Annotated in this window: 111 protein-coding genes, 1 tRNA gene and 2 pseudogenes (1 of these 114 running past the window's edge); 41 read left to right on the top strand and 73 right to left on the bottom strand. The window is 71.6% G+C overall.

What is annotated here, in order from left to right; all coding sequences use genetic code 11:
- Positions 1-452: 452 nt before the first annotated feature.
- Positions 453-878 (bottom strand): alternative ribosome rescue aminoacyl-tRNA hydrolase ArfB, encoded by a 426-nt coding sequence (arfB, locus tag RBJ65_RS00825; RefSeq protein WP_306322945.1) that lies wholly within the window; start codon positions 876-878, stop codon positions 453-455.
- A gap of 173 nt (positions 879-1,051) precedes the next feature.
- Here arfB and RBJ65_RS00820 point away from each other — a divergent pair, with 173 nt between their 5' ends.
- Together RBJ65_RS00820 and RBJ65_RS00815 are read left to right on the top strand one after the other, a co-directional pair.
- The gene (locus tag RBJ65_RS00820; RefSeq protein ID WP_306322946.1) at positions 1,052-1,627 is read left to right on the top strand and encodes a TerD family protein; all 576 of its coding nucleotides are present in this window, start codon (positions 1,052-1,054) and stop codon (positions 1,625-1,627) included.
- 289 nt (positions 1,628-1,916) lie between these two features.
- On the top strand, positions 1,917-3,488 hold the full coding sequence (locus RBJ65_RS00815) for a M4 family metallopeptidase (RefSeq protein WP_306322958.1): 1,572 nt from the start codon (positions 1,917-1,919) through the stop codon (positions 3,486-3,488).
- Here RBJ65_RS00815 and RBJ65_RS00810 read toward each other — a convergent pair.
- The 3 genes from RBJ65_RS00810 to RBJ65_RS00800 form a co-directional block, all read right to left on the bottom strand.
- The gene (locus RBJ65_RS00810; protein ID WP_306322947.1) at positions 3,481-4,662 is read right to left on the bottom strand and encodes a YncE family protein; all 1,182 of its coding nucleotides are present in this window, start codon (positions 4,660-4,662) and stop codon (positions 3,481-3,483) included. The two genes, RBJ65_RS00815 and RBJ65_RS00810, sit on opposite strands and share 8 nt — an antisense overlap.
- Entirely contained in the window at positions 4,659-5,267 is a 609-nt protein-coding gene (locus RBJ65_RS00805; protein WP_306322948.1) for an ankyrin repeat domain-containing protein, read from the bottom strand. Before RBJ65_RS00805 ends, RBJ65_RS00810 begins: the two co-directional genes overlap by 4 nt.
- A 211-nt stretch (positions 5,268-5,478) precedes the next feature.
- Positions 5,479-6,048, bottom strand: a complete 570-nt coding sequence (locus RBJ65_RS00800; RefSeq protein ID WP_306322949.1) for a heme-binding protein — start codon at positions 6,046-6,048, stop codon at positions 5,479-5,481.
- A 349-nt stretch (positions 6,049-6,397) separates the two neighbouring features.
- Between RBJ65_RS00800 and RBJ65_RS00795 the strand changes: the two genes are divergently transcribed.
- From RBJ65_RS00795 to RBJ65_RS00785, 3 genes are all read left to right on the top strand, one after another.
- The gene (locus tag RBJ65_RS00795) at positions 6,398-7,771 is read left to right on the top strand and encodes a sensor histidine kinase (RefSeq protein WP_306321530.1); all 1,374 of its coding nucleotides are present in this window, start codon (positions 6,398-6,400) and stop codon (positions 7,769-7,771) included.
- The gene (locus RBJ65_RS00790) at positions 7,768-8,418 is read left to right on the top strand and encodes a response regulator transcription factor (protein WP_306321387.1); all 651 of its coding nucleotides are present in this window, start codon (positions 7,768-7,770) and stop codon (positions 8,416-8,418) included. Before RBJ65_RS00795 ends, RBJ65_RS00790 begins: the two co-directional genes overlap by 4 nt.
- 65 nt (positions 8,419-8,483) lie before the next feature.
- Positions 8,484-8,984 carry a hypothetical protein gene (locus RBJ65_RS00785; protein WP_306321531.1) on the top strand — a complete coding sequence of 167 codons (501 nt, stop codon included), beginning with the start codon at positions 8,484-8,486 and terminating at the stop codon, positions 8,982-8,984.
- Positions 8,985-9,065: 81 nt separating this feature from the next.
- Here RBJ65_RS00785 and RBJ65_RS00780 read toward each other — a convergent pair whose 3' ends face one another.
- The gene (locus RBJ65_RS00780) at positions 9,066-9,812 is read right to left on the bottom strand and encodes a pentapeptide repeat-containing protein (RefSeq protein ID WP_306321388.1); all 747 of its coding nucleotides are present in this window, start codon (positions 9,810-9,812) and stop codon (positions 9,066-9,068) included.
- A gap of 173 nt (positions 9,813-9,985) precedes the next feature.
- Here RBJ65_RS00780 and RBJ65_RS00775 point away from each other — a divergent pair, with 173 nt between their 5' ends.
- Both RBJ65_RS00775 and RBJ65_RS00770 read left to right on the top strand, forming a co-directional pair.
- A complete protein-coding gene (locus RBJ65_RS00775) occupies positions 9,986-11,314 on the top strand; it encodes an NAD(P)-binding protein (protein ID WP_306321389.1) in 1,329 nt (442 codons plus the stop codon).
- A gap of 50 nt (positions 11,315-11,364) precedes the next feature.
- Complete coding sequence (locus RBJ65_RS00770) at positions 11,365-12,381, top strand: zinc-binding dehydrogenase (RefSeq protein ID WP_306321390.1); 1,017 nt, start codon at positions 11,365-11,367, stop codon at positions 12,379-12,381.
- A gap of 7 nt (positions 12,382-12,388) precedes the next feature.
- On the opposite strand, the gene RBJ65_RS00765 is transcribed toward RBJ65_RS00770, so the two are convergent.
- Genes RBJ65_RS00765 through RBJ65_RS00750 form a run of 4 tightly spaced genes read right to left on the bottom strand, consistent with a single transcriptional unit; the run spans position 12,389 to position 15,595 of the window.
- Positions 12,389-13,357, bottom strand: a complete 969-nt coding sequence (locus RBJ65_RS00765) for a bifunctional helix-turn-helix transcriptional regulator/GNAT family N-acetyltransferase (RefSeq protein WP_306321391.1) — start codon at positions 13,355-13,357, stop codon at positions 12,389-12,391.
- Positions 13,358-13,395: 38 nt separating this feature from the next.
- On the bottom strand, positions 13,396-13,869 hold the full coding sequence (locus tag RBJ65_RS00760; RefSeq protein ID WP_306321392.1) for a GNAT family N-acetyltransferase: 474 nt from the start codon (positions 13,867-13,869) through the stop codon (positions 13,396-13,398).
- 9 nt (positions 13,870-13,878) lie between these two features.
- Entirely contained in the window at positions 13,879-14,766 is an 888-nt protein-coding gene (locus tag RBJ65_RS00755; protein WP_306321393.1) for an aminoglycoside phosphotransferase family protein, read from the bottom strand.
- Positions 14,767-14,803: 37 nt separating this feature from the next.
- Complete coding sequence (locus RBJ65_RS00750) at positions 14,804-15,595, bottom strand: thioredoxin domain-containing protein (protein WP_306321394.1); 792 nt, start codon at positions 15,593-15,595, stop codon at positions 14,804-14,806.
- A gap of 103 nt (positions 15,596-15,698) precedes the next feature.
- On the opposite strand from RBJ65_RS00750, the gene RBJ65_RS00745 reads away from it, so the two are divergent.
- Positions 15,699-17,132 carry an FAD-binding oxidoreductase gene (locus RBJ65_RS00745; RefSeq protein WP_306321395.1) on the top strand — a complete coding sequence of 478 codons (1,434 nt, stop codon included), beginning with the start codon at positions 15,699-15,701 and terminating at the stop codon, positions 17,130-17,132.
- Between the two features lie 57 nt (positions 17,133-17,189).
- Here RBJ65_RS00745 and RBJ65_RS00740 read toward each other — a convergent pair whose 3' ends face one another.
- Positions 17,190-17,963 carry an MHYT domain-containing protein gene (locus tag RBJ65_RS00740; protein ID WP_306321396.1) on the bottom strand — a complete coding sequence of 258 codons (774 nt, stop codon included), beginning with the start codon at positions 17,961-17,963 and terminating at the stop codon, positions 17,190-17,192.
- A gap of 233 nt (positions 17,964-18,196) precedes the next feature.
- Between RBJ65_RS00740 and RBJ65_RS00735 the strand changes: the two genes are divergently transcribed.
- Positions 18,197-19,477 carry an ATP-grasp domain-containing protein gene (locus RBJ65_RS00735; protein ID WP_306321397.1) on the top strand — a complete coding sequence of 427 codons (1,281 nt, stop codon included), beginning with the start codon at positions 18,197-18,199 and terminating at the stop codon, positions 19,475-19,477.
- Positions 19,474-20,853, top strand: a complete 1,380-nt coding sequence (locus tag RBJ65_RS00730) for an MFS transporter (protein WP_306321398.1) — start codon at positions 19,474-19,476, stop codon at positions 20,851-20,853. Before RBJ65_RS00735 ends, RBJ65_RS00730 begins: the two co-directional genes overlap by 4 nt.
- A gap of 143 nt (positions 20,854-20,996) precedes the next feature.
- On the opposite strand, the pseudogene RBJ65_RS00725 reads toward RBJ65_RS00730, so the two are convergent.
- Positions 20,997-21,308: pseudogene (locus RBJ65_RS00725) on the bottom strand (50S ribosomal protein L11 methyltransferase); the annotation flags it as partial.
- A gap of 349 nt (positions 21,309-21,657) precedes the next feature.
- Between RBJ65_RS00725 and RBJ65_RS00720 the strand changes: the two are divergent.
- The gene (locus RBJ65_RS00720; RefSeq protein ID WP_306321399.1) at positions 21,658-23,496 is read left to right on the top strand and encodes a helix-turn-helix domain-containing protein; all 1,839 of its coding nucleotides are present in this window, start codon (positions 21,658-21,660) and stop codon (positions 23,494-23,496) included.
- 17 nt (positions 23,497-23,513) lie between these two features.
- Here the strand turns inward: RBJ65_RS00720 and fabG are convergent, their stop codons facing one another.
- From fabG to RBJ65_RS00670, 10 genes are read right to left on the bottom strand one after another with little or no spacing between them, the layout of a single operon-like run.
- Entirely contained in the window at positions 23,514-24,218 is a 705-nt protein-coding gene (gene fabG / locus RBJ65_RS00715; protein WP_306321400.1) for a 3-oxoacyl-ACP reductase FabG, read from the bottom strand.
- A gap of 40 nt (positions 24,219-24,258) precedes the next feature.
- The gene (locus RBJ65_RS00710; RefSeq protein ID WP_306321401.1) at positions 24,259-25,347 is read right to left on the bottom strand and encodes a branched-chain amino acid aminotransferase; all 1,089 of its coding nucleotides are present in this window, start codon (positions 25,345-25,347) and stop codon (positions 24,259-24,261) included.
- 51 nt (positions 25,348-25,398) lie between these two features.
- Complete coding sequence (locus RBJ65_RS00705; RefSeq protein WP_306321402.1) at positions 25,399-26,982, bottom strand: acyl-CoA carboxylase subunit beta; 1,584 nt, start codon at positions 26,980-26,982, stop codon at positions 25,399-25,401.
- Positions 26,979-27,647 (bottom strand): 4'-phosphopantetheinyl transferase, encoded by a 669-nt coding sequence (locus RBJ65_RS00700; RefSeq protein WP_306321403.1) that lies wholly within the window; start codon positions 27,645-27,647, stop codon positions 26,979-26,981. The genes RBJ65_RS00705 and RBJ65_RS00700 overlap by 4 nt, the downstream gene beginning before the upstream one ends.
- Positions 27,644-28,513, bottom strand: a complete 870-nt coding sequence (locus RBJ65_RS00695) for a fumarylacetoacetate hydrolase family protein (protein WP_306321404.1) — start codon at positions 28,511-28,513, stop codon at positions 27,644-27,646. Before RBJ65_RS00695 ends, RBJ65_RS00700 begins: the two co-directional genes overlap by 4 nt.
- Positions 28,510-28,926 (bottom strand): thioesterase family protein, encoded by a 417-nt coding sequence (locus RBJ65_RS00690; protein WP_306321405.1) that lies wholly within the window; start codon positions 28,924-28,926, stop codon positions 28,510-28,512. Before RBJ65_RS00690 ends, RBJ65_RS00695 begins: the two co-directional genes overlap by 4 nt.
- A gap of 5 nt (positions 28,927-28,931) precedes the next feature.
- A complete protein-coding gene (locus tag RBJ65_RS00685; protein WP_306321406.1) occupies positions 28,932-30,779 on the bottom strand; it encodes an acyl-CoA dehydrogenase in 1,848 nt (615 codons plus the stop codon).
- A 52-nt stretch (positions 30,780-30,831) separates the two neighbouring features.
- Positions 30,832-32,055: a beta-ketoacyl synthase gene (locus RBJ65_RS00680; protein WP_306321407.1), complete on the bottom strand. Its 1,224-nt coding sequence runs from the start codon at positions 32,053-32,055 to the stop codon at positions 30,832-30,834.
- A complete protein-coding gene (locus tag RBJ65_RS00675) occupies positions 32,052-32,294 on the bottom strand; it encodes an acyl carrier protein (protein WP_306321408.1) in 243 nt (80 codons plus the stop codon). Before RBJ65_RS00675 ends, RBJ65_RS00680 begins: the two co-directional genes overlap by 4 nt.
- Before the next feature lie 42 nt (positions 32,295-32,336).
- On the bottom strand, positions 32,337-33,362 hold the full coding sequence (locus RBJ65_RS00670) for a beta-ketoacyl-ACP synthase III (protein WP_306321409.1): 1,026 nt from the start codon (positions 33,360-33,362) through the stop codon (positions 32,337-32,339).
- A gap of 158 nt (positions 33,363-33,520) precedes the next feature.
- Here RBJ65_RS00670 and RBJ65_RS00665 point away from each other — a divergent pair, with 158 nt between their 5' ends.
- On the top strand, positions 33,521-34,894 hold the full coding sequence (locus RBJ65_RS00665; RefSeq protein WP_306321410.1) for an FAD-binding oxidoreductase: 1,374 nt from the start codon (positions 33,521-33,523) through the stop codon (positions 34,892-34,894).
- Between the two features lie 43 nt (positions 34,895-34,937).
- On the opposite strand, the gene RBJ65_RS00660 is transcribed toward RBJ65_RS00665, so the two are convergent.
- From RBJ65_RS00660 to RBJ65_RS00635, 6 genes are all read right to left on the bottom strand, one after another.
- Positions 34,938-36,455: a long-chain fatty acid--CoA ligase gene (locus tag RBJ65_RS00660; protein ID WP_306321411.1), complete on the bottom strand. Its 1,518-nt coding sequence runs from the start codon at positions 36,453-36,455 to the stop codon at positions 34,938-34,940.
- Positions 36,452-37,375, bottom strand: coding sequence for an alpha/beta fold hydrolase (locus RBJ65_RS00655; RefSeq protein WP_306321412.1), 924 nt, complete (start codon positions 37,373-37,375; stop codon positions 36,452-36,454). Before RBJ65_RS00655 ends, RBJ65_RS00660 begins: the two co-directional genes overlap by 4 nt.
- Positions 37,372-38,598 carry a beta-ketoacyl synthase gene (locus RBJ65_RS00650; protein ID WP_306321413.1) on the bottom strand — a complete coding sequence of 409 codons (1,227 nt, stop codon included), beginning with the start codon at positions 38,596-38,598 and terminating at the stop codon, positions 37,372-37,374. The genes RBJ65_RS00655 and RBJ65_RS00650 overlap by 4 nt, the downstream gene beginning before the upstream one ends.
- 1 nt (position 38,599) lies before the next feature.
- Complete coding sequence (locus RBJ65_RS00645; RefSeq protein ID WP_306321414.1) at positions 38,600-38,869, bottom strand: acyl carrier protein; 270 nt, start codon at positions 38,867-38,869, stop codon at positions 38,600-38,602.
- A complete protein-coding gene (locus RBJ65_RS00640; protein WP_306321415.1) occupies positions 38,866-39,981 on the bottom strand; it encodes a radical SAM protein in 1,116 nt (371 codons plus the stop codon). Before RBJ65_RS00640 ends, RBJ65_RS00645 begins: the two co-directional genes overlap by 4 nt.
- A 67-nt stretch (positions 39,982-40,048) precedes the next feature.
- Positions 40,049-40,768: a Phenylacetic acid catabolic protein gene (locus RBJ65_RS00635; protein WP_306321416.1), complete on the bottom strand. Its 720-nt coding sequence runs from the start codon at positions 40,766-40,768 to the stop codon at positions 40,049-40,051.
- A gap of 150 nt (positions 40,769-40,918) precedes the next feature.
- On the opposite strand from RBJ65_RS00635, the gene RBJ65_RS00630 reads away from it, so the two are divergent.
- A complete protein-coding gene (locus RBJ65_RS00630; RefSeq protein WP_306321417.1) occupies positions 40,919-41,629 on the top strand; it encodes a methyltransferase domain-containing protein in 711 nt (236 codons plus the stop codon).
- A gap of 16 nt (positions 41,630-41,645) precedes the next feature.
- Here RBJ65_RS00630 and RBJ65_RS00625 read toward each other — a convergent pair whose 3' ends face one another.
- The 11 genes from RBJ65_RS00625 to RBJ65_RS00575 form a co-directional block, all read right to left on the bottom strand.
- Positions 41,646-41,948, bottom strand: coding sequence for a putative quinol monooxygenase (locus RBJ65_RS00625; protein ID WP_306321418.1), 303 nt, complete (start codon positions 41,946-41,948; stop codon positions 41,646-41,648).
- A 74-nt stretch (positions 41,949-42,022) separates the two neighbouring features.
- Positions 42,023-43,318 carry a homoserine dehydrogenase gene (locus tag RBJ65_RS00620; RefSeq protein ID WP_306321419.1) on the bottom strand — a complete coding sequence of 432 codons (1,296 nt, stop codon included), beginning with the start codon at positions 43,316-43,318 and terminating at the stop codon, positions 42,023-42,025.
- A 47-nt stretch (positions 43,319-43,365) separates the two neighbouring features.
- Complete coding sequence (locus RBJ65_RS00615; RefSeq protein ID WP_306321420.1) at positions 43,366-43,866, bottom strand: flavin reductase family protein; 501 nt, start codon at positions 43,864-43,866, stop codon at positions 43,366-43,368.
- Complete coding sequence (locus tag RBJ65_RS00610) at positions 43,866-44,663, bottom strand: transporter substrate-binding domain-containing protein (protein ID WP_306321421.1); 798 nt, start codon at positions 44,661-44,663, stop codon at positions 43,866-43,868. The genes RBJ65_RS00615 and RBJ65_RS00610 overlap by 1 nt, the downstream gene beginning before the upstream one ends.
- A complete protein-coding gene (locus RBJ65_RS00605) occupies positions 44,644-45,387 on the bottom strand; it encodes a thioesterase II family protein (RefSeq protein ID WP_306321422.1) in 744 nt (247 codons plus the stop codon). The genes RBJ65_RS00610 and RBJ65_RS00605 overlap by 20 nt, the downstream gene beginning before the upstream one ends.
- 20 nt (positions 45,388-45,407) lie before the next feature.
- Positions 45,408-45,971, bottom strand: coding sequence for a gamma carbonic anhydrase family protein (locus RBJ65_RS00600; protein WP_306321423.1), 564 nt, complete (start codon positions 45,969-45,971; stop codon positions 45,408-45,410).
- Between the two features lie 3 nt (positions 45,972-45,974).
- On the bottom strand, positions 45,975-47,135 hold the full coding sequence (locus tag RBJ65_RS00595; protein ID WP_306321424.1) for a MupA/Atu3671 family FMN-dependent luciferase-like monooxygenase: 1,161 nt from the start codon (positions 47,133-47,135) through the stop codon (positions 45,975-45,977).
- Positions 47,128-50,184, bottom strand: coding sequence for a beta-ketoacyl synthase N-terminal-like domain-containing protein (locus RBJ65_RS00590; RefSeq protein ID WP_306321425.1), 3,057 nt, complete (start codon positions 50,182-50,184; stop codon positions 47,128-47,130). The genes RBJ65_RS00595 and RBJ65_RS00590 overlap by 8 nt, the downstream gene beginning before the upstream one ends.
- 49 nt (positions 50,185-50,233) lie before the next feature.
- Positions 50,234-52,057 carry a non-ribosomal peptide synthetase gene (locus RBJ65_RS00585; RefSeq protein ID WP_306321426.1) on the bottom strand — a complete coding sequence of 608 codons (1,824 nt, stop codon included), beginning with the start codon at positions 52,055-52,057 and terminating at the stop codon, positions 50,234-50,236.
- A 180-nt stretch (positions 52,058-52,237) separates the two neighbouring features.
- Positions 52,238-53,482: a transposase gene (locus RBJ65_RS00580; protein ID WP_306321427.1), complete on the bottom strand. Its 1,245-nt coding sequence runs from the start codon at positions 53,480-53,482 to the stop codon at positions 52,238-52,240.
- Positions 53,483-53,775: 293 nt separating this feature from the next.
- Entirely contained in the window at positions 53,776-54,678 is a 903-nt protein-coding gene (locus tag RBJ65_RS00575; RefSeq protein ID WP_306321532.1) for a DMT family transporter, read from the bottom strand.
- Between the two features lie 237 nt (positions 54,679-54,915).
- Here RBJ65_RS00575 and RBJ65_RS00570 point away from each other — a divergent pair, with 237 nt between their 5' ends.
- The 12 genes and pseudogenes from RBJ65_RS00570 (at position 54,916) to RBJ65_RS00515 (ending at position 65,746) form a co-directional block, all read left to right on the top strand.
- Positions 54,916-55,284: a cupin domain-containing protein gene (locus RBJ65_RS00570; RefSeq protein ID WP_306321428.1), complete on the top strand. Its 369-nt coding sequence runs from the start codon at positions 54,916-54,918 to the stop codon at positions 55,282-55,284.
- A 22-nt stretch (positions 55,285-55,306) separates the two neighbouring features.
- Positions 55,307-55,768: a hypothetical protein gene (locus tag RBJ65_RS00565; protein ID WP_306321429.1), complete on the top strand. Its 462-nt coding sequence runs from the start codon at positions 55,307-55,309 to the stop codon at positions 55,766-55,768.
- A complete protein-coding gene (locus RBJ65_RS00560; protein ID WP_306321430.1) occupies positions 55,765-56,475 on the top strand; it encodes an SDR family oxidoreductase in 711 nt (236 codons plus the stop codon). Before RBJ65_RS00565 ends, RBJ65_RS00560 begins: the two co-directional genes overlap by 4 nt.
- A gap of 130 nt (positions 56,476-56,605) precedes the next feature.
- Positions 56,606-57,430 (top strand): PAS domain-containing protein, encoded by an 825-nt coding sequence (locus RBJ65_RS00555; RefSeq protein ID WP_306321431.1) that lies wholly within the window; start codon positions 56,606-56,608, stop codon positions 57,428-57,430.
- 81 nt (positions 57,431-57,511) lie between these two features.
- Positions 57,512-59,575, top strand: a pseudogene (locus RBJ65_RS00550) (molybdopterin oxidoreductase family protein); the annotation flags it as partial.
- A gap of 51 nt (positions 59,576-59,626) precedes the next feature.
- Positions 59,627-60,838: an FAD-dependent oxidoreductase gene (locus RBJ65_RS00545; RefSeq protein WP_306321533.1), complete on the top strand. Its 1,212-nt coding sequence runs from the start codon at positions 59,627-59,629 to the stop codon at positions 60,836-60,838.
- Between the two features lie 103 nt (positions 60,839-60,941).
- Positions 60,942-62,150, top strand: coding sequence for an MFS transporter (locus RBJ65_RS00540; protein ID WP_306321432.1), 1,209 nt, complete (start codon positions 60,942-60,944; stop codon positions 62,148-62,150).
- Positions 62,147-63,331, top strand: coding sequence for a cytochrome P450 (locus RBJ65_RS00535; RefSeq protein ID WP_306321433.1), 1,185 nt, complete (start codon positions 62,147-62,149; stop codon positions 63,329-63,331). The genes RBJ65_RS00540 and RBJ65_RS00535 overlap by 4 nt, the downstream gene beginning before the upstream one ends.
- Positions 63,332-63,427: 96 nt before the next feature.
- A complete protein-coding gene (locus RBJ65_RS00530) occupies positions 63,428-63,703 on the top strand; it encodes an acyl carrier protein (RefSeq protein ID WP_306321434.1) in 276 nt (91 codons plus the stop codon).
- Between the two features lie 2 nt (positions 63,704-63,705).
- Positions 63,706-64,638: a hypothetical protein gene (locus tag RBJ65_RS00525; RefSeq protein WP_306321435.1), complete on the top strand. Its 933-nt coding sequence runs from the start codon at positions 63,706-63,708 to the stop codon at positions 64,636-64,638.
- Positions 64,635-65,387: a thioesterase II family protein gene (locus RBJ65_RS00520; RefSeq protein ID WP_306321436.1), complete on the top strand. Its 753-nt coding sequence runs from the start codon at positions 64,635-64,637 to the stop codon at positions 65,385-65,387. The genes RBJ65_RS00525 and RBJ65_RS00520 overlap by 4 nt, the downstream gene beginning before the upstream one ends.
- A complete protein-coding gene (locus tag RBJ65_RS00515; RefSeq protein WP_306321437.1) occupies positions 65,369-65,746 on the top strand; it encodes a helix-turn-helix transcriptional regulator in 378 nt (125 codons plus the stop codon). Before RBJ65_RS00520 ends, RBJ65_RS00515 begins: the two co-directional genes overlap by 19 nt.
- On the opposite strand, the gene RBJ65_RS00510 is transcribed toward RBJ65_RS00515, so the two are convergent.
- Both RBJ65_RS00510 and RBJ65_RS00505 read right to left on the bottom strand, forming a co-directional pair.
- The gene (locus tag RBJ65_RS00510; protein WP_306321438.1) at positions 65,712-66,050 is read right to left on the bottom strand and encodes an AzlD domain-containing protein; all 339 of its coding nucleotides are present in this window, start codon (positions 66,048-66,050) and stop codon (positions 65,712-65,714) included. The genes RBJ65_RS00515 and RBJ65_RS00510 overlap by 35 nt on opposite strands.
- The gene (locus tag RBJ65_RS00505) at positions 66,047-66,745 is read right to left on the bottom strand and encodes an AzlC family ABC transporter permease (RefSeq protein WP_306321439.1); all 699 of its coding nucleotides are present in this window, start codon (positions 66,743-66,745) and stop codon (positions 66,047-66,049) included. The genes RBJ65_RS00510 and RBJ65_RS00505 overlap by 4 nt, the downstream gene beginning before the upstream one ends.
- A gap of 67 nt (positions 66,746-66,812) precedes the next feature.
- On the opposite strand from RBJ65_RS00505, the gene RBJ65_RS00500 reads away from it, so the two are divergent.
- Positions 66,813-67,394, top strand: coding sequence for a helix-turn-helix domain-containing protein (locus RBJ65_RS00500; RefSeq protein WP_306321440.1), 582 nt, complete (start codon positions 66,813-66,815; stop codon positions 67,392-67,394).
- 53 nt (positions 67,395-67,447) lie between these two features.
- On the opposite strand, the gene RBJ65_RS00495 is transcribed toward RBJ65_RS00500, so the two are convergent.
- A tRNA-Thr gene (locus RBJ65_RS00495) sits at positions 67,448-67,521 on the bottom strand.
- Between the two features lie 227 nt (positions 67,522-67,748).
- On the opposite strand from RBJ65_RS00495, the gene RBJ65_RS00490 reads away from it, so the two are divergent.
- The 3 genes from RBJ65_RS00490 to RBJ65_RS00480 all read left to right on the top strand — a co-directional run bounded on the left by RBJ65_RS00490 (position 67,749) and on the right by RBJ65_RS00480 (position 70,373).
- Positions 67,749-68,888, top strand: coding sequence for an ABC transporter ATP-binding protein (locus tag RBJ65_RS00490; RefSeq protein ID WP_306321441.1), 1,140 nt, complete (start codon positions 67,749-67,751; stop codon positions 68,886-68,888).
- 219 nt (positions 68,889-69,107) lie between these two features.
- A complete protein-coding gene (locus RBJ65_RS00485) occupies positions 69,108-69,566 on the top strand; it encodes a hypothetical protein (RefSeq protein WP_306321442.1) in 459 nt (152 codons plus the stop codon).
- Positions 69,567-69,617: 51 nt separating this feature from the next.
- Positions 69,618-70,373: a nucleotidyltransferase family protein gene (locus tag RBJ65_RS00480; protein WP_306321443.1), complete on the top strand. Its 756-nt coding sequence runs from the start codon at positions 69,618-69,620 to the stop codon at positions 70,371-70,373.
- A gap of 94 nt (positions 70,374-70,467) precedes the next feature.
- Here RBJ65_RS00480 and RBJ65_RS00475 read toward each other — a convergent pair whose 3' ends face one another.
- The 11 genes from RBJ65_RS00475 to RBJ65_RS00425 form a co-directional block, all read right to left on the bottom strand.
- A complete protein-coding gene (locus tag RBJ65_RS00475; RefSeq protein WP_306321534.1) occupies positions 70,468-72,090 on the bottom strand; it encodes a DoxX family protein in 1,623 nt (540 codons plus the stop codon).
- Positions 72,091-72,191: 101 nt separating this feature from the next.
- Positions 72,192-73,145, bottom strand: a complete 954-nt coding sequence (rlmB, locus tag RBJ65_RS00470; RefSeq protein ID WP_306321444.1) for a 23S rRNA (guanosine(2251)-2'-O)-methyltransferase RlmB — start codon at positions 73,143-73,145, stop codon at positions 72,192-72,194.
- 111 nt (positions 73,146-73,256) lie between these two features.
- The gene (cysS, locus tag RBJ65_RS00465; protein ID WP_306321445.1) at positions 73,257-74,654 is read right to left on the bottom strand and encodes a cysteine--tRNA ligase; all 1,398 of its coding nucleotides are present in this window, start codon (positions 74,652-74,654) and stop codon (positions 73,257-73,259) included.
- 151 nt (positions 74,655-74,805) lie between these two features.
- Positions 74,806-75,210, bottom strand: a complete 405-nt coding sequence (locus RBJ65_RS00460; RefSeq protein ID WP_306321446.1) for a PPOX class F420-dependent oxidoreductase — start codon at positions 75,208-75,210, stop codon at positions 74,806-74,808.
- Between the two features lie 5 nt (positions 75,211-75,215).
- Complete coding sequence (locus tag RBJ65_RS00455) at positions 75,216-76,505, bottom strand: MFS transporter (protein ID WP_306321447.1); 1,290 nt, start codon at positions 76,503-76,505, stop codon at positions 75,216-75,218.
- 137 nt (positions 76,506-76,642) lie between these two features.
- Positions 76,643-78,361: an ABC transporter permease subunit gene (locus tag RBJ65_RS00450; protein WP_306321448.1), complete on the bottom strand. Its 1,719-nt coding sequence runs from the start codon at positions 78,359-78,361 to the stop codon at positions 76,643-76,645.
- Entirely contained in the window at positions 78,361-79,824 is a 1,464-nt protein-coding gene (locus tag RBJ65_RS00445) for an ABC transporter substrate-binding protein (protein WP_306321449.1), read from the bottom strand. The genes RBJ65_RS00450 and RBJ65_RS00445 overlap by 1 nt, the downstream gene beginning before the upstream one ends.
- Positions 79,824-80,387, bottom strand: coding sequence for a GNAT family N-acetyltransferase (locus RBJ65_RS00440; RefSeq protein WP_306321450.1), 564 nt, complete (start codon positions 80,385-80,387; stop codon positions 79,824-79,826). The genes RBJ65_RS00445 and RBJ65_RS00440 overlap by 1 nt, the downstream gene beginning before the upstream one ends.
- 223 nt (positions 80,388-80,610) lie before the next feature.
- Positions 80,611-81,123: a 2-C-methyl-D-erythritol 2,4-cyclodiphosphate synthase gene (ispF, locus tag RBJ65_RS00435; RefSeq protein ID WP_306321451.1), complete on the bottom strand. Its 513-nt coding sequence runs from the start codon at positions 81,121-81,123 to the stop codon at positions 80,611-80,613.
- The gene (ispD, locus tag RBJ65_RS00430; protein WP_306321452.1) at positions 81,113-81,862 is read right to left on the bottom strand and encodes a 2-C-methyl-D-erythritol 4-phosphate cytidylyltransferase; all 750 of its coding nucleotides are present in this window, start codon (positions 81,860-81,862) and stop codon (positions 81,113-81,115) included. Before ispD ends, ispF begins: the two co-directional genes overlap by 11 nt.
- Before the next feature lie 286 nt (positions 81,863-82,148).
- A complete protein-coding gene (locus RBJ65_RS00425; protein ID WP_266712542.1) occupies positions 82,149-82,631 on the bottom strand; it encodes a CarD family transcriptional regulator in 483 nt (160 codons plus the stop codon).
- Positions 82,632-83,253: 622 nt separating this feature from the next.
- Between RBJ65_RS00425 and RBJ65_RS00420 the strand changes: the two genes are divergently transcribed.
- Positions 83,254-83,895 (top strand): DUF461 domain-containing protein, encoded by a 642-nt coding sequence (locus RBJ65_RS00420; protein ID WP_306321453.1) that lies wholly within the window; start codon positions 83,254-83,256, stop codon positions 83,893-83,895.
- A 120-nt stretch (positions 83,896-84,015) separates the two neighbouring features.
- Here RBJ65_RS00420 and RBJ65_RS00415 read toward each other — a convergent pair whose 3' ends face one another.
- The gene (locus RBJ65_RS00415) at positions 84,016-84,696 is read right to left on the bottom strand and encodes a response regulator transcription factor (protein ID WP_306321454.1); all 681 of its coding nucleotides are present in this window, start codon (positions 84,694-84,696) and stop codon (positions 84,016-84,018) included.
- A complete protein-coding gene (locus RBJ65_RS00410) occupies positions 84,693-85,985 on the bottom strand; it encodes a cell wall metabolism sensor histidine kinase WalK (RefSeq protein WP_306321455.1) in 1,293 nt (430 codons plus the stop codon). Before RBJ65_RS00410 ends, RBJ65_RS00415 begins: the two co-directional genes overlap by 4 nt.
- A gap of 205 nt (positions 85,986-86,190) precedes the next feature.
- On the opposite strand from RBJ65_RS00410, the gene phoU reads away from it, so the two are divergent.
- Both phoU and RBJ65_RS00400 read left to right on the top strand, forming a co-directional pair.
- Entirely contained in the window at positions 86,191-86,877 is a 687-nt protein-coding gene (gene phoU, locus RBJ65_RS00405) for a phosphate signaling complex protein PhoU (RefSeq protein WP_306321456.1), read from the top strand.
- A 432-nt stretch (positions 86,878-87,309) separates the two neighbouring features.
- The gene (locus RBJ65_RS00400; RefSeq protein WP_306321457.1) at positions 87,310-87,795 is read left to right on the top strand and encodes an HAD domain-containing protein; all 486 of its coding nucleotides are present in this window, start codon (positions 87,310-87,312) and stop codon (positions 87,793-87,795) included.
- Between the two features lie 42 nt (positions 87,796-87,837).
- Here RBJ65_RS00400 and RBJ65_RS00395 read toward each other — a convergent pair whose 3' ends face one another.
- Positions 87,838-88,332 carry a hypothetical protein gene (locus tag RBJ65_RS00395; RefSeq protein ID WP_306321458.1) on the bottom strand — a complete coding sequence of 165 codons (495 nt, stop codon included), beginning with the start codon at positions 88,330-88,332 and terminating at the stop codon, positions 87,838-87,840.
- 616 nt (positions 88,333-88,948) lie between these two features.
- On the bottom strand, positions 88,949-89,710 hold the full coding sequence (locus tag RBJ65_RS00390; protein WP_306321459.1) for a phosphoglyceromutase: 762 nt from the start codon (positions 89,708-89,710) through the stop codon (positions 88,949-88,951).
- Between the two features lie 135 nt (positions 89,711-89,845).
- On the opposite strand from RBJ65_RS00390, the gene RBJ65_RS00385 reads away from it, so the two are divergent.
- The 3 genes from RBJ65_RS00385 to RBJ65_RS00375 all read left to right on the top strand — a co-directional run bounded on the left by RBJ65_RS00385 (position 89,846) and on the right by RBJ65_RS00375 (position 91,695).
- On the top strand, positions 89,846-91,126 hold the full coding sequence (locus tag RBJ65_RS00385; protein WP_306321460.1) for an MFS transporter: 1,281 nt from the start codon (positions 89,846-89,848) through the stop codon (positions 91,124-91,126).
- Positions 91,127-91,156: 30 nt separating this feature from the next.
- Positions 91,157-91,435, top strand: a complete 279-nt coding sequence (locus RBJ65_RS00380; protein ID WP_306321461.1) for a hypothetical protein — start codon at positions 91,157-91,159, stop codon at positions 91,433-91,435.
- 68 nt (positions 91,436-91,503) lie between these two features.
- Positions 91,504-91,695 carry a hypothetical protein gene (locus RBJ65_RS00375; RefSeq protein ID WP_306321535.1) on the top strand — a complete coding sequence of 64 codons (192 nt, stop codon included), beginning with the start codon at positions 91,504-91,506 and terminating at the stop codon, positions 91,693-91,695.
- 36 nt (positions 91,696-91,731) lie between these two features.
- Here the strand turns inward: RBJ65_RS00375 and RBJ65_RS00370 are convergent, their stop codons facing one another.
- A complete protein-coding gene (locus RBJ65_RS00370; protein WP_306321462.1) occupies positions 91,732-92,232 on the bottom strand; it encodes a YbjN domain-containing protein in 501 nt (166 codons plus the stop codon).
- Positions 92,225-93,568 (bottom strand): D-inositol-3-phosphate glycosyltransferase, encoded by a 1,344-nt coding sequence (gene mshA / locus RBJ65_RS00365; protein WP_306321463.1) that lies wholly within the window; start codon positions 93,566-93,568, stop codon positions 92,225-92,227. The genes RBJ65_RS00370 and mshA overlap by 8 nt, the downstream gene beginning before the upstream one ends.
- Before the next feature lie 169 nt (positions 93,569-93,737).
- On the opposite strand from mshA, the gene RBJ65_RS00360 reads away from it, so the two are divergent.
- From RBJ65_RS00360 to RBJ65_RS00350, 3 genes are all read left to right on the top strand, one after another.
- Positions 93,738-94,535: a class I SAM-dependent methyltransferase gene (locus RBJ65_RS00360; RefSeq protein WP_306321464.1), complete on the top strand. Its 798-nt coding sequence runs from the start codon at positions 93,738-93,740 to the stop codon at positions 94,533-94,535.
- Between the two features lie 223 nt (positions 94,536-94,758).
- Positions 94,759-95,844, top strand: coding sequence for a C40 family peptidase (locus tag RBJ65_RS00355; RefSeq protein WP_306321465.1), 1,086 nt, complete (start codon positions 94,759-94,761; stop codon positions 95,842-95,844).
- A gap of 266 nt (positions 95,845-96,110) precedes the next feature.
- Positions 96,111-97,562, top strand: a complete 1,452-nt coding sequence (locus RBJ65_RS00350; protein WP_306321466.1) for a PP2C family protein-serine/threonine phosphatase — start codon at positions 96,111-96,113, stop codon at positions 97,560-97,562.
- Positions 97,563-97,608: 46 nt separating this feature from the next.
- Here RBJ65_RS00350 and RBJ65_RS00345 read toward each other — a convergent pair whose 3' ends face one another.
- The 8 genes from RBJ65_RS00345 to RBJ65_RS00310 all read right to left on the bottom strand — a co-directional run bounded on the left by RBJ65_RS00345 (position 97,609) and on the right by RBJ65_RS00310 (position 103,137).
- On the bottom strand, positions 97,609-97,947 hold the full coding sequence (locus RBJ65_RS00345) for a DUF2516 family protein (protein WP_306321467.1): 339 nt from the start codon (positions 97,945-97,947) through the stop codon (positions 97,609-97,611).
- Between the two features lie 133 nt (positions 97,948-98,080).
- The gene (locus RBJ65_RS00340) at positions 98,081-98,716 is read right to left on the bottom strand and encodes a hypothetical protein (RefSeq protein ID WP_306321468.1); all 636 of its coding nucleotides are present in this window, start codon (positions 98,714-98,716) and stop codon (positions 98,081-98,083) included.
- 22 nt (positions 98,717-98,738) lie between these two features.
- Entirely contained in the window at positions 98,739-99,125 is a 387-nt protein-coding gene (locus tag RBJ65_RS00335; protein WP_306321469.1) for a helix-turn-helix domain-containing protein, read from the bottom strand.
- 86 nt (positions 99,126-99,211) lie between these two features.
- The gene (locus RBJ65_RS00330; RefSeq protein ID WP_306321470.1) at positions 99,212-99,838 is read right to left on the bottom strand and encodes a TetR/AcrR family transcriptional regulator; all 627 of its coding nucleotides are present in this window, start codon (positions 99,836-99,838) and stop codon (positions 99,212-99,214) included.
- A gap of 89 nt (positions 99,839-99,927) precedes the next feature.
- Complete coding sequence (locus RBJ65_RS00325; protein ID WP_306321471.1) at positions 99,928-100,824, bottom strand: GntR family transcriptional regulator; 897 nt, start codon at positions 100,822-100,824, stop codon at positions 99,928-99,930.
- A gap of 100 nt (positions 100,825-100,924) precedes the next feature.
- On the bottom strand, positions 100,925-101,644 hold the full coding sequence (locus tag RBJ65_RS00320) for an HAD family hydrolase (protein ID WP_306321472.1): 720 nt from the start codon (positions 101,642-101,644) through the stop codon (positions 100,925-100,927).
- Between the two features lie 66 nt (positions 101,645-101,710).
- The gene (locus RBJ65_RS00315; RefSeq protein WP_306321473.1) at positions 101,711-102,178 is read right to left on the bottom strand and encodes an HAD family hydrolase; all 468 of its coding nucleotides are present in this window, start codon (positions 102,176-102,178) and stop codon (positions 101,711-101,713) included.
- Between the two features lie 77 nt (positions 102,179-102,255).
- A complete protein-coding gene (locus RBJ65_RS00310) occupies positions 102,256-103,137 on the bottom strand; it encodes a winged helix-turn-helix domain-containing protein (protein ID WP_306321474.1) in 882 nt (293 codons plus the stop codon).
- 143 nt (positions 103,138-103,280) lie between these two features.
- On the opposite strand from RBJ65_RS00310, the gene RBJ65_RS00305 reads away from it, so the two are divergent.
- The gene (locus tag RBJ65_RS00305; RefSeq protein WP_306321475.1) at positions 103,281-103,472 is read left to right on the top strand and encodes a hypothetical protein; all 192 of its coding nucleotides are present in this window, start codon (positions 103,281-103,283) and stop codon (positions 103,470-103,472) included.
- 19 nt (positions 103,473-103,491) lie between these two features.
- Here the strand turns inward: RBJ65_RS00305 and RBJ65_RS00300 are convergent, their stop codons facing one another.
- Positions 103,492-104,457 (bottom strand): winged helix-turn-helix domain-containing protein, encoded by a 966-nt coding sequence (locus tag RBJ65_RS00300; RefSeq protein ID WP_306321476.1) that lies wholly within the window; start codon positions 104,455-104,457, stop codon positions 103,492-103,494.
- A gap of 186 nt (positions 104,458-104,643) precedes the next feature.
- Here RBJ65_RS00300 and RBJ65_RS00295 point away from each other — a divergent pair, with 186 nt between their 5' ends.
- Positions 104,644-104,829 carry a hypothetical protein gene (locus tag RBJ65_RS00295; RefSeq protein WP_306321477.1) on the top strand — a complete coding sequence of 62 codons (186 nt, stop codon included), beginning with the start codon at positions 104,644-104,646 and terminating at the stop codon, positions 104,827-104,829.
- 39 nt (positions 104,830-104,868) lie between these two features.
- Here RBJ65_RS00295 and RBJ65_RS00290 read toward each other — a convergent pair whose 3' ends face one another.
- Positions 104,869-106,146, bottom strand: coding sequence for a GNAT family N-acetyltransferase (locus tag RBJ65_RS00290; RefSeq protein WP_306321478.1), 1,278 nt, complete (start codon positions 106,144-106,146; stop codon positions 104,869-104,871).
- Positions 106,147-106,373: 227 nt separating this feature from the next.
- On the bottom strand, positions 106,374-106,991 hold the full coding sequence (locus RBJ65_RS00285; RefSeq protein WP_372341371.1) for an ABC transporter substrate-binding protein: 618 nt from the start codon (positions 106,989-106,991) through the stop codon (positions 106,374-106,376).
- A 200-nt stretch (positions 106,992-107,191) separates the two neighbouring features.
- Here RBJ65_RS00285 and dtd point away from each other — a divergent pair, with 200 nt between their 5' ends.
- Positions 107,192-107,617 (top strand): D-aminoacyl-tRNA deacylase, encoded by a 426-nt coding sequence (dtd, locus tag RBJ65_RS00280; RefSeq protein WP_306321479.1) that lies wholly within the window; start codon positions 107,192-107,194, stop codon positions 107,615-107,617.
- Positions 107,618-107,659: 42 nt separating this feature from the next.
- Here dtd and RBJ65_RS00275 read toward each other — a convergent pair whose 3' ends face one another.
- From RBJ65_RS00275 to RBJ65_RS00260, 4 genes are all read right to left on the bottom strand, one after another.
- On the bottom strand, positions 107,660-108,640 hold the full coding sequence (locus RBJ65_RS00275) for a folate-binding protein YgfZ (protein WP_306321480.1): 981 nt from the start codon (positions 108,638-108,640) through the stop codon (positions 107,660-107,662).
- Positions 108,641-108,674: 34 nt separating this feature from the next.
- The gene (locus tag RBJ65_RS00270) at positions 108,675-109,145 is read right to left on the bottom strand and encodes a Fur family transcriptional regulator (protein ID WP_306321481.1); all 471 of its coding nucleotides are present in this window, start codon (positions 109,143-109,145) and stop codon (positions 108,675-108,677) included.
- 16 nt (positions 109,146-109,161) lie between these two features.
- A complete protein-coding gene (locus RBJ65_RS00265) occupies positions 109,162-109,755 on the bottom strand; it encodes an FABP family protein (protein ID WP_306321482.1) in 594 nt (197 codons plus the stop codon).
- Positions 109,756-110,029: 274 nt separating this feature from the next.
- Positions 110,030-111,624, bottom strand: the 3' portion of a protein-coding gene (locus RBJ65_RS00260) for a LuxR family transcriptional regulator (RefSeq protein ID WP_306321483.1). The gene runs 1,426 nt beyond the window's last position; only the last 1,595 of its 3,021 coding nucleotides appear in the window; its start codon lies off the right edge, out of view — the gene reads right to left on this strand; its stop codon occupies positions 110,030-110,032.

The raw sequence follows: 111,624 nt of genomic DNA, 5'->3' as shown, positions 1-111,624 counted from the left end.
CGGGCGGCTGGGTCCGGCCGATCAAGCCCTTGCCGCAACTGCGCGGCTGGGTCCGACCCATCAAGCCCCTGCGGCGATTGAGCAGCGGGGTCCGGGGCAGCGCCCCGGGCGTCGGGAACGGAGCCGGTGTTACGGCCTCGGGGCTCCGCCCCGGACCCCGCGCCTCAATCGCCGGCGAGGCTTGATTTACCCGAACCGGCGTTACGCACCGGCGAGGCTTGATTTACCCGAACCGGCGTTACGCACCAGCGAGGCTTGATTTACCCGAACCGGGGTTACGCCCGCGGGGCTCTGCCCCGGACCCCGCTGCTCAATCGCCGCAGGGGCTTGACTGACCCGAGCCGGCGTTACGCCGCAGGGGCTTGACTGACCCGAGCCGGCGTTACGCCGCAGGGGCTTGAATGACCCGAGGCGGGGTTACGCCGCAGGGGGTTGAATGGCCCGAGGCGGGGTTACCAGTCCCGGTTGGAGCGGGAGCGTTTGGTGTCGGAGCGGGCCTTCTTGGCGCGGAGGCGGCGCTCGTTGACGCCGCGGGGGACGCGCGTGGGGCGGCGTGGTTTCGGAGGCGGCGCGGTCGCCTCCGCCAGGAGCGCCGCGAGGCGTACCGTCGCCGCCTCACGGTTGCGCCACTGCGAGCGGTGCTCGGAGGCGCGGACCGAGATGACGCCGTCCACGAGCCGCGCAGCGAGCCGTTCCAGGGCCCGCTCCCGCCACACCGGCGGCAGCGCCTTCGTCGACGCGAGGTCGAAGCGCACCTCCGCGGCGGAGTCCGACGTATTGATGTGCTGGCCGCCCGGCCCCGAGGACCGCGAGAAACGCCAAAGGAGCTCGGCCTCCGGGAGGACGACCGAACCGCGGATGGGATAGGGACCGGACATGCGTCCATGGTCGCGCGTGCGTACGCCGCACGTCACCCGTATTTCCGCCGAGCGCGGACGAAGTAAAGAAAGTAAAGGGAGCTGGAACCTTCGCCACCCCTCACCGCGTTCATACGGTTACGAGTAGCTTCGGCTGCACGCACCGTACTCAACGAGGGAAGGACTCCCGAACCATGGCTGTAAGCCTGTCCAAGGGTGGCAACGTCTCGCTCACCAAGGAGGCTCCGGGCCTGACCGCCGTCACCGTGGGCCTCGGCTGGGACGTCCGCACCACCACGGGTACCGACTTCGACCTCGACGCCTCGGCGATCGCCGTGAACACGCAGGGCAAGGTCTACTCGGACGGTCACTTCGTCTTCTTCAACAACAAGCAGACGCCGGACCAGTCCATCGTCCACACCGGCGACAACCGCTCCGGCGAGGGCGAGGGCGACGACGAGGCGATCAACGTGAACCTGGCGGGCCTGCCCGCCGACGTCGAGAAGGTCGTCTTCCCGGTCTCCATCTACGACGCGGAGTCCCGCTCGCAGAACTTCGGCCAGGTCCGCAACGCGTACATCCGCATCGTGAACCAGGCCGGCGGCACCGAGATCGCCCGCTACGACCTCTCCGAGGACGCCGCCACCGAGACGGCGATGGTCTTCGGCGAGCTGTACCGCAACGGCGCGGAGTGGAAGTTCCGCGCCGTGGGCCAGGGCTACGCGTCCGGCCTGGTCGGCATCGCGCAGGACTTCGGCGTGAACGTCTGAGTGACCGCCGCATTGCGGTAAGCACCCTGAGCCCCGGCCGTACGCGGTCGGGGCTCAGTGCTGCCACCAACCCGCCACAGCCCATCGCTTAACGGACAATCACCGGCGACATCCGGACACGAACCGGCAAAGTTTTGACCGGTATCTGTCACAGAGCCACTGACTGGTGCCACTCTCCCTCCGCACCCCCCACGCCCCACACCCCACCGGGTACCCGGGTACTGAAGGAGTCCGAGTGAGACACCGCTCTACCGCTCCCCGCCTCGCCGCCCTCGTCGCCTCCGCCGCCATGGTGGTTCTCGGCGTTCAGGCCGGCACCTCGGCCAGCGCCGCCACCGACCGTGCGGACGGCGCCACCGCCCTCCCGCTCAGCGCCTCGCAACGGGCCACCGCCCTCAAGGCCGCACAAACCGAAGCCGCCACCACGGCAGAGCAGTTGAAGCTCGGCGACGGCGAGAAGCTCGTCGCCCGCGATGTCGTCAAGGACGCCGACGGCACCGTCCACACCCGCTACGAGCGCACCTACGACGGCCTCCCCGTCCTCGGCGGCGACCTCGTCGTGCACACCGCGAAGAACGGCGACCTCAAGGGCTCCACCAAGGCCCGCAAGGGCTCCGTGGCCGTGGCGTCGACGGACGCCGCGAGCAGCACCACCGCCGCCAAGAAGTCCGCGAAGTCCGCCGCCGGGGACTCGGTCAAGGGCGCCACCGCCGACTCCGTACGCAAGGTCGTCTGGGCCGCCGACGCCTCGGCCGCGCCCACCCTCGCGTACGAGACCGTCGTCAAGGGCACCCAGCGCGACGGCACACCCAGCGAGTTGCACGTGATCACGGACGCCGCGAGCGGCAAGGTGATCTACAAGTACCAGGCCATCGAGAACGGCACCGGCGTCAGCGAGTACAGCGGCACCGTCACCCTCGGCACCACCGCCTCCGCCTCCGGCGGCTACGACCTGGTCGACGGCGGGCGCGGCGGCCACAAGACGTACGACCTGAACGGCGGCACGTCCGGCACCGGCACCCTCTTCCACGACGCCGACGACACCTGGGGCGACGGCACCGTCACCAACCGGCAGACCGCCGCCGTCGACGCCGCGTACGGGGCCGCCGAGACCTGGGACTTCTACAAGGAGGCCTTCAACAGGAACGGCATCGCCGGTGACGGCAAGGCTGCCTACTCCCGCGTCCACTACGGCAACGCCTACGTCAACGCCTTCTGGTCCGACAGCTGCTTCTGCATGACGTACGGCGACGGCATCAACAACAAGAACCCGCTGACCGCGCTCGACGTCGCCGGGCACGAGATGAGCCACGGCCTGACCGCCGCCACCGCCGGCCTCAAGTACAGCCGCGAGTCCGGCGGCCTCAACGAGGCGACCTCCGACATCCTCGGCACGGCGGTCGAGTTCCACGCCGCCAACTCCGCCGACGTCGGCGACTACCTCATCGGCGAGAAGATCGACATCAACGGCGACGGCACCCCGCTGCGCTACATGGACAAGCCCAGCAGGGACGGCGGCTCGGCCGACTACTGGTCGCGCACCGTGGGCCGCCTCGACGTGCACTACTCGTCCGGCGTCGCCAACCACTTCTTCTACCTGCTCAGCGAGGGCAGCGGCGCCAAGACCATCAACGGCGTCTCCTACAACTCGCCCACGTACGACGGCTCTTCGGTCACCGGCATCGGCCGCGAGAAGGCGGTCCAGATCTGGTACAAGGCGCTGTCGACGTACATGACGTCCTCCACCAACTACGCGGGCGCGCGCACGGCCACGCTGCAGGCGGCCTCCGACCTGTACGGGGCGAACAGCGCGGAGCGCTCCGCTGTGGCGGCGGCGTGGACGGCGGTGAACGTCAAGTAGCGGTTGGCGGGGCGCCGGGGGTGCGGTCGGTGGGGCTGGAAGTGCGGTCAGTGGGGCTGGAAGTGTCCAGTACCGCGATTCCCAACGGTCGTTCCCCCGCCGACAGTCGACGGGTGTCACCGTTGTCGAGGTCGACGACGGTGATCCCGTTCCAGTAGCCGTCGCGGGTGAAGCCGCCGGTGACGTAGGCGGTGCGGCCGTCGTCGGAGACGGCGACGGCCTCGTGCGGACCGTCGAGCGGGATCACCTTCTCCTTGCCGTCCGGCGCCCGGACGGTGAGCGAGGGCCCCTCGTCCCGGGACGGGTCGATGGGCCCGGTGCCGACGGCGAGCAGCGTCCCGTCGGGGGTGACGGTCACGCCGTGCTGATGCGTATTGGCGGTCATCCGCTGGACGCTCGACCGCCCCGTGTCCGGGTCGACGACCACGAGCTTCTCGCCCTCGAAGGGGAAGAGCAGCTTGCCGTCGGAGGGGCGTACGGCGGCGTAGTGCGGCTTCAGCCACGAGCCGAGCCCGCCCTCGGTGCCGTACGGGGCGACCTCGATACGGCGGGTGTCGCCGTCGCGGGTGTCGAGGGCGGTGACGTCGAACGAGTCGTGGTCGGTGGCGTAGACCTGGCGTCCGTCGCGCGACACGTCGACGTCGAAGGGGCGGCGGCCGACGGCGGCGGTGTCGACGACCTTCCTTGAGCTGGTGTCGATGGTCTCCAACGTCCCGTTCCCGTCGGGGACGTTGACGCCTACGTACACGTGCTCGCCGTCGGGCGCGAGGGCGATGCCCATGCCGCCGCCGCGGTACTCGCCGTCGGTGACCGGGCCGAGACCCTCGGTCTCGTACGGGATGAGCGCCTCGCGCTCCCGGCTGCCGGTGTCGACGACGGCGACGCCCTCGGCCGTGGCGACCCAGGCGCGTCCGTCGTCCCCGACGACGAGCCCGTACGGGGCGTGGCCGACCCGCACCGAGTCGAAGGTGCCCTTGCCCGCGGCCGGGTCGACGAAGGAGACGGTGTCGGAGCCGAAGTCGGCGACGAGGAGGGTGCCGTCGGGGGTCTTGGCGGAGGTCTTGGGGGCGGGCGAACTCGGCTTGGGGGAGGCCGATTTGGTGTCCGCCTGTGTCGCGGCGCATCCGGTGGCGAGCACGGCGACGGCGACCGCCGACAGGACCGCGCGCCTCACCGTACGGCCCGCAAGAGCCCGGCGATCTCGGTGAAGCCGCGCCGCTCGGCGTGTTCGAGGGGCGTGACGCCCTCGCCGTCGGGCAGGTCCGGGCTCGCGCCCGCCGTGATGAGCAGCTCGACGATCTCCTGGTGCGCGCGGCCCCCGTCCCCGAGGATCACGGCCTCCAACAGGGCGGTCCAGCCGAGCCGGTTGACGTGGTCGACGTCGATGTCGGTCTCGCGGAGCACGGCGCGTACGTAGTCGACGTGGCCGCGTTCGGAGGCAGGGATCACGGAGATCCCGCCGAACCGGTTGGTGACCTTCAGGTCGGGGCGGCCCGGCAGCAGCGCCCGCATCATCTCCACGGAGCCGGTGACGCCGGTGGCCAGCCACGCGCTGTCGTCGCGGTCGTCCTGGGCGTTGGGGTCGGCGCCGGCCGCGACGAGGGCCTCGGCGGCGGCGACGTGGTCGTTGAGGGAGGCCAGGAGGAGGGGCGTACGGCGGTGTGTGTCGCGCGCCTCGACGTCGGCGCCTGCCGCGAGTGCGGTGCGGACGGCGTCGGCGTTGCCCTGCGCGGCGGCGGCGAGGAGCGAGCGGTTGTTCTCGGTGTGCTGCGACTGCATGGTGCGACTCCACATCAGCCCTGCGCGCCGCAGGGTCGTGCCGTTCTTCGGCTTCGGTATCAGGTTCACGTACATCGTGGCTGGTCGCGTCAGTTCAAGCCCCTGCGGCGGGTGAGCAAATCAAGCCCCTGCGGCGATTGAGCAGCGGGGTCCGGGGCGGAGCCCCGGGGCCGTAACACCGTCGCCGGTGGCACGACCCCGGGCCGAAGAACTAGTTGAGCTCCGCGACCCCGGCCTGCGCGAACTTCTCGTCCTGGTCCCCGGAGGGCGCTCCCGCCACACCGATACCCGCGATGGGCGCACCGTCGACGGCGACCGGCGCCCCACCCGCGAGGAACAACGTGCCGGGAATGTCCTTCAGGTTCGGCGTCGACTCAAGCCGCTTCGTCAGCTCGGACGTCGGCGCGTTCCACGACACCGCGGTGTACGCCTTCTTCACGGCCGACTCCGGCGACTGCGGCCCGGCACCGTCACCGCGCAGCTCGACGATCGTGTTGCCGTTACGGTCGACGACGGCCACGGACACCTTCTGGTTGTCCTTCTTCGCGGCCTTCAGGACGGCCTCGGCGGCGTCCGTCGCGGCACCCACGGTGAGGTGCTTGGACTCGTACGTGTTGCCGGCCTTCGCGGCGGCGGGCTTGGCAGCGGCGGCCTGCGCGGTCGGCTCCGAGTCCGCGGCGGACGCCGAGTACGCGCCGAACCCGCCGACGGCGATCGCGGCGGCCAGGGTGGTGCCGGTGATGACGCGGGTGCGCTTCGAGATCTTCTTGGCGTGCTGCATGGGAACTGCTCCTGGGTGATGGGGAGGGAAGTACAAGAGGAAGAGGAGGAGGGGGGAGGGGGGGAGGTCGATCGGGAGGTCGCCACCGTGGTGGCCGCCGTCCCGCTCTGCAATCAATCCTGGGCCCGTGTCCGGCCCCCACCCGTCGACGTACCGGCTCGACGCACCGCGCCGCCCGGTCGACGCCGGGGTCATCCGATCGGTTGACCCCAGGGGCGTACATCCCGGCGAGAATGGGATTGTTTGCCCAGGTAGACGCCGTGAAGGAGGCGCAGGAACCGTGCCAAGGAACCGGGCCGCACGCGCCGACGACGGCTACGACACGGACATCCGCCGCCTCACCGCGACCATGCACGCCTCCTTCTTCCTGCTGCTTGCCGTGGCCCTGGCCCGCTTCCTGCTGCGCCACTCGCACGACGACCGCACCCCGTGGATCGTCGCGCTCTCCGTGGTGCTGGCCCTGGTGTACGGGGCCGGGCTCGTGCGGGGCGTCGCGGAGCGGGCCACGGTGGGGCAGCGGGTGTGGCTGACGCTGGTGGTCGTGGTGTGGGTGGTGCTCGTGGTCTTCGCGCCGAGCTTCGCGTGGTGCGCGGTGCCGCTCTTCTACACGGGTCTGCGTACGTTGCCGACGCGCGCCGCGCTCGTCCTGGTGGGGGTCCTGACGGTGCTCGTCATCCTCGCCCAGCTGCGTCTCGCCGGCCGCCTCGACCCGGACCTCGTGCTCGGCCCGCCGGCCGTCGTGGTGATCGCCACCGCCGTGTTCCTGCAGATGAAACGGCAGGCCGCGCGCCAGCGCGCGCTCATCGACGACCTCATCCGCACCCGTCGCGAACTCGCCGCGTCGGAACGCCGCGAGGGCACGCTCGCCGAGCGGCAGCGGCTCTCCATGGAGATCCACGACACCCTGGCGCAGGGCCTGTCCAGCCAGCGGATGCTGTTGCAGGCGGCGCAGCGGGTGTGGGACGCGGACCCCGGCAAGGCCCGCGCGCACGTCGGGACGGCCGCGTCCATCGCCGAGCACAACCTCACGGAGGCGCGGCGTTTCGTGCACGATCTGGCCCCCGCCGATCTGGCGCGTGGGCTCGCGGAGGCGTTGCGGGCCGTGGCCGAGCGGGAGTCGGGCGACCGGCTCGCCGTGCGGGTGCGGGTCGAGGACGAGGGGCGGGCGGACCGGTTGCCGGATCGGGTGCAGTCGGCGTTGCTGCGGATCGCGCAGGGGGCGTTGGCGAACGTGCGGGAGCATGCGGGGGCGCGGAGTGCGGCGATCACGTTGACGTTGCTCGACGATCAGGTCGTGCTTGATGTCGCCGACGACGGGCGGGGGTTTGATCCGGCGGCGCTGCCGGGTGGCTCCGCCGGGGTGCGGGGGCATGGGATTCCGGCGATTCGGGCGAGGGTGCGGCAGTTGGGGGGTGTGTTGAGTCTTGAGTCGGAGCCGGGGGAGGGGACGGTGGTGTCCGCCGCGATTCCGTTGTCACCGGGGCCGGGGTTGCGGACTCGGGGCTCTGCCCCGGACCCCGCGCCTCAAGCGCCGGCGAGGCTTGATGGTGCCGAACCGGAGGTGCGCTCGCGGGGCTCTGCCCCGGACCCCGCGCCTCAAGCGCCGGCGAGGCTTGATGGTGCCGAACCGGGGGTGCGGACTCGGGGCTCCGCCCCGGGCCCCGGTGCTCAATCGCCGCAGGGGCTCGATCATTCCGAACCGAAGCGGAGCTCGTCCTCATGAATCAGCGCATCGCTCAGCCCATCCGAATCCTGCTCTGCGACGACCACGTCGTCGTCCGTGCCGGGCTGCTCGCGCTGTTGGACAGTGCGGCGGACATCGAGGTCGTCGGCGAGGCCGGGACCGGGGAGGAGGCGATCGCGCTCGCCGCGAAGCTGGAGCCCGACGTCGTCCTGATGGACCTCCAGCTGGGCGAGGGCATGGACGGCGTGGCGGCGACCCGCCGCCTCACCGCGGACCAGGAAGCCGGGCGGAGCCCCCACGTTCTGGTCCTCACCACGTACGACACGGACGCCGACATCACCCGCGCCATCGAGGCCGGCGCCACGGGGTATCTGCTCAAGGCGGAGCGCCCGGAGGAGCTGTTCGCCGCGATCCACGCCGCCGCGCAGGGCCGCACCGCGCTCTCCGCCCCGGTCGCCAACCGCGTCATGGCCAATATGCGCAAGCCGCGCCCCACCCTCACCGACCGCGAGCGCGACATCCTCGCCCAGCTCGCGCACGGACTCGGCAACCGGGAGATCGCCAAGGCCCTGTTCATCAGCGAGGCCACCGTCAAGACCCACCTGGGCCGGATCTACGACAAGCTCGGCGTGGACACCAGGGCCGGCGCGGTCGCCGTGGCGAAGGAGCAGCGGCTGCTGCCGTGAGGCCGCAACCGTCCCGGCGCCTGCCCGGAGACCGCACCCGTCCCACCCGTGACACCATCTCCTACGTGCTCGACATCGGTTACGCCCTCTCCCGCCGCTTCCCGGACCCGCCGCAGACGGACTACCGGCGCGCGGACGTCCACGCGCTGCGTCACGACCTGTTCAGCGGCGATGTCTACCTGGCCGACACCAAGGCCGACCGGGAAGTGTCCACAGCCTGGGGATGGGTGCCGGTGCTCGACTTCGCGTGGGCGCTGTGCGACATCGTCGAGCAGCTGGACAAGGACCCGCGCGGCAGCCGGTCGGCCACGCCCCAGTACGCGGAGCTGGACTTCACCGAGTCGACCGACCGCATGCTCTTCGAGCGCCGCTTCGGCTGGGTGGACATCGAGGCCGACTGGATGCCGGCCGAGGAGCCCGCGCTGACCTTCTCCCACTCCGAACTGCGCCGCGAGGCCCGGGACTTCCTGCACGACCTGCTGGCCGACCTCACGGACATGCACGAGGACCTGGCGGACAACCCGGCCCTGTGGGACCTCCAGGCCCGCTTCCCGCGCCTCAAATAAAGCCCCTGCGGCGACTGAGCAGCGGGGTCCGGGGCAGAGCCCCGCGACCGCGACACCGGTACCGGTACCGGTACCGGTGAACTACTCCACCCGCACCCCCAGTTCCGCCGCGAACACCTCGGCCAGGTCCATGAGTTGGGCCGGTGAGATCACCGCGCCGCCCAGCCGGTCCACGCCCCGCGCGAACCCCAGCTCCGCCGCGTCCCGCAGGTCGACGTCCGTCAGGGTCGCCGCCGAGAGGTCGGCGCCCTTGAGCACGCAGCCCGTGAACTCGACCCGCTCCAGGCGCGCGCCCCCGAAGTCCGGCTCCACCAGTACGCAGCCGTCGAAGACGACGTCCTTGAGGCGCGCCTTCCGCAGGTTCAGGTAGTCGATCTTCCCGCCTCTGATCACCACCCGTTCCAGGGCCGCCCCGTGCAGCTGGACCCCGCCGAGCCGGGCGTCCACCACCTCGACGTCCCGCAGCGTCGCCCCCGCCAGGTCCGTCCCCACGCCCCGGACGTCGGTCAGCACCGAGTCGATGAATCTGGCCCGCGCCAGGCCCGCCTCGTCGAGCCCGCACGCCGTCAGCGCGCAGTCCATGAACCGCGCCCCGGTCCCCTCCTGACCGGCGAGGTCCACGCCCCGGAACTCCACGCCGTCGTAGTCCCCGTCGGGTTCGAGGCCGCGCTCCTCCCACGGCGCCAACGGAGGCAGCCGCACCTGGGGCCGCCGCGCCTTCTTCACCTTCGTCCCTACCTTCGTCCCGGCCTTCGTCCCTACCTTCGTCCCGGCCTTCGTCCCTACCTTCGTCCCGGCCTTCGTCCCGCCCGTCCGCTTCTCCGCCATGGCCCCCATGCTGCCCCCTGCCACTGACAATCCCCTCCGCCCACCCTCCGGCCTGCGCGAACGCCCCGATGTCACATCCGCGCCCGTCCCACACGTCGTATCCGCGAAGGCCCTTCGCGGGACCCGGGCCCGCCGTCAGTCGTACGACGCGATCACCGAGCCAGGAGCACCACATGCAGCCCACGCACCCCGACCGCCCCGATCGACCTGATCGCCCTGATCACCCCGATCGACCTGATCGCCCTGATCACCCCGACCATCCCGCTCACCCCGACCATCCCGATCACCCCGATCACCACACTCGCCCCACCCACCACACCCGCCCCACCCCGCGCTCCCTCACCGTCATCGGCGGCGGTCTCGCCGGGCTGACCGCCGCGATCACCGCGGCCGAGGCGGGCGCGCGCGTCACCCTGCACGAGGCGCACCACACCCTCGGTGGCCGAGCCCGCACCGGCGACGAGCCCTACCGCACGCACGAGGGCCCGCACGCCCTCTACAACGGCGGCCCGCACTGGACCTGGCTGAGGCAGCGGGACCTGCTCGGGCCGCTCGCCCCGATCCCCGCGCTGGAGGGCGCCCGGCTGCGCTTCCACCGCGACGGGGCGCTGCGCCGCACCCCGCCGCTCGCCCTCCTCCGGCTCGCCCGCCGCAGGCCCGAACTCGCGCCCGTGGACGAGGACTTCACGACCTGGGCCACCCGCGTCGCGGGCCCGGACGCCGCCCGCGCCGCCGCCCACTACACGGCCGTCGCCCTGTTCCACCACGACCCGGGATCGCTGTCCGCCCGCTTCGTGCAGGAGCGGTTGCGCCGCACCGCCAAGGTGCCGCCGGAGGCCCACTATCCGGTCGGCGGCTGGTCCTCGGTCGTCGACCGGATGGCGGCCCGCGCCTGGAACCTCGGCGTCCGCATGGAGACCCTGAGCCGGGTCGACGCGCTGCCCACCGACACCCCCGTCGTCGTCGCCACCTCGCTCGACGCGGCCCGCAGGCTGCTGAGGGACGACTCCCTGACCTGGAACAGCGGCCGTACGACGCTCATCGACCTGGCCGTCCGCACCCGGCGCGGCGACGCCTTCGCGGTGTCCGGGCTCGACTTCCCGGCCTGGCTCGAACGGTTCACGGCCCAGGACAAGTCCCTCGCCCCGCGCGGCGAGAGCCTGGTCCAGGGGCAGGTGCCGATCGCGCCCGGCGAGTCCCGGGCGGACGGTTCGGCGCGCGCCGACGGACTGCTCGATCTCGCGTTCCCCGGCTGGCGCGAGCGCACCACCTGGCGCCGCGACGCCCTCGCGAACGGCCGCACCGGAGCCCTCGACCGCCCCGGCACGACCTGGCGCGACCGCCCCGCCATCGACCGCGGCGACGGCGTGTACCTGGCGGGCGACATGGTGGCGGCGCCCGGCGTGCTCTCCGAGGTCTCCTTCACCAGCGCCATCGAGGCGACGACGCTTGCGCTGCGGCGGCCCGCCCCCACCCGCGGCCTTGACCTCAACCGTGCTTGAGGCCGAAGACTGGCGCCGCCCGCACCGCGCGCCACCCACCAGGAGCCCTCATGCACGCCATCCGCCTGCACGCCTTCGGCCCCGCAGAGAACCTCACGTACGAGACGGTCGAGGACCCCGCGCCCGGTCCCGGCCAGGTGCGGATCGCGGTCGCGGCCGCGGGCGTGCACCTGCTGGACACCGCGATCCGCTCCGGCGTACAGGGACCGCTCCCGGCCCTCCCCGAACTGCCCACCGTCCCCGGCCGCGAGGTCGCCGGCACCGTCGACGCGCTCGGCCCGGACGCCGACCCCACCTGGCTCGGCAAGCAGGTCGTCGCCCACCTCGGCATGGTCCCCGGCGGCTACGCCGAGCTCGCCGTCACGGACGCGGACCGCCTCCACGAACTCCCGGACCGCCTGGACCCCGCGCACGCCGTCGCCATGATCGGCACGGGCCGCACGGCACTCGGCATCCTGAACTTCACCACCGTCACCCCCGACACGGTCGCCCTCGTCCCCGCCGCTGCGGGCGGCATCGGCACGCTTCTCGTGCAGTACGTGAAGCACGCGGGCGGCACCGTCATCGGCCTCGCCGGCGGCCCTGCGAAGGTGGCCGCGGTCGAGGCGAACGGCGCCGATCTCGCCCTCGACTACAACGACCCCGACTGGCCCTCCCGCGCACGGGAGTTCCTCACCGCCCGAGGCATCCCCGCCGCCACCGTCCTCTTCGACGGCGTCGGCGGCCCGGCCACCGACCGCGCCCTCGACCTCCTCGGTCCCGGCGGCCTGCACCTCGTCTTCGGCTGGTCCGCCCAGGGCATCAGCGCCGACGAGGGCCCGCACCTCCTCGACGCGGCCGAACTGGCCCGCCGGGGCCTCACCCAGGAGCAGGTCCTCGGCCCGCCGATGATGCGCAGGGCGGGCGGCGCCAACCCCCTGCGCACCCTCGAACTCGCCGCCCTCGACCACGCGGCCCGCGGCGTCCTCACCCCCTCCGTCCACCGCTTCCCGCTCAAGGAGGCCGCCGCCGCGCACCACGCCCTGGAGACGCGCGGCACGACGGGCAAGGTCGTCCTGGAGCCGTGAGCGCCCCTCAGCCGGTGGGCCGCAGCCGCTTCTCGAACCAAAGGTGCGCGTACGGCTCGTCGTTGAAGGCCTCGACCTCCTCGAACCCGAACTTGCGGTACAGGCCGATCGCCTCGTGCAGCGCCTTGTTGGTGTCCAGGCGCAGCAGTTCGGCGCCGTGCCGCACGGCCCGCGCCTCCAGTTCCGTGAGGAAGCGGCGGGCGAGGCCGAGGCCCCTGGCCTTCGGCGCCACCCACATGCGCTTCACCTCGGCGGCGCCGCCCGGCGGCAGCTTGAGCCCGGCGCAGCCGACCGGCTCCCCGTGCAGCCGCGCCACGACGAACTGCCCGCGCGGCGGGGCGAGTTCACCGGCGTCGGGCAGGAGGCTGCGCGCCGGGTCGAAGCCGGTGTCGAAGCGCTCCTGGACCTCGGCGAAGTAGCCGCGCAGGCAGAGCTCGGCGTCGGGGTGGTCCGGCGGGACGTCGTCCAGGGTGACCGTCCCGGCCGTGAGCAGCCGGTCCACCTCGGCCATGGCGGCGACCAGGCGGGCCCGCTGGGCGGTGTTGAGCGGGGCGAGCAGCGAACCGGCGGCCTCGTCGCTGCGCCGGTCGAGCAGGGCCCACTCCTCGCGCCCCCGCTCCGTGAGGCGCGCGGTGCGCACCCTCCGGTCCCGCTCCAGCGGCTCCACCACGACGAGCCCGTCCGCCTCCAGGGCGCGCAGCAGCCGGCTGACGTACCCGGAGTCGAGCCCGAGCAGGTCCCGCAACTTCCTTACGTCGAGCGGCCCTTCGGCCTCCGCCTGCCCGGCGCCGCCGATCTCCCACAGCAGCCGGGCCTGCCCGTAGGGCCGGTCGGTCCCGTGGAACCGCTCCTGGAGCACGCCCACGCGCTCGGTGACCACCCGGTTGAACCGCCGCACCTGTGCGACCTGGACATCGGGATCGGTACCGGCATCGGCATCGGCATCGGCATCGGAGGCATCACTACGTTCACGCATTCTCTGACCTTAGTCAGAGAATGCGTCCGTACGCCACCCTAGGGCGTGCCCACCGCCTTCAGCGCCTCGTCCGTCAGCCGGTACACCGTCCACTCGTCCTGCGGCCGCGCGCCCAGCGCCTCGTAGAACTCGATGGACGGGGTGTTCCAGTTCAGCACCGACCACTCCAGGCGCTCGTACTCCCGCTCCACGCACAGCCGCGCCAGCTCCGTAAGGAGCGCCTTGCCGTGGCCGCCTCCGCGCGCCTGGGGACGTACGTACAGGTCCTCCAGGTAGATGCCGTGCACGCCGCGCCACGTGGAGAAGTTCAGGAACCAGAGCGCGAAACCGACCGCTTCACCGCTCTCGTCCTCGGCGATGTGCGCGTACGCCGCCGGGCGCTCGCCGAACAGTGCCTCGCGCAGCTGCTCCTCGCTCGCCCGCGCCTCGTGCAGCGCCTTCTCGTAGTCGGCGAGCTCGCGGATCATGGTGTGGATGACGGGGATGTCGTCGGGGGTGGCGGTACGAATCATGACCGCAGATTAATGCGCGGCGTCCCGCAGCCTGCGGGCGATATCCAGATCGTGGACGCCGAGGGGGCGCCCGTCCTCGATGTCCCACAGCGCGTTCTGCAGCACCCGGCCGAGCGTCCACGCCCTCGCCCGTTCCCTGTCGAGGCCCAGGGTCTCGCTCATCGCGTCGAAGCGCCACGGCGTCTCGTCCGGCTCGTAGCGGTTGTTCAGCGCGGGCCAGAGGTCGAAGCCGGGGTCGCCGGCGAGCGGCTTCGGGTCGATCGCGAGCCAGGGTTCGCGCTCGGCGGCCAGCACGTTCTCGAAGTGCAGGTCCCAGTGCAGCAGCCGGTCCCCGGGCTCGTCCACGACCTCGCGCACCGCGGCCGCGCAGTCGGCGATCAGCGCGCGCTCGGCCGGGTCGGGCAGGCGGCGCAGTGCGTCGGGGGTGTCCGCGAGCATCCGCCCCGCGATGTCGGAGAGCCGCCGTACGCCTTCGGGGGCGGGCCCCGCCGTGAGCCGTGCGAGCAGTTCGGCGATCACGAGCACGGCCTTGCGCGAGTCCGTCATCCCGCTCAACATCCGGCCGCCGTCGGCGCGTTCGAGCAGCATCGTGCCGGTCTTGTCGTCGTAGCGCAGCAGCCGCACGGCGCCGTCGCCGTCCCACACCCGCAGCGCGACCGGCTCGCCCTCGGTCTCCTCGTCGAGCACCTGGAACTTGACCGCCGCGGGCCGCCCGTCACCGCACACCACGGGCACGACGAGCGCCGCCATCCCGTGCATCAGCGGCCCGTCGGGCACCAGCTCCCACCGCTCGAAGAACTCCTCCACGCGCGCGGGGAGCGCCGCGACGAACGCGCGGCCCGCCTCCCCCGCGTACGCGTACTGCGACTCAACAAGGCCCTTTGGTACGTCGATCACGTCCGCGACCCTAGGGGCGCGCGGCTTTCGGGGCCCGTCAATTATCGGGAACGCCCGCGTCCTCTAGCACCTTCTCGAAGGCGTCCTCGTCGTACATCGTCTTCTCGGGTGTCACCTTGTCGCCGTCCACGTAGACCGTGGGCGTGCCCTCGACGCCGTCCTCGCGGAACTTCTTCATCGCGGCGTCCACGTAGTCCTGGTACCTCATGCGCCGCACGGAGGTGTCGAACGCGGTGGAGCGCAGTCCGTCGACGGTGTCGGCGATGTCGAGGAGGAAGTCGTCCGTGTACGCGTCCGTGGTCTCGTCGGCGGGCTGGTTCGCGTAGACGGCGGAGTGGTAGACGGGGAACTTCCCGGCCTCTACGGAGGCGCGCAGCGCGTTCGCGGCCTTCACGGAGCCGTGGCCGTTCAGGTTCTCGTCGAGGAACGAGGCGATGACGTACTCGACCTTCACGTCGCCGTCCTGGACCGGGTCGGTCAGCGCCTGCGCGCCGCCCTGCTCGAACTTCTTGCAGTAGGGGCAGCGCGGGTCCTCGTACACCTTGACCGTGTGCGGGGCGTTCTCGTCGCCCACGACGATCACGTCGTCGCCCTTCATGCGCGCGTCCAGCTTCGCCAGGTCGTCGGCGTCGTCGGCGGGCCGCGCGGAAGGGCTGCCCGAGGCGGCGGCGGAGGGCGAGGCGGTCTCGTCGCCGTCGCCGTCACCGTCGTCGCCACAGGCCGTGGCGGTCACCCCCAGCAGCACGACGGCGAGCACGGCGGCCCGCACCCGCCCGGCACGCCCGACCTTGCCGTTGACGTTCGCGTTCGTCTTCACGATCCGACTCACACTCCCACTCCCCCTCCTCCCCATCCCTCATAAGCGACAAATGCCACGAAACCATCTCCTCCCCCCTCCCGCATTCCGTCGCCGACCAGTAACGTCCCGCGCCATGAGCAACGGCATCAGCGGCCCCGGTGGCCCTCGCGAAACCACCGGCACCATCAACGGCGGCATATCGTTCTGGTACGCGGACGACGGCATCCCGCTCACCCGCGACCCCCTGCCCGGCGACGCGAGCGCCGACGTCGTCATCGTCGGCGGCGGTTACACGGGCCTGTGGACGGCGTACTACCTGAAGAAGGCCGCCCCCTTCCTGCGCATCACCGTCCTGGAGCAGAAGTTCTGCGGCTACGGCGCCTCCGGCCGCAACGGCGGCTGGCTCTACAACGGCATCGCGGGCCGCGACCGCTACGCCAAGCTGCACGGCCACGACGCCGCGGTCCGCCTCCAGCAGGCCATGAACGACACGGTCACCGAGGTCATCGACGTGGCCCGCGCCGAGTCGATCGAGGCCGACATCCACCACGGCGGCGTACTCGAAGTCGCGTACACCCCCGCCCAGTTGGCCCGCCTGAAGTCCTTCCACGACACGGAACTCACCTACGGCGAGAAGGACCGCACGCTGCACGGCGCCCGCGAGACCGCGGACCGGATCAGGGTCTCGGGCGCGGTCGGCTCCACGTGGACCCCGCACGGCGCCCGCCTCCACCCGGTGAAGCTCCTCAAGGGGCTCGCGGCGGCCGTCGAGTCCCTCGGCGTCACGATCCACGAGTCGACCCCGGTCACGGAGATCAAACCCAAGCACGCGATCACGCCGTACGGCACGGTCCGCGCCCCGTACGTGCTGCGCTGCACGGAAGGCTTCACCGCCTCCCTCAAGGGGCAGCGCCGCACGTGGCTGCCCATGAACTCCTCGATGATCGCGACCGAGCCCCTGTCGGCGGAGCAGTGGGAGTCCATCGGCTGGGAGGGCCGCGAAACCCTCGGCGACATGGCCCACGCCTACATGTACGCCCAGCGCACCGCGGACGACCGCATCGCCCTCGGCGGCCGCGGCGTCCCCTACCGCTACGCCTCCCGCACGGACAACGACGGCCGCACCCAGCCCAAGACCATCGAGGCGCTGTACGAGATCCTGACCCGCTTCTTCCCCCAGCTCGCCGGCGTCGGCGTCAGCCACGCCTGGTCCGGCGTCCTCGGCGTCCCGCGCGACTGGTGCGCCACGGTCACCCTCGACCGCTCCACGGGCCTCGGCTGGGCGGGCGGCTACGTCGGCTCCGGCGTGGCCACCACGAACCTCGCCGCCCGCACCCTGCGCGACCTCGTCCAGCAGGACTCGGGGCAGTCGGGCCCCACCGACCTCACGGCCCTCCCCTGGGCCAACCACAAGGTCCGCAAGTGGGAGCCGGAGCCCTTCCGCTGGCTCGGCGTCCACGGCATGTACGCCACCTACTACGCCGCCGACCGCCGCGAACTGGCCACGCACACGGCCGACTCCTCGCGCCTCGCGAAGTGGGCGGACAAGGTGGCGGGCCGGGGCTGACGGCCCGCCGACTCCCGTGCCGGGAGTGCCCGTTGGGCGCGTCCTGGCACGGGAGGCTCACAGCACGCCCGCGGCCTTCCGCTCCGGGCGGCGCTCCGGCTCGTCCTCGCCGCCGATCAGCATCGGGTCGAACATGACGATGGCGGCGGCGAGCACGAGCACGACGAGCGGCCCGATGAGCAGGGCCAGCACGCTGACGGCCGAGGAACCGCCGCCGTACACGCCGTGCGTGAGATGTACGTCGACGGCGGCCATGCCGGTGTAGTGCATCCCGGTCACCGCGACCCCCATGACGACGCTCGCCCCGAGACTCGCGAGGAACCCCCGGACGGCGACCGCGGCCCACAGCGCGGCGGTCGCGGCGACGACGGCGATCGCCACGGACAGCGCCACCACCCCGGGGTCGTACGAGAGCGAACCGTTCATCCGCATCGCGGCCATGCCCAAGTAGTGCATCCCGGCGACCCCGAGCCCGGTGAACACACCGGCGGCGAGCAGCGGCCCCGGGCGCGTACCGAGATACCCGACGGTGAACACGCCCGCGCCCACCACGAGGACGGCCACCAGCAGGCTGAGGAAGGTCAGCGTGGTGTCGTACGTGATGTCCGCCCCGCTCACCTGGAAGCCGAGCATGGCGATGAAGTGCATGGACCAGATCCCGCACCCGATGGCCACCGCCCCGAGCGCGAGCCAGCCGGCCCCCCGCGACCTTTCGAGCGCGAGCGAGCGCACCGTGCACCGCAGCCCGAGCGCGCTGCCGAGGCAGGCCGTCAAGTACGCCGCGACCGGCGTGACCAGGCCATAGCTGAAACCGTCGATCGTGCCCTGCATTTGAGCGAGCCCCCAGGCGTGACGAAGGTGAGACCACGAAATGGATGTTCTGTGAACGAGCGCATCTAACCAGCATCGCCGCGGAACCGGAAGCCGCTCCGGAGTCCTTCAACTCCCCGCACAGTCCTTGAAGTTGAGTGATGCGCGGGCATTTCTCCTGGCCCCCGCTCCGGCGACCGTAGTGTCCCTGCCGACGCCACGAGCCATCCGGAACAGGGGAGGAACGGAACACCGTGGAAGAAGAGCAGACCGCACCGCCGCATGTGATCGTGCTGTGCACGGACCGACGGAGACTTCCGGCGAGGATCCTTGAGGACGCGCGCTCCGTACGCGTCTCGGTGATCGTCGACGAAGGGCACAGCCACACCTTCGGGCCGGATGTCACGGTGCATCACGTCCCCACGGTCCGCGACCCGGACGCCGTGCTGCGGACCGTCCTCTCCATCGCGGTCAAGGACCCCGTGGACCGGATCGTCTCCCCTGTCGAGCACTCGGTGCGGACGGCGGGATACGTCCGTTCCACCCTCGGAATGGACGGCGACGGATACGACATCTCGCTGGCGTTCACCAATAAGTACGTCATGAAGAAGCGGCTTTCCGCCGCCGGACTCCCGACCGCCGAATTCCAGCAGGTGCTGTCCTTCGACGACATTCCCGCGGCGGCCGAGAAGACCGGGTGGCCCTGTGTCGTCAAGCCGGTGTTCGGCGGCGGCTGCATAGGCGTGACCGTTCTCGAATCCCCCGAGCACTACGCGGAGATCGGGGCGTCGGAGCTCGGGGCGGAACTCCGGGAGGACGACATGCCGCTCATCGTCGAGCGCTTCGTCGAGATGGAGAACGAATTCCATTGCGACGCGGTGGTGCGGGACGGCGAAGTGGTCTTCGCCGCGCCCTCCCGCTATTTCGCCCCCATCCTCGGCCAGACGGACACCTTCAGCGGCTCGTACCTGCTGCCTGCCGGGCACGAGGACTTCGACACCATCACCGGCCTCAACCGGCAGGTCGTCCGGGCCCTCGGGCTGCGCGACGGGGTCACGCACCTCGAACTGTTCAAGACCGCCGACGGATTCACGATCGGTGAGATCGCCGGCCGCCCCGGCGGCGGCGGCATCGTCGAAGCGGTGCGGCGGCACTGCGGCGTGGACCTGTGGCAGGCCTTCTGGGCCTGCTCGCTCGGCGAGACCCCCGAGCTCGACCCCCGGTGTCCCGACCGGATCCTGGCCACGGTCATGCTGCCCACCCGCCCCGGCAGGATCACGCGCCTGAGCACCGTCGAAGAGCTGTCCGGCTGCGCCGGTGTCGTCTCCGCGGCCATGTCGATGCGGGTCGGCGACGTGATCCCGCGCGAGCTCACCTCCGCCACGTCGACCGGGCTCGTCTTCTTCTCCGCCACCGACGAGGCCGAGGTCCAGGAGAGGCTGAGCGAACTCGCCGGCTCCTACACCCTGGAAGTGGAGCCGGGAGTGGAGCCGGGAGTGGAGCCGGAAGTGGAGAGCGACGGCGCATCCGCATGAGCATCCGTTCCCAGGCCCGCAAGACCCTCAGGGACGGGGTCTCCGGGCTGCCCGCACAGTTCTGGTGGCTGTGGACCAGCACGCTGATCAACCGGCTCGGCAGCTTCGTCACCACATTCCTCACGCTGTACCTGACCGCGGAACGCGGATACAGCGTGAGCTACGCGGGCCTGGTCACCGCGCTGTACGGACTCGGCGGGTCCGCCGCAGCCGTCGTCGGCGGCGTTCTCGTGGACCGGGTGGGCAGGCGCCCCACACTGCTGCTCTCGCAGGTCGCCACCGCGCTGTCCACCGCCGTCCTGGGATTTGTCCAGGACCCGGTGCTGCTGGCCGTGGTCGCCTGCCTCGTGGGGATCTCCAGCAACGCCCAACGACCCGCCGTACAGGCGATGATGGCGGACATCGTTCCCGCGGCCGACCGGGTGCGTGCCTTCTCGCTCAACTACTGGGCCGTCAACATCGGTTTCGCCGCCGGTTCCTCGGCCGCCGGAATGATCGCCGGCCATGGATACCAACTGCTCTTCCTGGTCGGCTCCTGCGCGACATTGGTCTGCGGCCTCGTCGTCTTCTTCAAACTCCCGGAAAGCAGGCCCGCGAACACCGAGGCCCCGGCGGGCAAGGAGAAGTCGGGATTGCTCACGGTCACCCGTGACGGCCGATTCATGAAACTGGTATTCCTGACCTTCCTCGTCGCCCTGCTCCTTCAACAGGGCCCCACGGCACTCCCGGTGAGCATGAACTCCGCCGGATTCTCCGCCGGCGACTACGGGTTGGTCATCAGCGTCAACGGAATACTGATCGTCCTTCTGCAGATCCCGCTGACCCGCTTCATCGACAACAGGGACGTCAGGGGCGTCCTGTTCACCGCGTGCCTGCTGTGCGCGGCCGGCTGGGGGCTCACGTCGGTCGCCGGATCGGTGGGCTTCTACGCGTTCACCGTCGCGCTCTGGACCCTCGCGGAGATCATCCACGCCCCGACCAGCATGAGCCTGGTCGCCGCGATGTCCCCCACGCACGCGCGTGGGCGCTACCAGGGGATGTACGCGCTCGCCTGGCAGTCCGCGGCCTTCGTCGGCCCGCTGCTCGCCGGGTTCGTGATGGACGGCTTCGGCGACACGTTCTGGTGGATCACCTGTGCCGCCATCGGCACCGTCGCGGCCCTGGGGTACTGGCGCTTCGCTTCCCCGCGGGCCGCCGACGGCGGAGGTCACCCGGCCGTGGACGAGGCCGGTGTCACCTCCAGCAGCAGGTGCTCCACCGTGTCCGAACCCCCCGCCCCCTCGGACGCCGTACGGGTGTCGCGGACCCGGACGTCCCGGTCGCGCTCCGCGGCCAGCTTCCGGAGCAGGTCGAGGTCGCCGCGATTGCTGAAGTGAAGCAGCACCCTCCCGTTGGGGGTGGTCCAGTGCACCGCCTGCTCCAGGAAGCGGAGATGGGCGGCATAACCCGGATCCACGAAAGCCTGCTCGTACTCGTTTCGGTAGCGGTAATCAGCGGGCGCCAAAACGTAATTGGAGCTCCAGAAAATCGTGTCGAACCGCTCCCCTGGCGCCACACCGTCGAACAGGTCACTGCGCACGGCGCGCACCCGGTCGGCGACATTATGGCGGGCCACGTTGAGTTCGGCGTTGCGCACCGCCTGCTGATTGATGTCGGCGGCCACCACCCGCTCGTGACCGCGCAGCGCGGCGACGACCGCCACCACGGCGGTACCGCAGCCCATTTCCAGCAGCGACCCCCGGGGCTCCGCGCCGTCCGCCCGGGAATCGCGGGACAGGCCGAGGAAGTCCAGGGCTATCTCCGTGCTCGGGCTGTGGACCGGCGAGAACACGTCGTCGAGCAGGTCCCAGTCCAGGCCCGCCAGTTGGAACAGGCGCGGCCGGTCGGGGTGCGACCGCGCGGCCTCGCAGCGGGCGAGAGAGCGCTCATAACTCCTCAAATGCGAATCAACCGCGGCGGTTTCCGCAGAGTTCACTCTGTATTGGTTTGCATCGTTTCGCACGAAGGAACTCCAATCCTTTTGGCTGTCCACACACAAGACGGCCGCGCCCGAAGCCACGATGCCACCCCTGTGATGAAAGCAACAGGGAACCTTATTCACCAGGTGAGACGCCCGGCGCGCGCGTCACCTCCGCAACTTAGGATCCGCGCAAGAGGATTCTTCGACGAAGGGGGGCGCCTTGTCCAAGAGAGAGGGGCGAGGCATAGATGCCACGACGTATCTGGAACTGCTCTCCGAGGAAGCACCGCGTTCGGCTTTCTGCGGACCGGTCGCGGAAGCGAAGAGTCAAGGCGTAGACGGCGCCGCGCTGCAGCAACTGATGGCGGCGGAGCGGTACGCGTACGACGTATGGAACCTGTCCGACCAACGCAGGCGCAGGGTTTCGGGCCTGTCGACACTCGTCGACGCCGCGCGCGACCTGCTCGGCGCCCCGGACGTGAACACGGTCCTGGACCTGATCACGCGCTGGATGCGCATCATGCTCCACCTGGACATGTCGTATGTCGCCCTCCACGACCCGGAGAGCGACACCGACATCGTCCGGTCCGTCGACGGGCACGCCTCCGTGGTGACCCCGGAGTTCCCGGTGCCGTCCGACAGCGGGCTCGGCTCCTCCGCGCGCCGCGGCGCCGCACCGTTCAGCACCCCGGACTACCTGGCCGACTCCGGCATCTGGCGCTCGCACAAGACCGACGAGGCGGTTCGGCTCGAAGGGCTGCGGGCCGTCATCGTGGTCCCGCTGACCAGGTCCGACGGCGCACACCTCGGGCTCCTGTACGGAGGGTGCAGGGCGGTGCGGCACTTCGAGGCCGGAGAGCACTCACTGGCGGGCGAGTTGGGCCAGCTGGCGGCCATGGCCCTCACCACCGCGCTCGAACGGGAACAGGACCGCGCCAGGGCACAGGGGCTCGCCGCGGATGTGCAACGGGCCGAGGAGGAACGGGAGAACGTTCTGCGGCTGCGCGGATCCCAGGAAGTCCTCATGGACCTGATCGTCACCGGCGGCGGAGTCGACCGCTTCCTGTCGGTGGCCCGTGAACTGCTCGACGCGGACGTGCGGTTCGAGGAGACGTCCGACATCGCGCCCGCCGCGGGCGCGGCCGTGTCCCAGGAGGAGGACGGGGTGTGGACGGCCCCGGTGCGCGGAACCATCGCCTTCGGGCGGTTGGTGCTGCGCCGGCTGCATCCGCCGAGCGAGCTGGACATGATGCTGCTGCAGGCCTGCGCCCAGACGTTGGCGGCCCTGCTGCAGATCCAGCCGTCGGGCACCAGCGAGGACGACCTCCTGGAAGTGCTGCTCGTCTCGGAACCGGGCGGCGGGCAGCTCTCGCAGCACCGGGCCAGGGCCGTGGGACCCGATCTGACCAACCCTCACATCGTGGTGGTGGCCAAGCCGGAAGGCGGCCTGACGGACGGGGTCCGCTCCTGGGCGACCGTCTACGCACGCCAGTCCGGCGGGCTGCGCAGCCATCGCGAGGGCCATGTCGTCTTCCTGTTACCCGGCACCGATCCCGGAGCCACCGCCCGGGGTGTGGCGGACTCCGCCGCCGCCGTCACCGGGCTGCGCATCACCGCGGGCGCCGCGGGGCCGAGTACGGACGCCGACACCGTACCCGGCCTCTACAAGCAGGCCCAGCGCTGTCTGCACGCGGTCGCGACGCTGGGCGCCGCGGGCGGTGTCGCCACTCCGCAGGACCTCGGAGGCCTCGAACTCCTGCTGGCCGACCAGCAGGACGTCGCGGGGTTCATCGAGGCGGCCATCGGCCCGCTGCTCGAACACGACGAGCGCCGCTCGACGGATCTCGTACCGACCCTGGAGGCCTACTACGCCGCCAACAGCAGCCCCCGGCGGGCGGGCGAGCAGCTGTTCGTCCACGCCAACACCATCACCCGCCGCCTGGAGCGCATCAACGACCTGCTGGGCTCGCGCTGGCAGGAAGGAACCGGAGCACTGGAGGTGCAACTCGCGGTACGCATGCACCGCATACGCTCCAACATCAAAGTGACGGACGAGTAGGGCGGTTCGGTGCCGGTTCAGTGCCCCATGCCGAGGCCGCCGTCCACCGGGAGCACGGCTCCGGTGACATAGCCGGCCGCCTCGGAGGCAAGGAAGCGCACCACATCGGCGACCTCCTCGGGCCGCGCACAGCGCCCGAGGGGGACCTGCCCGAGCATCCGCTCGCGCTGCCGCTCGCTCAGGCCCCGGGTCATGTCGGTGTCGACGAACCCCGGGGCGACCACATTGCAGGTGATGTCGCGCGAGCCCAACTCGCGGGCCAGCGACCGCGCGAACCCGACCAGACCGGCCTTCGAGGCCGCGTAGTTGGCCTGCCCCGCCGCGCCGTAGAGCCCGACCACCGAGGAGACCAGGACGATCCGGCCGCCGCCGGCCCGCATCATGCCGCCGACCGCCTCCCGGGCGAGGCGGAAGGCCCCCGTGAGGTTGGTGTCGAGGACCGACCGGAAGTCGTCCTCCGACATGCGGGCCAGCAGGGCGTCCTTGGTGATGCCCGCGTTGGCGACGACGACCTGTGGCGCCCCGTGTTCGCGTTCCACCTCCTTGTACGCCGCCTGGACCTGCTGCGTGTCGGTGACGTCGCAGCGGACACCGAGGAGGCCCTCGGGCGGCTCGCCCGAACGGTGGGTGACGGCCACGCGGTCGCCTGCGTCGGCGAAGGCGCGGGCGACGGCCAGGCCGATGCCACGGTTGCCTCCGGAGACAAGAATCGAGCGGTTCACAGGTGGGGGCTGCCTTTCGTACGTCGCGGAAGGGGGAGGCTCATGCCATCTTCTGGATCCAGCCGTGCCGGTCGGGGCGCTCGCCCGACTGGAGGCCCATCAGTTCCTCGCGCAGCCGCAGCGTGGTCTTGCCGGGGGTGCCGTCGCCCATCAGCCACTCCCCCTGCTCGCTCTTCGCCCGGCCCACCGGCGTGATCATCGAGGAGGTGCCGCAGGAGAACACCTCGGTGAGGCGGCCCGATTCGGCGTCCGCCCGCCACTGCTCGACGCTGATCCGCCCCTCCTCGGCGGTCAGTCCGAGGTCACGGGCGAGCGTCAGGACGGAGTCGCGGGTGATGCCGGCCAGCAGCGTGCCCGTCAGTTCGGGGGTCACGAGGCGGTCGCCGTAGACGAAGAACATGTTGCTCGTGCCCATCTCGTCGATCCAGCGGCGCTCCTTGGCGTCCAGCCACACGACCTGGTCGCACCCTTGCCGCGCGGCCTGCTCCTGGGCGACGAGGGTGCCCGCGTAGTTGCCGCCGCACTTGGCGGCGCCGGTCCCGCCGTCCGCGGCCCGCGTGTAGTCGCCGCCCACCCACACGGTCACGGGCGTCACGCCGCCCTTGAAGTAGGAGGCGGCGGGCGAGGCGACCACGACGAAGAGGTACGAGTCCGAGGGCCGGAAGAAGCCCAGCGAAGGCTGCGTCGCGATCATGAAGGGGCGCAGGTACAGGCTCTTGCCCTCCCCTTCCGGCACCCAGTCGCGGTCCGCGTCGAGCAGCAGCCGCAGCGCTTCGAGGAACGTCTCCTCGGGCAGTTCGGGCATCGCCATCCGGGCGGCCGACGTGTTGAGCCGGGCGGCGTTGGCGTCGGGGCGGAACGAGACGATCGAGCCGTCCTCGCGGCGGTACGCCTTGAGCCCCTCGAAGATCTCCTGGCCGTAGTGGAACACCTGGGTCGTCGGGTCGAGGCTCAGCGGTCCGTAGGCGCCGAGGTGGGCGTCGTGCCAGCCCCGCTCCCGGCTCCACTTGATGGTCACCATGTGGTCGGTGCAGACCTCGCCGAAGACCGGCGCGGCGAGCACCCGCTCGCGCTCGGCGTCCGGCACGCCCGTCACGCGTGCTTGCGAGAATTCCAGGCTCTGGCTCATGTGGTCGTCAACTCCCGGTCGTTCATGGGGTGTTCTTCAAGGGGTGGGGCATCACTGCGGGGGGTTGCCGTGCTTGCGCTGCGGCATCTCCGTGTGCTTGGTGCGGAGCATGGCCAGGGAGCGGATCAGGACCTCACGGGTGGCCGCGGGGTCGATCACGTCGTCGATCAGGCCGCGTTCGGCCGCGTAATAGGGGTGCATCAGCTCGGCCTTGTACTCCTTGACCATGCGGGCGCGCATCTCGTCCGGGTCGTCGGCCTCGGCGATCTGCTTGCGGAAGATGACGTTGGCGGCGCCCTCGGCGCCCATCACCGCGATCTCGTTGGTCGGCCAGGCGTAGGTGAGGTCGGCGCCGATGGACTCGGAGTCCATGACGATGTACGCGCCGCCGTACGCCTTGCGCACGATCAGCGAGATACGGGGCACGGTGGCGTTGCAGTACGCGTACAGCAGCTTCGCGCCGTGCCGGATGATGCCGCCGTGCTCCTGGTCGACGCCGGGCAGGAAGCCGGGGACGTCCACCAGCGTCACGAGCGGGATGTTGAAGGCGTCGCACATCTGGACGAAGCGCGCGGCCTTCTCACTGGCCTGCGCGTCGAGGACTCCGGCGAGGGCCTGCGGCTGGTTGGCGACGATGCCGACGGTGCGGCCGTCGAGGCGGGCGAGGGCGCAGATGACGTTGCGCGCCCAGCGCTCGTGGACCTCCAGGTAGTCGCCGTCGTCGACGAGTTCCTCGATGACCCGGCCCATGTCGTACGGGAGCCGTCCGTTCGCCGGGACGAGGTCGACGAGAGAGTCGCAGCGGCGCTCCGCCGGGTCGTCCGCGTGGACGGTCGGGGGGTGTTCACGGTTGTTCTGCGGGAGCAGGGAGAGCAGGTAGCGGACTTCGGCGAGGCAGGTCTCCTCGTCGTCGTACGCGAAGTGGCTGACGCCGCTGGTCCCGGCGTGCACGTCGGCGCCGCCGAGGCCGTTCTGGGTGATCTCCTCGCCGGTCACGGCCTTCACGACGTCCGGTCCGGTGATGAACATCTGCGAGGTGTCGCGGACCATGAACACGAAGTCCGTGAGGGCGGGCGAGTACGCGGCGCCGCCCGCGCACGGGCCCAGCATCACGGAGATCTGCGGGATCACGCCGGACGCCTTGGTGTTGCGCTGGAAGATGCCGCCGTACCCGGCCAGCGCGGAGACGCCCTCCTGGATGCGGGCGCCCGCGCCGTCGTTCAGCGAGACCAGCGGGGCTCCCGCCGCGATGGCCATGTCCATGATCTTGTGGATCTTCGTGGCGTGTGCCTCGCCGAGCGCGCCGCCGAAGATGCGGAAGTCGTGGGCGTACACGAAGACCGTGCGGCCCTCGACCGTGCCCCACCCCGTGATCACGCCGTCGGTGTGCGGCCTCTTCGCCTCCAGGCCGAAGCCGGTCGCCCGGTGCCGGCGCAGGCGCTCGACCTCGTTGAACGAGCCCTCGTCCAGGAGGAGTTCGATGCGCTCGCGCGCGGTCAGCTTGCCCTTCGCGTGCTGGGCCTCGGTCGCCTTCTCGCTGGGCCCGGCCAGGGCCTGCGCGCGGATCGCGTGCAGTTCGGCCACGCGCCCGCGGGCGTCGGTGGGCTGCTCCGGAATGCGTACAGACCTCGTCATGTCCTGCCCCCTTCCTTTCCCGGCCCGGCCGGGACGACGATCCCGGTGGCCAGTCGGCCCTCGGCGTGGATCCAGCGCCCCCGCAAGGTGCCGTGCGGCTCCGTCTCGCGCAGGACGCGCGCCGTGAACGTCCCGTGGTCCGCGTCGAGTTCGAGCACGGCGTCGTTGAACCAGAGCGGGGTGCCGGTCAGCGTGAACCAGCTCTTGTAGACGCTCTCCTTGGCGCTGAAGAGGAGTCGGTCCCAGTGCACGTCGGGGCGGGACGCGGCGAGCGTCGCGAGCGCGGCCCGCTCCTCCTGTGACGCCACCATGTCCACCACCCCTTCAGGCAGCGGGAGGTTGGGCTCGGCGTCGATGCCCACCGCCCTGACCTGCTGGGCGCGGGCGACCGCGGCGGCGCGGTAGCCCTCGGTGTGCGTGATGCTGCCGACGACCCCGTCCGGCCAGCGCGGCTCGCCGTCCGGGCCGCGCGGGACGGCCACGTCCGTGAACCCGAGGCCCGCGAGGGCGCGGCGCGCACAGTGCCTGCCGGTGGTGAACTCGGCCCTGCGGCCCGGCAGTGCCCGGCTCATGGCCCGCTCCTCCACCGGGTGCAGGGCCGCGTCCGAGGTATCACCGAGCGCTTCGGCGCAGCTGACCGACGCGGCCACGACCTCCTGGATCACGCGGGCTCCCGCACCCGGACGCAGTGCTGCCTGTGCGCTCCCAGGCCCTCGATCCCGGCCTCGACCACGTCCCCCGCCCGCAGGTAGGGCGTGTCGGGGCTGCCGAGTGCGACGCCCGCCGGGGAGCCGGTGAGGACGACGTCGCCGGGCCGCAGCTCCATGAACCGGCTGAGATAGCGGACGAGTTCGGCCACCCCGACGACCATGTCGCCGGTGTTGCCGTCCTGCATGAGCCGACCGTTGACCTTGCAGGTCAGCGCGAGCCTCTGCGGGTCGCCCGCCTCGTCCGGTGTCACCAGGTAGGGGCCGAGCGGGGCGAAGGACTCGAACGACTTGCCCTTGACCCACTGTCCGCCGCGCTCCAGGAGCCAGCCGCGTTCGGAGATGTCGTTGGCCGTGCAGTACCCGGCCACGTACGCGAGCGGATCGCAGGAGTCGCTCAGGTAGCGGGCGCGGCGCCCGACGACCACCCCCAGCTCGACCTCCCAGTCGGTCCTGTCCCCGCCCGGCGGCAGCAGCAGGTCGTCGTGCGGGCCTGCCGTCGTCCAGGGCGACTTGCTCGCCACGATGGGCTCGGGGGGCAGCTCCATGCCCGCCTGCTCCGCGTGGTCGCGGTAGTTGAGGCCGATGGAGATCAGATGGCCGCCCGCCTTGACGGGCGGACCGATCCGGGCCGCCGACACATCGACGGCGGGCAGCCCGGCCGCCTCCGCCGCGAGCCGCTCCTCGGTCCCGGCCAGCGCGTCCGGGTCGAGGTGCGGGCCCGTCCAGTCGTCGAGCCACCGCGACAGGTCCCGCACCACGCCGTCCGGGTCGACGGCGCAGGGGCGTTCGTGGTCGGGCGGGCCGACCCGCAGCAGTTTCATGCGGGCTGCTCCTGGAGGTACTTCTCGAAGAAGGCGATCTCCTGGTCGGTCAGCCGGCGGGGGCGGCCGCGCTCGTAGTCGAACGGCGCCATCACCGTGGAGGCGGTGGCGTACACGGTGTCGCCGTCCTTGACCTCGTAGTCGACGGCGACCGTGGCGGAACCCAGGTCACTGACCCACATGTCGATCTCCACCGGCTCGTGACGGTGGGTCAACTGCCGTTTGTAGGCGATCTCGTGGCTGACGACGACGGAGCCGTCCTTGAAGAACGCGTCGCCTTCGGTGGGCCCCATGCGGAAGATGAAGTCGACCCGCGCCTCCTCCAGGTAGCGCAGGAAGACGACGTTGTTCACGATGCCGTAGACGTCCATGTCGAACCAGCGAAGCGGGCATCGGTACACATGGCGTGCCATGGGGATCAGCTCCTTTCGGTGCCGGCGGGGGCCGCCCCGGCGAGTTGCTGGAACGCGGACACGTAGTCGTCGGCGGCGATCGGCGCGCGCAGCAGCTCGGGGGTGAGCCGGAAGCCGTCGATCAGCATCCCGACGTGCGGCAGGACGCGGGCGCACAACTCGTCGGTGCGGGCGGGGAGTTGGCGTACCTGCTCGGCGGTGAGCGCGCCCTGCGCCAGGTACCAGCCGGCGTGCCGCTGGATCTCGCCGAGCGCGTACAGCGCGGCGAGGTCCGTGAGCGCCGTGCGCACCTCGTCGGTACCGGCGTCGGCCGCCGCCTCCTGGAAGGCCTCCAGGGCGGTGCGCACGCCGTGGGTCCTGGCCATGTCGAGGGCGGTGTTGACGTTGCCGTTCCAGGCGTCGAAGTACGTCTGGTCGTCGGGCCCCTCGGCCATGGCGGTACGGGCCGTGCGGCGCAGGGTGTCCTCGCGGTGGTGCAGCAGTTCCGTGTGGAGGGCGCCGTCGAGCAGGTCGCGGCCCTCGGGAACGGGGGCGGGGACGGCTTCGCCGGTGTCGCGGCCCGCCAGCATCTGGGCCGCGGTGGTGGCGAGCAGCACCTGGTTGTCGCCCTCCGCGGTGACCAGGCCCTGGAGCAGCGAGCCGTAGTCGGCGATGCGGTTGGCGCTGAAGATGCCCTGGGCGCCGCAGCGTTCCCGGCACACGGCGATGACCTCGGTCATCTCCCAGGTGGAGAGCGCCTTGGTGATGTTGATCAGGTTGTTGAGGCCCGCCGGGATGTTCTCCGGGGATTCCAGGAAGCGCCGCTTGGCGTGGTTGAGCAGGAACGTCATCGCGTACGTCTTGGCCAGCGCGGGGAAGACGGCGGCCTGGTGGCTGCGGTACTCGATGATCGGGGTGTCGGGGCGGCCGGGGGCGTTGGTCAGGCGCTGCGCGGCGTAGCGCAGGGCGATGTAGGCGCTCGCCCGGCCGGCGCCGACGGCGGAGCTGGACACGCACAGCCGGCCCGGCTGGATCCGGGACATGGCGCGCAGGAACCGCTTGCGCTGGCCGCCCGGCGCGGGACGGAAGGTGCCGTCCTCGTCGAAGCCGCCCATGGTGCCGAGGAGGTTGTGGCGCGGGACGCGCACGTGGTCGAACCAGGTGACGCCGTTGTCGAGGCCCTGCACCGGCTTCTCCGGGCAGGGCGCCGCGTGCACGCCGGGGCGCAGGCCGTGCTCGTCGCTGATCCGGACAAGGAACGGGAAGACGCCGTGGTCCTTGCCGTCCGCGACGAGCCGGGCCATGACGACGGCGATCTTCGGGATGTCCTCGAAGCCGCTGTACGACATGAACTTCTGGGCGAGCGCGTCGGGGGTGTTGAGGACGAAGCTCTCGTCGTCCCGGTCGTAGACGGCCTCGGTGCGCAGGGCCGCCACGTTGTTGCCGTAGCCGAGCTCGGTCGCCATGTACGGGCCGAACGAGCGCAGGCCGTCCAGCTCGTCGTAGAGGTCCTTGATGGCGGGCTGGTCGCCGCCGTGGTCGAGGACCGTGCCGAAGCACAGGTTGTAGTGGACCATGAGCAGCGAGAACGTCGACACGTCGAGCAGTGAGGGCCACTCGGCGAGGGCGAACAGGCGCCGCGGGTTGCCGACGATCTCGGCGGGGCGCTCCAGCTTGCCGTGCAGGAAGCGGGAGCGGTCGTACGCGAGCCGGCCGGCCTCCCCCAGGCTCAGGCCCTCGCGCGCGTCGAAGACCGGGTCGAGCAGCGCCTCCTTGATGTCGGCGTGCGTCTCGTCGTACGAGCCGTCGAACAGCAGCCGGGTCAACTCGTCGCGGTGGGCCGTGTCTTGGGTCTGTGGGGTCGCAGAGGTCATCGTGTGCGTCGTCTCCATCGAGGTCGCGCGTGGTCCGTCGGTCCCGCGCGGGTCAGGGGGCGGCGATCAGCAGCGCGGTGTTCTGCCCGCCGAAGCCGAAGGAGTTGCTCAGGGCCACGGCGGTCGGCGCCTGCCGGGCCGCCTTGTACACCAGGTCGACGTCGACCACCGGGTCCGGCGTCGTGAGGTTGGCGGTCGGCGGGATGACGCCGCGCTCCACGGTGAGCGCCGCGAAGGCGGCCTCGATGGCGCCTGCCGCGCCCAGCGGGTGCCCCGTCACGCCCTTGGTCGAGCTGACGGCGGTGTCCGCGCCGAGCACCTCCCTGATCACGGCGGACTCGACGGCGTCGTTGCGCGGCGTCGAGGTGCCGTGCGCGTTCACGTACGCCACGTCGTCGCCGGTCAGGCCCGCGTCCTTCAGTGCGGCGCGCACCGCGAGCTTGGCGCCGAGGCCCTCCGGGTGCGGCTGCGTGACGTGGTGGGCGTCCGCCGACGCGCCGTATCCGACGACCGTGGCGATCTGTCGGGCGCCGCGCGCCCTGGCGTGCTCCGGCGTCTCCATGACGAACATGCCGGCGCCCTCGCCGAGCACGAAGCCGTCCCGGTCCACGTCGAAGGGGCGGGAGGCGGAGCCCGGGTCGTCCACGCGGCGGGACAGCGCCCGCATCCTGGCGAAGGACGAGGAGTACAGCGGGGTCACCGGGGCCTCGGCGCCGCCGGCGACGACGACGTCGGCGACACCGCTGCGCAGCATGTCGCGCGCCAGGCCGATGGCCGACGCGCCCGAGGCGCAGGCCGAACAGGGCGCGAAGCAGGGGCCGTTGGCCTTCAGCTCGATGGCGACCTGGCCGGCCGCCATGTTGAGCAGGCCCATCGGAAGCGTCAGCGGGGACACGTCGCTTGGGCCCTCGGCGAGCAGGGCCGCGTGCTGTTCCTCAAGGGTCGCGGTGCCGCCCGCGCCGGATCCGACGACGACGGCCACCCGCGAACTGTCCGGCCACTCGCCCGCCGTGAACCCGGCCTGGGCGAGCGCCTCGTACGCGGCCACCACCGCGAACTGCGTGTAGCGGTCCCACTGCCGGGCGCCCCGCAGGCCCTTGAGCGCCGTGTCGAAGTCCGGCACCTGGCAGGCCATCGGGACCGGGAGGCCCGCCAGTTCAGGGGCGTGCGCCGCGGTGGGCAGGCCCGCGACGACGCGCTCCCAGTTCTCCGGTACGCCCACACCGGCCGGAGTCACCAGACCGATGCCGGTGATCGCCGCCGCGAAGCCCGTCATGCGACTGCCAGCCCCTTCGCCTCAAGAGCGGCGACCACTTCGCCGACCGCGGACAGCTCCTCCATCTCCTCGTCGTCGATCTCGGCGCCCAGGCGCTTGCGCAGCGCGGTCACCAGCTCGATCTGGGAGAGCGAGTCCAGGCCGAGGTCGTCGAACGTGGCCTCGGCGGTGATGTCGGCACGGTCGAGACCGAAACGGGTCGCGATGACATCGGCAACGGCATCGAAAAGCGCACTCATGACTTTTGCTCCTTCGCCCTTCAGATTTATTTCTTCGGTTGCTTACACGACTTCTTCGACGTGAATTTCCGGCCACGTCAGAGTCGTCGAACCCCAGGACAGTCCGGCGCCGAAAGCGGACAGCAGCACTTTGTCGCCGGCCGTCAGATTTCCGCGCACCGCCGCGTCGATGAGCAGCAGCGGAATCGACGCGGCCAGCGTGTTGCCGACCCGGTCGATATTGACCGGGACCCGGTCGTCGGGGAGTTCGAGCTCCTCGGCGACGGCCCGCACGATCCGGACGTTGGCCTGGTGTCCCGCGAACACGGCGACGTCGCCGACGGACCAGCCGGCCCTGTCGAGGACGGCCCGCGACGAGGCGGCCATCCGCTCGACCGCCTGTACGTAGAGCGGTCGGCCCTCCATGTGCAGATACCAGTCCTCGGAGGGCACCGGCGCCGCGTCGCCCACCGGGCCGCCGCTCGCGGAGCGCTGCCGCGATCCGCCCGCGGGGATGGCGAGCAGATCGGCGAGGGAGCCGTCGCTGCCGAGGTCGAACGGGCCGATCGCGCCCGGCTCGTCCGGGGAGCCGGCGCGCAGCACCACGGCGCCCGCGCCGTCGCCGAAGATCGGCCGGGTGGAGCGGTCCCGCGGGTCGACCATGGTGGTGAACGCCTCGGCGCCGATGAACAGCACCGATTCGGCCACACCGGACGCGATGTGCCCGACGGCCGACGCGAGCCCGTACAGAAAGCCACTGCACGCGGACGTGAGGTCGTAGGCCGCCACCGTGCCGAGGCCGAGCGAGCTGGCGACCTCCGGAGCGACGGCCGGGCAGAGCCGGTCGGCCGATGTGGTGGCGACCACCACGACGTCGACGGTGTCCTGGCCCGCCGACTTCAGCGCGCGGGCGCCGGCCTCGACGGCCAGGTCCCGGGTCGACTGCCCGGGGGCGACCATGCGCCGCTCGCTGATGCCGGTGCGGGTCTCGATCCACTCGTGGGTCGAGTCGAGCGTCCGGCACAGGTCGTCGTTGGTCACGACGTCCGCGGGCAGCGCACCGCCCAGACCTGAAATCACGGCGGCCATCGGACTCCCCTTCCTTGATTTCGAATGCCTGAATTCCCCTGCGGTACCTTCGACGAAGCTTTCACGCGGCGTCGGAGCGCGGCAATTGGCCTTTGGTACACCCCCCAAGTGCCCTTGTTCCCTTGAGGGATCGGCCCGCCGAAAAATAATCTTCCGGAATGAATTCGCTACTTCCCGAGCTGGCAGGCACCCTTCCTCCGGACCGCTTCCTCACGGATGCGGACGTGCTCTCTTCGTACGCGCGCGACGAGGCGGAGCGCGCCCCGTTCACCGTGCCCGCGGCGGTGGTGCGGCCCCACGACACCGAGGAGGTGGCACGCGTCGTCGCCTTCTGCGCCGCACACGGCATCCCGGTCGTCGGCCGCGGCGCCGGGACCGGCCTCTCCGGGGGCGCCAACGCGGTCCCCGGGTGCGTGGTGGTGTCGTTCGAGGCGATGAACGCCATCCTGCGCATCGACGCGGACGAACGCCTCGCCGTGGTCCAACCCGGCGTGGTCAACGAGGAGTTGCGCAAGGAGGCCGCCCGGCACGGCCTGTGGTACCCGCCGGACCCGGCGAGCGCGCCCTGGTCCACGATCGGCGGCAACGTCTCCACCAACGCCGGCGGCGTGTGCTGCGTGAAGTACGGGGTGACCCGCGACTATGTGCTCGGCATGCAGGCCGTCATGGGGCGCGGCGACGTGGTCCGCCTCGGCCGGAGCACCGCCAAGGGCGTGGCCGGGTACGACCTGACCGGCCTGATGGTGGGCTCCGAGGGCACCCTGGGCCTGGTCACCGAGGTGACGCTGCGGCTGCGCGGCGCCCCCGCCCCGCAGCGCACCGTCGTCGGCGCGTTCGACGGGCTCGCCGCCGCGGGCCGCGCCGTCGCCGAGGTGACCGCGTCGGGGGTGACGCCCAGCGCCCTCGAACTGGTCGACCGGCACTGCCTGAAGGCCGTCGACGACTGGAAGCGGATGGGCCTGACCGAGACCGGCGACGTGCTGCTGCTCGCGCGCTGCGACGCGCCGGGGCAGGCCGGTGACGAGGAGGCCGAGGAGGTGCTCGGCTGCTTCGAGCGGGGCGGCGCCACCTGGAGCGCCCGCTCCACCGACGAGGCCGAGGCGGAGGCGTTGTTCGCCGCGCGGCGCCTGGCCTACCCGGCGCTTGAACGGCTCGGGGCGGTGCTCACCGAGGACGTGTGCGTGCCGCGGATGCTGGTGCCCGAGATGCTGGGCCGGGTCGAGAAGGTGGCGGCGGCCCACGGCGTCACCATCGCCACGCTCGCCCACGCCGGGGACGGGAACCTGCACCCGATGACCGTGGTGCCGGCGGGGGACGACGAGGGGCGGGCCCGGGGGCATGCCGCGCTGGAGCGGGTGGTGGACGAGGCCCTGTCGTTGGGCGGCACCGTCACCGGGGAGCACGGGGTGGGCCTGTTGAAGATGCGCGGGCTCGCCGCCGAGGTGGGCCCGGAGGTGCTGGCACTGCACCGGTCCGTCAAGGGGGCGCTCGACCCTGCCGGGATCTTCAACCCGGGCAAGGTGTTCACGTAGCCGGGGTGTTCACGTAGCCGGGGTGTTCACCTGGTCGGGGTGTTCACCTGGTCGGGGCGGGCGGTTTCACCGCCCGCTTCAGGATCTTGCCCGTGGCCCCCTTGGGGAGCGCGGACGGGAACCAGATGTGGCGGGGGTACTTGTAGGCCGCCACCCGGGACCGGACGAACTCGCGCAGCTCCGGCTCCGTCGCGCTGTGGTCCGGCTTGAGGACCACGGCCGCGCCGACCTCCTCGCCGTACGTCTCGTCGGGTACGGGGACGACCGCGGCCTCTGCGACCGCCGGGTGCCGGTAGAGGACGTCCTCGACCTCGCGCGGGTAGACGTTCATGCCGCCGCGGAGGATGACCTCCCTGGTGCGGCCCACCACGGTGAAGCAGCCGTCGGGGGCGCGGGTGCCGAGGTCGCCGGTGCGCAGCCAGCCGTCGTGCAGGACGTCGGCGGTGGCGCCGGGACGGTTCCAGTACCCCTTCATGACGTTGTGCCCGCTGATCCGGATCTCGCCGACCGTCCCGTCGGGGAGCTCCCGTCCCCGGGCGTCCGTGATCCGCATGCGCACCCCGCCGATCGGGCGGCCGATGGTGCCCGGCCTGCGTTCGGCGTCGATGCGGTTGATGCAGGCCAGCGGGGAGGACTCGGAGAGGCCGTAGCCCTCCAGGACCGGCGCTCCGTACGTCTCCTCGAAGCCGCGCAGCACCTCCCCGGGCAGCGGCGCCCCGCCGCTGACGGCGACGCGCACGGTGGGGGCGGTGGGGCGGGCTTCGGGAGGCAGGGCGAGGAGCATGGTGTAGATGGTGGGCACGGCCGCCATCACGGTCACCCGGTCCCGGGCGATGACGGCGGCCGCCCGCTCGGCGTCGAAGCGGTCGAGGAGGGTGAGGCACGCCCCGGACCGCACCGCGCAGTTGAGGCCGATCACCTGCCCGAAGGAGTGGAACAGGGGCAGTCCGCCGAAGATGACGTCCTGCGGGGTGAGCCGCAGCACGTCGGTGGCGGCCTCCCCGGTGTTGCGCAGGATGTTCGCGTGGGTCAGCTCGGCGCCCTTGGGGCGCCCTGTGGTGCCCGAGGTGTAGAGGATCACCGCCGTGTCCTCGGGAGTGCGCGGCACGGGCGTCAACTGTGGTCGTACGGACGCCAGTTGGTCCCGCAGGCCGTCGCGGTGGGCGGTCCAGACCGGGACGCCGCAGCGCCGGGCCGCCCGCTGTCCCTCGTGGGCCGCGGAGCGCCAGGGCACCAGCAGCGCGGCCCCGCAGTCCCGCAGGCAGTGGGCGATCTCGTCGGCCTTCAGGAGCGGGTTGACGGGCACGACCACGGCGCCGGCCTTGAGGATCGCGTAGTAGAGCACGGCGAACTGCGGCACGTTCGGCAGCATCAGCGCGACGCGGTCGCCCCGGCCCACGCCCCGCCCCTCCAGGACGGCCGCGGCCCTCGAACTCAGCTCGTCCAACTCCGCGTAGGAGAGCGTCTCTTCGTCGAGGCGGACGGCGCGGCGTGAAGGGTGCGCGGCGGCGGCCCGGGTGATCAGGCCGGCCAGGGAGTCCATGGCTCCGGTCGTCGTCATCGTGCGGTCTCCCGTGTACGCGGTGGGGTCGGTGGTTCGGGTTCTTCCGCCCCGGTCCAGGCGGCGATCCGTTCGACGAGGGCCGCGTTGTGCCGCACCCACCGGAAGTGCCCGAGCGGCTTGCCGCGGGCGGCGGAGCGGGGGTAGTGCCAGCGGGTGACGGAGCGGCTCGGCAGCTTGCCGCACAGGTGGTCGACCGCGGCGGGCGGCGCGAGGGCGTCGTCCTCCACGTCCACGGCGAGCACCGGGAGTTCGAGGCCCGCGAGGGCCCGCTCGTAGTCGTGCCGCGAGCCCTCGGCCCGGTAGCGGCCGGTGCGCGCCTGCCGGGCCCAGTCCCGCATCAGGCGCGCCCCTTCGCGGTCGCCGATGCCGAGGGTGGCGCCCGGCCAGTGGCCGAGGAGCCGGGCGAGCGGGGAGCCGGCCGCGCCCACGCCGAGCCAGCGCAGCCGGGCACGGAGCGGGAAGCAGCGGTGCCAGGCGGAACCGGCGGCGACCAGGACCGCGCCGGCGAGTTCGGGGGCGTACAACGCGGCGTGGATCAGGCCCAGTTGGCCGCCGAGGCTGTGGCCGACGAGGTAGGTCCGCTCCGCGTGGGGCAGCCGGTCGCGGACGGCTTCCAGGACCGCCCCGATGTCCTGTTCGACGACCTCCCGGTATCCGCAGGGCACCGCGCGCGCCGCCCGCGGTGTGCTCTCGCCGTGGCCCCGCGGATCGACCGTGACGACGGTCAACTCCCGCTGGTTCAGGGCCCGTACGAAGGGTGCGTACTGGCGGGCCGGGGTGCCCATCGCGGGCAGCAGGACGAGCACGGGCGCGCGCTCGCCGCGCTCGCCCGGCGCGCGCAGGCAGCGCAGCACCAGGCGGGTGCCGTCGGCGGCGGTGAGCTCGGCCAGGAGCGGGAAGCGGGGGCGGCCCGTCATGCGGCGGCGCGGCTGTCGTCGGGCGCCGCCCCGAGGACGAGGGCGGCGTTGTGGCCGCCGAAGCCGAAGGAGGTGGACAGGGCCACCCGGCGCCGCCCTTCGCCGGGCAGCTTCCTGGCCTCGACGATGTGGTCGAGCGGGCCGAGCCGCTCGTCGGGGGTGCGCAGTCCGCGGGTCGGGGGTGCGACACCGTGGCGCAGCGCCTGCAGCGCGACGACCGCCTCCACGGCTCCGGCGGCGCCGAGCGTGTGGCCGAGCGCGGACTTGCTGGAGGACAGCGGGACGGCGGCGAGCGGCTCGCCCAGCGCGCGGCGCAGCGCCACGGCCTCGGCGGCGTCGTTCAGCGGGGTGCCGGTGCCGTGCGCGTTGATGTAGGCGAGGGCGTCTGCGCCGATCCCCGCCGAGGCCAGGGCGCGGGTCACGGCCTGGGCCGCCGCCGTCCCCTCGGGGTCGGGGGCGGTCACGTGGTGGGCGTCGGACGAGGCTCCGTAGCCGAGGACGCTGCCGTAGTGGGGTGCGCCGCGGCGCCGGGCGGCGTCGGACCGCTCCAGGACGAGGACGCCCGCGCCCTCGCCGAGCAGGAATCCGTCGCGGTCGCGGTCGAAGGGCACCGAGCGCCCCGACTCCGACAGGGCCCGCGCGTTGCGGAAGGTGGCCCGTACGACCGGCGAGGTGGATGCCTCGGTGCCGCCGGTGACCACGGCGTCCACCGCGCCGGAGGCGAGCAGTCTCAGGGCGGCGCCGATGGCCTGGGCCCCGGAGGTGCAGGCGGAGGTGACGCACAGGCTCTCGCCGGTGAGGCCGTAGCGCATGGCGAGTTGGGCCGCGGCGGCGTTCGCCATCATGCGGGGCATCAGCAGCGGCGACACGGCGTCGGCCGACTTGGCTTCCAGGACGCCGAGTTCGGCGGCGTGGCTTGCGGTGCCGCCGAGTCCGCAGCCGATGACGCAGGCGACGCGGTCCGCCGGATAGGGCAGGTCGCCCGCCGCCCAGCCCGCCCTGGCGAGCGCCTCGTCGGCGGCGGCGACGGCCAGTTGGGCGGCCCGGTCGGTGCGCCGTACGAGCCGGTGGGGCAGGGCGTCGGCCGCGTCGAAGGCGTCGCAGTACCCGATGCCGTCGAGTACGCCGCTCTCTCCCGCGACCGCCCGCTCGTGCAGCACGTCGGCGCCGACGCCCAGCGGTGTGACGGCGCCCAGGCCGGTGACGACACACTCCTGCGTCATCTCACGCGCTCCTGCCTCGTCCGCGGCCTCCCCTGGCGGCGCAGACGTCGACGACCTGCCGTACCGTCTCGACGCCGTCGAAGTCCTTGGGCCGTACCGGGATGCCGAGGCCGCCGCGGATCTGCTGGCACAGCTCCAGCAGGTCGAGCGAGTCGATCTCCAGGTCGTCGAGGACCGTCTCCGGGGCGATCGCGGAACGCTCCACGCCCAGTTCGACGAGCGCCCCGACGACGTAGCCCTCGATGTCCGCACGTCCGACAGCGGTGGTCATGCCTGTTCCCGCCTCTCCGCGTGCAGGGGCGACCAGTACCACTGCCGCCAGTAGCTCTCGGCGATGTCCAGCCACAGCTCCAACTGCCCCTCGTCGTCGAGGAATCGGGAGGAGCTGACCATCAGCCAGCTGTAGACCGCCTGGCTGTCGCGGCAGCCGTCGCAGTCGCCCGATGTGCAGCAGAACTGCGGGGTGCGGTAGTCGGCGCCCCAGGCGTTGAACCCGGGGATGACCGGGTTGCCGTTGAGCAGCCGCTCCTTGTGGGCGGGGTGGTCGACGCTGATGCTCGGGCAGACGTCGTAGCCGAAGGTGCCGCCCCAGTGGGTGCGCCCGGTGATGAGCGTCCGGATGAAGTAGGGGTGGCTCATCACGGCGTCCGGATACAACTCACGTACCCGCAGGGCCTCTTCGAGGAGGCGCTGTTCGTTGCTGATGCGCAGCGGGGTGTCGGTGCCGTGCTCGCTGTAGAAGTTGAAGGTGACGGTGTTGCCGTTCTCGGCGATCCTGCGCACGGTCGGCTCGATGTGTTCGACGCCCGCCTCCGACAGGGCGTAGATGAACATGACGCGCGGGTCGTCGCGGTAGTGCTTCAGCGCCGTGTCGAAGAGGCCGGTGAACTTGCTGCCGTTGACCCGGATGGCCCGCAGGTCGTCGTCGAGCGGACCGCCGCCGAAGATGCTCACCGCGATCGCGAGGTTCTCGAAACCTTCGCGCGGCATCGGCCGCAGCCCGTTGGTCGAGATCGTCACGTACGGCATGGCCTCGACGAACGGTTCGATGCGGCGCGGGACCAGGGTGGGTTCGCCGCCGATCAGCGTGGCCTGGGTGACGCCCTCTTCCTTGAGGTGCTCGGCGAACGCCCGGATGCGCTCCGGGTCGCTCTCCTCGCGCACCGCAGTGTCGAAGCCGCCCTCGAAGTACCAGCAGCCCTTGCAGCGGATGTTGCAGCTGTTGGTGAGGTGGACCTCGCAGGAGCGCACGGCGCGGCCGAGCCGGCGCATCCGGTGCATGCGTGCGGACAAGTCGGGGCGTGCGGCAAGGATTTCGACGGTCCGCGCCTTGGCCTCCTTGCGGGAGAGCGGGCGGGACGTCAGGTTCAGCGACACGGACACGGAGCGGCCCTTCCTCGGTTCGGCTGACGTTCGGTTCGGCTGACGGGGGTGCGGCGTTCCGTCACGCCTACTGCGGGACGCGCAGGCCGAGTTGGGTGACGCGGGGGGTGACCTTCTCCCGCCAGATGTCGCGGGCCTGGCCGTTGGTGGTCTTCCGGAGCCCGAACCGCACGGCGAGGCGGGCCCGTTCGGAGCGGGAGCTGCCGAAGATCCGCTCGAAGGTGGGCCACAGCCGGTCGAGGGCCTGTTGCAGCTCCTCGCGGCCCTCTTCGGTGGCCGCCAGTGCGCGGCACACGCGCGCCCCGTGGGCGATGTGCACCTTCTCGTCGATGATGATCGTCCGCACGGCCTCGGCCCACGGCTGGTAGCTGCTCTCGGCGAACTCCCGGATCATCACCATCGCCGTCTCCTCGCCGATGTAGGAGAAGATGCCGCGCTCGGCCCAGGTGGTGCAGGTGTGCAGGGTCTGGTCGGCGAACAGCTCGCGCTCGGAGAGGGGCTGCTTCTCCATGTACGAGGTGTCGACGTCGAGGTCGGCGAGGACGCGCTTGCCGAGCTTGTAGTGGTCGTACTCCTCCACGGCCCGCTCCGCGCAGACCTGCCGCTCCTCGGCGTTGGGCGCGAGGGGCAGGAAGACCTGGATGTAGTCGTCCCCGCCGGAGAGTTCGCCCTCGGTGTTCACCATCATCTGCCGCAACGCGACCTCGCGGTACTCCTCCGGCATGGAGTGGAACTCCTCCGGTGTGCGCACCGCCACGACCTCGTCGTCAGGCAGGGTGAAACTCACGTCGTGACTCCTTCGAACGCATCGGTATGCTGAGCCACCCCAGGTTCGCCGAGGATCTGTGGCCTCTCAATTGGCCTTTGGGACACCTCGGCCGGAGCCCGCGGCACTGTGTCGGCGGTCGGCGGCCGCACAGCACGGGATAGGGAGAGCATGACGGACCTCACCGACTACGAGCGGTCGATCGCGCGCAGCCGCGCCGCACTCCAGCATCCGGACAGGCCCCGGACGTTCGAGTTGGCGGGACGCACCTGGGACCTGCTGGACGGTGTGTTCGCGCCCCCCTTCTCGGCGGCCACCAGCGCCGCCATGGAACTGCTCGGCCTCGCGAGCCAGGAGCCGAAGCCCTGGTACGGCTCGTTCCTGGACGTCGGCTGCGGCACCGGTGTCATCGGCCTGTCCGCGGCCGCGGCGGGCTGCGACCGCGTCACGGCTCTCGACGTCAATCCACAGGCCGTGGAGAACGCGGCGCTGAACGCGCGCAGGCACGGCCTGGCGGACCGGGCCCGCGCCGTGCACAGCGATCTGTTCGACGCGCTCGACGCCGAGGACCGGTACGACACCGTGTACTGGCACTCGAACTTCGTGCTGGCACCGGCCCGTTACTACTACGACTCGGAGCACGAGCGCGCCTACGTGGACCCCGGTTACCGCGCCCACCGCCGTTTCCTGAGCGAGGCCCCGGGCCGCACCACCGCCGGCGGCCGGGTCCTGCTGCATGTGAGCAACCGGGCCGACCTGTCCACGCTGTCCGCGCTCGCCGAGGAGTGCGGCCGCGAGCTGCACGAGACGGCCGCCGTCACGGTCCGCGAAGGGACCGACGACGTCCGTCACATGCTCTACGAGGTCACCGCCCGCGCCTGACCGGGCCTGACCGTGCTCAGGCCACGGGCTCGGCGTCCAGCTTGAAGACCTGCGCGGGCCCGGCCCGGAACGACGGGCTTGCGGCGTCGGCCTCGATCATGTGCGGGGTCGCGTCGTGGGCGTCGAGCGCCTCCTGCGAGTCCCACCGCTCGATGAGCACGAAGCGGTCGGGCTCGCCGGTCACCCGGTGCAGGTCGTACTGGAGGCAGCCCTTCTCGGCGCGTACGAGCGGGGCGAGGCGCTCGTACGCGTCGATCTGCTCCTGCCCGTGGCCGGGGAGTGTGGTGATGACGATGGTGAGCATGACGGGCTGAGACATTTCCTGGTTCCGATCTCTTGGTGATGGATGTGTACTGACGTGTACTGATGTGTGACGTGAGCGGGTGAACGCGTTCAGGAGCAGATGCGCAGCACCCGCCTGACCGCCCGGACCTGGTCGTGCTCGGCCAGCTCGCTCAGCGCGCCGGCCAGCGCGTGTTCCGGCGCCGGGAAGGTGATGAACACGACGCGTGCCTGCGGCCCTTCGCTCCGCTGGTCGACCTTCTGGATCGACACCCCGTGGCGCCCGAACACCCCCGTCACCTCGGACAGCACGCCGGGCGCCTCCGCGATGTCGACCCGGACGTAGTAGGGATGCACCAGCTCCCGGCTGGGCCGCAGCTCCGCGGGCGGGCCGACCGGGACGCGCCGGTGGGTGCCGCGCAGCGAGTGGTCCGCGGCGGCGACGGCGTCGCCCAGGATGGCCGAGGCCGTCGGACGGGGGCCCGCGCCGTGGCCGTAGAACATCAGCTCCCCCGCCGCGGCGGTGGTGATGAACACCGCGTTGAAGCTGTCGTGGACGTTCGCCAGCGGATGGCTGCTGTCGACGAGCGCCGGGAAGACCTGGGCGCTGACCGGTCCCCTGCCCGCGCCGTCGTCCGGGAAGCGCTCGGCCACGGCGAGGAGTTTGATGACGTAGCCGAACTGCTCGGCCGTCTCGATGTCCTCCCGGTCGAGGCCGACGATGCCCTCCCTGCCGACCTCGTCGGCGGGGACCGCCTGGTTGAACGCCAGCGAGGCGATGATCGCGATCTTGGCGGCAGCGTCCCCGCCTTCGATGTCGGCGCTCGCGTCGGGCTCCGCGTACCCCAGTTCCCGCGCCCTGGCCAGCGCCTGGTCGAAGGAGAGGCCCTCGCTCATCATGCGCGTGAGCATGAAGTTGGTGGTGCCGTTGATGATGCCGACGACGCTGTGCACTTCCTCGGCGAGCAGCGACTCGCGGATGGGGCGCAGGATCGGCACCGCCGCCACGGCGGCGGCCTCGAAGAACAGGTCGGCGCCCGCCTTCTCCGCCAGGGCGAACAGTTCGGGGCCCTGGGCGGCGATCAGCTCCTTGTTGGCGGTCACGACCGGTTTGCCGGACTCCAGGGCGGTACGCACCAGTTCACCGGCCGCTGCCGTGCCGCCGATCAGTTCCACCACGACGTCGACGTCGTCGGCCCGCACCACTTCATCGGCGTCGGCGGTGAAGAGTGTCCTGTCCAGCGCCGGCGATCGCGGCTTGTCCGGGTCGCGCACGGCGATGCGGACGAGGTCGAGTTTCACGTCCGCGATGTCCTCGACGGAGGAGCTCCGCTCGACGAGCAGTTCGGCGAAGGCCACTCCGACCGTTCCGCACCCGAGCAGGCCGATCCTTACATGTTTTGCCATGAGCGTTCCTAGTACGAGTTCCTAGTGCGAGTTCCTAGTGCGAGTTCCTAGTACGAGAGGTAGGTGCCGAAACGGCGCCGGTAATAGACGAGGGGCGACTTGTTCTCCGCGTCCTCGCTCTCGGCGGTCTCGACGTGTCCGAGCACGACCACGTGGTCTCCGCCGTCCTGGAGACCGGCGACGCCCGCCGCTATCCAGGCCGAGGTCCCGGCGAGGCGCGGCACCTCGTGATCGACGCTCCACAGGGCCCCGCCGAATTTGCCGATGCCCTGCTTCGACGCGAAGGTCAGCGCCAGATCGGCCTGGTCGGCGCCGAGTACGTTCAGCCCGAAACGGCCCGATTCGCGGATGACTTCGAGCGTGCTCGACCTCCGGTCGAGACTCACCATGACCATCGCGGGAGAGACCGAGAGCGAGGCGAACGCGCTGACCGTGGCCCCGCACGGGGCGCCGTCCCTGGCCAGCGCCGTCACGATCGAGACGGGGGTGGCCACACACGACATGACGTCCTTGAAGGCGTCCTGCAGCGATATTTCAGTGGTACTCATCAATTCCAACTGTTCCGATTCATAAATGTGCCGTCGCCCATGTCCATGCCCAGGCCGAAACCGAGCCCTGGGAGGCTGTCGACGAACCATGCGGAAAGAATTTCGGGATATTCGTCGGACGTCAGTACCTGCTCCAATGCCGCGTCGACCGCACGGAGGAATTCCCGGTCGCGGCGCCGCATCATGAACCCGTAGCACTCCCCGCCGAGCCGCACGTCGAGGAGGCTCGCGCCGGACCGGGTCTCCCCGCCCCCCAGGAGTGACCTGAGAATCACCTCGTCCGCCACCATGGCCCCGATGCCCGGATCGGCCAGGAAGGCGTCCCTGGCCGCACCGATGGAGTCCACGCCGACGAACGTGTAGGGGAATCCGACGCCCCCGCTGCTCTCCAGCGCGGCCTGACTGGTCGAGCCCCGGATGCCGACCACCTTGACGGCGGACGCCGCCGCGAGCGCGCCGGGCTTCACCGCGATCCGGTGGGAGGTGCGGAAGATCGGCCTGCTGAAGGCGCAGCGCGTCAGCCGCTCCCGGGTGATGGTCGTCGACCCGCACTCGATGTCGATGCGCCCCTCGGCGAGCAGCGCTTCCCTGGTCGCGGACGTGACCTCGACGGCCTCCCACGGCGGCGTCGCGTGTGCGCCGCCGAACACCTTCGAGAGGGTCATCCGCGCCACGTCGACCGAGTAGCCGATGGGCTCGAACCGCTCGTCCGGTGCGGCCGTCGCGTACGAGAACGGCGGGGTGCTGCGCTGGAATCCGACCCGGATCGGCGCGCCTTCACGTCGGGACCCCGACACGGTCCACCCCCGTGTCCTCCGTCGCGTCCCGCCGCGCGAGCTCCAGCACGAGTTCGATCAGTGGCGCGGGGTCCTCAAGGAGGTACATGTGCCCGCCGGGCACCGTCCGGCAGGAGAACTCCCGTGTGGTGAGCGCCGCCCAGCCGGCCATCGCCTCCGGTGGCACGAGGCGGTCCCGCTCCGCCGCGACGCAGTGCAGGTCGACCGGGAGCGGCCGGGTCACGAGCGCGGGGAACTCCCGGGACAGCCACGCGAGGTCGGCGGCGAGGATGTCCGCGTGGAACGCGTCGGCAGCCCCGTCCCCGACCGTGCCGCGGGACCGGCCGGCCTCCCGCTCGGCCCGCTCGCCGATGCGGGAGGTGTACGGGGGCGGCGCCTGCGCGGAGAGGACCACCCTCGCCCGGCGCCGGTAGACCGCCCAGATCGCGTCGGCGACGGCCCAGGCAACGGTCGCGCCCATGCTGTGGCCGAGCAGCACGATCTCGTCGTACGGCAGCGCGCAGACGCCCCGGGCGATCTCCACGGCGAGGTCGCCGAGGTCGTCGGTGAGCGGCTGCGCCGTGCGGTCCTCCCGCCCCTTGAGCTGGACGAGGACCACGTCCAGGTGCGGGGCGAGCAGCCCCGGCCAGCCCCGGAACGCGGACTTGCCCCCGCCCGCGTGGTGGAAGCAGACGAGCACGGAGCGATGGCCGTTCCCGTGGCGGGTCAGCAACTGCGGTTCCACAACCCCTCCATGAGGGCGCATCAGATATCGGTTCGGTCCTCGGGCCGTTCATGACCCGGTACGACGACGGGGCGCAGGCCCGCGCGGTACTGCGCGGCCAGCTCCCGGTATTCGGCGGCGGTCTCGTCGAGCGACGACACGTCGCTGTCGCTCAGCGCCATCAGTACCGTCGCGGGGCTTCCCGCGATGAGGCTGCGCTCCTTGTAGACCGGTCCCGCGCCGAGCACCACACCGGCCGAGACGCGTGAACTCGCCCCGACGACCGTGCCGTTGAGGAGTGTCGCGCCGATGCCGACGACCGTTCCCGCGCCGACCGTGCAGCCGTGCAGGACCGCGCTGTGCGCGACCGTGACGTTCTCCCCGATGGTCAGCGGGTAGTCCGGGTCGGAGTGCAGCATCGCGTGGTCCTGGACGTTCGAGCCCCGGCCGATGCGGACCGGGCCCTTGTCGCCGCGGATGGTGACGCCGGGCCACAGGCTGACGTCCGCCCCGATCTCGACGTCGCCGATCACGACGACGTCGTCGAAGGCGTAGACGCTCGGGTGGATACGTGGCCGGACGCCCTGGAAGCTGTAGGTCCGCACGGGTCAGGCTCCCTTCCGCAGCAGGGGCGCGAGCCGGGCGAGGCTCGCCAGTACGTCGTCCTTGGAGAGCCCGAAGTCGACGAGGCAGGCGACCTCGTCGACGCCCATCGAGCGGAAGTTCTCCAGCGTGCCGCGGGCCCCGGCCGCGTCACCGATGAGGGAGCTGCTGGAGACGTACCGCTGGAAGACCATCTCCAGGAATTCGTCCCGGTCCTTGTCGAGGTTCTGGAGGGTTTGGGACTTGTCCTTCGACTCGCTCTGGCCCGAGGTCGCGTGCTGGGTGACGAAGGAGCCCAGGTAGTCGATCATGGCGGGTCGGACCCGCTCCACGGCCTCGTCCGCGTCGGCGCCGACGTAGGTGTGCAGCATCAGCGAGACGACACCGGCGTCGGGGTCGAGCCCCACCCGGGAGCGCGCCTCGCGGTAGACCTCGATGCGCTTGCGGAGTTCTTCGGGGCCGAAGTTGATGAGCGCCGTCAGGACGTTGAGGCCGTTCTCACCCGCGTACCGCCAGGAGTCGGCGTTCTTCGACGAGGTGAGCCAGAGCGGGAGTTCGCTCTGCACGGGCCGGGGGAAGGTGAGGATGTCGTGCTTCTCCCCGAGGGCGTCGGTCCGTTCGACGCTCTCTCCGCGCCACAGGCTCGCGAGTTCCGCCCTCGCCCGCCCGAGGAGCTCGCCCCGGGACTCGAACGCGTCGGGGTTGAGGACGAAGTCCCGCGCGTGCCAGCCCGGCGCCACCGCGAGGTCCACGCGCCCGCCCGACAGGTTGTCGACGAGCGCCCACTCCTCGGCCGCGCGCAGCACGTTGTGGAGGGGGAGGTTGATGCTGCCCGACCGGATCCGCACATTCTTCGTGATCATGGCCAGGGCGGCGCCGAGGACCGCCGGGTTCGGGTAGGCGCCGCCGACCTCGGTGAAGTGCCGCTCCGGGGTCCAGATCGCGCCGAATCCGGCGCCGTCGACGAACCGGGACACCTCAAGGAGCAGATCGTAGGGATCGCTGTCGCCGCTCAGGCCGGAGAAGAAGATGACGCCGACGTCGGGCAGGGTCGCGGGGGTGGACGCCTGTTCCGTACGAGGTTCGGGCTCGCCCGCGGCGCCGGCCCGCAGCTTGGCCTTCAGCCTGGCCAGCTGGCCGGCTTCGAGCAGGGAGTTGTCAGACATGGGCGGGCTCCTCCAGCAGCAGTGCCTTGATCACGTTCGTGGTCGCCGAGACCGAGCTGTTCTCGTAGAAGTCCCGGACGGAGAAGTCGAGTTCGAAGGTCTCGCGCAACTTGTTGATCAGCTGGATCGCCATCAGTGAGTTGCCGCCGAGCGCGAAGAACTCGCTGTCGGTGTCGGCCGCGGCGGCGCCGAGGAAGCCCTCGAAGACGCCGCCGACGATCCGGCGGATCTCGGCGGTGGCCTCGTCGGAGCCATCGGCCGAAGCCGCCTCCGCCGGGGCGTCCGTCGGAGCGTCCGCCGGGGTGTCCGTCGGGGCCTGCGTCGGTGTCTGGGCCGGTGTCTGGGCCGGGACCCGCGTCGGTGCGTCCTGCGCGGCGAATCCGAGTACCGGCTCCACCCAGTGCACCTGCCGGTCGAAGGCGTACGTGGGCACGGACGTCATCCGCTCGGCGCTCGCGTAGGGCGCGAGGGGGACCTCGGGGTCGGCGGCCCAGCCGAGCGCGACGGCGTCGGCGAACGCCTCGTCCTCGTGCTCGGAGTCCCCCAGGGCCTGGGCGAGTTCGAGGCCCGCGGCCTCCGTACCGAAGGCGGCCTTGACCAGATTGCTCATCGCGCGACCGGGGCCGATCTCGACGAACCGGGTCACCTCGGCCTCGCGCAGCGCCTCCACGGACTCCGTGAAACGGACCGGACGCAGCAGGTGGTCCGCCCAGTAGTGCGGGCTGCGCGCCTCGTACTCGGTGAGCGGCCGGCCGGTGACGTTCGACACCAGCGGAATGCGCGGGGCCCGCAGTTCGACGGTGCCCAGGAAGGCACGGAAGGCGTCGGCGGCCTCCCGCATGAGCGGCGAGTGGAAGGCGTGCGAGGTCGCCAGGCGCTGGTGCTGCACACCGGCATCGGCGGCCCGGGCCGCGGCCGCCTCGATCGCCTCGTGGCTGCCCGAAAGGACCGTCTGGCGGGGCGAGTTGGTCGCCGCGACCGACAGGGAACCGTCGTCCAGCAGGTCCGCGAGCGGGCCCGTGTCCGTGACCGCGAGCATCGCCCCGCCCGGGCAGTCGCCCATGAGCCGGGCCCGGGTCGCGACGAGTTCGGCGGCGACCGGCAGGTCGAAGACGCCCGCGACCGTCGCGGCGACGATCTCACCGAGGCTGTGCCCGAGGACGTACCGGGGGCGCACCCCGGCGTCGACGAGCGCGGTCGCCAGCGCGTACTCGACGACGAACAGGAGCGGCTGGGCTATGGACGTGTCGATGCCGTCGACCTGGCCGTCGGGGCCGAGGCAGGTCCGTACGTCGAAGTCGAGGTGCGCGTTGACCGCCTCCACGGCCTCGTCGAGGCGGCGGGCGAACTGCCGGTTCTTCGCGGCGAGTACGGCGCCCATGGCCCGGCGCTGGGTGCCCTGCCCCGCGAAGACGAACGCGATCTCCTGCTCGCCCGCCCCGGAGCCGCGGTGGTAGCGCTCGGCCTTCAGCCGGGTGATGGCCTCGGCCCGGTCGACCGCCGCGAGCGAGGCGCGGAAGGGGTGGCGGGTGCGGCCTTCGCGCAGCGTGTACGCGTACTGGGCGAGCGAGGCGTCCGGGTGCGCCGCGAGGTGCTCGGCCAGCGCCAGGGCCTGACCGCGCAGGGCGTCCTCGGTGCGGGCCGAGAAGGTGAGGACGGCCGGACCGTCGGCGGACGCACCGGACTCATCGGGCTCACCGGACTCACCGGACGCACCGGGCTCGGCGGACTCACCGGGCTCGGCGGGCTCCGCCAGGGCCTGCTCGAAGCTCTTGAGGAGTACGTGGCTGTTGGTGCCGCCCATGCCGAACGCGCTGACCGCGGCCCACTGTTCGCCGTCGCCGTCCAGCGCCCGGCCCTCGGTGGTCACGAAGTACCGGGAGCCGTCGAGGTCGAGCGCCGGGCTGACCTCGCCGACGTTGATGGTCGGCGGCACGTACCTGTGCTGGAGGACCAGGGCCGCCTTGATCAGGCCGATGATCCCCGCGGCGATGTTCAGGTGCCCGAAGTTCCCCTTGAGCGAGCCGATGCCACAGGGCGCGCCGTCGTAGCCGTACGCCTGCTTGATCGCCTCGATCTCGATGGGGTCGCCGAGCTGGGTGCCCGTGCCGTGCGACTCGATGTACGTGACGTCGGTCTGCTTGGCGCCCGAGATCTGCAGGGCCTCGCTCAACACCCCGACCTGCCCCGACACGCTCGGCGCGGTGAAACTCACCTTCTGCGCACCGTCGTTGTTCACCGCCGACCCGGCGATCACCGCGTGCACCCGGTCGCCGTCGGCGATCGCGTCGCGCAGCCGCTTGAGGAGTACGAGGCCGAGCCCGTTGGTGAACAGGGTGCCGTTGGCCCCCGCGTCGAACGGCCGGCAGACGCCGTCGGGGGACAGCACCCCGCCCACCTGGTACTGGTATCCGGACTCCTGCGGCACCCGGACGTACACCGCTCCGGCGATGGCCGCGTCGCACTCGTTCAACAGCAGGCTCTGCACGCCCGAGTGCACGGCGACGAGCCCGGTCGAGCAGGCCGTCTGCACATTGACGCTGGGCCCGTGCAGATTGAGCTTGTACGAGATCCGGGTGGCCAGAAAGTCCTTGTCGTTGCCGTGCCGCACGACCATCTCACCGAGCGAGTCGACGAGTTCGGGGCGGCTCAGCGCCCCGAAGAGGTACGTGCTCATGCCTGAACCGGCGAAGACCCCGATGCGCTTCTCGGTGCGGTGCGGGTCGATATTGGCCCGCTCAAGCAGCGTCACCGAGGACTCCAGCATCAGGCGCTGCTGAACGTCGAGTACGTCGGCCTCGCGCGGGGAGTAGCCGAAGTACGCGGAGTCGAACTCGGCGACGCCGTCGAGGACCCCGGCCCGCTTCACATAGTCCGTGCGCCCGCGCCGGTCCGCCGGGACACCGGCCGCCGCGACCTCCGCGTCGGTGAGGTCCCGGATGGCGCTCTCGCCGTCCACCAGCTTCTGCCAGAACTCCTCGACGCCACCGGCCTGCGGCAATCGGCAGTCCATCGAGACGATCGCGATCAGCTCGTCGTCATTTTCCATGGTCGTTCCTAGAGGTGAGAGGTGCTGATAAGGGGTGTTGAAAGGGGCCCTAGCGTTGGCGGGCGCGCCGGGCCGACAGGACCCGGCCGCGGCCCGCCCTGCGCGCCGTGGCCGCGGCGCTTGGCACATGGGCGCGCGGCCGCTCGGTCAGGGACGTGAGGAAGCGCCGCTGCGCGTCGAACGAGGGGTACTCGAAGAGCCGCACCAGCGGGAAGCCGACCTCGAACTCGCGCTGGATCTCCGTGTGCAGCACCGCGATGGTCAGCGAAGTCCCGCCCACGTCGAAGAAGTTCGCGTCGCGATCCGCCAGGGACCCCGCGCCGCCTCCGGCCACCGAGAGCCACAGGCGCTCCAGACGCTCGGCCACCGCCCCGCCCCGAGGGGCGGCCGCGCGCTGCTCGGCCGCGCGCCGGGCGCGCTCCTCGACATGGCGGCGGGCGGTCTCGGCCAGCGCCTTGCGGTCGGCCTTTCCGTTGGGGAGCTTCGGCAGTTCGGGCAGGAAGAGGAAGGCCCCGGGCACCATGACGCTCATCAGCCGGTCACCGAGGTGGTCGCGGAGCTCCCGCTCGGCGCCCGCGTCGCCCTCCACGACGGCGACGATCACCTTGGCGAACCGGTCCTCCTGCGCGCAGACGTAGGCGTCGCGGACGCTCGGGTGCGCCTGGATCGCCGACCGCACTTCCTGCAGCTCGATCCGGACGCCCGCGATCTTGATCTGGTCGTCCGCCCGGCCCAGGATCTCCAGGCCGCCGTCCACGCCCCGGCGGCCGAGATCCCCCGTCGGATAGGCGAGCACCCGCTGCCCGTCCACGGCGACCTCGACGAACGGCGGCTCGATCCGGCCGTCGACCAGATAGCCGTGCGTGGGGTGGTCGGCGGCGATGTGGATCTGGCCGGTGACCCCGTCGTCGCACTGCTTTCCGTGCTCGTCCAGGAGGTAACTGCGTGATCCGGGGCGGTTCTCGCCCACCTGCTGGATCCCGGCGGCCGGGGTGGCGGGGACCCGGTAGAAGTGCTGGGCCAGCGTCGTCTCGGTCGGGCCGTAGAGGTTGACCACCTGGCTGTGCGGAAAGAGCTCCCGCCAGCCGCGCGCCAGCGCGTCGTCCAACGGCTCGCCCGCGAAGAAGGAGTGCCGCACGCCCGGCATCGGCTCGCTCCCGGCGAGCCCGGAGAGCCACACCTTGCCGAGCGAGGGAACCAGGTGGAACCCGGTGATCCCGTTGCTCCGCAGGAAGTCCCCGACCGCCGCCACATCGAGGTGCCGCTGTTCGGGAACGCACAGGGTGGCGCCCGAGACCAGCGGCATCAGCGCGTCACGGAACCACACGTCGAAGGAGAGATTGGTCAGGTGCGCGAACCGGTCCTCCGGCCCGATGCCGAACTCGGCGGACTGCCACCGCAGGAACTGGGCCAGGCCCGTGTGGCTGCCGACGATGGCCTTGGGCCGCCCGGTGGACCCGGAGGTGAACGCGACGTAGGCGTAGTCCTCGTCACCGAGGTCCGCGACCGGCACGCCTTGCGGGGCGGAGCGCGGCGCGATCCGGCGGCCGTCCGCGCAGTCGACGACCGCGCGGACGGGGCCGCAGTCCAGCATGGCCTCCCGGCGGGCCTCGGGCAGCGTGTCATCGATGAGCATGACGACCGCGCCGGACAGCCACACGCCGAAGACCGCGATGACCGCCGAGGCGCCGCGCCGCCCTTGGACCGCGACGACGTCACCGCGCCCGATGCCCCGCTCCGTCAGCTCGTCGGCCAACTCCCGGGCCCGCGCCTCCAGTTCGGAGTAGGAGACGGACCCGGAGCCCGAGACGATCGCTGTCGCGTCGGTGAATGTCCCGCACGCCCGCTGCAAGAGGGCGTCAACTGCCTGCACGGATCGTTCCTCCGTTGATTGAGGGCGTGCTCACCGGCGATCGACGCGGGTGAGCGGCCATGGGTGTGCTCATGGGTGTGCCTTTGGATGTGCCGATGACTTCTCGTGGATGTGCCGATGACTTCTCGCGTACGGCTTCTCGCGTACGACTTCTCGCGTACGGCTTCTCGCGTACGGCGGTCAGGAGGACTTCACGGACCGCCAGCGCAGCAGCGCGACGCGCTCCGCATCGAGGAGGCTCGCGGGCCTGGCATGTCCGCCGTGCCGGTATTCGCCCGCCCTCGCGTGATGTCCACCGCGCTGAAGGGCCCCGGCCGCCGCTCTGGGCCGGGCGGACCCGGACGGCGGGGCGGACCAGGTGGGCCGGCCGGACAGGACCCGCAGGGCATGGGCGACGGACACCATGGTCATGTGCCGGTGCCAGCCCATGAAGGAGCGGCCGCTGTAGTCGCGCAGCCCTGAGGCGTCGACCTCGTCGGCCCGCTCCGGCGCCCGGTCGAGACACGCGGTCAGGCTCATGAGGGCCGCCGTCGAGCCCGGGATGTTGGTGAGCCAGTGACCGCGCAGCCGCCCGGCCGACTCGTCCCACTCCGCGAGCAGGGTCAGCGGCTTCGCCTCCCCGTCCGGGCCGGGGCCGCGCCACGGCCCCTCGGTCCTGGGCAGGTGGACGCGGACGGCGACGGCGGTGCGGCGCGGGTTCCTCGGGTCGAGCGGGCGACGCAACTGGTGGTTGCGCCACAGCAGTTGGTGGACCGGGAGCGGTCCTTCGCCGCACCGGGAGTCGGCCGCGGGCAGCACGGTGAGGGCGCCACTGGTCCGCACGAGCCAGGGCAGCCCGGCCCGGGCGAGGTCCTCGACCAGCGCGGGCAGCCGCAGCCGACGGGCGTCGGCGATCACCGGCAGCCCGGCCCCTGAGCGGCCCGCGGTCAGATCCGCGAGCGGCGTCGGCGGGAGCGCGTCGCCGCCGCGGCCGGCCGCGATGCGTTCCGGGATGGCGGCCTGCACCCGGCGCGTGGGGTCGGTGAGCCACTCGTCGGGCAGCTCCAGATGCCAGCCCACCGGAACGGACAGGCTCCGGGACGCGTGCCACAGGCCGTACGCGAACTGCCCGTTGACCCGGTGGCCGAGTTCCGGCACGAACCGTTCGTGGACGCCGACGGAGCCCTTGCCCGCCTTGTGCAGGAACAAGGGGTGGGCCACGTGGGCGACGGCGGGCGAGTGCCGTTCCAGCGCGGCCGCCAGGGCCCGGCGCACGGGCTCCCAGTCCCACCTCGCCTTTGCGATGAAGTGCTGGAACCGCTGCTCGGCCGAGGGGTCGCCCAGGCGCAGCGCCATATTGCGGGCCGTCTTGCGGCCCGGAGTCGTCATCATGCCCCGCAGGAGCTGCTCGGCGGTTCGGCGCTGATCGCTCCGTGGCAAGGACACGAACACTTCCCTGCTCAACTCTGTGAGCAGGTCTTCACATGGGGGGATGCGGGTGATCATGAGAGTGGTCGGCTCCCGTTGCTTCAACGATGACGGCCATCAGGGCCTGAGAAGAGCGTTCCTGGTCAGGGGCTCGGCCGAGAAGGTGGTCAACGTACGGGTTCGGGGGCGCTGCGGTGTCTTCGCCATCGCAGCGCCACGTGACCGTCTCATCACCGCTTGCGATACGTGTGGACACGGTGGTGACGCGATCACCATCCGTCCAGATCGGCGGCGCGGATCAGCGACACGGATCAGCGACGCGGATCAGCGGTTCGCATCCGGGACACCGCGACTCCGCACAGGCACAGCAGGCCACCGACCAGGGCCAGCGGAGTGGGTACCTCGTCGAGGAAGAGCCAGGACATGAGGACGACGATGACCGGCACCGCGTACGTCGTGGCGCCCATCTTCCCGGCCGTGGTGCGGGAGACGGCGTAGGCCCACGTGGTGAACGCGAGGGCGGTCGGGAACACGCCCAGGTACACGACCTGCGCGGTGGCGAGGACGGGGGCCCGGCCCACCTCGGAGACCAACTGGCCCGCGAACGGCAGACAGGCGACGGCCCCGACGAGCGCACCGAACGTCGTCACCTGAAGGGGACTCGCGTGCTTCAGCGCGGGCTTCTGCAACACCACGCCCAGCGCATACGTGATCGCCGCGGCCAGACACAGCAGCACGCCGGTGGCCGATGAACCGCCGCCACCGGATGTCGCGATACCGACCACCACGGCGCCGGCGAACGACACCGCGAGGCCCGCCATCAACTTGCCCGGAAAACCCTCCTTGAGAAGCCAGCCCCCGAGGATCGCCATCAGGATCGGCCCCACATTGACGATCATCGCGGCCGTACCGGCATCCACTTCGCGCTCCCCCCAATTCAGCGCGAACATGTACGCGGCGAACCACAGAAGGCCGGACGCGACAATTCCCGCCCAGGCCGCCCGCGGTGGGAATCCCTCACGGCGCGCCAACAGGACGCCACCAAGAACGGCGCCCGCCACCAGCAGTCTCCCCAGAGCCAGCGAACCCGGCCCGAAGTGCGTGGCTGAGCTGCGGATGGCGATGAAAGCCGATGCCCACAGCACCACGGTGACCGCCGCCGCGACGAGCACACGGGGGTCCGCGTCCCGTGCGGGCGATACGGCCTCGGATATCCCTGTGCTTTCCTTCGTACGACTCACAATTGCCTTTCTCTCGTGCTCCGCCGGGGCGGCCGTACCATTTCGTTGATCATTACACGGAGCCACCGCCCATTCGCCCCTCAATCCGCTAACTCCCGGCAGACTCCTTGAAGTTGAATGACTGCCGAGCAACTTCTCCGGCCTTCGCTCCGGCGGACGTAGTGTTCCTGCCGTTCCCACGAGACACCGAGAACCAGGAGGCGGCAGAACATGAAGATCGATTGGGCCGGGCTCGGAGAATTGCCGATGGACGAGACGAAGATGTCCCGGCATCTCGCGGTCGGCAGCAAGATGTCGTGCATGCGGGTCGTCGCCGACCAGCCCGGCCGCCCCGACCTGACCCCGCACTGGCACCACAACGAGCAGTGGGTGGTCGTCGTCTCCGGCGCGGTCAACTTCGTCGAGGACGGCACCGAGTACGAACTGCGCGCCGGCGACGCGGCGTTCATCCCGGCCGGAGTGCGCCACACGATCACGCAGATCGGCGAGGAGGGCGCCGTCCTCTACGAGCTGTCCGCGCCCGGCCGACTCGACCTGATGCCCGGCACGCTGGTGCCCTCCGCCCTGCGCTTCGACTGAGCGGGGCAGGCGGATGAGTCCCGTGAGCGCCCCCACCGGACAGGTCTCGGTCGTCCTCGACTACGTCCAGGGCAAGCGCCGGCTCGACCGGCTCCTGGAGGCGGCGATCAGCCTGCTCCAGCGCCTGAGCGAGGAACCGGAGCAGGCCCGACGCCTGGAGCTCGCCTTCGAGTTGATCCGACGCCACTTCAGCGCGGACGTACGGCTGGAGTTCGACGGCACGGCGTTGCGCACCGATCCGCGCGGCGCAGCGGAACCCGTGGACCCGGAGCCCGAGTCCGAGCCCGAGTCCGAGTCCGAGCCCGAGTCCGAGCCCGGGTCCGAGTGCGTCTTCCTTCTCGCCGGAGCCGACGGCGCCCAGGGGCGGCTGAGCGCCCGGTACGACGCGACCGACACCCTCGGCCTCACCCGGGACGAATGGGACACGGCCATGCGGCTGTTCGCCCGGATCGTCGCCCTGGCAGTGAGAGGCAGGATCCTGTGACGTCCGCCGTCGTCTCAGGCGCCTCCTCCGGAATCGGCGCCGCCGTCGCCGAGGAGTTCCTGCGCCGCGGATACGAGGTCACCGGGCTTTCGCGGCGCGGCAACGCCGACCTCGACGCCCATGAGGCGTACCACGACCGACGCGTCGACCTGCGTGACGCGGACTCCGTGCACACCGCCCTCGCGCACCTCGCGGGACGCGAAGGCCCCGGCCGCTGCGCGGTGGTCCTCAACTCCGGTCTGGCACCGGAGCCCTGCCCACTGACCGAGGTCGACTGGGGGACCGCCTCCGACACCTACACCACCAACGTGGCCACCGCGCTGCACCTCGTCCAGGCCACCGCCCCGCTGCTGCGGACCCGCGGCGGCTCGCTCACCTTCGTCGGGTCCTCCACCGCGGGCGGGGACGCGCCGGAGCGCTGGTCCTACGCCGCGAGCAAGTCCGCCCTGACCACCCTCATGCGCTCCTGCTCCGTGGAGTTCGCCGACGACGGCGTCGTCGCCAACGAACTGCGGCCGGGCCCCGTCGCCACCGCCATGACGGTCGGAGCCGGCGGCGACCGCTTCCTCGGGCTGCTCAACTCCGGGTACCGGACCGACTGGCTCAAGCCCGTGGCCGCCGTGGCCCGGTGGATCGTGGACCTCGCCGAGTTCCCGGCGAACGGCCCCACCGGCCAGATCTTCAACTACAGCCGCAAGGCCTCCTGACGACGCCCCGCGTCCGTCCCCCGCATCTCTCTTCATCCCTCTTCACCTGAACTCATCCCTCTCCACCTGCACTCATCCCTCTTCACCTGCACTCATCCCTGTTCCGCGTTCAGCGAATCGAGGTTCCCCCATGCCCACTCACCCCTCTCCGCAGCAGCTCGTCGACCTGTTCAACTGGGCCTCCCCCGGCATGATCGTCACCGACGCCGACGGCCGTGTCGTACTGGCGAACAAGGCGGCGAAGGAGCTCCTCGCGGACGGCTCTGCGGCCGGCAGCCGGCTCGTCGACACCCTCGGTGTGGACGACTACGCGGCCCTGCTCGCCGCCCGCTCCGTCGTGGAGAACCGCGCCGTGCGCTTCCGTGACACCACGTTCCCCGAGGGCTTCGCCAACCTGGGCTTCGGCCAGGTCGACGGTGCGTCGTACGGGTTCTGGGCGCTGCGCCCGGTGACCACGCACCCGGCGCCGTCCGACAAGGCGTCCCCGCAGGAGCCGACCACCGCGAAGGCGTGGATCGCCCGGGTCGACGCCCACGACGCCGCGTACACGCCGGTCACCGAGCAGGACGTGGCGCTGCTGCGCGGCTATTACGACCACTGCCCGGTCGCCATCCACCTGATCGAGGAGGACGGCACCGTCGCGCACGCCAACTGGAAGGACATCGCGATCGTCGGTGCCACGCAGGCCCCCGACACGTATGTGGGCCACCACATCCGCCACATCTACGCGGACAAGGAGATCGTCGAGGACTTCCTCGGCCGCTGGGACGAGGACGCCCCGATCATCGACTTCCGCGCGGACTTCCTGAACTCCGACAAGCGCGTCCCGGTCGTCATCTTCTCCACCGCGAACGTCGAGAACGGCACCCTCAAGAACACCCGGTGCTTCGTCTTCCCTGACAACGAGCCCACCCGGCAGCGCGACCGCGTGACCCCGCTCGAACTCTCCTTCTGAGCCTGCCGCCCCCGACAGGGCGGGGCCACCGCCCCGCCCTGTCCGCTCTCCCCCTCGTCCCCCGACTTCCAGGAGTTCGCAGTGGCACGGCGATCCACCGACACCCACTGCCCGTACTGCGCCCTGCAGTGCGCGACCGCGCTCGACCGGGACGCGGCGGGACGCACCACCGTGCGCCCCCGCGACCATCCGGTGAACCAGGGCAGCCTGTGCCAGAAGGGCTGGACCGCGCCCGCCCTCCTCGACGTCGCCGACCGCGTCCGCCACCCCCTGCTGCGGGAGACGAGGGGCGGGCCGTCCCGCACCGCCGGGTGGGACGAGGCGCTGGACCGGGTGGCCCGGACCCTGCGGGCGCTGCGGGCCGAGCACGGCCCTGACGCGGTGGCCGTGCTCGGCGGCGGCGGGCTGACCAACGAAAAGGCTTATCTCCTGGGCAAGTTCGCCCGGCTCGCCCTCGGCACCCGGCGCATCGACTACAACGGCCGGTTCTGCATGTCCGCGGCGGCCGCCGCCGCCCGCCGCGCCTTCGGCCTCGACAGGGGCCTGCCCTTTCCGGTCACGGACCTCGGGCGGGCCGACGTCGTCCTGCTCGCGGGCGCCAACCCGGCGGAGACGATGCCGCCGCTCATGCGCCACCTGGAGCGCCCCGACCTGATCGTGATCGACCCCAGGCGCACCCCCACCGCGCGCCGCGCCGCCCTCCATCTGCGGCCCGCGCCCGGCACCGATCTCCCGCTCGCCCTCAGCCTGTTGAGCCTCGCGATCGCCGATTCGCTCGTCGACGACGCGTACGTGCAGGAGCGCACCAGCGGATTCGACGCGGTGCGCGCAGGCTGCGCCGACTGGCCGCCCGAGCGGGTGGCCGAGGTCACCGGCGTACCGGTCGAGGAGCAGCGCGCGGCGGTCCGGATGCTCGCCCGCGCCAGGAACCGCTACCTGCTCACCGGGCGCGGGGCCGAGCAGCACCGCGACGGCACGGACACCGTCTCCGCCTTCGCCAACCTGGCCCTCGCGCTCGGCCTCCCCGGCCGCGAGGGCTCCGGGTTCGGCTGCCTGACCGGCCAGGGAAACGGCCAGGGCGGCCGCGAAATGGGCCAGAAGAGCGACCAGTTGCCCGGCTACCGCTCCATCACCGACCCCGCCGCGCGCCGCCATGTCGCCGAGGTGTGGAAGGTGCCCGAGGAGCGGCTGCCGGGCGCGGGGCCGAGCGCGTACGAACTCCTCGACTCGCTCGGCACGCCCCAAGGGCCGCGCGCGCTCCTGGTGTTCGGCACCAACCCGCTCGTCTCCGCACCGAACGCCGGGCACGTCGCGGACCGGCTCGCCGCCCTCGACCTGCTCGTCGTGGCCGACTTCGTGCCCAGCGAGACCGCCCAACTGGCCGACGTGGTCCTGCCGGTGGCCCAGTGGGCCGAGGAGGAGGGCACCCTCACGGGCCTGGACGGCCGGGTCCTGCGCAGGCGCCGTCTCCTCGATCCGCCGCCTGACGTGCGCACCGACCTGGAGGTGCTGCGCGGGCTCGCGGTGCGGCTCGACGAGGACGCCGAGGACTACCCCACCGCGCCGCACGCCGTCTTCGACGAACTGCGCCGCGCCACCCGCGGCGCCGCCGCCGACTACAGCGGCGTGACGTACGAGCGGTTGGACCGCGGCGAGTCGGTGCACTGGCCCTGCCCGCGGGAGGACCACCCCGGTACGCCCCGACTGTTCCTCGACGCGTTCGCGCACCCGGACGGCAGGGCCCGCTTCACGCCGGTCGCCCCGGACGGAGCTGGCGAGCGCCCGGACGCCGCCTTCCCGCTGCGGGCCACCACCGGCCGGGTCCTGGCGCACTACCAGTCGGGGGCGCAGACCCGGCGGGTGGCGGCGCTGCGCGAAGCCGAGCCCGAGGTCTTCGTCGAACTGCACCCCGACACCGCCGCCCAACTCGGCTTGTACGAGGGTGAGTTGGCGGAGGTGACGTCGGCCCGCGGCAGCATGCGGGCGCGGGCCCGCCTGGTGGACTCCATCCGCCGCGACACGGTCTTCGTGCCGTTCCACTTCGCCGCCGAAGGACGCGCCAACCTGCTGACGGGCGCCGGGCTCGACCCGCACAGCGGGATGCCGGAGTTCAAGCTCAGCGCCGTCCGGATCACGCCCTGCCCGGACGCGCGCACGGCGGCGCGACCCGCCCCTGCCGCCCGCCCCGACCCCGTCGTGTGCCTGTGCAACAACGTGTCGCGGCGGCGGTTGGAGGACGCCTGGCGCGACGGCGCCCGCTCGGTCGAGGCCCTGGCGGCGCTCACCCGGGCCACCACGGGCTGCGGCGGCTGCGAGCCGGACGTGCGCGACCTGGTGGCACGGTTCGAAGGACCCACCCCGTCCGTACCGGCGCCCCGGCCCCGGCGGGTCGGACCCGGGGAACGACGCACCCTCGTCGTGGTCGGCAACGGCATGGTCGGCCACCGCCTGGTGACCACCCTGCACGCCCGCGACCAGGCAGGTCAGTGGCGCATCACCGTCCTCGGCAAGGAGCCGCACCCCGCCTACGACCGGGTCTCGCTCTCCTCGTACCTGGACGGCCGCAGCGCCCAGGACCTGACCCTGGCCGCCGACGCCGTGCTCGCCGACCCGGCGGTCGTCGTCCGGCGCGGCTGCGAGGTCGTCGGGGTGGACCGGGCGGCACGCACCGTGCGCACGTCCCACGGCGACACGGTCGGCTACGACGCCCTGGTCCTGGCGACGGGCTCGCACCCCTTCGTACCGCCACTGCCGGGCCGGCGGCCGGCCGGCTGCTTCGTGTACCGGACCTTCGAGGACCTCGACGCCATCCGCGCCGCCGCTGCCCCGGGCCGCCCCTGCGTGGTGGTCGGCGGCGGGGTGCTCGGCCTGGAGGCGGCGAGCGCGCTGCGCGGCCTCGGTCTCGTACCGCAGGTGGTGGAGCGGGCCCCGCACCTCATGGCGGGGCAGCTCGACGCCGGGCAGGCGCACGCCCTCGCACAGGAGTTGCGCGAAGGACTCGGCCTCGGCCTGCACTGCGGGGTCGGGATCGAGCGGCTGGCCGCGGGGCCCGACGGAGTGGTCGGCCGCGTCGAACTCACCGACGGCCGGGTCCTGCCCGCCGACCTCGTCGTCTTCGCCGCGGGCATCGTGCCCGCCGACGAGCTGGCCGAGGCCGCGGGCCTGGCGCGCGGCGAGCGCGGCGGGTTCCTCGTCGACCGGCACTGCCGCACCGACGACCCCCGCGTCCGGGCGATCGGCGAATGCGCGGCGGTGGCCGGACGCTGCCACGGCCTGGTCGCGCCCGGCTACCGGATGGCGGACCTGGTGGCCCGCGAACTGCTGGGGGAGCCCGCCCCCGAGTTCAGCGCCCCCGACGTGCCGCCCCGCCTGAAGCTCCTGGGCGCCGCACGGGCCGCGGCGAGATGACACCACGTACCCAAGTACCCACGTACCCAAGTACCCCCGTACCCAAAGCAGTTGACCAAAGCAGTCGACCAGAGCAGTCGACCGCAGCAAGGAGAGAACCAGCGTGCAAAAGGGCCGACTTGGGTTCCTGGCGGGAACCCATGCCGTCAACGACCTCTATCAGGGCGCGGTGCCCGCACTCCTGCCGTTCCTGATGACCCAACGCCACTACAGCTACGCGGCGGTGTCCGGGATCGCCCTCGCCGTGGCGGGCATCTCCAGCGTGCTCCAGCCGTTCTTCGGCATCCTCGCCGACCGCAGGTCACGCCCCTGGCTGGCACCGGCGGGCTTCACCCTGGCGGCGCTCGGCGTCTCGGCCGCCGCCATGGTGGACAACTACTGGCTGACCTGGCTGTGCGTGGCCGCCGCCGGTGTCGGCATCGGCGCCTACCACCCGCCGGCCACCAGCCAGGCCCGGCAGGCCGGCGGCTCCTCGCAGAAGGCCATGAGCGTCTTCGCGGTGGGCGGCACGCTCGGCGCCTCCCTCGCACCGGCCTTCGTCACGCTGGTCGTCGGCGGCCTCGGCCTCGGCGCCGGCTGGCTGCTCGCCGCGCCCGCGCTCGCCATGGTCCTGCTGTGGCTGGCCAAGAAGGACTGGTCCCGTCCCGCCGTCGCGCCAGCCGCCGCCTCCGCGACCGCGGCGGGCACGGCCGAGGCCAAGGACGACTGGGCGGCCTTCGCGCGCCTGGTCGCGGTCATGGTCATGTGGTCGGTCCCGTACGTCACCGTCACCGCGATGATCTCCCTGTACGCGCGCAGCGACGTCGGCGCCTCCACCGCGATGGCCGCCGCGACGCTGACCACCTTCACCTTCTCCGGAGCGGTCGGCACCCTGCTCGGCGGCTGGGCGGCCGACCGCTTCGGCCGGCTCGTGCCGGTGCGCTGCGGCTACGTACTGAGCGCCGTCGCGCTCGCCGGGATCGTCTGGGCGCCCTCGCTGCCCTTCCTGATCGCGTGTGCCGCACTGTGCGGCATCGCCCTGTTCCTTCCGTTCGCACCCCAAGTCACCCTGGGGCAGGACTACTTGCCCACCCGTCCGGGCACCGCGAGCGGTCTGACGCTCGGCCTCGCGATGTCGGTGGGCGGCCTGGCGTCACCGCTGTTCGGGACGCTCGCCGACGCGCACGGGCTGCGCCCCGTCTTCCTGGTGGTGCTCGGCGCCGTCCTGGTGGCCGTCGTCTGCGCGTTCCTCCTGACCGACCCGCGCCGACGTGCCGCGTCGCCGGTCGCGTCCCGGCCCGCCGACCGGGAGAGCGAGGAGAGCCGCGCGTGACCCCGACCGGAACACAGACGCCCGCCGTGGCCGACCTCTTCGACTACCACTCCCCCGACTTCCAGAACGACCCCTGGCAGGCGTACGCGGCCCTGCGCGCGGCCGGTCCTGTGCACTTCTCGGCCGCCGCCAACTGCTATGTCGTGGTGGGCCACGAAGCGGTCAAGGAGGGCCTGGCCCACGAGTGCGTCGTCGCGGACTACCCGCTGCGCACCAGCCGCCGCACCTTCGGCCGCAATCTGCTCGACCTGGACGGGGCGGCCCACCGGACGTTCCGCCGGCACATCGCGCCGCTGCTCGCCGCGCGTGCCGTGCGCTCCTATCTGCCCACCGCGATCGTGCCGCTCGTACGGGAGGCCGTCGACTCCATCGAGCCGGGAGAGCCCACTGCCGTGGTCGAGCGGCTGTCCGCGGCCGTGCCCTACCGGCTGATGTGCGGCCTCATGGGCCTCCCCCAGAGCGACGCGCACTGGCTGTACACGCAGATGCGGCCCATCGCCCGCACCCTGGACTACCCCCCGGACACCTCGGCCGACGTGCGGCACGCCAAGGGGGTCGTGGAGGCGTATCTGCGCGGCATCGTCTCGCAGGACGCCATCGGTCCCGACAGCATGACCCGGCGGATCCTGGACGCCATGCGGGAGGGTTCCGACCCGTTCGACGTGCCCGACATCCTGGCGACGCTGCTGCTCGTCCTGCTGGCCGGCACCGAGACCAGCATCGCCGCGATCACCAACATCGTGCACGGGCTCGCCACCCTGCCCGGCGCCCTCGACCGGTGCCGCACGCGGGACGGCGCGCTCCGTGTGATCCGCGAGATCCTGCGGCTTCGCCCGCCGGTCCACTCCGTACTGCGCTTCGCCGAGCGGGACTTCACCCTGGCGGGCACCGACATCCGGCGCCGCTACCCCCTCCTGTTCTCCCTCGGGGCGGCGGGCCGCGACGCGGCCGTCTTCGGCCGCCCCGACACCTTCGACCCGGACCGTGAGGAGCGCGCCTCCCTGGCCTTCGCCACCGGACCGCACGCCTGCCCCGGAATGAACCTCGCCGAGGCCGAGTTCGCGGAGCTCTGCGAGCGCATCGCCACCCGCTTCCGCGAGGTCACGGTCGTGCCCGGCACCGACACCGAGCGCGGCCACTCCTTCCGGCACGCCCCCGACCTCACCGTGACCTTCACCTGAACCGTGACCTTCACCTGAACCGTGACCTTCACCTGAACCGTGACCTTCACCTGACAGCCCCCGCACCTTCCCTTCTCTCCCCTCCCGGAGGCACTCATGACCAGCACCCCACCCATGACCGGCAGCGCCCTCATGACCCACCTCACCGACTGGATCCAGGCGACGAACCCCGAGGCGGGAGAGATCGCCGAGGACCTCGACATCATCGAGACCCGATCCGTGACGTCCTTGCAGTTCGTCGAATTCCTGCTGTTCATCGAGGAGTTGCGCGGCGCCCCCATACCGCCCGACGACATGGACATCGACTCCTTCCGCACGCTGCGCTCCATCGTCGACCGGCACCTCGCCCCCGTGCTCACCACAGGAGAGTGACCATGACGACCACCCCCATCGCCGCCTCCACCCGCGCCGCCTCGGCCGGACTCCCGCTGCTGCGCGGCCCCGAGGTCGCCGTCCTCGACGCCGTCGACGAGCTGGTCACGGAGTGGGGCCGCGGCATCGGCGCCGAGCCCGTCGCGCTGCCCGCCATGGTCGAGGCAAGCGACCTCGCGCGGATCGACTACTTCACCAACTTCCCGCACCTGGCCCACTCGGTGGCGACCCTCGACGCCGACGCCGCGAAGGAGTACGCCGACGGCGACATCCAGCAGCGGCACCTCAAGTCGACCTCGCTCGTGCTGCCTTCGGCCGGCTGCTACGGCGCGTACTTCGCGCACAGCGGCGCCCGCCTCGACGCACCGGTGCTGCTCACCACGCGTGCGCTGTGCTCGCGCGCGGAGTCGTACTACGAGTCGCTGCGCAGGCTGCGTACGTTCCAGATGCGCGAGGTCATCCACATCGGCACCCAGCGGTCCGCGCAGGAGTTCGCGCGGCGCGGCAAGCGGTGGCTGACGGCGATCGTGGCCCGCCTCGACCTCGAAGCCGAACTGCGGCCCGCCTCCGACCCGTTCTTCGACGCGGGCGGCGGCCGGAGCCTGATGCAGCGCATGTCGAAGGTCAAGGAGGAACTGGTCTTCGGCGGTGACCTCGCCGTGTCGTCCGTCAACCTGCACCGCAACTTCTTCGGGGAGCGCTGCGACATCCGCGGCCCCGAGGGCGAGTACGCCTACTCCGCGTGCCTCGGCGCCGGGCTCGAACGCTGGACGCACATGCTGCTGGCCGCCTACAAGGGCGACGCGGAAGCGGCGGTACGCGCGGTGCGCGAGGCGGGCGCGGACGTGGCGGCCGAAGGGGCGGAAGCGGCGGCCGACGGGGCGAAAGCGACGGCCGACGGGGCGGAAGCAGCGGCCGACGGGGGCGACATATGACGGCTCCCACCCCCTTGCTGCTCCTGCACCACTCGGGAGGCTCGGCGCAGATCTTCCACGAGCTGATCGACGCGCTGCCCGACACCGTCGCACCGCTGGCCTGGGAGCTGCCCGGCCGCGGCCGGCGCTGGCGCGAGCCGCCGGTCACCACCATCGAGGACGCCGTCGCCGACCTTCTGCACGCCACGGACCGGTTCGAGGGCGACTTCGTCGTCTTCGGCCACAGCCTGGGCGCCTACCTGGGCCTCGCCCTCGCCGCCACGCTCGACGAACGCCGGGGGAGCGCGCGCTGCACCACCCTGTTCGCCTCCTCGAACGCGGCGCCCCGCTGCGCCGCCCTGCCCAGCGAGCACCCGCCGCTGCTCCTCGACGACGAGCAGACGTACGCCATGGCCCGGCGGGCGGGCGGCAGGATCGACCCCCGCATCCGCGAACACCCCATGCTCGGGCCGCAGACGGCGCGGCTGCTGCGCTCCGACTTCGCGCTGACCGACACCTTCCTGCGCGGCCACCGCGACGCGGCCACCCGCGCGGACATCGTCACGGTGTGCGGCACGGACGACATCTTCACCACGCGGCAGCTGACCTCGTGGCAGGCCCACACCACCGGCCGCCACGAACTCCTCCCCTTCCCCGGGGGCCACTTCTACCTGGAGCAGCAGGCGCGGGCGCTGGCATCCGCCATCGCCCCGCGCACGGCACCGGTCACCGACAGGAGGCAAGAGATCCCGTGCACGCCTATCCCGTAGCCGTCACGTATCCCGTAGCCGCCACGCATCCCGCAGCCGCCACGCCGCCGGACGTGGCGCAGGAGGACTGGCGCACCGTCTTCACCCGTATCGCCACGCTGTCCGAGCGCGAACTGGAGGTGTTCAAGACCCTCGGTGAGGGCGCCTCGAACCGCAGGATCGCCCGCCAACTGGCCATCACGGAACGCACGGTGAAGGCTCACGTGGCCCAGGTCCTGACCAAGCTGCGCCTCGAATCACGGCTGCAGGCGGGCATCGTCGCCTTCGCCTGGTCCCGCCCCGCGACCCTCGCCGAAGGCCCGCCCTTCGCCCCGGCACCCGGTCTCATTCCACACCGGCCAGGCGCAACAGCGCGGTGACGGCGGCGGCCCCGATCACGACCACCAGGAACGGGGCCTTGCGCCAGGCCAGCACGCCCGCCACGGCCACACCCGCCGGCCTGGCCACCCCGGCCATCCCATGCCCCTCCATCAGCCCGGTGGTGGCGACGAGGGAGGCGAGCAGCACGATCGCGGACGTCTCCATCAGCCGCTCCACGTGCGGCGGAAACGTCAGCCGTGAGCGGAGCATCGGGCCCGCGAGGCGAAAGGCATAGGTGCCGGCGGCCAGCACAACGGCGGAAATGAGCAGCACGCCCGGGCTGTGCATCAGGGACGTATTCATCGCAGAACCTTTCCGGCCTTTCCGGCCTTTCCGGGGACGGCGGTCGTCACGAGACCGACCAGAGCGAGCAGCACCGGCAGGCCCGCGGGCAGGAACGGGGTGGCGGCGAGGGCGATCACCGCGCCGGTGAGGGCGGCGCGGCGCTTGTCGGATTCCGCGCGCAGGGCCGGGAGGATCAGAGCGAGCAGGATGGCGGGGAACATGGCGTCGAGCCCGAAGGCGTCGGTGTCCTCGATGACGGTCCCGGCCACGCCGCCGATCGTCGCCCCGACCGGCCAGCACACCAGGATGCCGAGGCCGCAGGCCCAGTAGGCGGCGCGGCCGCGGGCGGGATCCTTCTCGGACATGGCGAAGACGACGGTCTCGTCGTTCATGAGGTGGGTCCCCAGGAACCGCCAGGGACCGCGGCCGAGCACATCGGGCACGGAGAGCCCGAAGGGCAGATGCCGGGCGTTGACGAGCAGCCCTGCGAGAACCGCCGCCACCGGACTGCCACCGGCGGCGATGATCCCGACGAACAGGAACTCCGACGACGCGGCTACGACCAGCAGTCCGAGCACCACGGGAAACCACAGGGGGAAACCGGCGGCCGCCGCGATCGCTCCGTAGGAGAGCCCGATCACGCCCACGGCCAGGCACACCAGCGCGATGTCCCGCAGCATCGCCCGGTCCAGTGTTTTCCAGAACGAATACATGGTCGATATAATGAACACCCTCACCGCTGTTCGTCAACGCGAACAATCGACTTCTGGAGCGAACACCATGGCGCAGGCAGGCAGGGGCGACGACCCCACCCCCAAGCCCCCGCTGGACGCCGTCGCAGTGACCCTGCGGCGGGCCCGCGAGATCGCGGGACTGTCCCTGAACGAGCTCGCCCTGCGCGCGGGCATCGCGAAGTCGACGCTCTCCCAACTGGAGTCGGGCCGGGGCAACCCCAGCCTGGAGACGCTGTGGGCCCTGTGCACCACGCTGGATCTGCCGTTCTCCCAGCTCCTCGACCCACCCAGGACCCCGGTGCAGGTGATCAGGGCGGGCGAGGGCGCCACCGTCGCCTCGTCCGAGGCCGACTACCACGCGACCCTGCTGTCGGCCTGCCCGCCCGGCGCCCGCCGCGACCTCTACCGCATCGAGGCCGAACCCGGCTCCGCACGCGACTCGGCCCCGCACGCCACCGGCGTCGTCGAACACGTCCTGCTCTCCGCGGGCCGCGCCCTGGTCGGCCCCACCGACGACCCCGTCGAGCTGTCCCCCGGCGACTTCGTCACCTACCCCGCCGACCAGCCGCACACCTTCCAGGCCCTGGAACCCGCGACCCGCGCCCTGTTGGCCTCCGACCACATCTGACCCCGCACAACGAAAAGGCCAGGCCACAACCTCCGTGACCTGGCCTTCGCCGGAGCCCCCTGTCGGATTCGAACCGACGACCTACGCATTACAAGTGCGTTGCTCTGGCCATCTGAGCTAAGGAGGCAGCCCGAGCAGTGTAACCAACACAGGCCCCGGTCCCCTCGAAAATTTCCTCGAAGGTCACCTGCTCCCGGGTACTGACAAACCCACTGCCCGCCGCTTAAGGTCCGAGCAGTTCACCCGCGTGGACTACACCAGTGCTACCCCGCCGCGGCGATCGGCCTTGGCGGGTCACCTTCTTTACAACGGATCGTCCGGCACGTTCCTGCCGGTGAAGGGGGCTTCACAGCCATGGCTTCTGTCACGTTCGACAAGGCGACCCGGGTGTATCCCGGGTCCACCAAGCCCGCGGTCGACGGCCTGGACATCGAGATCGAGGACGGGGAGTTCCTGGTCCTCGTCGGTCCTTCCGGCTGCGGAAAGTCGACCTCCCTGCGGATGCTCGCGGGTCTCGAGGACGTCAACGGCGGTGCGATCCGCATCGGCGAGCGCGACGTCACGCACCTGCCGCCGAAGGACCGGGACATCGCCATGGTGTTCCAGAACTACGCGCTGTACCCGCACATGTCCGTCGCCGACAACATGGGCTTCGCCCTGAAGATCGCCGGCGTGAACAAGGCGGAGATCCGTACGAAGGTCGAGGAGGCCGCGAAGATCCTCGACCTCACCGAGTACCTGGACCGCAAGCCGAAGGCGCTCTCCGGTGGTCAGCGCCAGCGTGTGGCGATGGGCCGCGCGATCGTGCGTGAGCCGCAGGTGTTCCTCATGGACGAGCCGCTGTCGAACCTCGACGCCAAGCTCCGTGTGTCCACGCGTACGCAGATCGCGAGCCTCCAGCGCCGCCTGGGCATCACCACCGTCTACGTCACCCACGACCAGGTCGAGGCCATGACGATGGGCGACCGTGTGGCGGTCCTCAAGGACGGTCTGCTGCAGCAGGTCGACACCCCGCGCAACATGTACGACCGCCCGGCCAACCTCTTCGTCGCCGGCTTCATCGGCTCCCCGGCCATGAACCTGGTCGAGGTCCCGATCACCGACGGCGGCGTGAAGTTCGGCAACTCGGTCGTCCCGGTCAACCGCGAGGCCCTCAAGACGGCCTCCGACAAGGGCGACCGCACCGTCACCGTGGGCGTGCGCCCCGAGCACTTCGACGTCGTCGAGGCGGGCGGCGCCGAGGCCGCCAAGTCCCTCGCCAAGGACGTCTCGGACGCCCCGGCGGGCCTCGCGATCTCGGTGAACGTGGTCGAGGAGCTCGGCGCCGACGGCTACGTCTACGGCTCCGCCGAGGTCGGCGGCGAGCACAAGGACCTCGTGGTCCGTGTGAACGGCCGCCAGGTCCCGGAGAAGGGCGCGCAGCTGCACGTCGTGCCGCGGGCCGGCGAGAGCCACGTGTTCTCGACGTCGACGGGCGAGCGCCTCTCCGACTGACGCACCCTGACGCGCCCTGACGCGCCATCAATCACCCGTGAGGGCTCCGCACTTCGGTGCGGGGCCCTCACGCGTTCCACGGCATTGTCGACAAATACCCCGGCAACTCGGGCATTTGGCCCCACCTCGTCAACGCGTATGCAACAAAACCCCGTTCTCCGTCCCTCATCAGGGTGACGAAATGTCTCCAAATCATCACTGAGCGCTACGCTCACTCGCGTGACGCACTCTGCCAACTACACCCAGAAGTCGCGCCGAGCCCGGGGCCGGGGCCCCGCCCGCCGCGCCGCCCGTACGCTCGCCTTCGTCCTGCCGGTGATGCTGGTGCTCTCCGGGACGCTCGCGGTCACCCGAGTCAACTGGTCGGGGAGCTCCTCGAACTCGCTCCTCACCGCTTCCTCACAGGATGTGTCCGCGCGCGCCAAGTCGCGCGCCCCTCAGGACGTGCTGCGCGACCGGCTGCTCCTGGAACTCCAGGAGGAGAACCCCGGCGTCGCCCTCAGCCATCTCCAGCAGGAGGTCGACCGGCGCCCGTCGCTCGCCAAGCACTGCATGTCGATCGCGAAGTCCCTCGGCCGGGCGGCCGTAGAGGCGTACGGCCCGGCCCGCGCGCAGTCGTACTCGCGCCCCGTCTGCGACACCTCCTTCGCCTCGGGCGTGGCCGGCTTCCGGGCCTGATCCGCCGGGGCCTCACCGCCGCACGGGCCGTGCGCACGTACAGTTCCGGTCATGACGACCGCTGAACCGTCCGCGCACGGCCCGCACTCGTATCCCCACCGCCCCACCCAGGCCGTGGTCCTGGCCGGCGGCCAGGGCTCGCGGCTGCGCCCGTACACCGACGACCGGCCCAAGCCGATGGTGGAGATCCCCGGCACGGGTACGCCGATCATCGGCCATCAACTGGCCTGGCTCGCCGCGGAGGGCGTCACCGACGCCGTCGTCTCCTGCGGGCATCTCGCCGAGGTGCTCCAGGAGTGGCTGGACGGGGCCGAGCTGCCGCTGCGGGTCACGACAGTCGTCGAGAAGGAGCCGCTGGGCCGCGGCGGCGGCCTGAAGTTCGCGGCCGCGCACCTGCCGCACCAGCAGGAGCCCTGGTACGCGACGAACGGCGACATCTGGACGCGGTTCTCGCTGCGCGAGATGGCCGACTTCCACCACGAGCGCGAGGCGACCGCGACCCTCGCCCTGGCCCGCCCGCGGATCCCGTGGGGCGCCGTGGAGACGGACGCGTTCGGCCACATCACCGACTTCATCGAGGCGCCGCCGTCCCCGTATCTGATCAACGCGGGCGTGTACGTCTTCTCCGCCGGGTTCGCCTCGCTGCTGCCGGACCTCGGGGACCACGAGCGCACCACGTTCCCGCGCCTGGCCCGCGCCAAGCGCCTCGCGGGCTTCCAGCTGCCGCAGGGCGCGTACTGGCGGGCGATCGACACGGCGAAGGACCTCACGGAGGCCGCGAAGGAGCTTGCCGCGCAGGGCCGTTGAGGCCGATGTTCATGGTCCGTTACGTGGATGGGGCCCCGCACGAAGCTTCGTGCGGGGCCCCATCCACGTAACGGAACCAGGTAGGTAGTGGGCGTTACTCGCCCAACAGGCCGCCCACCAGGCCGGGTTGTTCGCTGCCCTGGCCGCCGGACGACGTGCTGCCGCCCGAGCTCGGCGAGCCGCCGGTGCTCGACGGGGGCTGCTGCGGCGTCGTCTGCTGCGGCGGGGCCTGGCCGGCCGTGGCGCCCTGGGTCGGCGTGGTCGTGGTGCCGCTGGTGGCGCCCGCGGTCGCGCGCGCGGAGCTCGGGGCTCCGGAGGGGCTCGCCGTGGTGCCCTGCGTCGGCGAGTTGGACGCCGAGGGGCTCTGCGAGTGGCGGTGGTGCGGGGAGCGGCTGCCGGGCTCGGAGGGGAGCGGGGAGCCGGGCACCTCGTTGCGCGGCGCGTCGCCGGGGCCCGGGGCGGTGACCCGGTCGGCATCGCGGACGGCGCCGCCGAGCACCGAGCCGATGAGCAGCGTGCCACCGATGACGAGGGTGCCGACGACGGCGCCGCGCCGCAGCACGTACCCGCGCAGGTCCCAGAGCGCGGCGCGCGGCCCGAGCCGCCGCCAGGCGCTGCCCGCGAGCCGTCCGTCGACCGAGTAGACGGGGGCGCCCGCGATGATCAGCGGCGACCAGGCGGCGAGGTAGATGATGTCCGGCGCGTCGTAGGCGGGGACGGTCTTCCAGCTGACGGTGACGAGCAGCGCCGCCGAGAGCAGCGCGCCGACCGAGGCGGCGAGCCGCTGCCACAGGCCGAGGACGGTGAGTACGCCGACGATGACCTGGAGGAAGGCGATGACGAGCCCGGCGCCGACGGGGTGCTGGAGCGCCCAGTCGCGCAGCGGTTCGGCGACGGTCCAAGGGTGCAGCGAGTGCAGCCACTTGACCATGGAGCCGCGCTCCCCGCCGTCGAAGTAGACGGGGTCGCAGAGCTTGCCCATGCCGGCGTAGATGGAGATGAAGCCGAGGAAGACGCGCAGCGGGAGCAGCACGACGCCGAGGTTCATCCGGCGGCCGGGGTAGTAGGCGTGCCGGACAGGCCCGTAGCGGCGGGCGGCGGTGCTCTCGCCGTCCGTCTCGCCGGGCGGTCCGTCTCCCAACTCATCGGTTCTGTACGGGATTTGTTCGAGCTCGCCGGTCTCCTCGAAGGCGGCGCCGGACTGGCGCATGCGGGGCAGGATCCGGGTGGGGCTGTCCGTGACCGGGTCGGCTGCCGCGTCCGGGGCCGGGTCCATCGCCGGGTCCGTGGGCGAGTCGCGGTACAGGCCGAGGTCGTCGGCGAAGTCGCGCTCGTCGACGCGCGGGATGACCTGGGTGGCGACTCCGTCGTCCGGTTCGCCGGACCGGCGTGCGCCCTGGAGGAGTCCGCTGGTGTCGAGGCCTCCGCCGTTCATGACGACGGGGCGGCGGCGCCGGGCGCCGGGGGTCCCTGCGGCGGTGATGACGGGGATGCGGGTGGTCGCCGCGCCGGCTCCGGCCACGCCCGTGGCGCTCAAGTGCCGTGAGATGCGCGGGAGTTGCGACTGCTGCGCCGTGGGGAGCCGCACGCGGAAGCTCGCGTGGTTGACAATGACCTGCGCCGGATCGCACGGAACCTTCACCATGCTCAGCGCGGGACCGTCGTCGAATCCCGACGTGCGGTCACCCGAGGGTGTGCGGGGCGTTCTGGTGTCCACACTCATCTAACCGAGTGATGTGTGTTTAGGACACTGCCTCCGCCCCACCCAAATGTCCGGGCCCCGTCAAAGATCGCGGGGCCCGGACCGGGGTGCGGGGATCAGGCGCGGCGGCGGGACGCCTCGTACAGCACGACGCCCGCCGCGACACCGGCGTTCAGGGACTCGGCGCCGCCCGGCATCGGGATGCGTACCCGGAAGTCGCAGGTCTCGCCGACGAGGCGGGACAGGCCCTTGCCCTCGCTGCCGACGACGATGACGACCGGGCCCTCCAGGGCCGCCAGGTCGCCGACCTCGTGCTCGCCGTCGGCGGCGAGGCCGACCACGGCGACGCCCGCCTTCTTGTACTGCTCCAGGGCGCGCGTCAGGTTCGTGGCGCGCGCGACCGGCGTACGGGCCGCGGTACCGGCCGACGTCTTCCACGCACCGGCCGTCATCCCGGCCGCGCGCCGCTCGGGCACGACGACGCCGTGGCCGCCGAAGGCGGAGACGGAGCGGACGACGGCGCCGAGGTTGCGCGGGTCGGTGACGCCGTCGAGCGCGACGATCAGCGGTTCGTCGCCCTCGTCGAAGGCGGCGGCGACGAGGTCCTCCGGGTGCGCGTACTCGTACGGCGGGATCTGGAGGACGAGGCCCTGGTGGTTGAGCCCGTTGGTCATGCGGTCGAGCTCGGGACGCGGCGCCTCCATGAGGTGGATGCCGCCGCGCTCACCGGCGAGTTGCAGCGCCTCGCGGACCCGCTCGTCGTTGTCGATGAACTGCTGCACGTACAGCGTCGTGGCGGGCACGTTCTCGCGCAGCGCCTCGACGACCGGGTTGCGCCCGACGACCATCTCGGAGGTGGCCTTGCCGCGCGGGCCGCCGGTGCGGTTGCCCGGACGGCCGCCCTGGGCGCGCTTGGCCTTGGCCTGCGCGGCGCGCTGCTTGGCGTGGCCCTTGCGCATCTCGGCGGGCGGGGTCGGGCCCTTGCCCTCAAGGGCGCGGCGCCGGTTGCCACCGCTGCCTACCTGCGCGCCCTTCTTGCCGGACATGCGGCGGTTGCTGTTGGCGGCCATGACCTACCTGTCTCTTACGTGAATGCGTCTACGGATGTGTGCGTACGTCTGTTACGTCTATGAAGTGTGCCGCCCGGAGCGCCGGGCGGCACATTCGGCCGTCCGTCGTGGTCAGCCGAGGGTCCAACGCGGTCCCGACGGGCTGTCCTCGATGTTCAGGCCCGACTCCTTGAGCCGGTCCCGGATGGCGTCGGCGGTGGCCCAGTCCTTGCGGGCGCGGGCCGCCTCGCGCTGCTCCAGCAGGAGCCGTACGAGGTGGTCGACGACGCCGGTCAGGTCCTCACTGCCACCGTCACCGGCGCCGGCCCACGACTCGTCGAGGGGGTCGAGGCCGAGGACGCCGAGCATGGCGCGCACCTCGGCGAGGCGGGCGACGACGGCTTCCTTGTCGTCGGCGGCGAGGGCGGAGTTCCCCTGCCGGACGGCGGTGTGCACGATGGCGAGCGCCTGCGGGACGCCGAGGTCGTCGTCCATCGCGTCGGCGAAGGCGGGCGGCACTTCGGCGGCGGGCTCGACGGGTCCGCCCGCGAGCTCGGTGGCCCGCTGCACGAAGCCCTCGATCCGCGAGAACGCCGAGTCGGCCTCGCGCAGGGCGTCCTCGCTGTACTCGATGGTGGAGCGGTAGTGCGGGGTGCCGAGGTAGTACCGGAGCACGATGGGCCGCCAGTGCTTGACCATTTCGGCGACCAGCACGCTGTTCCCCAGCGACTTCGACATCTTCTCGCCGGACATGGTGACCCACGAGTTGTGCACCCAGTAGCGGGCGAACGCGTCGCCGAAGGCCTTGGCCTGCGCGATCTCGTTCTCGTGGTGCGGGAAGATCAGGTCGATCCCGCCACCGTGGATGTCGAAGGCGCTGCCCAGGTACTTGTGGGCCATGGCCGAGCACTCCAGGTGCCAGCCGGGGCGGCCCCGCCCCCACGGCGTCTCCCAGCTGGGCTCGCCGGGCTTGGCGGCCTTCCACATGGCGAAGTCGCGCGGGTCGCGCTTGCCGGTCTCGCCCTCGCCGGACGGCTGGAGCAGGTTGTCGAGCTCCTGATTCGACAGCTCCAGGTATCCGGGGAAGGACCGGACGTCGAAGTAGACGTTCCCGTCGGCCTCGTACGCGTGCCCGCGCTCGATGAGCCCGCGCATCATCTCGACCATCTCGGTCACGTGCCCGGTGGCCCGCGGCTCGTAGGTCGGGGGCAGGCAACCGAGCGCGGTGTACGCGTCGTTGAACGCCCGCTCGTTCTCGTACCCGATCGACCACCAGGGCCGGTGCTGCTCCCCGGCCTTCGTGATGATCTTGTCGTCGATGTCCGTCACATTGCGTACGAACGTGACGTCGTACCCGCGGTACGCGAACCAGCGGCGCATGATGTCGAAGTTGAGCCCCGACCTGATGTGCCCGATGTGCGGGGCGGCCTGCACGGTGGCGCCACAGAGGTAGATCGAGACACAGCCCGGTGTGAGGGGCTCGAAGTCACGGATCTGCCGGGCGCTGGTGTCGTACAGGCGAATAGTCACCCCTCCAGGGTAGTAGCCCTGGAGGTGTGCCATGAGCCTCCGGCTGGGCCGGGTCGGTGGGTGGGGGCCGTCGCCGGTGTGGGCCCACCCGGGGGTGCGGTCGCGGGGCTCTGCCCCGGACCCCGCGCCTCAAACGCCGGCGGGGCTTGATTTAGACGCGGCCGACGACCTTGCGGGGGTGGACGCGGACGACGACGCGTGCGGCGTCCTGGGCCGACGTCGGGTTGAACTCGGCGTACTTCTTGCCCGTGTACTTCACCGACAGCTCGTCGATCAGCTCCTGGCCGCCCTCCGTGGTGATCTCGGCGGTGCCGCGGATCTCGGCGTACGCGTAGGGGTTGTCGGCGGGCTGCACCATGACCGTCACCCGGGGGTCGGCGTTCAGGTTCTTCGTCTTGCGACGGTCGACGGTCGTGGAGAACAGCACGTCGTCTCCGTCGCGCTTCGCCCACACCGGGGACACCTGGGGGCTCCCGTCGGGCTGGATGGTGGCGACAGCGATGAACACCTTGCTGTCGAGCAGTGCCTTGAGCTCGTCGGACAGCTGGGCCGACATGGGCCTCACTCCTTCTCGGGGGACGGTTGGCGCGTACCCGATCCTCGGGGAACGCACCCGAGCGGGCCGGGATTTCCGCGCGCTGTTCGCACAGGTGTCACGAAACGGGCGAGCCCCGCCGCCGCCAGCGGCACCACCGCGAGCGCCGACCACAGGGCGGGCGCGGGCAGCGTGAGCAGCGCCCCCGTCGCCGCGCTCCCGCCCAACACCGCGAGCCCCGACACCGAGGACAGCGCCCCCGTGGCGAGCCCCAGGTGCCGCTCGTCCACCAGGTCGGGCACGAGTCCGCGCGCCGCCGGCACCAGCAGCATCTGCCCGACCGTGAGCAGCACGACCAGCGCGCAGGCGGGCAGCAGCGCGTACGGGGTGCGGCTCGGGGCGTACGAGGCCGTGGCCGCGACCGTCACGAACCCGGCCGCCACGAGCCCGAGCCCCGCCGTCAACGCGTCCCGCGGCGCGAGCCGGGCCGCGGACCAGCGGGTGACCGGCAGCTGAGCACCGACGACAAGCACGGACGACAGGGCGAAGAGGAGGCCGACCGCGTCCTGGGAGCCGGTGCTTCGGGTGAGTTCCACCGGCAGCGCGAGATAGAGCTGGTTGTACGCGATGAGGTAGCCGCTGTACGCGAGGCAGAGCGCGAGGAACCGGGGGTTCGCGAACACGGTGCGGGCACCGCCCCGCAGTCGCCGGTCCGTACGCACCCGCTCCCGCCTCGGCATCAGCCGGGCATGCCCGGCCAGCACCCCCACGAAGACGACCGCCCCCGCCAGGCACGCCGCGCGGAACCCCACGTACAGCAGCGCGGTCCCGAGCAACGGCCCAAGAAACGCCCCCGCCTGCCCGGCCGCCGAGAACACTCCAAGCACCTGAGCCCGGGGAACCCCGGCCTCTCTCTCGTACCGAACCGCCTCCCTCGCGGTCTCCGACTCCACGGCCGGCGAGAACAACGCGGCGGCGAACCCGACGAGCACCACCGCCCCCACGACCCCGGCCGTACTCCCGGCGAACCCGAGCCACACGAACCCGGCGATCCGCAACACACACCCCACCAACACAACAGGCCTCGGCCCGAACCGATCGGTGAGCACTCCCCCCACCACGAACAACCCCTGCTGACTGAACGTCCGCAACCCGAGCACCAGCCCCACGGCCCACCCCGCGAGCCCGATGCTGTCGGCGAGGTGGGTGGCGAGGTAGGGCAACACGGCATAGAAGCCGATGTTGAAGGCGAGCTGGGTGAGGGTGAGGAGGCGTAGGTACGGCGGTAGCCCCCGCAGCACCGTGGTCACGGCCACGGGGCTCCGCCCCGGACCCCGCGCCTCAAACGCCGGCGGGGCTTGTTCTTGCCGTACCGAGCATCGGCGGCGGGTGAACACATTCAAGCCCCTGCGGCGTTTGAGCAGCGGGGTCCGGGGCGGAGCCCCGCGACCGTTCACCGTCGCCGCCCAATACTCGCCCCGGAGGCCAGCACCACGATCGCCCCCACGCCGGCCAGGCCCACCGCCAGCGCCAACACCGCCCACGGCGCCCGCTCCGCATACGGAAGATTCTCCATCAGCAACCGCCCCCACTCCGGCTCCGGCGGCTGCGTCCCAAGGCCCAAGAACCCGAGGGACGCCAGCGCGAGCGTCGTCGGCGCCAACCGCAACACCGCATGCCGCCCCACCGTGGGAACCACCGCACTCAACACATGTCGCCGCAGCACATGCCACCTCCCGGCCCCCGCCACATACGCCGCCTCCACATACCCGGCCCCCCGCTCCACTTCCGCCACGGCCGCCGTATGCGCGGCCAGCGGCGCCCACCCGACCGCCGCGACGGCCACCGCCGCCCCCACGACCCCCGCCCCGAACAACCCACTGACCAGCAGCCCCGCCAGGATCGCCGGCATCGCGTTGGCGACCTCGGTGAGCCCGGCGGTCCACCGCATCAGCCCGAGCCCGACCCCCACCACAAAACACACCGCACACACGACCGCCGCCACGACCAGCGTCCGCAGCGCCCCGTGCCCGAGCCGCGCGAGCACATCACGCCCGAGCGCGTCCGTCCCGAAGGGATGCGCCCCCGACGGCCCCGCGAGCCGCGCCGCCAGATCCACCTGCAACGGATCCCGCGTCAGCCCCCACACGACGACCACCGCGAGCCCCGCGGCCAGCGCCCCCGCGACGTACAGCCGCCCGCGCCCACCCCCGCGTACCCGCGCGAGCCCCGGCAGCGCCCCCGCCGCGAGCGCGGGCCCGAGCAACCATCGCCGTACGAACCCGACACCCACGGCCGCCACCACACCGAGCGCCAACAGCACCAGCAGGCACCCCTGAAGCAGCGGCAGATCCAGGTCAAGCGCCGCCGCGACCGCCGTCCCGCCGAGCCCCGGAATCGCGAAGACCGCCTCCACAGCCGCCGCCGCGCCCGTCAGCCCGACCACGGTAAGACCCGCCTGCGGCAGCACCGCCGGCAGCGCCCGCCGCGCCGCGTGCCGGGCGATCCGCGAGCGCGGCATGCCGTTCGCCCGCCAGGTCCGCACCCACGGTTCGGCGAACGCGGCGGGCAACGCGTCCTGCCCGAGCCGCCCGAGCACCGCCCCCGCCGGAATCCCGAGCGCGAGCGCGGGTAGCACGGCGGACGCGGGCGACGCCCACCCCTGCGCCGGGAACCACCCGAGCCGCACCGCGAACACCGTGGCAAGGACCGACGCCAGCAGGAACTCCGGAAGCGCCGCGAGCACCCCGGCCCCCGCCCCGTGCACCGGCTCGGGCGCCGCCCGCCGCAGCGAGGGCACGCACAGCGCCACGGCGAGGACGACGGCGACCACCATCGCGTACGCCATGAGGGACACGGACACCCAGAAGGACGCGCCCACGTCGGACGCGACATCGGCCCCCGTCACCCACGACGTACCGAGATCTCCGTGCACGACCCCGCTCAGCCACTGCCCGAGAAACGCGAACGGCCCCTGGTCCAATCCGAGTTGGTCGCGCACCTCGGCGAGCTGCTTCGGCGTCGTGGGCGCGTCGCCGTAGCGCGCGTGCAGCACGGTGAGCGCGGGGTCGGTGCGGGTCAGCCACGGCAGCAGCGCGGTGAGTACGAGCAGCCCGACGGCGGCGCCGACGCGCCCCGCGACCACGGCCGACCTGTTCCGAACGGAGTTCATCAGGCGCGCGTCTCCAAGCCGACGAACTGCCGCTCATAGGGATCGAGGACGACCCCGCTCACCCCGGCCCCGACCCCCTGCAAGTGCTGCTCGTGGACGATCGGCACGGCCGCGTCCGTCCCGAGGATCGCGGCCTCGGCACGCAGCACGGCCCGATGCCGCGCCGCGCCTTCGAGCCCGGCGGCCTCCCGCACCACACCATCCACCCGCTCGTCGCTCAACTGCGAGATGTTGAAACTCCCGCCCCCGGTGAAGTCGGAGGCGAGGTACGAGACCGGGTCCCCGGTGTCGAGCGCGGTGGACCGGGACATCAGGAACGCGTCGTACTCCCCGTCCAGCGCCCCCGATTCGAGCCGCGCGTAGTCCTTCACGACGAGCCGCACCGCGAACCCCGCCCGCCGCAACTGCTGCTGGAGCGCGGCGGCGACCTCGGGCAGCTCGGCCCGGTTCGTGTACGTGGCGAGGGTGAGCGCCCGCCCGTGCGGCCGCGCCGCCTCCGCCCGCCCGGTGACGGGCAGCTGCTTTCCGTCGGCCCAGGCGAAACCGGGTCCGAGCAGTCCGGTGGCTCGCGTCGCGTACCCCTCGTACACGCTGCGCGCGAGCGCCGACGTATCGACGGACTCGCGCACGGCGGCCCGCAGCCCGGCATCCGCGAGCGGCCCGCTCCGCGTATTCAGATACAGCGTCGTCGTCCGCACGGTGGCGACCTTCCGCGCCCTCTCGCCGAGCACCAGCGCCTGCGCGGCGGGCACGAACTCGGCGATCTCGATCTGGCCCGAACGCAGCGCGTTGGCGCGGGCGTTGTTGTCGGCGACGAACGTCACGTCGAGCCCGCGCGCCGCCGCCTTCCCGCGCCAGTGCCCGTCGAACCGGTCGAGCGTCGCGGACACGGCCCCGTTCACCTCGGTCAGCGCGAAGGGCCCGGTGGCGGTCCCGACGGGGTCGACGCGGTCCCCCTTCCCGTACGCGGCCGGGGAGAAGACCGCGAGCGACGGATTCGCGAGCCGGGCGGGCAGCAGCGGGTCGACGCCGCTGGTCGCGATCCGCACGCCCCGCTCCCCCACGGCCTCGACATTCATCCGTACGTCGCTCAGCACCCGCGGCACCACCTTCGCCCGCGCCGCCCGCCGCAGCGCCCCCTCGACGGCCTTCGCGGTGACCGTCCTGCCGTCCTGGAACCGGGCCTCGCGCAGCGTGAACTCCCAGGTCCGGTCGGACGTCCGGGTCCACTTCTCGGCGAGCGCGGGATGGATGACACCGTCGGAGTCCATGCGCGTGAGCCCGTCGACGACGGCGAGCCGACTGAGCAGCAGCCCGTCGTCGCTGTACGGGGACAGTCCCTGGGTGGGCGCAAAGGCGAGGTCGACGGCGATCCGCCCGCGCCGCGCGGTCCCGGTGAACGAACCGCAGGCGGACGTCAGCCCGACCCCGGCCACCGCCAGCAGAAACCCACGCCGCCGCATCAGCGGACGGATACCTCTACGGGTACGGGTACGGGCATCGGCAACTCGAAGTGCACGATCCCCTGGCCACCCTGCGCCAACTCCCGCTCGTCGCACACCTCTTGGGCGATCGACCGCCAGAAGGGCTCGGCGCCGGGCACGGCGGGATCGGTGTGCAGATAGACGGCCTCGTACCCGCCGACCCCTGCCACGAAGTCGACGAGCTCCCGCACGAGAGCCCGCGCGAGCCCGTTCCTGCGGTGCTCGGGGCGTACGTAGATCCGGCACAGCTGAGCGGTGGTACCGGAGGGGAACCGGTCGGCGACCCACTGGGGATTGGGCGGCGCGGCGGGCCCGCGGTCGCGCACGGCGCCGGTCGCGACGATCTGACCACTTTCCCGGTGCTCGGCGACGAGCAGCGTGCAGCGCTCGGGGCGCAGATAGTGGGCGGCCGGGTCGATGATGTCGGCGTGCCAGCGCGGCACGTATCCGGAGCGCAGGTCGCGGTACACGGTGTCCAGCATGACGGCGCGGGCCTCGGCCACGTCGCCGTCCCCGGCCACGCGGACCACATATTCACCCATCGCCTACCTCAACGCCGCACCATCTTGCCCACCCACCCTACCTGCAACAGATTCGCAACAGCGAGGGCCCACCACCGCCTTGGGCAAAGCGAGGAACCGCCACCGCCCTGGGCAAAGCGAGGGCCGCCACCGCCTTGGGCAATCTGCCGCCTTGGGCGGCAGGGTGGGCAAGGCGGCCCCCGGTGCCGCGCAACAAGAACCGCGGCGCCCACCCCGCCCCCGGTCACCTGCCGGCGCGCACCACCAGCGCCGTCGCCACCGCCATCAGCCCCTCGCCCCGCCCGGGAAACCCGAGCCCGTCCGTGGTCGCGCCGGACACGGCGACCGGCGCCCCGACGGCGTCGGACAGCACCTTCTGCGCCTCGTCCCGCCGCTTGCCGACCTTCGGCCGGTCCCCGACGACCTGCACCGCCACGTTCCCGATCACGAACCCGGCCGCGCGCACAATGCGCCCCGCCTCCGCCAGCAGCGTCGTCCCGCTCGCCCCCGACCACTCGGGCCGCCCGGTCCCGAAGTGCTGCCCGAGATCACCGAGCCCGGCGGCCGAGAACAGCGCGTTGCACGCGGCGTGCGCGACCACGTCCGCGTCGGAGTGCCCGGCAAGACCCGGCCCGGCGTCCTCCCACTTCAACCCGGCACACCACAGCTCACGCCCGTCCTCGAAGGCGTGGATGTCGGTGCCGATCCCGACCTGCGGCAGCACGAGGCCCGCGACCCCAGAGACTTCAGAACCCATCGTTCGCCCTCCTGCGCGCCAGAACCGCCTCCGCCAGCACCAGGTCCAGCGGCCGCGTCACCTTGAACGCCTCCTCGTGCCCCGGCACAAGCACCACCTGGTGCCCCAGCTGCTCGACCATGCTGGCGTCGTCCGTCACATCCTCGGTGACCGTCTCGTGCGCCCGCACCAGCGTCTCCCGGTCGAACCCCTGCGGCGTCTGCACGGCCCGCAGCTTCGCCCGCGACGGCGTCGCGATCACCGGCTCCGGCGAACCGTCCGTCGTCGGCACGACCTCCTTGACCGTGTCCGAGAGCGGCAGCGCCGGGACGACGGCCGGAGCCCCGTCCCGTACGGCCTCGATCACCGCGTCGACCGTGTCGACCGGAACGAGCGGCCGCGCCGCGTCGTGCACCAGCACGATGTCGATATCGGCCGGCAGCACCCCGAGCCCGAGCCGCACCGACTCCTGCCGGCTCTCCCCACCGGGCACCACGACGAAGTCGGTCCGCTCCGGCAGCGCGTGATCGGCGAGCAGCGACTTCACCTCGGCCGCGCCGTCCGGCGGCGCGACGACCACGACGAGGGACACGGCGCGGGACGCCGCCATCGCTCGTACGGCATGGATCAGCATCGGAGTGCCGTTCAGCGCGCGCAGCGCCTTGGGGGCGCCCGGACCGAGGCGTACGCCCCGTCCGGCGGCCGGAATCACGGCCGCGGTGCGTACTGCGCTGCCTACGGGACGCGTTTCGTCAGACATCGGTTCCGTTCAGGTTTGTGCGCTCGGGGGTGGTGGGTATGGCCACAACGTGCCGGGCGCGACGCCTTGACAGGGCCCTTCCGTGACAGTCCTGGTCGAGCCAGCTGCCCGGGCCCGGCACGCCAAGTACGGGCATCGGGGGCGTGCCGGTGGGTATACGGGTACGAACATGCCGCAGCGCCCGGCGACACCATCAGGGTCAGCGGGCACCACGGCATTGATCTTTACGCGACGGCGGTCGCCCCATGCACCAGCACTCCGTGCATGACGTGACAGCGACGCGCAATCAGGACGCGAGAACCTCGTCGAGCAGGGCCTCGGCCTTGTCCTCGTTCGTGTTCTCCGCGAGAGCGAGCTCGCTCACCAGGATCTGGCGAGCCTTGGCGAGCATGCGCTTCTCACCCGCGGACAGTCCGCGCTCGCGCTCCCGACGCCACAGGTCACGGACCACTTCCGCGACCTTGATGACATCGCCGGAGGCGAGCTTCTCCAGATTTGCCTTGTAACGGCGCGACCAGTTCGTGGGCTCCTCGGCGTACGACGCGCGCAGCACCTCGAAGACCCGGTCGAGCCCGTCCTGACCGACCACATCACGCACGCCGACGAACTCCGCATTGTCCGCTGGCACACGTACCGTCAAGTCGCCCTGGGCGACCTTCAGCACCAAGTAGGTCTTGTCCACGCCTTTGATCTGGCGAGTTTCGATAGCCTCGATCAGCGCGGCCCCGTGATGGGGATAGACCACGGTGTCGCCAACCTTGAACGTCATGTGACAGGTACCCCTTCCGTGGCTATCCAGTCTAACACGGAAACTGCGGGTTCTGAATGGCGTTTTCGCAGGTCAGGGCATATCTCGGGGCTTGACAACTCCATCGGGAACGTGCTGCGAAGGGGTAGTGGAGGGCGGTATTCGCAGGTCGGAGCCGTTCTTCGAGGAAGCCGAAACGGGTACGCTACCGCCGCTCCGGCGGGCCCTCCAGGGGCTGAAAGTCCCGGTTTGCGTGCTTCGAAGCGATGAACTTTCGCTACTCCGTTCAGGGATCCGGAGACACGTTCGAGCCGATTCCAGAATTGATCTTCGCCAATCGCGGCCCTAGGTGATCGTTTTTCCGGACCCTCGCGCATTCCTTACCGGATATCCGCCCCGATGCCTGGACAGGCCTTATGTGAATGGTGAACCAGAGACTTCGGGGAACCAATGGTGACGGTGGGGAACGTGGGGTGATCGGAGCGTATGGGGTGGCCGTAAGGGACGGGGTCCGGACGCGAGGGGCGGGTCGGGTGCGGCGGCGCGGGAACGGCTCGGTAATCTAAGGCCGCTGACAGACCCTTAGGACGGCTTTACACACGGGCCGTCCTTGCCCGTCCACGTTCAAGGAGTTGCCGCCGCCGTGAGCAGCAGCCTTCGACGCGGCGCCCTCGCCGCCGCCGCCATCGCGTTCTCGATCGCCTCGCTCGCCGCGTGCGGCGCCGGCAACAACGCGCAGACGCTTGAGGTCAAGCCGGACAACGCCGCGACCTCCGTCGGCGACATCAAGATCCAGAACGCCACCGTCATCACGCAGCCGGACCGCGAGTCCAAGGGCCCGGCCGTCGTCACCGGCACGATCTTCAACAACGGGCGCACTGCCCAGACGCTCGACGCGATCACCGTCGACCGCGTCGGCAAGACCGCGAAGCTCTCCGGCGCCAAGGGCGGCTCGAAGATCACCGTCCCGGCCGGTGGCTCCGTCATCCTCGGCGGCAAGGGCAACGCCACCGCCGAGCTGCCCAACAGCCGCACCGCCGTCCTCGACGGCAACGCGCAGCCGATCACCTTCTCCTTCAGCAAGGCCGGAGACGTGAAGCTGAAGGCGTTCGTGGTGCCGGCCGACAGCTACTTCCAGAAGTGGGGCCCGAGCGAGATTCCGGCCGTGCCGGGCGCCTCCGCGTCCCCGTCGACGTCGGCGTCCACGCCCGCGAAGCCGGGCGACAAGGCCTCGCCCTCGACTTCGACCTCGGCCTCCGAGTCGGAGAGCCCCGCGGGCCACTGACGTCACCGACGATCCAGCCCCTGCGGCGCTTGAGCAGCGGGGTCCGGGGCAGCGCCCCGAGTCGTGAACGGCGGAGGGGCGGAACCCATCGGGTTCCGCCCCTCCGCCGTGTTCGCCGGTCTACGGCTCGAACTTGTAGCCCAGGCCCCGCACCGTGACCAGGTATCTCGGCGCCCCGGGATCCGGCTCGATCTTGGCGCGGAGGCGCTTCACGTGGACGTCGAGGGTCTTCGTGTCGCCCACGTAGTCCGCGCCCCAGACGCGGTCGATGAGCTGCATACGGGTCAGCACGCGGCCCGCGTTGCGCAGCAGCATTTCCAGGAGGTCGAACTCCTTGAGCGGGAGGTCGACCTTGCCGCCGCCCACCGTCACCACGTGACGGTCGACGTCCATGCGGACGGGCCCGGCCTCCAGGGCCTGCGGCGCGACCTCCTCCGGCTCTCCGTGGCGGCGCAGCACGGCGCGGATGCGGGCGACCAGCTCCCGCGAGGAGAACGGCTTGGTGACGTAGTCATCGGCTCCTATTTCCAGGCCGACGACCTTGTCGATCTCGCTGTCCTTGGCGGTCACCATGATGACGGGGACGTTGGAACGGCCTCGCAGCTGGCGGCAGACCTCGGTGCCGGGCAGGCCCGGCAGCATCAGGTCGAGCAGGACGAGGTCGGCGCCGTTGCGCTCGAACTCGTCGAGGCCGTCGGGCCCGGTGGCCGCGATGGCGACCTCGAAACCCTCCTTGCGGAGCATGTAGGACAGGGCGTCGGAGAACGACTCCTCGTCCTCTACGACGAGCACTCGGGTCACGGAAGGACCTCCGGGGCGGCAGGAGTGGCAGGAATGGATTCGTATGCGGTTGTGGTGTCGGGCCCGTGTGCGTCGTCTTCGTCGCGTACGTCTCCGGGGCCACTGGTTCGGGAGTTCTTGGAGTTGGAGGAGGAGCGGGTCGCGGCCGCCTCCGGCAGCCGGAGTGTGAAGGTGGAGCCCTGTCCCTCCGAGCTCCACACGGTCACCTCGCCGCCGTGCGAGGCCGCCACGTGCTTGACGATGGCGAGTCCGAGGCCCGTGCCGCCGGTGGCGCGGGAGCGGGCCGGGTCGACGCGGTAGAAGCGCTCGAAGACGCGCTCCCGGTCCTTCTCGGAGATGCCGATGCCCTGGTCGGTCACGGCTATCTCGATGCGGTCGCCGCCGCCCGCCGAGACGCGGCGGGCGGCGATCCCCACCCTCGTACGGGCCGGCGAGTAGTTGACGGCGTTCTCGACGAGGTTGCCGAGGGCGGCGGCGAGCTGCCCCCGGTTTCCCCATACACGCAGGTCGGCGGTGCCTCCGGCGGCCATGGTTATCTGCTTGCTCGCGGCGGGCTGGCGGCAACGGTCGATGGCCTCGGCGACGAGCTCGTCGACCCGCACCGGCTCCGCGTCCTCCAGCGGATCGTCGTTCTGCACGCGCGACAGGTCGATGAGCTCCTGTACGAGGCTGGTGAGGCGGGTCGCCTCGTTCTGCATGCGACCGGCGAACCGCTCGACGGCCTCGGGGTCGTCGGCTGCGTCCATGACCGCCTCCGAGAGCAGCGACAGCGCGCCGACCGGCGTCTTCAGCTCGTGGCTCACGTTCGCGACGAAGTCGCGGCGTACGGCCTCGATGCGCCGGGCCTCGGTGAGGTCCTCGACGAGCAGCAGCACGAGCCGGGAGCCGAGCGGGGCGACGCGCGCGGAGACCGCGAGCGCGTCGCCGCGCCCCGTCCCCCGCCGCGGCAGATCCAGCTCGACCTGGCGTATCTCCCCGTCGCGGCGCGTATCGCGGGCCATCTGCAGCATCGGCTCGACCGCGAGCTTCCCGCCGCGTACGAGACCGAGGGCGTACGCCGCCGAGCTGGCCTTGACCACGCTGTCCGCCTCGTCGAGGACGACGGCGGAGGAGCGGAGCACGGAGAGCACGGTGTCGACGCCGGGCGGCAGGACCGGGTCCGTGTGCAGGGAGGTGCGGGTGGGGCGCTTCTGGTCGCGTTCGCTCCAGCGGAACGCCAGCATGGCGATGACGCCGGTGCACACTCCGGCGATCGCTGCCGCTGCGGCGACCGCCGCGTTCACGTCCATGTCTTCAGGTTATGCGGGACGAGCCACTCCTCCACAGCCATCCGAGTGGCCGCTCGAACACTCGTCGCCCAGAGTTCACCTTGGGTACGGGGTCGATTCACTTGTGGTGCCGGATCCGGACGCGTACGGGCCGGAACGTGGGAGCGTGGGGCCAACCGGGTTCCACACGTAGCCAGGTACAGACAGGTCAGAGAGGGAACGCCGTATGCGTGACGCGTACCACGAGGAACTTGACTCGATCGGCGAGGGCCTGGTCGAGATGGCCCGCCTTGTCGGGTCGGCGATCGGGCGCGCCACCACGGCCATGCTCGACGCCGACCTGAAGCTCGCGGAGTCGGTGATCGCCGCCGACCAGAAGGTGGACGACCTCCAGCACGACCTGGAGGCGCGGGCCATAGCCCTGCTCGCGCGCCAGCAGCCGGTGGCGACGGATCTGCGGATCGTCGTCACGTCGCTGCGGATGTCGGCCGACCTGGAGCGCAGCGGCGACCTCGCCCAGCACGTGGCCAAGCTGGCCCGGCTCCGCTTCCCGGAGCGGGCCGTCCCGCACGACCTGCACGCCACCATCCTGGAGATGGGCCAGCTCGCGCAGCGCCTGATGGCGAAGGCGGCCGAGGTCATCATCACCAAGGACGTCGACCTGGCGATGCAGCTGGAGCAGGACGACGACGAGATGGACCTGCTGCACCGCACGCTCTTCCAGCACCTGATGGACGAGAAGTGGAAGCACGGCATCGAGACGGCGGTGGACGTGACGCTGCTCGGCCGCTACTACGAGCGCTTCGCGGACCACGCGGTGTCGGTGGCGAAGCGGGTCGTGTACCTGGTGACGGGCGAGCACGCGGACGAGGTGCAGCAGGGCCAGCCCCAGGCGGCCGTCGAGGGCTCCTGACGGCAGAAGGATCCGGCCGTACGAGGAGGGCCGTACGAGGAGGGCCCCGCGCAGACGATGCTTGCGCGGGGCCCGCCTACGTACTGCGTACGGTCCCTGTGGTCAGCAGGAGCCGCCGCACTTGCACGGCGCGCCCGACTGGCAGCCGCAGCCGCAGCCCGAGCCGCAACCGCAGGCTCCGAGCAGCACCAACTTCGGTACCGGCTGGCTCACTTCGACGGGCGCTTCTTGGCTCTGGGTCGGCTTCGGGGAGTCGGCGGCCATGGTTTTCCCTCCTCGACGGGGCTCCGCGGTGGAGCCCTTCCCCCATTGCATGCCCATCGGGGCGGGCGCATCAACGGCGCACGCGCGCGCGGCAGTTGCCGCGTAGGCTGCCGCCATGTCCCATGTGACGGTGTCCGGCCCCACCCGGGAGATCGCGGGGCGGGCGCGATGACCGATCGCCATCCCCCGCTCCTCTTCCTCGACGTGGACGGCCCCCTGCTCCCGTTCGGCGGCGACGCCCCCACCCCCGTACCCCCGGACGGCAACCCGCTGCTCGCCCGCCTCGACCGGACCGTGGGCGCACGGCTGTTGGCGCTGGGCTGCGAGCTGGTGTGGGCGACGACGTGGGGCGAGGAGGCGAACGAGGCGATCGCCCCGCTCCTCGGCCTGCCCCGCCTCCCGGTCCTGGAGTGGCCCGCCGGCCTCCCCGCGGACGGCCCGCGCGGCCTGCACTGGAAGACCCGCCCCATCGTGGAACGGGCGGGCGCCCGCCGCTTCATCTGGGTCGACGACGAGATCGCCCCGATCGACCACCAGTGGGTCGAGGCCCAGCACCCGGCCCCGTCCCTCCTGCACCGCGTCGCCCCCGCCCGGGGCCTCACCGACGCCGACTTCGCCGCGCTGTCTCAGTGGCTCCGGGTCACGGCGCCCTGAGCCCCCCCTCGACACTCAGCCGCACGCGGCACTCGTCATCCGCTACCGGGGCTGATCGCCCCGGGGCAGCGACGAGGCGGTGAACCGCTCGCCGCCGTACACGGACTCGTATTGAACGTCGATCGTGAGACGACGGCTGACGAGGTCCCAGACACGTTCGAGCCGGTCCGGGGCGTCGGAGTCGTACCGGACGAGGAAAGTCTGCTGCCCGTTGAGGACCACGGTCCCCTGCCCCAGCGAATACGTCATGGGCCAGGCCGAGTCCTCGAAGATCCGGCTCTTGACGTCGCGGTTCCACCGGCCCACGACCTCACCGTTCAGCCTGACCACGGTGTCCGTGACGATGGCGGGGCCGAGCCCGGCGTTGATCATCTGGAGCCCGACCCTGCCGTCCTCGTGGATGCGGCGTATCTGCAGGATGGGCCGGACCGACTGCCGGTTGTGCAGACGGGTCGCCCTGCTCTGCGCATGGGAGACCCAGAGCGAACCGAGCGCCGTCACCGTCGCCGCGACCGCGATGACCGTGTCCGCACGCATACGACTCCCCCACACCGGCCGTCACGACACCGGTGATTCTGCCCGCCTCGCACCCGCACAACCAGGGTCTCAGCGGGGGGGCTTGGCAACCCTGCACTGCTGCGGCTCCGGGGCCTGGTCGCCGCCGCCCGACTGATCGTCATTGGTCGTTGTCGGCCGGTGTTGAGCGACCTCGGACGGCCCAGGGACGGCCTCGCGCGTGCACGCGCACCGTTGCTGATTGCGTAGGAACGCTCATGCGGAGCGCTCGCCGACAGAGCAATCTGAGCGCATGACCGAGGTCTCCCGCTACTTCCGTGCACCGAACCGTCGATATGCGATCACGCCCAGACCGACGACGACGGCAACCGTGACGAGCATGGAAATGATCTGGCCCGGTCCCATCACTGAGAACATGCGCCCCCCCTTTGTTGGCGCGGGGTCGCGGACGTGCTGCCCCTTGCGCCGTGGAATGACCGTGACAGATCATCCGGTCCCGCATTACTCGCAGCGGAAAGCCTTGAGCAACTTCTGAGGCCAGGTGCCCGTCCCCTGACGGCCCAGCCACGGCCCCAGCACAGCGAGAAGCCCCCTGCCAAGCGGCAGAACCGCAGGCAGGGGGCTTCTTCGTGGGCTGTTACTTCTTCTTGCCCTGGTTCTTGACCGCCTCGATCGCCGCCGCGGCCGCGTCCGGGTCCAGGTACGTGCCGCCCGGGTTCAGCGGCTTGAAGTCGGCGTCGAGCTCGTAGGAGAGCGGGATGCCGGTGGGGATGTTCAGGCCCGCGATGTCGGCGTCGGAGATGCCGTCGAGGTGCTTGACCAGGGCGCGGAGGCTGTTGCCGTGGGCCGCGACCAGGACCGTGCGACCCGTGAGGAGGTCCGGGACGATGCCGTCGAACCAGTACGGGAGCATGCGGACGACGACGTCCTTGAGGCACTCCGTGCGCGGACGCAGCTCCGGCGGGAGCGTCGCGTAGCGCGGGTCGGAGAACTGGGAGAACTCGGCGTCGCGGTCCAGCTCCGGCGGCGGGGTGTCGTACGAGCGGCGCCACAGCATGAACTGCTCCTCGCCGAACTCGGCGAGGGTCTGCGCCTTGTCCTTGCCCTGGAGGGCGCCGTAGTGGCGCTCGTTCAGGCGCCAGCTACGGTGGACCGGGATCCAGTGGCGGTCCGCGGACTCCAGCGCGAGCTGCGCCGTGCGGATCGCGCGCTTCTGGAGCGAGGTGTGGACCACGTCGGGGAGCAGGCCGGCGTCCTTGAGCAGCTCACCGCCGCGGACCGCCTCCTTCTCGCCCTTCTCGTTCAGGTTCACGTCCACCCAGCCGGTGAACAGGTTCTTGGCGTTCCACTCGCTCTCGCCGTGGCGGAGGAGGATCAGCTTGTACGGTGCGTCGGCCATGGGCCCGAGCCTAATCGACCGGTTCGGCGCGTGCCGATTGACGGTGGCCGTCAATTGAGTGGCGGGTGTTTCTACCCGGTGCGTAAGTTACGTAAACCATCATCACTGCTTACACCGGCCTCGGGGGATGCACCCATGTCAGTCGCCTCGCTCAGACGTGCCGCCGCGGAGTCCGTCTCCGGGCTGCCGCGCGAATTCTGGTGGCTGTGGACCAGCACCCTCGTCAACCGGCTGGGAAATTTCGTTCTTACGTTCCTCGCGCTGTACCTGACCGCCTCGCGTGGCTTCTCGGCCGCGTACGCCGGGCTCGTCGCCTCGCTGATCGGGCTCGGCGGCGTCATCGCGTCGGTGCTGGGCGGGGTGCTCGCCGACCGGCTCGGGCGGCGGCCGACGCTGCTCGGCGCGCAGCTCGCGACCTCGGCGACGGTCGCCGCGCTCGCCTTCGTACGCGATCCGGTCGCCATCGCCGTCACCGGCTTCGCGCTCGGGCTCGCCTCCAACGCCTCGCGGCCCGCGATCCAGGCGATGATGGCGGACATCGTGCGGCCCGAGGACCGGGTGCGGGCGTTCTCGCTCAACTACTGGGCGATCAACCTGGGGTTCGCGGTCTCGTCCGTGTACGCGGGCTTTCTCGTGGCGCAGAGTTATACGCTCGGCTTCCTCGTCGAGGCCGCGATGACGCTCGCCTGCGCCTGCGTCGTCTTCGTGAAGGTGAAGGAGTCGCGGCCGGTCAAGACGGCGGTGTCCGGGGCGCCTTCGAGTCCCGTCGTCACCATGGGGACCGTGCTGCGGGACGGGCGGTTCATGCTCATGGTGGGGCTTTCGTTCCTCGTCGCCGTCGTGTTCACGCAGAGTTCGGTCGGGCTGCCGATCGTCATGGGCGAGAACGGGCTGAGCAGTTCGGACGTGGGGCTGGTCGCGGCCGTCAACGGTGTCGTCATCGTCGCGTTGCAGATTCCGCTGACGCGGTTCATCGAACGGCGGGACCCTGGACGCCTTTTGACCGTCTCGTCGCTGCTCATCGGGTACGGCTTCGCGCTCACCGCGCTGGCCGGATCGCTCGCCGCGTACGCGCTGACCGTCGTCGTCTGGACGCTCGGCGAGATGGTCAACGCCCCTACGCAGTCGGGGCTCGTGGCGCGGCTCTCGCCCGCCGAGGGGCGCGGCCGCTACCAGGGCGTCTACACCATGTCGTGGTCGGCGGCGGCCCTCGTCGCGCCGCTCGTGGGCGGCTGGGTGATCGACTCGGCGGGCGCCGGGTGGCTGTGGGCGGGGTGCGCGGCGGTCGGCACCGTGACGGCGGCCGGGTACTGGGCGCTGATGCGCGGGCTGCCGAACGCCCCGGCCCCGGCCCCTGCCACGGCCACGAAGGCATCCGCCCCGGCCCCCGTAGCGGCCGAGAACAGCCCGGCTTGACCGGGCAGTTCGGCGGGTACGTGACCGTACATGGCCGAACCCCCAAGGATCTCCTCCAGCACTGACGAACTGCCCAGAACGCTGGTGGGCGGCGTCGAGGTCGACGTCCCCAACAGCATTCCGGCGATTCGCGCCGCGCTCGATCCGGGGCGCCGCCACGAGTTCGACAAGGCCATCAACGCGGCGGGGGTCGGTGAGATCCACGCCGTGATGCGGCACTGGATGCTGGAGGCCGTGCCGGACCCCGAGGCCGACGCGATCCTCGCCCGGCTCGCCCGCGACGAGGCGGAGAGGCGGGGGACGGCGTGAGCCGCAGACGCAGGCGCGGCGCCTGCCGCATCGCCTACGCCCCGCCCGCCGACGACACCCTCGCCAAGATGTCCAACCCGGACACCTTCCGCGCGGAGATGTCCCGCACCCTGGCCCACGACCCGTACGGGCACGGTTCCACGACGGTGTGCGGCGAACGCGACCGGCGGGAGGCGACGGTCGGCGGGGCGATAGTCCTCTACTACGTCTCCGGGTCGGTGCTCACGGTGACCGTGGTGCGGATGGTGGCGCTCAACTAGGGCCTGCCGTAGGGGTCAACCACCGCAGGGGGAGCGCTACTTGGCAGGGCGCTGGGTCAGATGCGTGAACGCGTCCAGGTTGCGCGTCGATTCGCCGCGCGACACCCGCCACTCGTACTCACGGCGGATCGAGCTCGCGAAGCCGAGTTCGAGGAGGGTGTTGAAGGAGCCGTCGGCCGCCTCCAGGACCGAGCCGAGGAGGCGGTCGAGTTCGTCGGGGGTGACGGCGGCGAGCGGGAGCTTGCCGGTGAGGTAGATGTCGCCGAGCTGGTCGACCGCGTAACTCACCCCGTACAGACGGAGGTTGCGCTCCAGGAGCCAGCGGTGCACCCCGGCCTCGTTCTCGTCCGGGTGGCGGATCACGAAGGCGTTGAGGGAGAGGCTGTGGCGTCCGGCGCGCAGCGAGAGCGTCGTCGAGAGCTTGCGGGTGCCTGGAAGCTTGACGACGTACGAGCCCGGTTCCGGGCTCTCCCACTCCAGTTCGGCGTCCTTCAGCGTGGACTCGATGACGTCGTGTGCCTTGTGCTGGTCAGCCATGGTGCGAGGGTACTTGGCGGCGGTGCGCCTGCATCGCCGCCGTGTAGACGTCCGCCGTGGCGGAGGCCGCCGTGTCCCAGCCGAAGGAGAGGGCGTGGCGGGCGGCGGCGTCGCCCATCGTGTCCACAAGGTGGGGATGGTCGGCGAATTCGCGGAGCACGCGCGCGTAGCGGGCCGGTTCGTGGCCGTCGACCAGGAAGCCGGTCTTCTCGTTCCGTACGGCTACGGGGAGGCCGCCGACCGAGGCGGCGAGGACCGGGGTGCCTGCCGCCTGGGCCTCTATGGCGACCAGGCCGAAGGACTCGTTGTAGGAGGGCATGACGAGGACGGACGCCGCGCGGAACCAGTCCGCGAGCTGCTCCTGGCCGACCGGCGGGTGGAAGCGGACCACGTCGGCGACGCCGAGCTTCGCGGCGAGCTTCTGGAGCGCGGCCGGCTTGGCGAGGCCGCTGCCGCTGGGGCCGCCGACCACCGGGACGACCATGCGGGAGCGGAGCTCCGGGCGCTCGTCGAGGAGGACCGCCACCGCCTTGAGGAGGATGTCGGGGGCCTTGAGCGGCTGGATGCGGCCCGCGAAGAGCGGGATCAGCGCGTCCTGGGGCAGGCCGAGGCGGGCGCGGGCGGCGGCGCGGCCGTCGGCCGGGCGGAAGCGGTCCAGGTTCACGCCGGGGTGCACCACGGCGACGCTGCCCGGGTCGGCCTCGTAGTGCCTGACCAGCTCGTCGGCCTCTTCCGATGTGTTCGCGATGAGGCGGTCGGCGGCGCGCACGATCTGGGTCTCGCCGATGACGCGGGCGGCCGGCTCCGGGGTGTCGCCCGCGGCGAGCGCCGCGTTCTTGACCTTGGCCATGGTGTGCATCGCGTGCACGAGGGGCACGCCCCAGCGCTCCGCCGCGAGCCAGCCGACCTGCCCGGACAGCCAGTAGTGCGAGTGCACGAGGTCGTAATAGCCGGGGCGGTGGCCGGCCCACGCCTGCATGACGCCGTGCGTGAAGGCGCAGAGCTGGGCGGGCAGGTCCTCCTTGGCGAGGCCTTCGTAGGGACCCGCGTCCACGTGCCGTACGAGGACGCCGGGCGCGAGCTCGACCTCGGGCGGCAGTCCGCCCGCGGTGGCGCGGGTGAAGATCTCGACCTCTACGTTGATCGCCGCGAGCCGCTTGGCCAGCTCGACGATGTAGACGTTCATGCCGCCCGCGTCGCCCGTGCCGGGCTGGTGGAGGGGCGAGGTGTGCACGCTGAGCATCGCGATGCGGCGCGGGCGGCGATGCGCACCGGGGAACCGCAGCAGGGTCCCAGGCGCCCCGGAGCGGCGGAACCTGGTCACGTACTGGCTCACGTGGCGGGCCCTCCTTGGTGGGCGTACTGCGGGCACGACGACCTGAGGGCACAGGCCCTCTTCCAAGGGGGCAACGCCGGAGTGGACCGCTCCATTTCCACTTTGCCGAATCATTACCGTACGGATCTCAACCAAAGCCACCGGCGGCGCAGCGCATACCCTCTTGGTCATGAGCCCGCGCCAGACCTCCCGCCCCGTGGGAACCGTGACGCGAGGCACCACCAACCCGAACCGGCTGCGCCGCATGGACCGCTGGATCGCGGCCGTCCACGGCGCCGCGCTGCGCCGCGCCGACGACCCCGTGGCGGTCGACCTCGGCTACGGGGCGGCGCCCTGGACCGCGGTGGAGCTGCTGGCCCGGCTGCGCGGGGCGGCGCCGCACGCGCGCGTGGTCGGCATCGAGATCGATCCGGCGCGGGTCGCGGCCGCGAAGCCGTACGAGCGGGAGGGGCTCACCTTCAGGCACGGCGGCTTCGAACTGCCCCTGAGCAGCGCGCCGCTCCTGATCCGCGCCGCGAACGTGCTGCGCCAGTACGACGAGGAGCGGGTGGCGGCGGTCTGGGAGCGGCTGTGCGGGCGGCTCGCGCCGGGCGGGCTGCTCGTGGAGGGCACCTGCGACGAGATCGGGCGCCGGCACGTATGGGTGGCGCTCGGCCCCGAAGGCCCGCGCACCGTCACCTTCGCGACCCGGCTCGGCTCCCTGCACACCCCCTCCGACCTGGCCGAACGCCTCCCGAAGGCGCTGATCCACCGCAATGTCCCGGGTGAGCCGGTGCACGCCTTCCTGCGCGACTTCGACCGGGCGTGGGCGACGGCCGCGCCCTACGCCTCGTACGGCGCGCGGCAGCGGTGGATCAGGGCGGTGCGGGACCTCGCGGCGGACTGGCCGGTGGTGGACCGGCCCGCGCGCTGGCGGCAGGGCGAAGTGACCGTGGCGTGGGAGGCGTTGGCGCCGCGCCGGGCGTAGTGCGGCGGCGGGGGCGCGGGGGAACGAATGCGGCGGCTCATTCGTCAGAGCGTGCGGGGAGTGCCGTACGGGGAGTGCCGTACGGGGAGTGCCGTGCGGGGAGTGCCGTGCGGGGAGTGCCGTGCGGGGCTGTTGCTTTTGGGGCATACGTGGCACCATCCCCCGAACGTACGCGACTTTCTGACGGTACATCAGGTTTGTTTCGGCTGTGGGGGCGGAGCAGATGGGCAAGCGGAACACGACGACGATGGCGGGCCTCGCGCTGGTGTGCGCCGTGGCCGTACTGGCGCCGGCGGGTGTGGCGTACGCGGAGCCGGGCCCTTCCCCAGCACCGTCGAAGTCCCCTTCCGACTCGCCTTCAAGTTCCGCGAAGGTCAAGGACCTCGAGTCGATCCGCAAGAAGCTCGACAAGCTGTACCACCAGGCCGCGGTCGCCACGGACGAGTACAACGCGGCGGAGGAGAAGGCCGCCGACCAGTCCGAGCAGATCGTGAAGCTGGCCCGGAAGATCGCCGCGGGCCAGCAGGACCTCGACCGCCTCAAGACCCGGGCGGGCGCGGCGGCCCGCGAGCAGTACCGCACCGGCGGGATCCCGCGCGAGGCCCAGTTCATGCTCTCCGGCGACCCGTCGCGCTTCCTCGACGACGCGGGCCGTGCGTACCAGGGGCAGCAGGCCACCCGGAATCTGCTGGCGCGCCTCACCAACACCCAGGACGCGCTGGAGAAGTACGCGAACGTGGCCTCGGCCAAGTGGCAGCAGCTGGACGAGGGCCGCGAGAAGAAGGCCGCCGCGAAGAAGCGGATCGAGAAGCAGATCAAGGCCGCGAAGAAGATCGAGGACAAGCTCGCCAAGAAGGAGCGCGAGCGGCTGCGGGAACTGGAGGAGGCGGCCGAGCAGAAGGCGCAGACCGAATGGCTCTCCTCCGGCGTCCTGAAGGAGATCAGCGGCAAGGCGTCGAAGAGCGGCAAGGAGGCCCTGCGGTACGCCGAGAAGCAGCTGGGCAAGCCGTACGTGTGGGGCGCCGAGGGCCCGAAGTCCTTCGACTGCTCGGGGCTCACCTCGCAGGCGTGGGCGGCGGCGGGCAAGCCGATCCCGCGCACGTCGCAGGAGCAGTGGAAGCAGCTCAAGCACGTCGACATCAAGGACATGCGGCCGGGCGACCTGATCATTTACCACGACGACGCCAGCCATGTCGGGATGTACATAGGCAAGGGCGCGATCATCCACGCGCCCCGTCCCGGGCGGAATGTGACGGTCGCGGGCGCCGGTTCCATGGCGATGCTCGGAGTGGTCCGCCCGGATGCCTGATATGCACCCGGAAGGGTGAGCTGTCCCACGTGACGTAGCGCACGTGGAGCCCCGCGGTTCCGGCGTCGCGGCGTGACCTTCGTCATCTTCGGCCCGCCCGACCAGGGACGGAACCCACCCAATTCCGGTGCGAGGGACGGCATATGACACCGGCCCGTTCTCGCTCACCATTCCGTTCGGGCGTCGGCTACCGCTAAGGTCCCGGTCGGTGGGCCGAGGACCTTCGTCCCACCGTGCCCTCGGGGGGAGGGAAGGAAACCGAAGCGATGCCCGTACCCGTACCGCGGCAGAGAGCGATCCCGGCCGTGGAAGGTGGTCAGGCTCACGACGCGCGCACCACGACCGACACGTACGACCGGCCCGACAACGGCACGTACACCACGTACGCCCAGCAGGAGGCCCCGGCGCACGGCTCCGTCCACGCGCCCGTGACCGCCGACCACAACACCGTCGCCGCCGACGTCACCGACGTCACGGAGGCCGATGACGCCACGGACACCGACGACGACGCCTCGGACGCCGTCGCCGAGACCCGTGACGCCACCGGCCTGACGATCCTCGTCATCGAGGACGACCCGGCGGGCTCCCTCAGCATCCCCGAGGTGCCGGACGCCGCGGGCAAGCCGATCCGCGTGCGCACCGCGCGCAACCTCACCGAGGCCGAGCGGCTGCTCACCGACGACGTCAGCTGCGTACTCCTCGACCTCGCGCTGCCCGGCTCGAAGCCCGACAAGGCGGAGCCGGAGGGCCACGACGAGCTGAGCGCCCTGCGGCGGCTGCTGCGGCTCGCGCCGCGCCAGGCCGTGCTCGCACTGACCACGTCGGGCGACGCCGAGCGCGGCGCCGAAGCGGTCCGCGTGGGTGCGCAGGACTACCTCTTCCGCGAGGAGCTGGACTCCCGGCTGCTCGGCCGGGCCATCCGGTACGCGGTCGAGCGCAAGCGCGCCGACGTCGCGCAGCACAAGCTGACCGAGTCCCGGATCCGCGCGCAGGAGAACGCCCGCCTGGAGCGCGGCCTGCTGCCGACCCCGCTGCTCGACGGCTCAACGCTGCGCTTCGCCGCGCGCTACCGCCCCGGCCGCTCGCGGGCGCTGCTCGGCGGCGACTTCTACGACACCGTGCGCACGCCCGACGGCACGGTCCACGCGATGATCGGCGACGTCTGCGGGCACGGCCCCGACGAGGCCGCGCTCGGCGTCGAACTGCGCATCGCCTGGCGGGCGTTGACGTTCGCGGGCCTGTGCGGCGACGAACTCCTCTCCACCCTTCAGCAGGTCCTGGAGCACGAGCGCGCGGACGAGGAGATCTTCGCGACGCTCTGCACGGTCGACATCTCGCCGGACGGCCGGCGCGCGGGCCTGTGCCTGGCGGGCCACCCGTCACCGCTGATAGCGAGCCCCGGACGGCCCGCGGCCCTGCTCCCGTACGAGAACAGCGGACCGGCGCTCGGGTTGCTGCCGAAGGCCCGATGGCCGCGCATGCAGGTGGAGTTGGGCCCCGAGTGGAGCCTGATGCTCTATACGGACGGCCTGATCGAGGGCCGGATCGGCGAGGGCAGGAAGCGGCTCGGCCAGGAGGGGATGGTGGAGCTGATCCGCCGCCAGCGGGCCCAGGGCCTGGCCGGCGAGGATCTTCTGGAGGCCGCGATGAACGAGGTGCGCGACCTCAACGGGGGCGATCTGACGGACGACGTGGCGGTGCTGCTGCTCGACCGGTGAGCCCGGCCGAGCCCGCGCCGCGCGTCCCGCGTCTCGCGTACGTGGTTCAGCGGCCGCCGTTGTACGGACCGTAAGGACCGTCGCTGCTGGAGCCGCGGCCCTTGCGGCCACCGCCGCCACCGCTGATCTGCCGGACCGCGGGCCGCACGTCCACCATGTACACGATGGTCGCGATGAGCCCGATGATCGGCAGGAACGACAGGATCGGGAACAGCAGGTTCACGACGAACGCGAGCCCGAGGATGATCAGCCAGAACGGCTTGGTCTTCTTGTCGGCCGCCCGGTAGGCGTCCTCGCGCCGGATGGCGGCGTCGACGAGCGCGAAACCGCTGAAGACGATCAACGCCGTGCTCAGCAGCCACATCAGATTGGCGAACCCCTGCATCAGCACAACGCCACCACCAGAATCGACTTACGGGCTTACGGGCTTACGGCTTACGGAACCTTCCGACCACCGGCCACCGTACCCGTACAACGGGCCGGACACTCTACTAGTGCCCGGCCCGTCGGGGCGGGTGCTACTTCGCGGGCGGCGTGGAGCCGCCGGTCTTCTTGGCCGTGGTGGTCGTCTTCTTCGCGGTGGTCTTCTTCGCCGTCGTCTTCTTGGCGGGGGCCGGCTTGGCCTCGGTGGCGGCCGACGCCTCCTTGGCCTCCGGCTTCGCCTCGGCCTCAGCCGCGGCCTTGGGCTCGGGCTCCGGCTCGACGACCTCGGCGAGCTCGCCCAGCTCCTCGGCGGCCTCGCCGCGCCACGCCTTCACGGTCTCCTCGCCGTGCTCGGCGACCTTCTCGTACGTCTCACGCGCCTTGACGGCGGCCTCCGCCGCGTAGCCGACGCCGCGCAGCGCGTACTCCTGGGCGCTCTCGCCGAACTTCTTCAGGTCGGTGTCGAGGGTCGCGACCAGCTCGTTCACCTTCGCCGTGATGGTGGCCTGCGCCTCCTTGGCGCGGCTGGCGGCCTTCTCCTGCACAGCGGCCAGCTGTCGGGAATCGGTCTGCCGCACGGACTCGAAGCGGGCGGGCGCCTCGCTCCGCAGCTGCTCCACGATCCCCGGCACCTTCTTGGCCTGCTGGTACGCCAACTCGGCGGTACCGGCGGCGAAGTAGAGCGGGGTCGGGTCGGTGAGGGTCTTGCGCAGGTCGTCCTTGATGGCCATGGCGTGGTCCTCCCGGATCACATCAACTGCTGCTTGAGGGCTCGGCATCGCCCTTGTCGTGCTCGCCGTTCTCGTGCCTGAAGGAGTCGTAGATCTGCAACAGCACTTGCTTCTGACGCTCGTTGAGCGAGGGGTCGGCGAGGATGACGGCGCGCGTCTCCACCTCGCCCCGCTCCCGCTCCGCGTCGAGAATGCCGGCGTGCACGTACAGCGTCTCCGCGGAGATCCGCAGCGCCTTGGCGACCTGCTGCAGCACCTCCGCGCTCGGCTTGCGGAGCCCGCGCTCGATCTGACTCAGATACGGGTTGGAGACCCCGGCGGCGTCGGCGAGCTGACGGAGCGACAACTGCGCGTTGCGACGCTGCTCGCGCAGATATTCGCCGAGGCTTCCGACGTTGAGCGATGCCATGCGTCGATGGTGCCGCAACCCTGCTAACTATTGCAAGCGACTGCTTGCAATAGTGTTCCACGCGACATACGCCAAGCCCTGCCCGCTCACCCGTACCACCGCCCGACCCCCTCCCCCAACAGCCGGAACCCCAGCTCGGCCGTGCGTGCGGCCTCCGGTTCCAGGGTGTCGGCGGACTCGCCGGACACGATCCGTCGTACGTTCTCCTCGGCGAGGATGCGCTGTGTGGCCACGATCTGGCCCGCCGCGATCCGCGCACCGGGCCCGCCGAGCGCCTGGGCGAGGGACCGCTCCGAGCGCTCCTGGTAGCCGTACAGCCGCGCCACCAACTGCGGGGTCCCGTACAGCAGTCGCTGGTACGCGAGGACCGCCGGGTGGTCGCACAGGCCGGTCACCGGGTCCCGCCGCCGCAGCCCCGCCAGGAAGTGCCGGCGCAGCGCCCCGAGGGGCGCCTCCCCGTCCGGGCGAGCGGCGACGACCCGCGCCGCCTCGTCCTCGTGGTCCGCGAACCGGTGCAGGACGAGGTCCTCCTTCGCGGCGAAGTACCGGAACAGGGTCGGCTTGGACACCCCGGCCTCGGCCGCGACCTCGGCCACCGACACGTTGTCGTAGCCCTTCTCCATGAAGAGCCGGACGGCGGTCTCGGAGAGGTTCTGCCGCGTGCGCCGCTTCTTGAGTTCACGGAGCCCGAGGGGCGGGTCGGGAGTGCTCATGCCCGAGAGGGTACGGGGAGTGGATACGGGAGGCGGTTATGGGAAGTGGGTCAGGTGCCGGGCGCGGCGCGGGCGGCGTCGGTCACGTGTCAGCCGGGCGTCAAGCGGTCCCAGGCCCCGTCGAACATCAGCTGCTCCGCCTCCACGAAGGCCGACTCGATCGCGCCCTTGGCCCCGTCGAACACGAACATCGGGGTGTCGAAGCCCTCCACGTCGTACAGCTCCACCGGGTTGGCCCCCTCGTACCCCTCGACCTCCCGCTCGAAGGGTCCGGCGATGTAGTGGCCCATGAGCATCTGCCGCCTGTTGAGCAGGTACACCTTCCGCGACGGCGTCCCCATGGTGTACCGGAACTCGATCCGCGCGTCCGTGCCGATCCGCCGCAGTTCGTGGATGCTCTGGCGCAGCACGGTGCTCTGCGCGCTGCGCAGCACGTGGGTACGCCTGCGGACCGCCTCGTCGAGCTTCTCGTCGCTGCCCCAACCTGCCACCGGCGAGGGGTAGTCCAGGTTCTGGTCGATCTCGGGCAGCAGGATCCGCAGCCGCACCAGCTCCGGCCTGCGCTCGCTCTCGTGCACCTTCCGCAGCGGCTCGCCCAGCGCCATCATCAGCGTCTCCGCCGTCAGACAGGCCACGTCGATCCGCACCTGCGGCTGCTGGAAGGCCTCCACGAGATACGGGCCGAGGATGCTGCGCACCGTACGCACATCGGTCTCGGCCGCCGCCCGCGGCGCCACCTGGGGCGGGCTCCCCCGGCTCACGTTCGTCAGCAGGCCCTTGGACTGCAGCTGCCGCAGCGCCTCGCGCACGGTGCCGCGCTCCACCCCGAACTCCTCCGCGAGCGCCGCCTGCGTGGGCAGCCGGGCCCCCGCCTTGAGCTCGCCGGTTCTGATCCGGTCACCGAGGACGTCCGCGATCTCCTGGTACGTGGCCTTGGACGCGCCGGCCGATGCGGTCGCAGGAGTGGGGCTGTTCTTGCCGTCCATCGCGACCCACTCCCGTCCCGCCGTGCCAAGTCCCCACAACTCTACGCCAGTTGGCTGCCAACTCCACCGTACTTACGGACAAGAAGCGGAACTTCGCAGGTCAGCGCAGCCCTCGGAGCACGGTCAGGATCTGCTCCATGGAACCCACCACCTGCCCGGCACCCGCCTCCCGCAGCAGCAGGTCCTTGCGCTCGTTGCGCGCGTAGCCCAGGAAGGCGACGCCCGCGGCCCGGGCGGCCGCCAGGTCCGTGGGCGCGTCACCGATCATCAGCGTCTCGGCGGGCGCCGCGCCCACGGCGTCCAGGGCGCGCTTCAACTGGTACGGATCGGGCTTGAGCCGGTCAAGGGCCTCCGGGTCACGGCCGTAGACATGTGGCTCGAAACAGCCGTCCAGGGACCAGTGACGGAGGTAACTCCGTACGGCACTCGGTGAGTTGTTCGTCGTAATGGCCAGGCGCACACCCATGGCGGACCAGGCTCTGATGAGCGCGTCCGCGTGCTGGGTCGGACCGGCGCCGGGGACCGCGAGCAACTCCTGTTCCGTGAGCCGCCGTTCCAGCTCCCGCACCAGCTCGCTGTTGCCCTGCTGGGAGGCGAGGCGGATCAGCACGGCGTGCGGGTCCCCCTTCGCCCACTCCCACTCGTGCAGGGTCTCCCGCATCCCCTGCCCGGCCAGCCACCGTTCCTGGTCCCGCGCGACCTGCCGCGCCGACAGCCCCGCGAACAGCCGGCAGATCGGCCCGTCGAAGTCGAAGAGCACACACCGCGCGCCACGGATCAGTTCGGTCAAGTGCGAGGGCGACCGGGTCTCAACAGCCATGCGCTCAGTCTGCCCGCTCCGCACCGCCTCCCCGGCCCACCACACGCCCGGGGTGGTTTCCACAGGTCAGGTCAGGCCGCGCAGAATGTCGATGATCGGCTTCAGCGAGTCGATCACCTGTTCCGCCCCCGCCTCCCGCAACACCCTCTCCCGGTCGGGATCGCGCGCGTACCCCACGAACGCGACCCCGGCCTCCCGCGCCGCGACCAACTCGGCGACCGTGGCGCCGATCATCAGCGTGTGTCCTGGCGTTGCCCCCGTCCCCGCCATGGCGCGATCGAGGCGTCCGTAGACGCGCGGCCCGAAGCAGGCGGACAGGCCGCGGCCTTCGAGGTAACGGCGGGCCGCTTCCGCCGAGTTGTCGGTGACGACGCCGAGGTGGGCCCCGACCGCCGTCCAGGTGCGGATCAGCGGGTCCGCGTACGGCGTGGGCCAGGCCGGGTCGACCGCCCGGCAGATCGGCCCGTCGAAGCCGAAGAGCACGCACCGCGCGTCGGCGACGAGCCCGGCGAGGGCGTCCTGACGTGTCGTCATCTCTGATGTCTTTGAAGTCACTGTCTTTGAAGTCGCTGTCTTTGAAGTCGCTGTCTCGGGAGTCGCTGTCTCGGGAGTCATGAGGAGAGTGTCAGGTCGGACGTGATGGTTTCCCAGAGGGCGTCGAACCAGTTCTGGGACTCCCGTACGAAGGTCCGGTCGCGGTGGCCCGCGCGCTCCTCGAAGGAGAAGAGCAGCGCCTGCGTGCCCGCGACCGAGAACATCTCCAGCATGGTGTCGTCGTCGAACTCCTCCTCGCGCCGCGTCACCATGTAGTACGAGAGCAGGGCCTCGGACTCGTTCAGCAGGTAGAGCCTGACCGGCGGGGTGAACGGGAGGGCCCGGAAGGTCACTGTTACGTCGATGCCGTGCGAGGTGACCAGCGCGCGCAGGTTGTGGCGCAGCACCTGGCCCTGCGCGTTGCGGGTGGCGAGCCACCGGTCGTGGATCGCGGCTTCGCCGCTGTCGCCCCGTGCGGACGCCGGGAAGGCGAGGTCGATGTCGCGGCTCGGCAGCAGGATGCGTACGTCGATGGAGTCGGGGCGGATGTGGCCCTCGTGGATCAGGCGGAGCGGATCGCTGAGGGACAGCATCAGGGTTTCGCAGGTCATGCAGACCGCGTCGAGGCGGACGTGGGAGGCGTGGAACGCCTCCACCATGCGGGGCGCGAGGCCCACCATGGTGCGCTGTGGTTCCTCGCGCGCGGCGTCCGGGAGGCCGGTGCCCCGCGGTTCTTCCTTGCTGCGCTTGCTGAGCAGCCCGTCCGACTCCAGGAGTCGCAGCGCCAGCCCCACCGTGCCGCGCTCGACGCCGAACTCCTCGGCGAGCGTCGCCCGCGGAGGCAGCGGGGCGCCCGGCCGCAGCTCGCCCGCCCGGATGCGCTCACGAAGCCGGTCGGCGATCTCCTGAGCGGAGAGCCCGCCGTTGCCGTTCAGTGTCACGTCTGCCCTGTCCGCCACGCCTGCCCCCTCGGGTCACAGCTGAACACCACAACTTCCCTTTACTTGGCGCTAGTTGTCGCCATCCCGTTTACATCTAGGGACCAAGTGGGGACAACTTCAATGCAGTTGGTCGCCAAGTCGCCGAAGATGGAGGAATCGCGATGTCTGTCCTGACTCTCCTCTCCGCGGTGGTCGTGATCACCCTCGAACAGCTCGCGCAGTGGCACTACGGTCCGGCCGGCCTCTTTGGCCTGATCCTGCTCGCCGTCGGCGCCCGGGCCAGGAACGCCACCTGCAGCTCCGCGGGTGGCGTCCTGCTCGCGATCACGGTGGCCGGACCCGCGCTGCACTGACGGGTCCGCTCCAGGGCGGTCACGAACTCAGCGTCAGCTCCTGACTGATCGTGTTCCACAGGCTGTTGAACCACAAGTGCGACTGCTCCACGAACGTCGTGTCGCGCAGGCCCACCCCCTGCTCGAACGCGAAGAGCAGCTGCCGCACCCCCTGCGCGTCGTACACGTCCACCCGCTCCTCGTCGATCTGCTCGCCGCGTCTGGCCAGCGTGTAGTACGCGAACAGCGCCTCGTCGCCGCCCAGCAGATAGAGCTTGACCGGGGGCGTGAACGGCAGCGCGCGGAACTCCACCGTGACGTCCGTGCCGTGCGTCTCCCGCAGGGCCAGCAGATTGTGCCGCAGCACCTGCCCCTGCGCGTTGCGCTGCGCCAGCCAGTCGCGCCGCAGCCGGCCGCCCACCGCCCGCTCGGCCCGCGCCCCGGACCCGGTGTCTGACCCGGTGTCTGACCCGGTGCCGGAGGCGGGCGCGGGCGCGGGGAACGCGAGGTCGATGTCCCGGCTCGGCAGCAGCACCCGCACCCGCACCTTGGCCGGTTTCAGACGGCCCTCGTGGATGAGGCGCAGCGGCTCCCCCATCGCGAGCGTGAGCGAGACCGCCGTCATGCACAGGGCGTCGATCTCCACGTCGGCCCGCTCGAAGGCGGCCGCTATGCGCGGGGCGAGCGCCACCATGGTGGGCTGCGGCGGGGCCTCCAGGCCGGGCAGCGCGGACTGCGCGTTCGCCGCGACCGTGGCCGGACTGTTCTTCGAGGCCGTCACCAAGAGACTCTCGGCCTGGAGAACGCGCAGCGCCTGGCGTACGACGGAGCGCTCCACACCGAACTCGTCCGCCAACTGCGCCTGTGTGGGCATCCGTTGGCCGGGACTCAGACGACCGGACGTGATCCGGTCGCGCAACTCGTCCGCCACGTCGCGGTATGCCCGACGCGGCCGCTGTGACCTGGGCCGTCCATGGACGGCAGCATGCTCCGCATCCACAGACAAACACTACAACTTCCCGCCATCTTTGGGGAGTTGAGGCGAAGGTGGTTATGAGCCGCCCTTCAACGGAGATAACTACCTATGAGTTGGTGACCAACTTCGAAGACCTGGTTCAGCAACCCGGTCCAGCCACCGGAAGTTGGTCACCACTCGGACCGCGGACCACAAGGTCCCGAAGGAGGTAGGACCATGCCGCTCTTCGCCATCGTCGTCGCCGCGCTCGCCATCGGGTTCGAGCAGCTCATCCAGTGGAAGTACGGCCCGATGGGCATCATCGCCTTCATCGTTCTCTCCGTCGGACTCAAGGCCAAGAACACCGTGATCAGCGGCCTCGGAGCAGTAGTCCTCGTCATGCTCCTCGCCCAGAGCGGCTGACCGGGCTCCCTTCCGGAGGGGAGCCGGGAGCCCGGTCGGTCAGAACACGTCGGGGCACCACGGGCGCCGCGAGGTCGCCAGCAGGGCGCCGAATCCGGCGGCCGCCCCCGCCTCGTGCTCCACGAGCCGCCCCAGGGCGGCGAGCCGCACCGCCGACTCGTCGCCCAGCCACAGCGCCCCCAACTCGCGTACGTCGACCGTGAGTTGCGGGGAGGCGGCGCTCGGCGAACAAACCGCCCCGCCGGGCGCCGCCGTCAGCTTGAACCGCCCGTTCGCGAACCCCGCGGCGTCCAGCACCTCGAACACGAACTCCCCGCCGGTGTCGTACGAGCGCGCTTCCAGGGCCCGTACGACATCCAGGATCCGCACCCACAGGAAGTCTGCCTGCGTCACGACGCGGGCGGCGCGCGGGTCGGGCAGCAGGTGCGGCAGCAGGTCGTCCGGGGCGCGCAGCCCGGTCCGCACCGTGGTGACCCAGTCGACCGAGCACAGGTACGTCCACAGGGCGCGCTCCGCGGCGGGCGTGACGGCGATCAGGTCCCGCACCCGCGCCGTGTTCAGCGGCTGCTTGGCGTCGCCCCAGTGGTCGTCCGCGTCGTAGACGATGAGCCCTTCCACCTCGCCGCGCGCGCTCCGGTACACCGCGTAGAAGGGCTCCTTCCACGGGTCGTCCGGGGTCGGCCACAGGCCGGTGCTGTTCTGCCACCAGAACTCGCCGCGCGTCACCACACCGGCGACGCGGGCACGCAGCCGCTCGTGCAGCTCGGGGCCGACCTTGCGCACCTCGTCGGCGTCCGCGAGGTCGATCCGGCCGCCGTCGTCCGGGCCCGACCAGCGGGGGTCGAGGCCGGCCCGCGGTACGTCGATCTCCCATACGGTGCCGGTGGCCGCGGGCCCGAACCCGTACCGGCCGTAGATCGGGTACTCGGCCGCGATCAGGGTCGCCGCGACGTCGCCGCGCTCCTTCGCGTCGGCGAGGTCGGCGGTCATCATGCGGGAGAGCAGGCCGCGGCGGCGGTGGGTGGGGGTGACGGCGACGGTGCTGATCGCGTCGGTGGGCACGGTGGCGCCGCCCGGCACGGTGAGTTCCTGCGCGAACGAGCGGAACGTGGCGACTTGGCGGGTGCCGGTGCCGCCGGCGGGGGCGAAGGCGGCGTAGGTGCGGGTGAGGTCGTAGTGGGCGCGGACCTTGGCGACGCGTTCCGGGGTCGCGATCGGGGGGCGCAGGAAGCCGGTGTTGAAGGCGCGGCACCAGTCGGGGAGCTCGTCCTCGGTGACGGCCCGAACGTCTATCGCTTCGCGGGGATCGGTGGGCATGCGCTCACGCTATGCGGGCCGATCGCCCGTGTCGCCCCAATTCCCCCACGCCCCGGGGCTCCGCCCCGGACCCCGCGCCTCAAACGCCGGCGGGGCTTGATTGTGGTCATCCGCCGCCGAGGCTCAAAGCCGGTTCGGCACATCAAGCCCCTGCGGCGATTGAGCAGCGGGGTCCGGGGCAGAGCCCCGAACGCACGGTGCCGCGTGACGAGGACCAGGGGCGCCGACTACGGCACGGTGCCGAGGAGGTCGTCGACCTGGGCCTCTCCCTCCCGATAGCGGCGAGCGATTTCCGCACTGCAGTCGTCCGCCGTGCGCTGAAGCTGGTGGCGGCGGCGGGAGACCTGTTGTTCGTAGCGGACGAGGCGTCCCATCGCCGTGTGCAGCTCGTCGTCCGTGCGGGCCGCCAGGTCGGAGAGCTCGACCTCGGCGAGCATCTCCTGCGCGAGACGCCCGAACTCCTCGCTGTGCGGCGTGCCGAGCGTGACGTGCCGGGCGGAGGAGCGGTGCCCGGCGGGCTGGTCGCGCAGGATCTCCGAGAGCCGGTCCACGACCGGGGACTCGGGGTCCTTGCGCCGGTCCAACTCGGCCCGAAGGATGTCGATCCGGCCCTGGAGCAGACGTCGTACGTAACTCAGGTCCGCCTCGTTCTGCTGCGAGTCGCGGCGCAGCGTGCGCAGCTCCGGAAGCCGCAGCGCCGACAGGTCCACGGCGGGCGCCACGGGCAGCTCGGGGCTTTCGGTGCGCTGGGCCGGCGGCCGGGCCAGCGGGGCCGTCCGTTCCGCGTGCGGCGGCGACACGGGCGCGGGCCCCGCGGGCAGCCCCGTACTCGTTGTGTGGCTCATGGCATGGGTATCCATGGTCTGCTTACCGTCCCCTCGACCGGACCGCGCCGCACGCCACCGACGCACCGCGTGTCAGCATGGTGCCACTCCCAGTGGCCGCTTCGGGCCCGAGTGCCCCAGATCCGCCCCGGATGGGGGGTTGGGGAGCCCTCCCAAACCCCTTGCCCGGAACGAAAATCGGCGCACGGCATGATGGCCGTATGCGAGCAGTGGTGCAGAGGGTGGACGGCGCGAGCGTCGTCGTGGAAGGCGAGACGGTCGGCGAGATCAAGGGCGAGGGGCTGTGCGTCCTGGTCGGGGTCACGCACGAGGACACCAAGGAGAAAGCGGCCCAAATGGCCCGCAAACTCTGGTCGGTTCGGATGCTGGCCGACGAGAAGTCGTGCAGCGACATCGACGCGCCGCTCCTCGTGATCAGCCAGTTCACCCTCTACGGAGACGCCCGCAAGGGCCGCCGCCCCACCTGGAACGCCGCCGCGCCAGGACCGGTCGCCGAGCCGATGGTCGAGGAGGTCGTGGCGCGGCTGCGGGCGCTCGGCGCGACCGTGGCGACGGGCCGGTTCGGGGCACAGATGCGGGTGTCCCTGACGAACGACGGCCCGTTCACCGTCCTACTGGAGATGTGACCACCACTGTGTGACTACGGCTGTGCGACTACGGCTGTGTGACTACGGCTCGACGACGACTTCCTGCGCCGCCGCCGTGGTCTCCGCGAGGAGCTGCGCGTCGGTCGGCACGTTCCGCTTGATGACCGCGAGGGCGATCGGGCCGAGCTCGTGGTGGCGTACGGACGTCGTCACGAAGCCGATCTTGCGGCCCTCGGGTCCTTCCGCCGCGAGCCGCACCTCGGCGCCGTGCGGCGGCAGGTGCACCTCGCTGCCGTCGAGGTGGAGGAAGACCAGGCGGCGCGGGGGCTTGCCCAGGTTCTGTACGCGGGCGACGGTCTCCTGCCCGCGGTAGCAGCCCTTCTGCAGGTGCACGGCCGTGCCGATCCAGCCCAGCTCGTGCGGGATCGTGCGGTGGTCGGTCTCGAAGCCGAAGCGCGGCCGGTGCTGCTCGACGCGCAGCGCCTCGTGGGCGAGCAGGCCGATCGCCGGGCCGTTCTCCTTCGCGTACGACTCCAGGTCGCCGCGCGGCAGGAACAGATCGCGCCCGTACGCCGTCTCGCGCACGGCCACCCCTTCGGGCACCGGCGCGATCGACCCGGCAGGCAGGTGCACGACGGCGAACTCGTCCGTCCGGTCGGCGGCCTCGACCCGGTAGAAGAACTTCATGGACTCCAGGTACGCGAGGAGGGATTCCTGCGTGCCCGGTTCCACGTGCGCCCACGTCGTCGTGCCGTCGTCGACGAGGTACAGGGAGTGCTCGATGTGCCCGTTGGCGGAGAGGACCAGCGCTTCCGTGGCCTGGTTCGGCGGCAGCTGCTCGACGTGCTGCGTCAGCAGCAGGTGCAGCCAGCTCAGCCGGTCGTCGCCGGTGACGGTGATGACGCCGCGGTGCGAGAGGTCGACGACGCCCGCCCCGTCGGCGAGGGAGCGCTGCTCGCGGAACAGGTCGCCGTAGTGCGCGGCGACGCCTTCGTCCACGCCCTCGCCGGGGACGGCGCCTGGCAGGGTCAGCAGGGGGCTGCTCGGTGAATGTCGCTGCATGTTCACACACATTACGACGAGCGCGCGGACGCGCTTATTCCTGTGCCGGTCCCTCGTTCTCGGCGCGGTTCTCGGTGCGGTTCTCGGTGCAGTTCTCGCAGCGCCCGAAGATCGCGAAGTGCTTGAGGTCGGTGTCGAAGCCGAACTCCGCGCGCAGCTTGGCGGTGAAGTCCTTCGCGACGTCCACGTCCGCCTCGATCACGTTCGTACAGTCCCGGCACACCAGGTGGATGTGGTGGTGCCGGTCGGCGAGGTGGTACGTGGGCGCACCGTGCCCGAGATGGGCGTGCGAGACGAGCCCGAGCTCCTCCAGGAGTTCGAGCGTCCGGTAGACCGTCGAGATGTTGACCCCCGACGCCGTCTTGCGCACTTCGCACAAGATGTCGTCGGGCGTCGCGTGCTCCAGGGTGTCCACGGCTTCCAGGACCAGCTGACGCTGCGGCGTCAGCCGGTAGCCGCGCTGCCTGAGATCGCTCTTCCAGTCGATGCCTTCGGTGCTCACCACACCGCAGAGTCTAGAACTACTTGAAGAAGGCGATGCCGTCGTCCGGGGCGTCGTCCGGGAGGTTGCGCGCCATCTCGGCGACGTCCTCGGGGGTGACGACCTTCTTGAGCTGGGCCGACATGTAGGGGCGCAGCGGAACCTCGGGGGTCTGCTTCTCGCCGACCCACATGAGGTCGCCCTTCACGTAGCCGTAGAGGCGCTTGCCGCCGCTGTACGGGCCGGAGGCCGCCGTGCGGGCCACCGCGTCCGTGGCGATGTCGATCTGCGGCTTCTGGTCGGCCATCTCGCCGTACCAGACCTCGACGACGCCGTCGTCGCGGACCATGACGACCTCGACCTGGCGGGCGACCTTCTCGCCCTCGGCGGCGGAGATCCGCCAGTAGCCGGACTCGGACTCGAGCGGCTTCACCTTGTTGCCCTCGGCGTCCAGGACCCAGGTGTGCGAGTGGTACTCCAGGAAGTCCCGCCCGTCATGGGAGAAGGAGACCTCCTGGCCGAAGTTGGCCTTCTCGGCGCCCGGGAAGTCGGTGACGCCTGCGCCCGCCCAGTCGCCCAGGAGGAAGGCGAGGGGGACGAGGTCGGGGTGCAGGTCGGACGGGATCTGGATCATGATCTGGGGGTTTCCTCGACGGGGGCGGCGGGTGCGACGGGTGTCAGCGCTGGCCCTGGTACAGCTTCTTCACGGTCAGACCGGCGAAGGCGAGCACGCCGACGCAGACCAGGACGAGAAGGGTGGAGAAGAATGCCTCAAGCACGGATGCTCCTCGGTGAGCGGCACCGCTAGCTGACTAGCGGAACGTATGCGGTTTGCGGATACAGAGCCGGACCCCACTCTAGTCGGGTGGCGGCGGGTGCTCTCGGCGAGGTCGGCCGGTCGGTCGCGGTCAGTCCGTGAGGTCGAGGCCCGCCAGCTGTGCGCGGCTGGCCACGCCGAGCTTGGGGAACGCCCGGTAGAGGTGGTAGCCGACCGTCTTCGGGCTGACGAACAGCTGGGCGCCGATCTCCTTGTTGGTCATGCCGGTCGCCGCGAGCCGGGTGATCTGCAGCTCCTGCGGGGAGAGCGAGTCGACGGCCGTACGCCGTCCGGTGGGGGCCGGTCCGGTGTCGCCGGTGGCACGCAGTTCGGCGCGGGCGCGGGCGGCCCAGGGCGCCGCGCCGAGCCGCTCGAAGGTCTCGGCGGCGGAACGCAGATGGGCGCGGGCCTCCGTCTTGTGCCGCTCGCGCCTCAGCCGCTCACCGAAGAGCAGCCGGGTACGAGCCGCCTCCCAGGGCCGCCCGCTGCCGGCATGCAACCGCACGGCACTGCTGAACAACGCATAAGCCCGCTCCCACCCACCTCCCCCTTGTCCTCCCCCTTGTCCTTCGCCTTGTCCTTCTCCTTCTCCTTCTCCTTCTCCTTCTCCTTCTTCTTCGACAAGGGCTCGGCAGCGGTGCAGGACGGCATCCGCCCACATCTGGCCCGAGGCCCGCGCCCACGCCTCGAAGCGGGCGAGGGGTTCGCGCTGCCGCTGCGCCGGTTCGCCTGCGCGGACGGCGGCCTCGATCTGGTCGGGGGCGGCGTACACGCTCTGGATCTGTTGCCTGGCGGGCCCCGCCTGCGCCGCGGAGAACCGTTCGAGGGCCCCGGCGGCGTCCCCCCGCCCCAGGTCGTCGAGGGCGAGCGCCCAGCCGGCCCAGGCGAGGCTGTTGACGATGCCGGTCGTCTCGTAGTGGTCGTGGCAGCGGGCGGCGAGGCTGCGGGCGGCGTCGTGCTCGCCGCGGACGGCCGCGAGCCAGGCCAGCATGCCGTGCAGATATCCGCCGCGGTGCGGTTGACCGGTGTCCGCGGCGAGCCGCACGCCCTCGGTGGCGGTGGCCTCGGCGTCCCGGAACCGGCCCAGGTACAGCTCGCTCGCCGCGAGCGGGAGGTGGACGAGCGGCAGCCGCCCGAGTTCCCCCCTGGCCCGGCACCCCTCCGCCACCTCGGCGGCGATCCGCCGCCCCGCCTCGAAGTCGCCGATCAGCCCGGCGACGAAGGCGGCGTTGACGCGCAGCTCGGGTGGGGCGCCCTGTTCGGCGAGCCCGTACGCGACCAGGGGCCGCATCACGGGCACGGCCCGCGCGGGCCCCTCGTCCAGGAAGGCGGCGGCGCCACGCACGGCGGCGACAGCGGGCCCGAGCCCATCACCGTCCACAAGCCCGAGCCCACCCAGCCGCTCGGCACACTCCCGCAACCGCGCCCTGTCCCCCAACTGCCACGCATCCCGCGCCGCATCGACAAGCAACCCCCCGGCCCCCACCCGATCCCCACCCTCCACCAACACCTCAACCCCCCTCACCAACCACCCATGCGCCTCCCCCGGCGCCCCGTCATCGAACGCAACCCGCGCCCGCAACGCGCAAAGCCGCGCCCGGGTCCGCCATTCAAGCCCCTGCGGCGCAGGAGGAAGCACGGCGCACACATCAAGCCCCCGCGACACAGGAGGAAGCGCGGCGCACA

The sequence above is a fragment of the Streptomyces sp. KL109B genome (genome assembly GCF_030766935.1).
Classification (GTDB): domain Bacteria; phylum Actinomycetota; class Actinomycetes; order Streptomycetales; family Streptomycetaceae; genus Streptomyces.
Note: the sequence above shows the minus strand (reverse complement) of the source record. Positions and strands in the feature narration are given on the sequence as shown.

Bases quoted from the DNA above. Each gene is read 5' to 3' on its own strand.
- RBJ65_RS00345 (WP_306321467.1), bottom strand. From the start codon at position 97,947: ATGCAGGGGTTCGCCAATCTGATGTGGCTGCTGAGCACGGCGTTGATC.
- RBJ65_RS00710 (WP_306321401.1), bottom strand. From the start codon at position 25,347: ATGAGCCAGAGCCTGGAATTCTCGCAAGCACGCGTGACGGGCGTGCCG.
- RBJ65_RS00335 (WP_306321469.1), bottom strand. From the start codon at position 99,125: ATGGCATCGCTCAACGTCGGAAGCCTCGGCGAATATCTGCGCGAGCAG.
- RBJ65_RS00765 (WP_306321391.1), bottom strand. From the start codon at position 13,357: ATGCGTGAACGTAGTGATGCCTCCGATGCCGATGCCGATGCCGATGCC.
- RBJ65_RS00650 (WP_306321413.1), bottom strand. From the start codon at position 38,598: ATGACGCAGGAGTGTGTCGTCACCGGCCTGGGCGCCGTCACACCGCTG.
- RBJ65_RS00530 (WP_306321434.1), top strand. From the start codon at position 63,428: ATGACCAGCACCCCACCCATGACCGGCAGCGCCCTCATGACCCACCTC.
- RBJ65_RS00315 (WP_306321473.1), bottom strand. From the start codon at position 102,178: ATGACGACACGTCAGGACGCCCTCGCCGGGCTCGTCGCCGACGCGCGG.
- arfB (WP_306322945.1), bottom strand. From the start codon at position 878: ATGTCCGGTCCCTATCCCATCCGCGGTTCGGTCGTCCTCCCGGAGGCC.
- RBJ65_RS00380 (WP_306321461.1), top strand. From the start codon at position 91,157: ATGGCCGAACCCCCAAGGATCTCCTCCAGCACTGACGAACTGCCCAGA.
- RBJ65_RS00295 (WP_306321477.1), top strand. From the start codon at position 104,644: ATGCCGCTCTTCGCCATCGTCGTCGCCGCGCTCGCCATCGGGTTCGAG.
- RBJ65_RS00425 (WP_266712542.1), bottom strand. From the start codon at position 82,631: ATGACGTTCAAGGTTGGCGACACCGTGGTCTATCCCCATCACGGGGCC.
- RBJ65_RS00615 (WP_306321420.1), bottom strand. From the start codon at position 43,866: ATGAGTACCACTGAAATATCGCTGCAGGACGCCTTCAAGGACGTCATG.
- RBJ65_RS00805 (WP_306322948.1), bottom strand. From the start codon at position 5,267: ATGCAGTCGCAGCACACCGAGAACAACCGCTCGCTCCTCGCCGCCGCC.
- RBJ65_RS00265 (WP_306321482.1), bottom strand. From the start codon at position 109,755: ATGATCCAGATCCCGTCCGACCTGCACCCCGACCTCGTCCCCCTCGCC.
- RBJ65_RS00625 (WP_306321418.1), bottom strand. From the start codon at position 41,948: ATGTCTCAGCCCGTCATGCTCACCATCGTCATCACCACACTCCCCGGC.
- RBJ65_RS00695 (WP_306321404.1), bottom strand. From the start codon at position 28,513: ATGAAACTGCTGCGGGTCGGCCCGCCCGACCACGAACGCCCCTGCGCC.
- RBJ65_RS00355 (WP_306321465.1), top strand. From the start codon at position 94,759: ATGGGCAAGCGGAACACGACGACGATGGCGGGCCTCGCGCTGGTGTGC.
- RBJ65_RS00325 (WP_306321471.1), bottom strand. From the start codon at position 100,824: ATGGACGGCAAGAACAGCCCCACTCCTGCGACCGCATCGGCCGGCGCG.
- RBJ65_RS00555 (WP_306321431.1), top strand. From the start codon at position 56,606: ATGCCCACTCACCCCTCTCCGCAGCAGCTCGTCGACCTGTTCAACTGG.
- RBJ65_RS00790 (WP_306321387.1), top strand. From the start codon at position 7,768: ATGAATCAGCGCATCGCTCAGCCCATCCGAATCCTGCTCTGCGACGAC.
- rlmB (WP_306321444.1), bottom strand. From the start codon at position 73,145: ATGGCCGCCAACAGCAACCGCCGCATGTCCGGCAAGAAGGGCGCGCAG.
- RBJ65_RS00385 (WP_306321460.1), top strand. From the start codon at position 89,846: ATGTCAGTCGCCTCGCTCAGACGTGCCGCCGCGGAGTCCGTCTCCGGG.
- RBJ65_RS00370 (WP_306321462.1), bottom strand. From the start codon at position 92,232: ATGGCTGACCAGCACAAGGCACACGACGTCATCGAGTCCACGCTGAAG.
- RBJ65_RS00800 (WP_306322949.1), bottom strand. From the start codon at position 6,048: ATGCAGCACGCCAAGAAGATCTCGAAGCGCACCCGCGTCATCACCGGC.
- RBJ65_RS00655 (WP_306321412.1), bottom strand. From the start codon at position 37,375: ATGACGGGCCGCCCCCGCTTCCCGCTCCTGGCCGAGCTCACCGCCGCC.
- RBJ65_RS00820 (WP_306322946.1), top strand. From the start codon at position 1,052: ATGGCTGTAAGCCTGTCCAAGGGTGGCAACGTCTCGCTCACCAAGGAG.
- RBJ65_RS00395 (WP_306321458.1), bottom strand. From the start codon at position 88,332: ATGCGTGCGGACACGGTCATCGCGGTCGCGGCGACGGTGACGGCGCTC.
- RBJ65_RS00340 (WP_306321468.1), bottom strand. From the start codon at position 98,716: ATGGCCATCAAGGACGACCTGCGCAAGACCCTCACCGACCCGACCCCG.
- dtd (WP_306321479.1), top strand. From the start codon at position 107,192: ATGCGAGCAGTGGTGCAGAGGGTGGACGGCGCGAGCGTCGTCGTGGAA.
- phoU (WP_306321456.1), top strand. From the start codon at position 86,191: ATGCGTGACGCGTACCACGAGGAACTTGACTCGATCGGCGAGGGCCTG.
- RBJ65_RS00730 (WP_306321398.1), top strand. From the start codon at position 19,474: ATGAGCATCCGTTCCCAGGCCCGCAAGACCCTCAGGGACGGGGTCTCC.
- RBJ65_RS00620 (WP_306321419.1), bottom strand. From the start codon at position 43,318: ATGGCAAAACATGTAAGGATCGGCCTGCTCGGGTGCGGAACGGTCGGA.
- RBJ65_RS00480 (WP_306321443.1), top strand. From the start codon at position 69,618: ATGACGACCGCTGAACCGTCCGCGCACGGCCCGCACTCGTATCCCCAC.
- RBJ65_RS00690 (WP_306321405.1), bottom strand. From the start codon at position 28,926: ATGGCACGCCATGTGTACCGATGCCCGCTTCGCTGGTTCGACATGGAC.
- RBJ65_RS00740 (WP_306321396.1), bottom strand. From the start codon at position 17,963: ATGCAGGGCACGATCGACGGTTTCAGCTATGGCCTGGTCACGCCGGTC.
- RBJ65_RS00400 (WP_306321457.1), top strand. From the start codon at position 87,310: ATGACCGATCGCCATCCCCCGCTCCTCTTCCTCGACGTGGACGGCCCC.
- RBJ65_RS00320 (WP_306321472.1), bottom strand. From the start codon at position 101,644: ATGGCTGTTGAGACCCGGTCGCCCTCGCACTTGACCGAACTGATCCGT.
- RBJ65_RS00510 (WP_306321438.1), bottom strand. From the start codon at position 66,050: ATGAATACGTCCCTGATGCACAGCCCGGGCGTGCTGCTCATTTCCGCC.
- RBJ65_RS00275 (WP_306321480.1), bottom strand. From the start codon at position 108,640: ATGCAGCGACATTCACCGAGCAGCCCCCTGCTGACCCTGCCAGGCGCC.
- RBJ65_RS00290 (WP_306321478.1), bottom strand. From the start codon at position 106,146: ATGCCCACCGATCCCCGCGAAGCGATAGACGTTCGGGCCGTCACCGAG.
- RBJ65_RS00795 (WP_306321530.1), top strand. From the start codon at position 6,398: ATGCACGCCTCCTTCTTCCTGCTGCTTGCCGTGGCCCTGGCCCGCTTC.
- RBJ65_RS00460 (WP_306321446.1), bottom strand. From the start codon at position 75,210: ATGTCGGCCCAGCTGTCCGACGAGCTCAAGGCACTGCTCGACAGCAAG.
- RBJ65_RS00780 (WP_306321388.1), bottom strand. From the start codon at position 9,812: ATGGCGGAGAAGCGGACGGGCGGGACGAAGGCCGGGACGAAGGTAGGG.
- RBJ65_RS00705 (WP_306321402.1), bottom strand. From the start codon at position 26,982: ATGACGAGGTCTGTACGCATTCCGGAGCAGCCCACCGACGCCCGCGGG.
- RBJ65_RS00410 (WP_306321455.1), bottom strand. From the start codon at position 85,985: ATGGACGTGAACGCGGCGGTCGCCGCAGCGGCAGCGATCGCCGGAGTG.
- RBJ65_RS00350 (WP_306321466.1), top strand. From the start codon at position 96,111: ATGCCCGTACCCGTACCGCGGCAGAGAGCGATCCCGGCCGTGGAAGGT.
- RBJ65_RS00775 (WP_306321389.1), top strand. From the start codon at position 9,986: ATGCAGCCCACGCACCCCGACCGCCCCGATCGACCTGATCGCCCTGAT.
- RBJ65_RS00590 (WP_306321425.1), bottom strand. From the start codon at position 50,184: ATGGAAAATGACGACGAGCTGATCGCGATCGTCTCGATGGACTGCCGA.
- RBJ65_RS00440 (WP_306321450.1), bottom strand. From the start codon at position 80,387: ATGGGTGAATATGTGGTCCGCGTGGCCGGGGACGGCGACGTGGCCGAG.
- RBJ65_RS00500 (WP_306321440.1), top strand. From the start codon at position 66,813: ATGGCGCAGGCAGGCAGGGGCGACGACCCCACCCCCAAGCCCCCGCTG.
- RBJ65_RS00330 (WP_306321470.1), bottom strand. From the start codon at position 99,838: ATGAGCACTCCCGACCCGCCCCTCGGGCTCCGTGAACTCAAGAAGCGG.
- ispF (WP_306321451.1), bottom strand. From the start codon at position 81,123: ATGGGTTCTGAAGTCTCTGGGGTCGCGGGCCTCGTGCTGCCGCAGGTC.
- RBJ65_RS00375 (WP_306321535.1), top strand. From the start codon at position 91,504: ATGTCCAACCCGGACACCTTCCGCGCGGAGATGTCCCGCACCCTGGCC.
- RBJ65_RS00595 (WP_306321424.1), bottom strand. From the start codon at position 47,135: ATGTCTGACAACTCCCTGCTCGAAGCCGGCCAGCTGGCCAGGCTGAAG.
- RBJ65_RS00390 (WP_306321459.1), bottom strand. From the start codon at position 89,710: ATGGCCGACGCACCGTACAAGCTGATCCTCCTCCGCCACGGCGAGAGC.
- RBJ65_RS00660 (WP_306321411.1), bottom strand. From the start codon at position 36,455: ATGACGACGACCGGAGCCATGGACTCCCTGGCCGGCCTGATCACCCGG.
- RBJ65_RS00630 (WP_306321417.1), top strand. From the start codon at position 40,919: ATGACGGACCTCACCGACTACGAGCGGTCGATCGCGCGCAGCCGCGCC.
- RBJ65_RS00520 (WP_306321436.1), top strand. From the start codon at position 64,635: ATGACGGCTCCCACCCCCTTGCTGCTCCTGCACCACTCGGGAGGCTCG.
- RBJ65_RS00665 (WP_306321410.1), top strand. From the start codon at position 33,521: ATGAATTCGCTACTTCCCGAGCTGGCAGGCACCCTTCCTCCGGACCGC.
- RBJ65_RS00760 (WP_306321392.1), bottom strand. From the start codon at position 13,869: ATGATTCGTACCGCCACCCCCGACGACATCCCCGTCATCCACACCATG.
- RBJ65_RS00285 (WP_372341371.1), bottom strand. From the start codon at position 106,991: ATGAGCCACACAACGAGTACGGGGCTGCCCGCGGGGCCCGCGCCCGTG.
- RBJ65_RS00505 (WP_306321439.1), bottom strand. From the start codon at position 66,745: ATGTATTCGTTCTGGAAAACACTGGACCGGGCGATGCTGCGGGACATC.
- RBJ65_RS00670 (WP_306321409.1), bottom strand. From the start codon at position 33,362: ATGGCCGCCGTGATTTCAGGTCTGGGCGGTGCGCTGCCCGCGGACGTC.
- RBJ65_RS00490 (WP_306321441.1), top strand. From the start codon at position 67,749: ATGGCTTCTGTCACGTTCGACAAGGCGACCCGGGTGTATCCCGGGTCC.
- RBJ65_RS00680 (WP_306321407.1), bottom strand. From the start codon at position 32,055: ATGACGGGCTTCGCGGCGGCGATCACCGGCATCGGTCTGGTGACTCCG.
- RBJ65_RS00360 (WP_306321464.1), top strand. From the start codon at position 93,738: ATGAGCCCGCGCCAGACCTCCCGCCCCGTGGGAACCGTGACGCGAGGC.
- RBJ65_RS00305 (WP_306321475.1), top strand. From the start codon at position 103,281: ATGTCTGTCCTGACTCTCCTCTCCGCGGTGGTCGTGATCACCCTCGAA.
- RBJ65_RS00450 (WP_306321448.1), bottom strand. From the start codon at position 78,361: ATGAACTCCGTTCGGAACAGGTCGGCCGTGGTCGCGGGGCGCGTCGGC.
- RBJ65_RS00570 (WP_306321428.1), top strand. From the start codon at position 54,916: ATGAAGATCGATTGGGCCGGGCTCGGAGAATTGCCGATGGACGAGACG.
- RBJ65_RS00525 (WP_306321435.1), top strand. From the start codon at position 63,706: ATGACGACCACCCCCATCGCCGCCTCCACCCGCGCCGCCTCGGCCGGA.
- RBJ65_RS00675 (WP_306321408.1), bottom strand. From the start codon at position 32,294: ATGAGTGCGCTTTTCGATGCCGTTGCCGATGTCATCGCGACCCGTTTC.
- RBJ65_RS00815 (WP_306322958.1), top strand. From the start codon at position 1,917: ATGGTGGTTCTCGGCGTTCAGGCCGGCACCTCGGCCAGCGCCGCCACC.
- RBJ65_RS00685 (WP_306321406.1), bottom strand. From the start codon at position 30,779: ATGACCTCTGCGACCCCACAGACCCAAGACACGGCCCACCGCGACGAG.
- RBJ65_RS00770 (WP_306321390.1), top strand. From the start codon at position 11,365: ATGCACGCCATCCGCCTGCACGCCTTCGGCCCCGCAGAGAACCTCACG.
- RBJ65_RS00745 (WP_306321395.1), top strand. From the start codon at position 15,699: ATGAGCAACGGCATCAGCGGCCCCGGTGGCCCTCGCGAAACCACCGGC.
- ispD (WP_306321452.1), bottom strand. From the start codon at position 81,862: ATGTCTGACGAAACGCGTCCCGTAGGCAGCGCAGTACGCACCGCGGCC.
- RBJ65_RS00645 (WP_306321414.1), bottom strand. From the start codon at position 38,869: ATGACCACCGCTGTCGGACGTGCGGACATCGAGGGCTACGTCGTCGGG.
- RBJ65_RS00445 (WP_306321449.1), bottom strand. From the start codon at position 79,824: ATGCGGCGGCGTGGGTTTCTGCTGGCGGTGGCCGGGGTCGGGCTGACG.